We start from the raw sequence: 97,152 nt of genomic DNA, 5'->3' as shown, positions 1-97,152 counted from the left end.
CACTCGTATCCCACCCCCACCGGCCTTCTTCCTTCCCACCCACGGGAGGGTGGGGGCCGGAGGGGCTGGGTGTCCGGACGTAAAGCGAAGCAGTCCGGACACCCAGCCCCGCAGGACCACACCCGCAGCCAAGCAGCCCCGCGCAGCGGCACAGCCCGCCGCAGGCGCCACGGCGAGAAAGCCAACAACGTGGGGAGAACGCCGGCCGCCAGGCCACGGCGGGCCAGACAACAACGTGGGGAGAACGCCGGCCGCCAAGGCCACGGCGAGCAAACCCAGCAATGTGGGAAAAAAGCCAAGCGCAGCGAAAAGCTGGACGCCCCGACGAGTCTGGGTGACACTCGTTCTCGTCGGGGGATCCAACGGTGCAATGAGGCAGAAGTTGGATCAAAGTACGATGGTGGACGGCCGCGCAACGCGCGTAGAGTCCTGGCAGCCAATTCCGGCCAGGCACCACAGCCGCTGCCTGCACCTCCTCCCCTGGGGGTGCCTCCCAGATGTACACGGAGACACCTGCACCAATGGGCACCAGCACCACGTCCGCGTCCACTCCCGAATCCGAAGGCGCCGTCGAGACCCGCGGCATCGAGCCCGTTCCCGATCATGAGCGCCGGGGCCGCGTCCGCGAGCTCTTCCCCACCTGGGTCGCCGCCAACATCAGCGTGTTGTTGCTCACCATGGGGGCCTCGCTGGTGATCAACAACGGCTTGAACTTCTGGCAGGTGCTGGTGGTGGCCGCCATCGCGTCCGCCGTCTCCTTCGGCATGGTCGGCCTGCTGTCGGTCTCCGGTAAGTGGGGCGGCGCCCCGGGCGCGATGCTCTCCCGGGCCGCCTTCGGCGTGCGCGGCAACTACTTCCCTGGCGCGATCCTGTGGGTCGCCCGCTTCGGCTGGGAGACGATCAACGCGGTCACCGGCGCGTACGCCATCCTGACCGTGCTGCACCTGGTCTTCGGCATCAAGGCCAACAACGCGCTGATCGTCGTCACCCTGCTCGGCTTCGTCGGCTGCACGTTCCTGGTGAGCGGCATGGGCCGCAAGGCGCTGAACGTGTGCAACAAGTACTCCACGTACCTCTTCAGCGCGATCAGCGTGGTGGTGCTCGGCTATCTGATCGTCGAGATGCCCTGGGGCGACATCCTCCACAAGTCGCCCGGCAGCGCCGCCCTGATGGTCGCCGGTATCGGCACCATCGCGGCCGGCGGTATCAGCTGGGTCCCCACCGGTCCGGACTTCGCGCGCTACCTCCCGCACGCCGCCTCCGGCAAGAAGATCGTCGGCACCACCGTCTCCGGTGCGGCCCTGGTGCTGGTCCCGATGGTGCTCATGGGCGGTGTGATGGCCGTCTCCAACCCGACGCTGGCCAACCAGAACACCGACCCGATGTCGTTCCTCGGCGAGATCCTGCCGCGCGCCATCGCGATCCCGTACCTGCTCACGGCGCTGATCGGGATGATGCTGATCAACAGCCTGTCGATGTACTCCGCGGGCTTCACCGCCCAGACCATGGGCGTCCGGCTGCCGCGCGCCCTGGCCGTCAGCATCAACGCGCTCATCAGCCTGGGCGGCGGCCTGGTCATGATGCTGGTGGCCAAGGACTTCATCGGCCAGTTCATCGCCTTCCTGACGCTGCTCGCGGTCTCCTTCTCCGCCTGGATCGGCGTCTACGGCATCGACATGGCCCGCCGCCGCAAGCTGGCGGTGCGCTACGACGGCGAGAGCCTGATGAACACCGGCCGCACCAGCCGCTACTGGTACGTCGGCGGCTTCTGCTGGCAGGCGATGACCGCCTGGTCCGTGGCGCTGGTCGCGGGTCTGTGCTTCACCAAGGTCCAGTGGTTCACCGGCCCGCTGGCCTCCACCTGGATCGGCGAGAACGGCCTGGGCTGGGCGGCGACGATCGCGATCGCCGCGGTGGTCTTCGCCGTCCTGCCGACGCCCAGGGAGACGGTCCCGGCGAACTCGGACGCGCCGCACACCGAGGCCCGCCAGCCGGTCGAGGTGGGCTGACCCCCGCGCCCACCCGCCCGGCCCGCCCGACGTGGCGGCCGGATCAGCCCCTAGCGATCTGACGCCATGTCAGCTAACGTCCCCTTCGCCAACCGTCCTTGGCGAAGGGGACGTCAGCCATGTCCGACCGCTCCGCGCCGCTCGTCACGGTCCTGCGCTTCAACCTCGTCGACCCGGCGCCGACCCCCGCCACGCTCTCCGCGCGCTACCGGGCCGCCGTCGAGATGGCGGCCTTCGCCGACGACCGCGGCATCACGATGATCCAGACCGAGGAGCACCACGCCACCACCAACGGCTGGATGCCCTCACCGCTCGCCTTCGCCGGCGCCGTCTTCGGTGCCACCCGACGGATCGGCGTCACCCTCTCCGCGCTGATCACCCCGCTGCACGATCCGCTGCGGCTGGCCGAGGACCTCGCCACGCTCGACCTGATCAGCGGCGGCCGGCTGGTCACCGTCGCCGGCATCGGCTACCGGCCCGAGGAATACGCGGCCCACGGCAAGGACTGGACCCGCCGCGGCGCACTCCAGGACGAGGTGCTCAAGACCCTGCTGTCCGCCTGGACCGGTGAGCCCTTCGCCTACCAGGGGCGCACCGTCCAGGTCACCCCGCGCCCGTACACCCGGCCGCACCCGCTGCTGCTGATCGGTGGCAGCTCCCGCGCCGCCGCCCGGCGCGCCGCCCGGCTGGGGCTGCCCCTCTTCCCCAGCGCCCACCTCCCCGAACTGGAGGCGTACTACCACCAGCAGCGCGCCGCCTTCGGCACCGACGGCTGGGTGATGCAACCGCCCGAGCGGACCGCCCTCCTGCACCTCGCCGAGGACCCGGACCGCACCTGGGCCGAGTACGGCGGCCATCTGCTGCACGAGGCGCAGACCTACGCGTCCTGGCAGTCCGCCGACATCCGCTCCGCGGTCCGCTCGTCCGCGCACGACGCCGACTCCCTGCGCAAGGAGGGCGTCTACCGCGTCATCACCCCTGAGGAGTGCGTACGCCTCGCCCAAGAGGCGGGCCCCCAGGGCTCGTTGATCCTGCACCCGCTGTGCGGGGGGATGCCGGTCGACGAGGGCTGGCGCTCCCTGCACCTGTTCGCCGAGCGGGTGTTGCCCCGCCTCACGGGGTGAGGCGGGGCGGGCGGTCGTGGGGCTCCGTGCGGCATCAGCCCTCGGGGTAGAAGACGAAGAGGGTGCAGCCGGTGTCCGAGCGCGGAACGTGCCAGGAGCCCGCGGGGGCGTGCAGGAACGACCCGGCCGGATGGTCCCCGAAGCCGTCGTTGAACGTGCCCGAGACGACGAAGACCTCCTCCGGCCCCGGCTCGTGCACGTCGATCCGCTCCCAGGCGCCGCCCGGGTCGATCTCCAGGACCTGGGCCTTCGCGCCGTTGTCCCCCGTCCACAGGGGGCGGATCCGGACGCCGGGGAACAGCTCCCGCACCGGCGCGTCGGCCACCTCCGACCACACGTAACCTGGCATCTCCTGACCGCTGTTCGCGCTGCTGTGCTGTGTCATGCCCCCACCCTCGCCTCCCGGGGCCCGCTCCCCCAGTGTCAGAAAAGACTCCCTCGGGTACTTTCCTGCCATGCCTCTCGCCCGCCCCGCCGCCCCCTCCGACGCGGGCCGTGGAGAGCCCCACCGTGTGGTGGCGCTGGTCCACCCGCCCCAGGGCCCCTTCGAACTCGGCTGCGCCGCCGAGGTCTTCGGCACCCGCCGCACCGGTCTGCCCGCCCACTACGACTTCACGGTGTGCACCGAGGTCCCGGGCCCGGTACGGACGACGGCGGGCTACGACATGCTGGTCGCCGAGGGGCTGTCCGCACTGGCGACGGCGGACACGGTCGTCATCCCGGGCTGGATACCGCAGGACGAGCCGCTGTCCCCCGCCGTGCGCGAGGCCCTGCTCGGCGCCCGCCGGAACGGCGCCCGCCTGATCACCATCTGCTCCGGCGTCTTCGCCCTGGCGCAGACCGGCCTGTTGGACGGTCGCCGGGCGACCACGCACTGGGCCCGGGCGGCCGAACTGGCGGCCCGTTTCCCCCGGGTGCAGGTCGATCCGGGAGTGCTCTACATCGACCACGGCGACGTGGCCACGAGCGCGGGGTCCGCGGCCGGGGTGGACCTGTGTCTGCACCTCGTGCGCAGCGACCACGGCGCGGCGCACGCCGCCCGGATCGCCCGCCACATGGTGATGCCGCCGCACCGTGAGGGCGGCCAGGCCCAGTACGCGGCGCCGCTCCGGGCGGACCGGATCGACCCGGCGCGAGCCATGGACCAGTCGCTGGCCCCGCTGCTGGAGTGGGTGTCCGGCCGGCTGTCCGAGCCGGTCTCCGTCGAGGACATGGCCGGTCGTCTGCGGATCTCCGCCCGCACCCTCGCCCGCCGGTTCGCCGAGCAGCTCGGCACCAGCCCGGGCCAGTGGCTGCTGGGCCGGCGGATCGACGCGGCCCGGACCCTGCTGGAGGAGACCGAGCTGCCCGTCGAGGCGATCGCCCTGCGCGTCGGCCTCTCCTCGGCGACGAATCTGCGCCGCCGCTTCCGGCAGGCGCTGCACACCACACCGGCGGGCTACCGGAGGACGTTCCGCGCGACGGGCAGTGGTGGCTGACGGGGGCGGAAAACAGCGGAAGAGCTGCGGACAAGCTGCGGAAAAAGCTACTGCCCCGGCTCTCTGGTCGAGCCGGGGCAGTACCCAGTACTGAGGAGAAGGACTGGCGGGGGGGTTAGCCCATCTCCTCCAACGCCTTGCCCTTCGTCTCCTTCACGAACTTGAGCACGAAGGGGATCGAGAGCAGGGCGAAGAATGTGTAGATCACGTACGTGCCCGAGAGGTTCCAGTCGGACAGGCTCGGGAAGCTGGCCGTGATGGCCCAGTTGGCGATCCACTGCGCGGAGGCGGCGACGCCCAGCGCGGCGGCACGGATCTTGTTCGGGAACATCTCGCCGAGGAAGACCCAGACCACGACGCCCCAGGAGAGCGCGAAGAAGAGCACGAAGACGTGGGCGGCGATCAGGGCCACGGTGCCTTCGGTGGACGGCAGCGTGCCGGCCGCGGTCTTGGCGGAGAAGGCCCAGGCCTCCAGGGCGAGCGCGACGGCCATACCGGCGGAGCCGATCAGCGCCAGCGGGCGGCGGCCGATCCGGTCCACGAAGATCATCGCGATCACGGTGCCGATGATGTTGATGATCGACGTGGTGAAGCTGTAGAAGAACGAGCTCTCGGGGTTGATGCCGACCGACTGCCACAGCGTCGAGGAGTAGTAGAACGCGACGTTGATGCCGACCAGCTGCTGGAAGACCGACAGTCCGATACCGACCCAGACGATCGGCAGGAAGCCCCTCTTTCCGAGGAGGTCCTTGAACGTCGACTTGTGCTCGCGACGCATCGCGTCCTCGATCTCGGCGACCCGGGTGTCGAGGTTGACGGTGTGGCCCTCGACCTCGGCGAGCACCTCCTTGGCACGGGACGTCTTGCCGACGGAGATCAGGTAGCGCGGCGACTCGGGGATCACGAACGAGAGCAGACCGTAGAGCACGGCCGGGACGACCATCACGCCGAGCATCCACTGCCAGGCCTCCAGCCCGGCGATCTTCCCGCGCTGCTCGCCGTCGGCGAGGTTGAGGATGCCCCAGTTCACCAGCTGGGAGATGGCGATGCCGACCACGATCGCGGCCTGCTGGAAGGAGCCGAGCCGGCCACGGTAGGCGGACGGCGAGACCTCGGCGATGTAGGCCGGGCCGATGACCGAGGCCATACCGATCGCGAAGCCGCCGACGATCCGCCAGAGCGCCAGGTCCCACAGGGCGAACGGCAGGGCCGAACCGACGGCGCTGACGGTGAAGAGCACCGCCGCGATCTGCATCACGCGGATGCGACCTATCCGGTCGGCGATCCGGCCGGCGGTGGCGGCGCCGATGGCGCAACCGATCAGCGCGATGGCGATGACCTGGGCGAGTACGGCCGATCCGACGTCGTAACGGCTACGGATCGCCTCGACGGCACCGTTGATGACGGAACTGTCGTAGCCGAAGAGGAAGCCGCCCATCGCGGCAGCCGCGGTGATGAAGATGACATGGCCGAGATGGTCGGGGTGGGCCTTGCGGCCTTCCGGGACCGTCGGCTGCGCGGTGCTGGTCAACGTGAACTCCAGTGGCCCGGCTGCGCTGCCGGGCGTCGGGGGCTGGCCCTTCTAGTGGTGCATAGGTTAGGGGTACCCACCACTTGAAGGTAAAAGCAACGTTGCAGAGACTATGCCTTCAAGTTTCGAAGTCAATAGGGTGTGATGGATTTGTTTCAGGACCGACCGACGGCCTCTTTGTTCAAGTTGTGAATTGATCTTGAGATGACGTCACGTCGGACACCCCGCGCGATCGACACGGGCCGCTTGCGGTCGGGACGTCCCGACCCGGCCGGACGCCGCACGGCGACCGCACCCCGGTCACCCGCGCCCCGGTCAGTGCAGCCGCTGGCTGATCACCTTTGACACGCCGTCCCCCTGCATCGACACCCCGTAGAGCGCGTCGGCGACCTCCATCGTGCGCTTCTGGTGGGTGATCACGATCAGCTGGGAGCTCTCCTGGAGCTCCTCCATGATCCGGATCAGCCGCTGGAGGTTGGTGTCGTCGAGCGCCGCCTCGACCTCGTCCATCACGTAGAACGGGCTGGGCCGCGCCTTGAAGATGGACACCAGCAGCGCGACCGCGGTCAGCGACCGCTCACCGCCCGAGAGCAGCGAGAGCCGCTTGACCTTCTTGCCCGGCGGGCGCGCCTCCACATCGACCCCGGTCGCCAGCATGTCGTCCGGGTCGGTCAGCACCAGCCGCCCCTCACCGCCCGGGAAGAGCCGCGAGAAGACGCCCTCGAACTCCCGCGCGGTGTCGTGGTACGCCTCGGTGAAGACCTGCTCCACCCGCTCGTCGACCTCCTTGACCACCTGGAGCAGGTCGGCCCGGGTCTTCTTCAAGTCTTCAAGCTGCTCACTGAGGAACTGGTGGCGCTCCTCCAGCGCCGCGAACTCCTCCAGCGCCAGCGGGTTCACCTTCCCGAGCTGCTGGTACGCCCGCTCGGCGGCCTTGAGCCGCTTCTCCTGCTCGGCCCGGACGAACGGCACCGGCTGGTTGCGCGGATGCCCGGGATCGTCCGGCAGCGTCTCGCCCTCCGCCGGCGGCGACGGCGGGACCGGCTGGTCGGGGCCGTACTCGGCCACCAGCGCGGCCGGCTCCACGCCCAGCTCCTCCAGCGCCCTGGTCTCCAGCTGCTCGATGCGCAGCCGCTTCTCCGCGCCCAGCACCTCGCCCCGGTGCACCGAGTCGGTCAGCTTGTCCAGCTCCGACTTCAGCTCGCGCGCCGCGGTGCGCTCGGTCGCCAGCGCCTGCTCGCGCTCGGCCTTGGCCCGCTCCGCGGCGGCACGCTCCTCCTCGGCCCGGACGACGGACACCTCCACGTGGGCCAGCAACTGCCGGGCACCGGAGGCGACCGCGCCGGCCACCTCCGCCTCGTGCCGCAGCCGGGCGCGCCGCCGTTCGGCCCGCGCCCGTGCCTCGCGCTCGGCGCGCGCCCCGCGGTCCAGCGCATCCGCCCGCCCGGCCAGCCCCTTCACCCGCTCCTCGTGCGTACGCGCCTGGAGCCGGGCCTCCATCTCGGTCTGCCGGGCATTCGCCCCGTCGGCCGCCAGCCGGTCCCGTACCGAGGTGTCGGGCTCCTCCTCGCCGACGCCCGGCTCCTCCTGGGCCACCGCCAGCCGCTCGGCCAGCTCCTCGGCCTCCTCGGTGGCCCGCTCCAGCGCCTCCTCGGCCCTGGCCGCCGCCGCGGCAGAACGTTCCGCCTCGCCCGCGGCCGCCCGCGCCTGTCCGGCGAGCCGCCCCAGGTCGCCGGCGACCTTGGACTTCTCCCGGTCCGCGGCCCGCCGCCGCTCGGCCAACTCCTCCACCAGCGCGGCACACTCCGTACGCCGCTCGGCCGCGGCCCGCTGCCCCTCGGCCAGCTCCGCACAGCGCGCCGCCAGGTCCTCCAGCTCGGCCGCCGCCTCGTCGACCGACGCCTGCACCTCCAGCAGGCTCGGCGCGCCCGCGGAACCGCCCTGGGCGAAGTGCGCCCCGAGCAGATCGCCCTCACCGGTCACGGCCGTCAGCCCGGGGCGCGCGGCCACCAGGTCCTCGGCGTCCTCCAGCGTCCCGACCACCACGACGTCCCGCAGCAGCCGGGCCACCGCGGCCGTCAACTCCGGCGGTCCCTGGACGAGTTCACCGGCGGATACCGGCCCGGAGCGGGGCCCGGGCACCCGCGCCGACACGGCTGCGGCGGCCTGCGGCGCCGCCACGACTCCCTCCGCCCCCTGCGCACCGCCGGCCACGTCGACCGCGTCGGCTCCGGCCGGGGCCGGGACCCCCACGGACCGGGCCGCCACACCGCCCTGCACGGCCTGCGCCGGCCGGGGCACCAGCCCCGTACCGCCTTCCTCGCCCGCCTCCGGCGCGGACGGGCCCGGGCCACTGCCGTCCCCCAGCACCATCGCGGCCCGCCCCGCGTCCTGTTTGCGCAGCAGCCGGATGGCGTCGGCGGCGGTGGCCGGGTCGGCGACGGCGACCGCGTCCGCCGCCGCGCCAAGGGCGGCGGCCACCGGCACCTCGAAGCCGGGGGCGACGGTCAGCAGTTCGGCCGCCGGGCCGAGCAGCCCGCTGAGCTGGTCGGCGGCGGCCAGCAGAGCGCCGGTACCGTCCTTGCGGCGCAGCCCGAGCGCCAGGGCGTCGTGCCGGGCGGAGGTCGCGGCACGCCTGCGCTCCGCCGCGGTCAGCGCCTCCCGCGCGGCGGTCAGCGCGGCCTCCGCCTCGGCCAGCTCCCGGCGGGCCGCCTCGTGCCGCTCCGCGGCCTCCTCGTCGTCCGCGTCCAGCCCGTCGACCTCGGCCTTCAGCTGCTCGTACTCCTCCTGGGCGACGGCCGCCCGGCCCCGGGCGTCGTCCCTGGCCTCGACGAGCCGGCCGATCTCCGCCTGTGCGGAGGCGGCCCGGCCGCGGGCCGCGGTGACCTGTCCGCTGAGCCGGGCCAGGCCCTCGCGCCGGTCGGCGATGGCGCGGGCGACGTCCCGCAGCCGCCGCTCCTCGTCGGCCAACTGCCGCTCCAGCCCGGCACGGTGTTCGACGGTATCCTCCAGCGCCCGGCTCGCCGCCTCCAGCGCGGCGGTCAACTCCGCCTCCTGTTCGCGGATCCGGGCCGCCTCGCGCTCCATGTCGTCGGGGTCGCGCCCCTGCCGCTCCTCCGGCGGGGCCGCGGTGGCGCTCCTGACCCGCGCCTCGGCCAGCGAGGTCGTACCGCGCACCCGCTCCGCCAGCTGCGACAGCTCGTACCAGGTCTGCTGGGCGCGCTGCACCCGCGGGGTCAGCGCCCGCACCTCCTCCTCCAGCACCGCCTCCCGCTGCTGGGCGGTGCGCAGCCGCTCCTCGGCGGTCTGCTTGCGCTCCTTGAGCGCCGCCTCGTCCGCGATCTCGGCCCGCAGCGCCTCGCGCAGCGTGACGAGATCGTCGGCGAGCAGCCGCAGCCGGGCGTCGCGCAGATCGGCCTGGATGACGGCGGCGCGGCGGGCCACCGCGGCCTGCCGGCCCAGCGGCTTGAGCTGGCGCCGCAGCTCGTCGGTCAGGTCCTGGACGCGGGCGAGGTTCGCCTTCATCGCCTCCAGCTTCCGCAGCGCCTTCTCCTTGCGCTTGCGGTGCTTGAGGACGCCGGCGGCCTCCTCGATGAAGGCCCGGCGGCCCATCGGGTCGGCGTGCAGCACGGAGTCGAGCTGGCCCTGGCCGACGATGACATGCATCTCCCGGCCGATACCGGAGTCGGAGAGCAGTTCCTGGATGTCGAGCAGCCGGCAGGTGTCCCCGTTGATCTGGTACTCGCTTCCGCCGTTGCGGAACATGATCCGGGTGATGGTGACTTCGGCGTACTCGATCGGCAGGGCACCGTCGGAGTTGTCGATCGTGAGCGAGACCTCGGCGCGGCCGAGCGGCGGCCGCCCGGTCGTCCCGGCGAAGATGACGTCCTCCATCTTCCCGCCGCGCAGCGACTTGGCACCCTGCTCACCCATGACCCAGGACAGCGCGTCCACGACGTTGGACTTGCCGGAGCCGTTGGGGCCCACGACGCAGGTGATGCCCGGTTCGAAGCGCAGCGTCGTGGCGGAGGCGAAGGACTTGAAGCCTCGCAGGGTCAGACTCTTGAGGTGCACGCCGTTGGACTCTACCGGCCGCCCCTCGGGGGCCGACCCCAACATTCCGGGCGCGGCCACCGGCCCGGTACGGCCCCCGGGTATACCGCGCCGTTCATTTTCGGTTTCACCGAGGAAAGCGCAGGGCACATCATGCGGTAAGGGAGGGACGGCCCGGCTGAAGTGGCCCGTTCGATGGGAACAAGCGCCGTAGGACGAAGAGCCGGGAAACGACGAAGGGACGCCGAAGCGTCCCTTGCAGATCTTGAAGAGAGCGGTGCCTCAAGCGGCTGGCGAGCAGCCCTACCGGCCCTGGGGTGAGGGGTCAGGTGAGCGCGGGCTCCGCCTGGGGTACGTCGATGTCGAGCACCGACTCGTCGCGACGTGCAGCAGCGGACAGCATGTCGTTTTCGGCCTGCATCCGAATGAGTTCGGATTCAAGGTCTTGAACGCGCTGCTGAAGCCGCCGCATCTCGGAGAGGACTCGGGGGTCGGAGCCGCCGACGTAACCGAGAAGCGCCTTTGCCATGATGGATGGTCCTCCACAATGAGTGACCGACCGAAGCGGTGTGGGTCGTGAGGGATTCGCACCCGCGGCTTGTCATTCTCTGTGGTGTACTCAATGCCAAACAGCTAAGGTGCGCGGGGATTCCAGAGTCTCACCAAACGGTTTGACGGTCAACACGATCACGCCCCGTATCCTCGGGCACCTGAGAGTGCGCGGCCGCGTGGGCACTGCGCCGACTCTCCAGAAAGGTCCCGTGGGGGCGTGGAGATCATCCGTACAGCGGCAGCCTTGCACGGGTCGGCCGAGTTGGCAACCACCAGGCCTTATCTCCCGTAAGCAGCTGACGAAGACGCACCGCCAAGATCGCCGATATCCACCGTGGAAACGGTTTCCCCGGCCCCTGTCAGCGGATCTCGAAGCCGTCGTAACCGCCCCGGGGCGTGGCCCAGATCTCAGTGACTCCGTCGACCCGCCCGGGCGTGTCTCCGGTCCGCAGCCACTCCAGCAGCTGATCGCAACGGTCCTTCGGCCCCTCGGCGACCACCTGGACGCGGCCGTCACCGAGATTGACCGCAAATCCGGCGAGTTCGCCGATGCGAAGGGCGTTGGCGCGGGTGAACCAGCGGAAGCCGACGCCTTGGACCTGACCCCGCACCCACGCGGTCACACGGACATCTTCGTTCATGTGTGCACGTTAACCGGCCAATTGCTCACGGGGCAGGTCGCCCCCTTGCGCCATGGCGTACAGTCCCCCGACAACGAGCCTCACCCTTTCGAGTGAGGCGTCTTGACGCGAGGAAGGCCGTGCGGCGGTAGCCGCTCCAGTGGAGCCGGTGCTTGCACCGGGGGGAGGAAGACAGCGGATGGGCCGCCATCGACGCTCTGCTCCGCACACACCCGAAGCCCCCGGTGCCGGGCGTGTTGACGGACCGACGGCAGTTCGAGCCGGCGCACCGGCCTCGGCGGCACGACCCCGCTCCCACCGCGCGGCGCGCGGCCGCGGCGCGGTGCCGGTCCGCACCGGACTGCTCGGCGCCTCCGCGGCGGTGGCGATGGGAGCCGTGGCGGTCGCGTCCGGACTGATACCCGGCAACGGCCAGTTCGACGGCGGCACCGGCGGCGACCACGACCGCGTCCGCGCCGACGCCCTGCCGGAGGCCACCGCCCCGCTGGGCGGCGCCTCCGCCACACCGTCCGAGCGCGCCGGTGCCACGGCGAGCCGGGGTGGCGCCCGTCCCAGCGCCCCGGAGACCGGCCGCCCCTCCTCCCCCACGACGCCGTCGACCTCTCCCTCGCCCCGGCAGCCCGCCAAATCCCGCACCGCACAGCCCGGTTCGCACCGCTCCACCGAGCCCGCCGAGCACCCCTCCTCCGCCGCGCCCCGCAGCACCGCGACCCCGTCGAAGGCCCCGGACGCCACATCGTCCGCCGAGGCCCAGGTCCTGACCCTGGTCAACCAGGAGCGGGCCCGGGTCGGCTGCTCCCCGGTGACCGCGGACGAGGAATTGGGCACGCTCGCACAGCGGTTCAGCGACGACATGGCGGAACGCGGCTTCTTCGACCACACCGACCCGGACGGCCACACCCCCTGGGACCGCGCCCGCGACCTGGGCATCACCGACCTCGGCGGCGAGAACATCGCCCGCGGCCAGGCCAACGCCCAGTCCGTCATGGACTCCTGGATGAACAGCCCCGGCCACCGCGCCAACATCCTCAACTGCGAGTACAAAACCCTCGGTGTCGGCGCCCACTTCGGCCCGGGCGGCCCCTGGTGGACCCAGGACTTCGGCTTCTGATCAGCCCGTCGCCGCCCACCCGCCGCTGACGGCGGACACCGCGCACGCCCGTGCCGCCCCGTGACGGATCACGGGGCGGCACGGGCGTGCGGCGCTCCGGGGCGGTGCCGGGCGGCCGGTCGGATCAGGCGGCGAGCGCGGCGCGTCCCGCGGCGACGATGCGGGCCTGTTCGGTGATCCGGCGCCCGAGGTGCTCGGCGGTGGCGATGTCGGCCTTGTGGACGCCCTCGGCACCCTGGTCGTTGGGCGACTGGGCGGCCGCGCCCAGGAAGAACCCGAGCCGGTTGAGGTCGTTCTCGGAGGCGGTGGAGGAGTTCCAGCCCGGGAGCAGGTTGAGGCCGACCCAGGTCATGCCGTGCTGGGCGGCGAGAACCGTGAAGAACTGAAGGGTGTGCAGCTTGTCCCCGCTCTTGGAGGCGGAGTTGGTGAAGCCGGCGGCGAGCTTGTCCTGCCAGGCCCTGGTGGCCCAGCGCGCGGAGGTCGCCTCGGCGAAGACGTGGAAGGCGCCGGAGGCGGTGCCCATGTAGGTCGGCGAGCCGAAGACAATCGCGTCGGAGGCGTCGAGCTGCTCCCACTCCGCTTCGGTGATCTCGTCGACCTTGATCAGATGCACGGTGGCGCCCGCGTCGGCGGCGCCGGCGCGGACCGCCTCGGCCAGCACGGCGGTGTGGCCGAAGCCGGAGTGGTAGGCGAGGGAGACGACGACCGGGTCGGGCTGGGTGAGAGCAGTGCGGTCGGGCTGGGTGGAGCTGGTCACGGCGGTTTCTCCTCGTGGTCGGGGCGCCCGGGGACGGTCAGCGTCCGGACCGCTGCGGCAGCGGTGGAAGGCGACGAGAGAAAGAGAAGCACTAACTTTTAGAAAGCGCAACCCAAGGGTTAGCGCTGTGCCGGAGTAGGGTGTGCGGTATGCCGACCGAGACCACCTCACAGCCCGCCGAGGCCCCCTCCCCCGGCTGTCCGGACGACCTGCCCTTCGATGTGTTCGCCCGCGACTGCCCCTCCCGCGAGACGCTCAAGCACGTCACCGACCGCTGGGGCAGCCTGACGCTGGGCGCACTGCTCGACGGCACGTTCCGCTTCAACGAACTGCGCCGTCGGGTGGAAGGGGTGAGCGAGAAGATGCTCGCCCAGACCCTGCACGCACTGGAGCGGGACGGGCTGGTGCACCGCGAGGCACAGCAGTCCAACCCGCCCCGGGTGGACTACGCACTCACCCCACTGGGAGTCCAGGTCGCCCGCCAACTGCACCTGCTGATCGCCCTGGTGGAGGCCCGGATGCCCCAGGTCCTCGCCGCACGCGAGCGCTACGACGCCCGGCACGACGCACGCTGAGCCGGCCGGCCGCACCATCGGCCGACACGCTCGGGGTCAGGGCCGCGGCGGTCGCTGGCAGCGCGGGCAGAAGTAGCTGGAGCGGTTCATCCAGGGGCGGCGCCGGATCGGGGTGCCGCAGCGGCGGCACGGCTCGTCCTCGCGGCCGTAGGCGTCCAGGGAGCGGTCGAAGTAGCCGGACTCCCCGTTGACGTTGACGTAGAGGCTGTCGAAGCTGGTGCCGCCGACGGCCAGCGCGGCGTTCATGACGTCCCGGACGTGGCCGAGCAGCTCGGCGGTGCGGGGACGGGTGAAGGTGGCGGTCGGCCGCTCGTAGTGCAGCTTGCTGCGCCACAGCGCCTCATCGGCGTAGATGTTGCCGACGCCGCTGATCAGCGTCTGGTCGAGCAGCGCCCGCTTGATGGTGGTCCGGCGGCGGCGCAGTGCGGTGTGGAAGGCGTTGTCGTCGAAGGCCGGGTCGAGCGGGTCGCGGGCGATGTGGGCGATGACGTCGGGCAACTGGTCGGGGTCGCCGGGAACGGTGTCGTGCAGCGAGAGCCCGCCGAAGGTCCGCTGGTCGACGAAGCGGAGTTCGGTGTCCTGGGCGTCGGCGAACCGGATGCGGATGCGCAGGTGCTTCTCGTCGGGCGCGCGCTGCGGCTGGACCAACAGCTGGCCACTCATGCCGAGGTGGGCGAGGATCGCCAGGCCGTGGGTGACCGACGGCGTGACGATCGGCGCGATGCCTTCGGCGGCGCTCTGCGCGGCCGGCCCGCCACCGGTCACCGGAAGCCAGAGGTACTTGCCGCGCCGGCGGGCCGTGCCCAGGCGCAGGCCCTTGAGCCGGGCCGCGAAGTCGGCCGCACCGGCCGTGTGCCGGCGGATGGCGCGCGGATGGCGCACCTCGACGACGTCGATCGTCCGACCGCTGACCCACCGCTCCAGTCCGCGGCGTACGACCTCGACCTCGGGCAGCTCGGGCACGGAAGGCTCCTCGGGACGTCGGGACCACAGGACGACGGGTGGGGAAAGACTTCTGACCCCGTACGACGCGGCGCGGCGGCCGCCCCGTACGGGGTCAGAAACGGTGGTTCAGTGCGACGCCGACGACGGGTCGTCGCCGGAAGCCGGAGCCGCGGACGGCTGCGCGGTGGTAGCCGCACCGGTGGAGCCGGTGCTCGCACCGGGCGCCGACGGGTCACCGTCGCCGGAAGCTGCCGCCTTGGCCGCCTCGTCCGCCGCGGCGCGGATCGCGCGCCATGCGGACTCGGCAGCCTGCTGCTCGGCTTCCTTCTTGCTGCGGCCGGTGCCGGTGCCGTACGAGACACCACCGACGCGGGCGGCAGCAGTAAAGGTCTTCTCGTGATCCGGCCCGGTCTCGGTGACCAGGTACTCCGGAACACCCAGGCCCTCGGTCGCGGTGAGCTCCTGGAGGCTGGTCTTCCAGTCCAGGCCCGCGCCCAGGCTGGAGGACTTCTCGATGAGCGGGTCGAAGAGCCGGTGCACCAGCTCGCCGGCCGCGTCGAGGCCCTGGTCGAGATAGACCGCGCCGATCACCGCTTCCAGGGTGTCGGCGAGGATGGAGGCCTTGTCCCGGCCGCCGGTGCCCTCTTCGCCCCGGCCGAGCCGGATGAAGGCGCCGAGGTCGAGGCCGCGGCCCACCTCGGCGAGCGCACGCGAGTTGACCACCGCGGCCCGCAGCTTGGCCAGCTGGCCTTCCGGCAGGTCGGGGTGGATGCGGTACAGCGTGTCGGTGACCACCAGGCCGAGGACCGAATCCCCGAGGAATTCGAGCCGCTCGTTGGTGGGCAGACCACCGTTCTCGTACGCGTACGAGCGGTGCGTCAGTGCACGCACCAGAAGGGCGGACTCGAGCTTGTACCCGAGCCGCCCTTCCAGAAGCGTGAGAGACGAGGCCGTGTCCGCCGGAGTCGGTTCATCCCCACGTTTGCGGGGAGTCGATGTGGCGTCTGACATAGAGCCTGTCACCAGCCGCTCAGACCTCTAGGACCTGGCGCTTGTTGTAGGTGCCGCAGCTCGGGCACGCGATGTGCTGCTGCTTCGGCTCGTGGCAGCGCTCGCACGCCACCAGGGTGGGGACCGCAGCCTTCCACTGCGACCGGCGGTGGCGCGTGTTGCTGCGCGACATCTTCCGCTTCGGAACAGCCACGGCTACTTCTCCTGAGGTTCATCCCCGCCGTCGCGGGGTGCGTTTTCCTTCTCGCCGTCCTTGACGGTCTCGGCGAGTCCCTGCAGTGCCGCCCAACGGATGTCGACGGCATCGTGGTGGTGGTCCGGGTCGTCCGCCAGCCGCGCCCCGCAATCGGAGCACAGGCCCGGGCAGTCTTCCTGGCACACCGGCTGCATCGGCAGTGTGAGCACCACCGCATCACGCAGCACGGGTTCGAGGTCGAACAGGTCGTCCTCGACGAAGAGCGTGTCCTCCTCGTCCTCGGCGTCGTCGCCGGCGTCCTTCTCGTGGACGTAGGCGTCGGCGTCGGGGTAGGCGAACAACTCCTGGAAGTCGCTGGTGAGCTCTCGCTCCAGCGGCTCCAGACACCTTACGCACTCCCCCTTGACCGTTGCACGGGCGGTGCCTGTGACCAGCACCCCGTCCATGACCGATTCCAGGCGGAGGTCGAGCTCGATCGATGCGCCCTCGGGCACAGCGATGACCTCGTTGCCGAGGTCCCGGGGGGCCTCGACGGAGCGGGACAGCCGCTTCAGCGCGCCGGGACGCCGGCCCAGCTCACGCGTGTCGAACACGAGAGGGGCACGATGGTCGAGGCGGGCGTTGATGGCTTCCTGCTTTCTACGGGGTCTTCGTGCCGCCTGTCATTTCACCTGTGGTTCCACCGGTGAAATTCGGGCAGCAGAGATCGCGGGAATACGCGCGACCGAAGAGCCAGGATACTGGAAGGGCCCCGATAGGCCCAATCCGCACCCGGCCGCACACCGGTCCTGCGGTTCGGGCCGCCTACTGGCGCCCCTCCTCGTACTGCCGCAGCTGATCCAGGTTGATCATGCTGGTGTCGAAGAGGCTGGTCTCCTCCAGCGCGCCGGCCTGCGCGGTGTGGCCGTGCGCGCCGTGCTGGCCCTGTTGAGGGACCTGCTGCTGGAGGTAGGCGTTCGGGTCGTAGCCCTGCTGCTGGGCCTGCTGCTGCCAGCCGTAGGCGTACGGGTCCTGGTGCTGGGCGTACTGGTCGTGCTCGTGCGGCAGCTGCTGGGGCTGCTGGTAGCCGTAGACGTCCTGCTGCGGGTAGGCCGCCGGGTCGGGGTAGCCGTGCGGGGCGTAGTCCGGCTGCTGGGGCTGGAGCGGCTGCTGGTGGTCCTGGGGGTGGGGCTGATGGGGCTGCGCCGGCACCGCGGACGTCTGGGCGTCCTGGTCGGCGCCGATGCCCGCGAGCTCGGCGAGGTACTCGGCGTCCGCCTGCGGCTGGTGTCCGGACTGCGTGTCGCCCGCCGTCGCCATGTGGGCCGCGAGTTCGTCGATCGCACGGGCTCCCTGGAGCTTGTCGCGGCCGCGGCCGACCGCCTCCAGCGTCTTGGTCAGCACGGCGTGGAAGGCGCCGAACTTGGCGTCCACGTACGCGTCGGCGCGCTGCCTGAGGACCTCCGGGTCGGCGCTGCGCTCGGGGACCTCGGCGTCCGGGTCCTCCTCGCCGTCCGCCGCGTAGAGCCCCGGTCCGCGGCCCAGCAGCTTGTCTCGCCCGCGGTCGACGGATCCGATGGTCTTGGTGAGGACGACCTCGAAGTTGGCGAGCTTGCTGTCGACGTAGTCGTCGGCCTCGGCGCGGATCTCCTCCGCCTCCCGGCGGGCCTCTGCGAGGATCCGGTCCGCCTCGTCCTGGGACTGCCGGGCGACCTCGGTGTCGGAGATCAGCGAACCGCGCTGGGCGTGCGCGGACTCGATGATCCGCTCCGCCTCGGCCCGCGCGTCCTCGACCATCTGCGCCCGCCCGCCGAGCAGTTCCTGCGCCTGCGCGAGGGAGCCGGGCAGTGCCTCGCGCACCTCCTCCAGCAGGGCGAGCAGCTCGGCGCGGTTGACCACGCACGATGCCGACATGGGCATGGACCGGGCGCCGGCGACGGTCGCGACGATGTCGTCGAGCTTCTTCTGCACGTCCACCTTGGACTCGCCACTCTCTGAGGGGTTGGAACGACGGAACGGGACGACTGTACGTCCACGAGCCCTCCGCCCGACACCAACTGACAGGCCGTCAGTCGGGCGGTGGGCGCCGGTGCACCGGGGTGCGGTCAGTCCTTCTTGCGCAGGCGCTCGGTGAGGGCTTCGAAGACGAACGGCGGCACCAGGTGGGAGACGTCCCCGCCCCAGGCGGCGACCTCCTTCACCAGGCTGGAGGACAGGAAGCTGTACGTGGGGTTGGTGGGGACGAAGAGGGTCTCCACACCGGAGAGGCCGTTGTTCATCTGGGCCATCTGCAACTCGTAGTCGAAGTCGCTGACGGCCCGCAGGCCCTTGACGATCGCGGGGATGTCGCGCTGCTTGCAGAAGTCCACGAGCAGGCCGTGGAAGGCCTCCACCTCGACGTTGCCGTACTCGGCGGTGGCGCGGCGGATCAGGTCGATGCGCTCCTCGACCGTGAACAGCCCCTGCTTGGACTTGTTGATCATCACGGCGACGTGGACGACGTCGTACAGCTTGGAGGCACGGGCGATGATGTCCAGGTGCCCGTTGGTGATGGGGTCGAAGGACCCCGGACAGACGGCGCGGCGCAACTTCGGTTCCTCGCTCTCCGGTCCGGTCATGACACGCTTGTTGACGTCGATTCGGCGGACGCCGAAGCGGCGCGACCGTACCAAAGCGTCCCCTCGCCGTAGCGACGGGCCTTGATCGCTTCAAAACCGTCCGGCCATGCGAACGTGCCGCCTCGGGTACTCCGCTCCACGGTGACGAGTGCCCGCTCCGCTAGCCACCCCTGACCACGGAGTGTGAGCAGGATCTCGCACAGATCCTGGTCGGTCACCGCGTACGGCGGGTCCAGGAAGACGATGTCGTACGGCTCGACCGGGGCCGGTGCGGCGGCGACCTGCTCGGCCTTGCCGGGCCGGACCTCGGCGCCCGGCAGGCCGACCGCCTTGACGTTGTCCCGGATGGTGCGCACCGCACGGGCGTCGGCCTCGACCAGCAGCACATGCTCGGCGCCGCGGGAGAGGGCCTCCAGACCGACCGCGCCGGAGCCGCCGTAGAGGTCGAGCACCCGGGCGCCGGCCAGCGGTCCGTCGAGCGACTCCCAGGTGGAGAACATGCCCTCGCGGGCCCGGTCGGAGGTCGGGCGGGTGCCGTTCCCCGGTGGTACGGCCAGGCGGCGGCCGCCGGCCGTACCGGCGATCACGCGGGTCATGGGCCCGTCCTTACGTCGTGCGTGGTCGGTGTGGGTGGACGTGCTGGTGGGAGCCGGTCGGGCTCCGCTCCTCCACGATATTCCGTCGGCCGGCGGCGGACGTCCGCCCGCGGCGCCCCGGAGCCGCCCGGTCCCGTGATCGATCTCACGTGGTGGGCGCCGTCCCGCCCGGCGGTCACCAGCCGTCCCGCCCCGTCAGCCCTTGTCCAGATACTGCTCCCGTTCCTCGTCCAGGAGGGCGGACAGCGCGATCCGCAGCTCCGGATAGCCGGTCAGCTCGGGGTCGTCGGCGACCAGCGCCGTGGCCTCCTCACGGGCGGCCGCGATGACCTCCTCGTCGTCGATGACCGCGAGCATCCGCAGCGAGGAGCGGACGCCGGACTGCGCCTGGCCCAGCACATCGCCCTCGCGCCGCTGCTCCAGGTCGATGCGGGAGAGCTCGAAGCCGTCGAGGGTGCCGGCCACCGCGGCGAGCCGGGCGCGGGCCGGACTGGCCTCGGGCATCTCGGTGACCAGCAGACACAGGCCGGGTGCCGTGCCGCGGCCGACCCGGCCGCGGAGCTGGTGCAGCTGGGAGACGCCGAAGCGGTCGGCGTCCATGATCACCATGCCGGTGGCGTTCGGGACGTTCACCCCGACCTCGATGACCGTCGTCGCGACCAGCACGTCCAGCTCGCCGGCGGCGAACCGGCGCATCACCTCGTCCTTGTCGTCCGGTGGCATCCGGCCGTGCAGCACCGCCACCCGCAGGCCGGCGAGCGGCCCCTTGGTGAGCTGTTCGGCGATGTCGAGGACCGCGAGCGGGGGGCGCTTCTCGGCCACGTCCTCCGGTGAACTCGCCTTGGCGGCGGCCCCCTTGGCGCCGGCCGCGCCCTTCTTCGCCCCCTTGGGCGCCTCCTCCTCGTCGTCGCCGATCCGCGGGCACACCACATAGCCCTGATGCCCTGCCGCCACCTCTTCACGGACCCGCTCCCAGGCGCGGGCGAGGAAGTGCGGCTTGTCCTTGGCGGGCACCACATGGGTGGCGATCGGCGAGCGCCCGGCGGGGAGTTGGTCCAGGACGGAGGTCTCCAGATCGCCGAAGACGGTCATCGCGACCGTGCGCGGAATGGGTGTCGCGGTCATCACCAGCAGGTGCGGTGTCTGCTTCTCCCGCTGGGAGTGCCCCTTGCCGCGCAGCGCGTCCCGCTGCTCGACGCCGAAGCGGTGCTGTTCGTCGACGACCACCAACCCCAGGTCGTGGAACTGCACCTTGTCCTCGATCAGGGCGTGCGTGCCGACGACGATCCCGGCCTCGCCGGTGACCAGGTCCAGCAGCGCCTGCCGTCGGGCCGCGGCACCCATCGAGCCGGTCAGCAGCACCACCTTCGTGCCCTGTTCGGCCCCGCCCAGCAGTCCGCCCTCGGCAAGATCCCCCATCATCTCCGTGATCGAGCGGTGGTGTTGCTGGGCGAGCACCTCGGTGGGCGCCAGCATCGCGGCCTGGCCTCCGCTGTCGACCACGCCGAGCATGGCGCGCAGGGCGACCATCGTGTTGTGGGTGACGGTGAAGTGGTCGGTCACATAGGCGTGGTCGGGGTGCGCCACGCTGATGCACTGGACGGGCTTGCGGCCCACCTGCTCGATGGCCTCGATGCTGCGCCGGAAGCCGCGGCCGCCGCCGGACACCGCGTCCGGCAGGGCCACCGACACGTCGCACCCGCCGTCTCCCACCGGGTCGATCCGGGACCGGCCTCCCAGGGAGCGCACCAGCCAGGCGAGGTCACCGGCCAGCGGGGCGGCCGCCGCACGGAACACCGCGCCGTCCGCCGTGCGCACTCCCCGGGCGTCCAGCAGGCCCCGCACCACGGCCAGCCGGTCCTTGCGCGGCGCGTTCAGGTAGGCGTCCGGCACCCGGCCGGCCGGGTCGTCGGCGCCGCCCTCGCCCGGCGCCGCGCCGGCTCCGTTACCGCCCGGCGCCCTGACCTCCTCGGTCTCGGCCCCGCCCAGCGCCCTCCCCAGCTCGTACGGATCGCGGGGGCGGTGCCCACCGCCGTCGAGGTCCACCGGGGTGGCCGGGGCGATGGACCACTTCGGGCGGCCGTCGGCGTCCCGCAGGTCTCCCCGCAGCTCGCGGGTCGTCAGCACCCGCTCCTGCCCGTCGCCGTCCCCGACGATCCACAGGTGCTCGTCATCGCACTCGACGGCGCTGCCGTCCGACAGCACCAGCCGCCACACCTCCCGCTCCCCCTGCGGGAAGACGCCGTCCACCACGGCCGGCTCGCCGCTCGGCACCACCACCTCCGTGCCGACGGTCATCTCCCCCATGGGGCGGAAGCCGCGCGGGGTGAGCACCAGGGCGTCCAGCGGCTGGGCCTTGCCGGAGCCCACCTCGCCCTGGAGGAGGCGGTGCATGGGGTGGGCGGTCGCCAGGTCGTCGAAGATCTCCCGGCTGACCTTCTGCTGGCCTTCGGTGAGGGTGAACGGCAGCTCGGCATCGAACGCGTCGAGGATCCCGTCCTTGACCAACGTCCTTGCCACCGCCGGGAGTTGGGTGTCGGCGAGGCGGCGTCGGGCGAGCGCGACCTGCATCACGAACGCCTCGTCCCACTTCAGCCGGGCGCGCGCATCGGCGATGTCGGCCTTGGTGCCCGGTCGGTGGATCTTGAGCAGCGCCTCGGTGAGCGGGACCAGCGCCCGGCCCTCGCGCAGCGCCGGCGGCAGCGGGTCGACGGCGTCCTGGGCGCTGGGCAGCACCGCGTCGACCGCCTTGGCGATCTTCCAGGACGCCATCTGCTGACAGGCCGGATAGATCGGCATCAGCTGATTGGCGAAGGCGTCCACGGCTTCGCTGTCGGCACTGCCGTCGAGGAGCTGGTATTCGGGGTGGGCGAGCTGCAATTTGCGGTTGAAGAGCGACACCTTGCCGGCGAACATCGCACGGCGCCCCGGGATCAGCTCTTTGTGCGGCTTGTGGATGCCCTTGCCGAAAAAGACCAGCTGGAGCCGGCCGCTGCCGTCGGTGAGCGTCACTTCGAGGCGCTGCCCCCGGCCGGCATTGAATTTCAGCACCCGGGAATCCGCGACCTGCGCGACGACCGTGACGTGTTCGTCCAGGGGGAGGTCCGAGAGGCGGGTCAGCTCACCGCGCTCGGCATAACGCCGCGGATAGTGGTGCAACAGATCGCCGACCGTGTGCAGGTCGAGGTGCTCGGCCAGCACCTTCGCGGTGGTGCCGCCGAGGATCTTCTTCAGGGGTTCGTCGAGCGCTGCCACGCGTCTATTGCACACCACGCCTCTGACAATCGCGCCGCTCCCGGCATTCGGCGCCGCTACTCCACACCGATGAGCAGCGGTGCCGCGTACTGGCCGCCGTCGTAGACGACCGTGTCCACGGCCAGGTGCCGCTCGCGGACGTGCCGTTCCAGCCGCTCGCCGAGGGAGGCGGGCGCCTGCGCGCCGAGGACCAGGGTCACCATCTCGCCGCCCGCGGAGAGCATCCGGTCCAGGACCGTCATCGCGATGCGGGTGAGGTCCGAGCCGATCACCGCGACGTCGCCGTCGATCAGACCGAGGACGTCCCCGGCCTGGCAGACGCCGGCCATCGTCCAGGACTGCCGCTCGGCGACGGCCAGCTCGGCGTAGCGGGTGGCGCCCGCCGCCGAGGTCATGGCGACCGCGTCCTCGTCGAAGCTGCGGCCCGGCTCGTGCACGGCCAGTGCCGCGATGCCCTGGACGGCGGAGCGGGTGGGGATCAGGGCGACCCGCACGCCCTCGGTGCGGGCCTGTTCCGCGGCGGCCGCCGCGGTGTGCCGCAGCTCGGGGTCGTTGGGCAGCAGCATCACCTCGCGGGCGTGCGCCTGCCGGATCGCCTGCACCAGCTCACCGCTGGCGGGCGGCTCCCCGGGACGTACGGCGACGACGGTCGCGCCCGCCTCGGTGCACAGCCCGGCGAGCCCGGGGCCCGGCACCACCGCGACCACGGCCCGGGCCGCCAGCGCCGGCTCCTTGACCCGGGCGGCGCCGCCGAAGTGGGTGATGGCGATCCGGTACGGCCGGCCCGCCTCGATGCCGGCCTCGACGGCGGCGCCCGCATCGTCGACGTGCACATGGACGTTCCACAGCCCGTCCCCGCCGACCACCACCAGGGAGTCGCCGAGCGCGTCGAGCCGGGTCCGCAGCCGCGCCACCGCCGCGTCCTCGGCCTCCAGCAGGTAGATCACCTCGAACGCCGGCCCACCCGGTTCCCGGCAGTCGTCCGCCGCCTCCCGGGCGGCGGCCTCGCAGCCGGCCGCCTCGGGGAGCGGGGCGTCGGCCCGTACCGCGACCGGGGTCACCGAGACCTCCCCGGACAGCGCGTCGGCGAGCGCGCCCAGCAGCGCGACGAGACCGCAGCCGCCGGCGTCCACGACGCCCGCCCGGCCGAGGACGGCGAGCTGTCCCGGGGTCTCCTTCAGGGCGCTGCGGGCGCCCTCGTGGGCGGCACGGGCGATCTCGGCGGCGCCGGCGGTCCCGCCGGCGGCCCGCTCGGCGGCGTCGGCGGCGGCCGTGGCCACCGTCAGGAGGGTGCCCTCCACCGGGTGCGCGACCGCCTCGTACGTCGAGGCCGCGGCCCGGCGCAGCGCCCGCCGCAGGGCATCGGCCGAGCCGTCGGCGCCCGCCAGGACCTCGGTCATCCCGCGCAGCAGCTGGGCCACGATCGTGCCGGAGTTGCCGCGCGCCCCGATCAGGGCGCCGTGTGCCATGGCGCCGATGGCGTCCGCGAGGCGGGGCGCGGTGCCGGCCGAGGCGTGCCCGTCGAAGGCGGCCTCGACCGCGCGGGCGGCCGATTCGAGCGTCAGGTAGAGGTTGGTGCCGGTGTCCCCGTCCGCCACCGGGTAGACGTTGATGGCGTCGATCCGCTCGCGTTCCCGGCCGAGCGCCTCCAGCGCCAGCCCGCACCAGGAGCGGACCGCGGCGGCGTCGAGCGGGTACGGCACGTCGTCCTCCTGGGTCGCGGGATGCACCGCACAGTAGCCGCGCTGCGGCGGGGAGGCCGGGGCGGGGCCCGGGGGTGCGTGATAGTTTCGTTCTACGGGAGCGGTCGTTGTATGCTGCTCCGGTTGTCCGATGCGAATCGGGCCATTTCCTCTCCTGACGACGCCGGCCGGGCAATGCACTCGGCTCGTCAGGATTTCACCGTAAGTGCATCTGAAGTCTTTGGAGTGACCCGTGGCTGCCAACTGCGACGTCTGCGGCAAGGGGCCGGGCTTCGGCAAGAGTGTCTCGCACTCGCATCGCCGCACCAACCGTCGTTGGAACCCCAACATCCAGACGGTGCGTGCAGTGATCGGGCGCACGCCGAAGAAGCTGAACGCCTGCACCTCGTGCATCAAGGCCGGCAAGGTCTCGCGCTGACGCCATAGCCGTAGCGCAGCCCAACCGGTTGCTTGTGAAGCCGGTCCACCTCCTAGGTGGGCCGGCTTCTGCCTTTCCCGTTCCGGCCGGGCGACCCGGTCCGCACCCCCGCCCGGGCCTGACCCGTCAGTGCTCGGTGCGCAGCCGCCAGCCGTGGTCCACGGGGCCGATGCCCGCGCCCAGCCGGAATCCGGCCGCGATGGCGCCGGTGACGTAGTCCTTGGCCGCCGCGGCGGCCTGCGGCACGGTGTCCCCCTTGGCGAGTCGTGCGGCGATCGCGCTGGCGAGGGTGCAGCCGGTGCCGTGGGTGTGCCGGTTGTCGTGCCGGGGCGCGCGCAGCCAGTGCTCCTCGGTGCCGTCGGTGAGCAGGTCGACGGCGTCGACGGCGCCGTCCCCGGCCGGTAGGTGGCCGCCCTTGATGAGCGCCCAGCGCGGCCCGAAGTCCAGCACGGCGGCGGCCGCCCGGCGCAGGTCCGCCTCCTCCCGGACGCGTACGCCGGTCAGCTGGGCGACCTCGTCCAGGTTGGGGGTGGCGACCGTGGCCGTCGGCAGCAGCGCGGTGCGCAAGGCGTCCAGGGCGCTCGCGGCGAGCAGCGGATCGCCGTGTTTGGAGACCCCCACGGGGTCGACGACCACCGGGACGGTCAGTTCGGCGAGCAGCTCCGCGACGGTCCCGACGAGCTCCGCCGAGGAGAGCATGCCGGTCTTGACCGCCTGGACGCCGATGTCGTCCACGACGCTGCGGAACTGGGTCCGTACGGCATCCGCCGGCAGTTCCCACGCGCCGTGGACGCCCAGGGAGTTCTGGGCGGTGACGGCGGTCACCACGCTCATGCCGTGCGTGCCGAGCGCCAGCATCGTCTTGAGGTCGGCCTGAATGCCCGCGCCGCCACCGGAGTCGGACCCGGCGACGGTCAGGACGCGTGGAGGGGTGTGCATGCCGCCGAATCTACTCGGCGTCCCCGTTGTCCCCGAAGTGGTCCCAGCCGGCCTTCGCCCAGGGGGCACCGTCGACCGTCACCTGCGGCAGCGCCGACGGATGGAGCACCTCGCCGATGACCTTCCAACGGGCCGGCAGCTTCACGTCCGGCGGGAAGGTGGCCACGATCGCGTGGTCCTCGCCGCCGTTGAGCACCCACTGCATGGGGTCCACGCCGACGGCGGTACCGATGTCGGACATCTGCGAGGGGATGTCGATCGCCGCGGAGCGCAGATCGATCCGGACCTTGCTGGCCTCGGCGATGTGCCCGAGGTCGGCGACGAGTCCGTCGCTGACGTCGGTCATCGCGGTGGCGCCGAGTCCGGCGGCGGCCGGGCCCGCGTGGTACGGCGGCTCGGGACGGCGGTGCGCCTCCACGAAGGCGCGCGGCGAGCGGAAGCCGCGGGAGAGCACGGCGTGTCCGGCGGCGGACCAGCCGAGCCAGCCGGTCACCGCGACCACGTCGCCGGGCTGGGCGCCGGCCCGGGTGACCGGCTCCTGGTTGCGCAGGTCGCCGAGCGCGGTGATCGCCACGGTGATGGTGTCGCCGCGTACCACGTCCCCGCCGACGACCGCGGCGCCGGCCACCTGGCACTCGTCGCGCAGCCCGTCCATCAGCTCGGTCGGCCAGGTCGCGGGGAGCTCGGCGGGGACGACCAGGCCGAGCAGGATCGCGGTGGGCACCGCGCCCATCGCCGCGATGTCGGCGAGGTTCTGTGCGGCGGCCTTGCGGCCGACGTCGTAGGCCGTGGACCAGTCGCGCCGGAAGTGCCGGCCCTCCAGGAGGATGTCGGTGCTGGCGACCACCCTCCGGTCCGGCGCGGTGACCACCGCGGCGTCGTCACCCGGCCCGATCCGTACCGCCGGAGTGGAGGTGAGCCGGGAGGTGAGCTCCCTGATCAGCCCGAACTCCCCCAGCTCCCCCACGGTGCCCTTCATGCTGTTGCCCTTCCCATGTGTACGGACGGTCCGTACGTGGCTGACGACTGCGCCGCACTTGCCGAGATCACCGCGCGGGTCTCCCCGCTCCGCGCGGTGACGCGGTACCGTGGCGTCCCTTCTTCCCACATGATCCTCGTAGCCGCCCTGGAGGTTCCGTGGTACAGGCCTACATCCTGATCCAGACCGAGGTCGGCAAGGCCTCGGCGGTGGCGGAGGTGATCTCGAAGATCCACGGCGTGCTTCAGGCCGAGGACGTGACCGGCCCCTATGACGTCATCGTGCGCGCCCAAGCCGACACCGTCGACGAACTGGGGCGCATGGTGGTCGCGAAGGTCCAGCAAGTGGAGGGGATCACCCGCACCCTTACCTGCCCGGTCGTTCATCTGTAGCTCCCCGTATGCTCGGCCGGGTGAACTGTACGCGTCGCCGGTACTCGGCCCTGCCGTTGCTCACCGTGCTGTTCGCCGCGGTGGGCTGCTCCTCTTCCCAGGACGTGGCCGTTCCTTCTCCGCAGGGCGAGGCGGCACGGCACTGCCGGGCGCTCCAGGAGGAACTGCCGCGTACCGTGGACGGGCTGGAGCGGGGTACCCCCGAGCCCGCCTCCGACTTCACTGCCATATGGGGCGATCCTGCCGTGAAACTGCGCTGCGGGGTGCCGAAGCCCGACGTCCTGACGTACGGGAGTGAACATTACAACCCGAATCCCGACGCGGCGGAAGTCAACGGCGTCCGGTGGCTCTTCGAGAAGCAGGACGACGGATATCGGTTCACGACCGTGCTGCGCAAGGCCTACGTCGAGGTGACCGTGCCAGGGACGTACGCGCCCGAGGTCGACGTGCTCGTCGACCTCGCGGGCGCCGTACAAAAGACCGTGCCGCAGGGCGTCTAGCGCAGCCCCGTGGAGCGGTGCAGGGCGGCCTGGAGGAGCCGGTCGATCAGCTCCGGGTAGCTCACACCGCTCTCCTGCCACATCCGCGGGTACATCGAGATGGGCGTGAATCCGGGGAGCGTGTTGATCTCGTTGATCACGAACTCGCCGTTGTCCTGAAGGAAGAAATCGGCCCGTACCAGGCCCTCGCAGGACGCCGCCTCGAACGCCGCGACCGCCAGCTCCTGGACCTCGGCGGTCTGCTCGTCGGTCAGCGGGGCCGGCACGATGCCGGTGGCCGAGTCGATGTACTTGGCCTCGAAGTCGTAGAAGTCGTGCGCGGTGACCGGTGGGATCTCGGCCGGCACGCTGGCCCGCGGGCCGTCCTCGAACTCCAGCACGCCGCACTCGATCTCGCGGCCGCGCAGCAGCGACTCCACGAGGATCTTGGGGTCGTGCGCCCGGGCCTCCTCGATCGCCTCGTCCAGGCCCGCCAGGTCGTCGACCTTGCTGATGCCCATGGACGAGCCGGCCCGGGCGGGCTTCACGAAGAGCGGCCAGCCGTGCTCGCCGGCGAAGTCGACGATCTTCTTGCGGGCGGCCGCGGGGTCCTTCTCCCACTCCCGGGGGCGGATGACCTCGTACGGGCCGACCGGCAGCCCGAAGGAGGCGAACACCCGCTTCATGTAGTCCTTGTCCTGGCCGACGGCCGAGGCGAGCACGCCGGAGCCGACGTAGGGCACGCCGGAGAGCTCCAGCAGGCCCTGGAGGGTGCCGTCCTCGCCGTAGGGGCCGTGCAGGACGGGGAAGACGACGTCGACCTCGCCGAGCGCCTTGGGGACCGAGCCCGGCTCGCTGTAGACCATCTCGCGGTTGGTGGGGTCGACGGGGAGCACCACGCCGCCCTCGGTGGACTCGGCGAGCTCGGCCACGGTGGGCAGCCGCCGGTCCACGATGGCCATCCGGTCGGGGTCGTCGGCGGTCAGCGCCCAGCGACCGTCGGTGGTGATGCCGATGGGCAGCACGTCGTACTTCTCGCGGTCGATGGCGCGCAGCACGGCTCCGGCGGTGAGTACCGAAATGGTGTGCTCGGAGCTGCGCCCGCCGAACACGACGGCGACGCGGGGCTTGGGGGAGGAGGTCTGGCTGCTCATATCGCGTTGAGGGTACCTGCTGGTAGGGGCTGCGTCAGTGCTGCGGCAGCCGTTGGTGGTACGGCGCCGTCCGGGCCGGTGCGCGGTGTCGCTCAGTGCCGTTCGGATTTCGCGCTGCGCGCCATCAGCTCCTTGAGGGCGACCATCGGGGGCTTGCCGTCGTGGACGATGCTCACGACCGTCTCGGTGAGCGGCATGTCGACGCCGTGCCGGCGGGCCAGATCCAGTACGGATTCGCAGGACTTGACGCCCTCGGCGGTCTGCTTGGTGACCGCGATGGTCTCCTGGAGGGTCATACCGCGGCCGAGGTTGGTGCCGAAGGTGTTGTTGCGCGACAGCGGCGAGGAGCAGGTGGCGACGAGGTCGCCCATGCCGGCCAGGCCTGCGAAGGTGTGCGCGTCGGCGCCCATGGCGAGGCCGAGCCGGGTGGTCTCGGCCAGACCGCGGGTGATCAGGGACGCCTTGGCGTTGTCGCCCAGGCCCATGCCGGTGGCGATGCCGACGGCGAGCGCGATGACGTTCTTGACCGCACCGCCCAGTTCGCAGCCCACCACGTCGGTGTTGGTGTACGGGCGGAAGTACGAGGTGTGGCAGGCGGTCTGGAGTCGGCGGGCGACCGCCTCGTCGGTGCAGGCGATGACCGCGGCGGCGGGCTGCCGGGCCGCGACCTCCTTGGCCAGGTTGGGTCCGGTCAGCACCGCGACGCGCTCCGCGGGCACCTTGGCGACCTCCTCGATGACCTCGCTCATGCGCTTGGCCGTGCCGAGTTCGACGCCCTTCATCAGGGAGACCAGGACCGTGTCGGCGGGCAGCAGAGGTGCCCATTCGGCGAGATTTCCGCGCAGCGTCTGGGACGGGACCGCCAGGACCGCGAACTCCGCGTCGCGGGCCGCCTCCGCAGGGTCGGTAGTGGCGCGTACGGACCCGGGGAGCTCCACTCCCGGCAGGTAGTCGGGGTTGGTGCGGCCGCTGTTGATGGCGTCGACGAGGGCTGCCCGGCGCCCCCACAGGGTCACCTCGCATCCCGCGTCGGCGAGCACCATCGCGAATGCGGTGCCCCAGGACCCCGTGCCGTAGACGGCGCAGCGCGTCACTTGCCTTCATCCTCCTGTGCCTGCTGGGTGCTTCGGGCCTGCTGGGGGGCGAGTGCTCCGTCGGTGCCCTCGGTGGCGGCAGCCGGCTCGGCGGGGGCCGCTGCGGCGCCCCGGGTGGCCTTGGCGGCTTCCCGGGCGGCGCGGCGCTCGGCGGCGACGGCCTTGCGCCAGTCGTACGGTTCGGCCGGCGCCGCCTCGTCGCGGAGCTGGGCGAGCTGCTCGGTGATCGCGGCCATGATGACCTCGGTGACCGCGCGCAGCACCTCGGCGGTCGGCTCCTGGCCGTAGTACGCGCTCAGGTCGACCGGCGGCCCCGCCTTGACCCGCAGCGTCTTGCGGGGCAGGAGCTGGAGCTTCTTCTCCTTGGCGTAGGGCGGCATCGCGTCGTTGGCGCCCCACTGCGCGACGGGGATGACCGGCGCCTTCGTCAGCAACGCCACCCGTGCCGCACCGGTCTTGCCCTGCATGGGCCACAGCTCGGGGTCGCGGGTGAGGGTGCCCTCGGGGTAGAACGCGACGCATTCGCCCTTGTGGATGGCGTCGACGGCGGCGCGGAACGCGTTCGCCGCGTCGGTCGTTTCCCGGTAGACGGGGATCTGTCCGGTGCCGCGCATCATCAGCCCGACAAAACCGCTCTTGAAGAGTCCGGCCTTGGCGAGGAATCGGGGGACCCGGCCGGTGTTGTACTGATAGTGCGCATAGGACAGCGGATCAAGATACGAGTTGTGGTTGACCGCGGTGATAAATCCGCCGTCGCCCGGAATGTGCTCCATTCCCTGCCAGTCCCGCTTGAACAGAACCAGGAGCGGCGGTTTGCAGATGACCGCGGCCAAGCGGTACCAGAAGCCGATTCTGCGGCGGGACACTGGGACACCCTCCTTGTGGGACCTGCGAAGCTGCTGCGGGCCGGCAGCCGCACAAGTGTCGCCCCAGGTACCCGCTATGTCGAGAACACCGTAACCCCGGCGCTCCCGGAGAGCGGCGGCAGCAGGTGAGAATGGCGCCGATGCGAAGAGACGGAGTGGACGGCGAGGCAGCGGCGGCCTGGAGCCTGGTGGTACCGCTGAAACCGCTGGTGCGGGCCAAGAGCAGGCTCTCCCGGGCCGCCGGTGAGGAGTTCCGGCCGCGCTTGGCGCTCGCATTCGCCCTGGACACCGTGGCAGCGGCGCTGGCCTGCGAAGACGTGCAGGATGTGGTGGTTGTCACGGATGATCAGCCGGCCGGAGAGCGGTTGGCGGCGCTGGGGGCGCACATCGTTCCCGACACACCGGCCCGGGGGCTCAACGCGGCTCTGGCCCACGGGGCGAGCGAGGTCCGGGCGCGCCGCCCGGGCGCGTCGGTCGCCGCGCTCAACGCCGACCTGCCCGCGCTCCGTCCGGCGGAGCTGGCACGGGTGCTCCATTCCGCTTCGCTATTTCCCCGCGCATTTCTCGCGGATGCGGCGGATATCGGGACAACACTTCTGACCGCGACTTCCGGCGTGGAATTGGCACCGGCATTCGGCGGCGCGTCGCGGGCCCGTCACCTGGCATCCGGAGCGCGGGAGATCACCCTGCCGGACGTGCCCTCGGTACGCCGCGACGTGGACACCGGCGAGGATCTGCGGACCGCGCTGGCGCTGGGCGTCGGCCCGCACACCGCGCTCCAGGCACCGGCGCTGCCGCCGCAGGTCAGAGCGTCTGGAGCGTGATCAACGCGATGTGTCGGGCGTCGCCCTCACCGGTGACCTCGATGCGCACCCGCTGACCGGGGCGCAGCAGCAGGAGCCCGCCGGCGTCGAAGGCCGCCGCGTCGAAGGGCAGCGGGGTGCCGTCGTCCAGCAGCACGCTGCCGGAGCGGGTCTCGGTGTCGTACGTGTACGCGGTGGCCTGCATGGGAGAGAGCCTAGACGAGGGCGTCCGGTGCCCCTGCGGGCGTCCGCGGGGCGGGATCCGGCGGTTCCGGGCGGCCGAAAGCACCGCGGGCCGGGCTCCCCGGAGGGAGACCGGCCCGACGCATGGCGTCGCCGCTGCCGAATTACCGCTTGCGGGCGGTGGTCTTCTTCGCGGTGGTCTTGCGCGCGGTGGCCTTCTTGGCGGGGGCCTTCTTCGCCGTTGCCTTCTTGGCGGGGGCGGTCTTCTTCGCGGCGGCCTTCTTGGCCGTCGTCGCCTTCTTGGCGGCGGTCTTCTTGGCGGCGGCGGTGGTGGTCTTCTTCGCCGTGACCTTCTTCGCCGTGACCTTCTTCGCGGTGACCTTCTTCGCGGTCACCTTCTTCGCCGCCACCTTCTTCGCGGGCGCGGCCTTCTTCGCCGCGGCCTTCTTGACGGCGGCCTTCTTGACGGCGGCCTTCTTGATGGCCGCACCGCCGGTCAGGCTGCCCTTGGGGGCCTTCTTGACGGAGACCTCGCCACCCTTGGGGAGCTTCTTCGAGCCGCTCACCAGGTCCTTGAAGCCCTGACCGGCGCGGAAACGCGGCACCGAGGTCTTCTTGACCCGCACGCGCTCACCCGTCTGCGGGTTGCGGGCGTAGCGGGCCGGGCGGTCGACCTTCTCGAACGAGCCGAATCCGGTGACCGAAACGCGGTCACCGGAGACCACCGCACGGACGATTGCGTCCAGTACGGCGTCGACCGCCTCCGCGGCGTTCTGGCGGCCGCCGAGCTTGTCGGCAATGGCTTCTACGAGCTGCGCCTTGTTCACGTCTTCCCCTTCGGAGACATTGCTGGAACGAAAGTTTCCAAGCTTTTTCGCACGTTAGGCAGATATATACCGCAAATCAAACACGAAACGGGCTAATCACCCTTGTGCCGCAACGAACTCGACCTTCACGGACTTCCGTCGGCGTGCACATCTTCGGGATAACGACCTTCGTCGAGGTCTTCCATGAACCACTCCAGACGCCTTGCCGCGTCCGCAAGATCGTGTTTAGCCGCGGCCGTGATGACGAGCAGCTTCCGGGTCAGCGCCATCCGTACGCCCTCCGGGACTTGCAGTGTCCGCACTCTTGCGTGTGCGTCCTTGAGCCGGTCGGCGACGAAACCGTAGAGCTTGAGTTGGTCGTCGCGTTCCATGCGCTAATTGTGCCATCTGCGGCGAGTTGTCGCTTCACGGGGCCTCAACAGCCGCCTCGACAAGCCGATGCGCCCCCTGCCAACTGCACAGGGGGCGCATCGTACGCAATAAGGCTTTGAGCCATAAAACCCGAGGTCAGACCTCGATGGTACGCGGCTTGAACGACGGCCTGTTCACCTCGTACGCGGCGATGGAGGACTCCTCCCGAAGGGTGAGGCTGATGTCGTCCAGTCCCTCCATCAGACGCCAACGGGCGTTCTCGTCCAGCTCGAAGTCGGCGACCACCCGCGTTCCGTCGGGCCCCTCCGCACGGACCTGCCGACCGACCAGGTCGACGGTCACCTCGGCGGACGGATCGGCCTCCACCAGCTTCTGGAGCCGGTCCACGGTCTCCTGCGGCAGGACCACCGTCAGCAGGCCGTTCTTGAGGGAGTTGCCCCGGAAGATGTCCGCGAACCGGGAGGAGATGACGGCCTTGAAGCCGTAGTTCTGGAGCGCCCAGACGGCGTGCTCGCGCGAGGAGCCGGTGCCGAAGTCGGGGCCGGCGACCAGCACCGTGGCGCCCTTGTACGCCTCCTGGTTGAGCACGAACTCCGGGTCCTTGCGCCAGGCCTCGAACAGCCCGTCCTCGAAGCCGTCGCGGGTGACCTTCTTCAGCCAGTGGGCCGGAATGATCTGGTCGGTGTCGACGTTGCTGCGGCGCAGCGGGACCGCCCGGCCGGTGTGGGTGGTGAAAGCTTCCATGGTTCAGACTCCCGCGGGCGTGGTGACGTCGGACTGGCCCGCCGTGGCGACCAGGTCGGCCGGTGAGGCCAGATGGCCGAGAACCGCCGTTGCGGCGGCAACCTGCGGCGAGACCAGGTGGGTACGACCACCCTTGCCCTGACGGCCCTCGAAGTTGCGGTTGGAGGTGGACGCCGAGCGCTCGCCGGGGGCCAGCTGGTCGGGGTTCATGCCCAGGCACATCGAGCAGCCCGCGTGCCGCCATTCGGCACCCGCCGCGGTGAAGACCTTGTCCAGGCCCTCGGCGACGGCCTCCAGGGAGACCCGCACCGAGCCGGGAACGATCAGCATCCGTACGCCGTCGGCGACCTTGCGACCCTCCAGGATCGCGGCCGCGGAGCGCAGGTCCTCGATGCGACCGTTGGTGCAGGAACCTACGAAGACGGTGTCCACGGTGATCTCGCGCAGCGGCTGACCCGCCGTCAACCCCATGTACTCCAGGGCCTTTTCGGCGGCCAGTCGCTCCGAGGCGTCCTCGTACGAAGCCGGGTCGGGGACGCTCGCCGAAAGCGGTGCGCCCTGGCCGGGGTTGGTGCCCCAGGTGACGAACGGCGACAGCGAAGCGGCGTCGATGCGCACCTCGGCGTCGAAGACCGCGTCGTCGTCGGTGCGCAGCGTCTTCCAGTACGCGACCGCGGCGTCCCAGTCCTCGCCCGTGGGGGCGTGGTCGCGGCCCTGGAGGTAGTCGAAGGTGGTCTGGTCGGGGGCGATCATGCCGGCCCGGGCGCCCGCCTCGATCGACATGTTGCAGATGGTCATCCGGGCCTCCATCGAGAGCTTCTCGATGGCCGAGCCGCGGTACTCCAGGACGTAGCCCTGGCCGCCGCCGGTACCGATCTTGGCGATGATCGCCAGGATCAGGTCCTTGGCGGTGACGCCCTCGGGCAGCTCGCCGTCCACGGTGATCGCCATGGTCCTGAAGGGGGCCAGCGGCAGCGTCTGGGTGGCCAGGACGTGCTCGACCTGGCTCGTACCGATGCCGAACGCCAGGGCTCCGAAGGCTCCGTGGGTGGAGGTGTGGCTGTCACCGCAGACCACGGTGGTGCCGGGCTGGGTCAGCCCCAACTGCGGCCCCACGACGTGCACAACGCCCTGCTCGACGTCGCCCAGCGGGTGCAGCCGGACGCCGAACTCGGCGCAGTTCTTGCGCAGCGTCTCCAGCTGGGTGCGCGAGACCGGGTCGGCGATCGGCTTGTCGATGTCGAGGGTCGGGGTGTTGTGGTCCTCAGTGGCGATGGTCAGGTCCGTCCGGCGCACCTGGCGGCCGGCCTTGCGGAGGCCGTCGAACGCCTGCGGGCTGGTGACCTCGTGCAGCAGGTGCAGATCAATGAAGAGGAGGTCGGGCTCGCCTTCCGCGCGCCGGACGACATGGTCGTCCCAGACCTTCTCCGCGAGTGTCCGTCCCATCGCTTTCCCTCCGGCCGGCCGCTGTGCCGGCCTTGCTCGTCCATGCGCGATCGCCCGCAGAAATCCCCCTGCCGGGCCTTACGCCGGGCCCTGGTCGAGGGCCACGTCTACAGACTGACGACTTCCCTGGAAAATTGAACTTGCGTTTCACAGTGTGAGACGCAAGTATCGTTGCATGGACAACTCTAGCGGCGTCGGCGTTCTCGACAAGGCAGCTCTGGTTTTGAGTGCCCTGGAGTCCGGTCCGGCCACCCTCGCCGGGCTGGTCGCGGCGACCGGGCTCGCACGACCCACGGCCCACCGACTGGCCGTGGCACTGGAACACCACCGGATGGTGGCGAGGGACATGCAGGGCCGGTTCATCCTGGGCCCGCGGCTCTCCGAGCTGGCCGCGGCGGCCGGCGAGGACCGCCTGCTGGCCACGGCCGGACCGGTGCTCACCCACCTACGCGACGTGACCGGCGAGAGCGCCCAGCTCTATCGCCGGCAGGGCGACATGCGGATCTGCGTGGCGGCGGCGGAACGGCTGTCCGGACTGCGGGACACCGTCCCGGTCGGCTCCACGCTCCCCATGAAGGCCGGCTCGGCCGCCCAGATCCTGATGGCCTGGGAGGAGCCGGAGCGGCTGCACCGCGGCCTTCAGGGCGCGCGCTTCACGGCCACCGCGCTCTCCGGCGTGCGGCGCCGCGGCTGGGCCCAGTCGATCGGCGAGCGGGAGCCCGGCGTGGCCTCGGTCTCCGCCCCCGTTCGCGGCCCCTCCAACCGCGTGGTGGCCGCCGTCTCGGTCTCCGGGCCGATCGAGCGGCTGACCCGCCACCCGGGCCGGATGCACGCCCAGGCGGTCATCGACGCGGCGGCCCGCCTCTCCGAGGGCCTGCGCCGCACCGGCTGACGACGACGCTCCGGCCCCGTACCGGAGACGCCCCGGCCCTGTACGGATCCATCCGTACAGGGCCGGGGCGTCTCCGGGTGCCGTGGTTCAGGCCGCGAGTCGCTCCGCCGCCCGCTCGCCGCGCCGCGCGACCGGCACCACTCCCCGGGCCGCCGCCAGCCCGAACGGCGGCATATCGACGTAGATGCTCTCGTACGAGCCCGCCGGGACGACGAACGTCTCGTGCCAGATGCCCACCCGGCCGCGCCCCGCCCGCGCCCGCCGGTTGAAGGCGGCCCAGGCCGGCCGGTGCTCGCCGCCCTGATCGCTCGCGTAGGCCAGCAGCTTCTCCTTCGACTCCCAGTACTGAAGGACGCCGAAGTTCCGCAGTCCGGGCACGATGCGGCGCCCCAGCATCCCCCGCTCCCGGTCCCGCGCCAACTCCTTGATCATCCCCGGCATCGCCAGGAACACCGGCAGCCAACTGCGCACCGCCCGCCAGCTGTTGATCCGCATCCCGATGAGGAAGACCACCAGCTCCCCCGTGCCGTCCGCGGTCATCCGCCCCTGTACCGGCTTGCCCTTCATGACAGCCCCCTCCGTCGCGCCTCGACATTAGATAGTCGCGCTATCCATGATTGGATAGTGCCACTCTCCAATGAAGGGTGCAAGGGGTATGCGACTGGCAGAGCTCAGCGAGCGCAGCAGCATCTCCACCGCCACGATCAAGTACTACCTGCGCGAACGGCTGCTGCCGCCGGGCCGCCGGATCACCGCCACCCAGTCCGAGTACGACGAGGACCACCTGCGCCGGCTTCGACTGGTGCGGGCCCTGATCCAGGTCGGCCGGGTCCCGGTGAGCACCGCCCGCGAGGTGGTGGCCGCCGTCGAGGACGACTCCCGCGACCAGCTCTCCCGCCTCGGTACGGCCGTCCGGGCGCTGCCGCACGGCCCCGAGCCCGATGAGCCCGGCCCCTCGACGGACGTCGCCCGGCGCACCGCCGGCGAACTGCTGGAGCGCGTGGGCTGGCGCTTCAACCTGGAGCTCGCGGACCAGTCCCGGGCCTTCCGCACGCTCGTCGCCGCGATCGTCGCACTGCACCGCCTCGGCTACGCGTGCGACACCGCCCACCTGCTGCCCTACGCCCGCATGGCGGCCGAGCTGGCCGTCGTCGACCTGAACCTGGTCGAGGAGTACGAGACGCCGGCGGAGCAGGTGGAAGCGGCGGTGGCGCTGGCCGTGCCCTACGAGCCGGCGCTGCTGAGCCTGCACCGACCGGCGGAGGCGGAGGAGGCCAACAAGCGCTTCGGGACGGGGCGTTGACGCAGAAAGGCCCTCCGCGTCACCGCGGAGGGCCTTTCCTATGTGTACCCCCGACCGGATTCGAACCGGCGCTACCGCCTTGAGAGGGCGGCGTGCTAGGCCGCTACACAACGGGGGCAAGTCTTCGTGCAGTTGAGCCCGTCGCACGGACGGACTGCGCTGGGCTACCAGGACTCGAACCTAGACTAAATGAACCAGAATCACTCGTGCTGCCAATTACACCATAGCCCATGGTGGTTTAGACCAGTACCCCCGACCGGATTCGAACCGGCGCTACCGCCTTGAGAGGGCGGCGTGCTAGGCCGCTACACAACGGGGGCCCTAGCGATCCTGCATGAGTGACAGTGGGTGCGACCCGGACTGTCTCCCTGGGAAGGATCTGTACCCCCGACCGGATTCGAACCGGCGCTACTGCCTTGAGAGGGCAGCGTGCTAGGCCGCTACACAACGGGGGCTTTGCAGATGAGCTCTGCGAGCTGGCCTACCAGGACTCGAACCTAGACTAACTGAACCAGAATCAGTCGTGCTGCCAATTACACCATAGGCCATCAAAATGCAACCCCCTGCTTGGGGGTTTCTATTTGATCTACGCTTCCCGGCCGGGCCTCTCGGCCCTCTCGGGCGGCGCAGGAAGAACATTACCTGATCGCGGACGGGGCTCCAAAACCGATAACTCCGCGCAGCAGCCCGGGCAGCTCCGCCAGGGTCTCGATGCGCCGCACACCAGGGGGCAGCTCCTCCCCGGTGCCCGTACGGTCCAGCCAGACGGCCGACAGACCGGCGTCCCGGGCACCCAGCGCGTCGATGTCGAGCCGGTCGCCGACGTAGACCACCTCCTCCGGCGGCAGCTCCAGAGCCGCGCAGGCGGCCGCGAAGGCCTCCGGGGCCGGCTTGGCGTGCCCGAGCTCGTCGGCGCACAGCACCGCCTCGAAGTAGCCGCGGATCCTCAGAGCGCCCAGCTTGCGCTCCTGGCTGGCGGTCCCGGAGTTCGAGAGCACGGCCTGCCGGGCCAGCGGCGCCAGCGCCTCCAGGGCCGGCTCGGAGTCCGGGAAGAGCGCCCAGGCCGCTTCGTAGTGCACGATGTACCGCCCGAACCAGGCGTCCGCCTCCTCGTCGGAGAGCGCGACGCCCAGGAAGGTCCGGGCCCGGGCCCTGCGGTGGTCGAGAAACCCCACCTCACCGGCGAGGAAACGGGCGAACTCGGTCTCCATGGCCTCCTGCCACCGCGTCAGCGCGGCCTCCTCCCCGCCGTACGCAGTCACCAGCCCCTCGTCCCGCAGGTGCCGCAGCACGCCGGCGCGGTCGGAGCCCGTGTAGTCGAAGAGGGTGTCGTCGAGGTCCCAGAGGACGGCGTGGAGGGGCACGGGGCCAATCTAACCGGGAGCAGCCGGGCGCGACGGCGGACTGCGGCAGGTGCGGTCGGTGGTCGTGCGCACCGCGGCGTGCCCTGTTGGGGCCGCCCATGACAACGGGCCCGGAAGCCGGACGGCTTCCGAGCCCGCAGCACTCGTGAGGGATCAACCCGCCAGCTTCGCCAGTGCGGCGTCGATGCGGGCGAGGGTGCGCTCCCGGCCCAGGACCTCCAGGGACTCGAAGAGCGGGAGGCCGACGGTACGGCCGGTGACGGCCACCCGGACGGGGGCCTGGGCCTTGCCGAGCTTGAGGCCGTGCTCCTCGCCGGCGGCCAGGACGGCCTCCTTGAGGAGCTCGGGGCCGGCGGACCAGTCGGCCGCCGCCAGCTTGGCGCGGGCGGTGGTGAGCAGGGCCACCGGGTCGCCCTTCATGGCCTTCGTCCAGGAGGCCTCGTCCTCGACGGGCTCCTTGAGGAAGAGGAAGTCGACGTTGGCGGTGATGTCGGAGAGGACGGTCAGGCGCGTCTGGGCGTGCGGGGCGATGGCCCGCCAGGCGGCCTCGTCGAAGTCCTCGGGGGCCCAGTTGGCGTACGGGGCCTTCAGCCAGGGCTCACAGGCCTTGACGAAGTCCTCCACGTCCAGCTGCCGGATGTGGTCGGCGTTGATCGCCTCGGCCTTCTTCAGGTCGAAGCGGGCCGGGTTGGAGTTGACGTCCGCGATGTCGAACTTCTCGATCAGGTCCGCCACCGAGAAGATGTCCTGGTCGGCCGAGAAGGACCAGCCGAGCAGGGCGAGGTAGTTGAGCAGGCCCTCCGGGAGGAAGCCGCGGTCGCGGTAGAGGTTGAGGGAGGCCTGCGGGTCGCGCTTGGAGAGCTTCTTGTTGCCCTCGCCCATGACGTAGGGCAGGTGGCCGAACTCGGGGATCGACGAGGCGACGCCCAGCTCGATCAGCGCCTTGTAGAGGGCGATCTGGCGCGGGGTGGAGGAGAGCAGGTCCTCGCCGCGCAGCACGTGCGTGATGCCCATCAGCGCGTCGTCGACCGGGTTGACCAGGGTGTACAGCGGCGCGCCGTTGGCGCGGACGATGCCGTAGTCCGGGACGTTCTCCGGGGTGAAGGTCAGCTCGCCGCGCACCAAGTCGGTGAAGGTGATCGGCTCGTCGGGCATCCGGAAGCGGACGATGGCGCTGCGGCCCTCGGCCTCGTACGCGGCCTTCTGCTCGGCGGTCAGGTCGCGGCACATGCCGTCGTAGCCCGAGGGCCTGCCGGCCTTGCGGGCGGCCTCGCGGCGCTCGTCGAGCTCTTCGGTGGTGCAGTAGCAGGGGTAGGCGTGGCCGGCCGCCAGGAGCCTGTCGGCGACGTCCTTGTAGATGTCCATGCGCTGGGACTGGCGGTACGGCGCGTGCGGGCCGCCGACCTCGGGGCCCTCGTCCCAGTCGAAGCCGAGCCAGTGGAACGAGTCCAGCAGCTGGTTGTAGGACTCCTCGGAGTCGCGGGCCGCGTCGGTGTCCTCGATGCGGAAGACCAGGGTGCCCTTGTTGTGCCGTGCGTACGCCCAGTTGAACAGGGCGGTACGGATCAGGCCGACGTGGGGGTTACCGGTCGGGGAGGGACAGAAACGGACGCGGACGGGGGTCGCGTTAGCCACGCTTGATCACCTTGTTGGTGAGAGTGCCGATGCCTTCGATGGTGACGGCGACCTCGTCGCCGACGTTGAGGGGGCCCACCCCGGCCGGGGTGCCCGTGAGGATGACGTCGCCGGGGAGCAGGGTCATCGCCTCGGTGATGTGGACGATCAGGTCCTCGATCGGGCGGACCATGTCACTCGTGCGGCCGAGCTGGCGCTGTTCGCCGTTGACGGTGCACTGGATGGCGAGGCCCGCGGCGATGTCCGAGGGGTCCAGTTCGGTCTCGACCCAGGGGCCGAGCGGGCAGGAGCTGTCGAAGCCCTTGGCCCTGGCCCACTGCTTCTCGCGCTGCTGGACGTCGCGCGCGGTGACGTCGTTGGCGCAGGTGTAGCCGAGGATGACGTCCTTGGCGCGCTCGCGGGGCACCTCGCGGCACATCCGGCCGATGACGACGGCGAGCTCCGCCTCGTGGTGCACCTCCTGGGAGAAGGAGGGGTAGGCGATGGGGTCACCGGGGCCGATCACCGAGGTGGACGGCTTGAAGAAGGTGACCGGCACGTCCGGGACGGCGTTGCCCAGCTCGGCGGCGTGCTCGGCGTAGTTGCGGCCGATCGCCACCACCTTGTTGGGCAGAACCGGCGGCAGCAGCCGGACCTTGTCGAGGGGGACCTTCTGGCCCGAGCGCTCGAATTCCGCGAAGGGATGCCCCTTGATGACGTCGAGTTCGTCGCCTTCGACGACGCCGAAGCCGACGTTGCCGTCGATGGAGAATCTGGCGATGCGCACGGGTTGCCGCTGCCCCTCATTGATCACTGGCCGGAGTTGACACTCCAGGCTATCGCGGGGGCGCGGCCACCCTGCCGACCTTTTACGCCGTGACGCCCAGTTCCGGCTTCTCCATCAGGATCGTGCGGCGGGGGTTGGCGGTCTGGGTCGGCAGTTCGACGGCGTGCTCCGGCAGCTCGGGAGCCGGGGCGCCGAGCTCGTCGGCGTCCGTGAGGTGGGCCAGGGTGGTGCGCCGCGGGTTGGCTATGTTGCGGAACATCATCGTCGTCTTCACTGCTGTATGCCTCGCGTTGTCAAAAGCTGGGGGACGGCAAAAGCCGCTGCCGGAAAGCTCACTTGTCGTAACCGGCAACTATGTAAAGCGTCAGGCTATGCGCGCTATTCCCTGCGAAGTGCTGGCGAACTCGACGATCTCCCTGTGAGTTTGCTCACGACGTGTGCGACAAATGCCGCAATTTCCTTGATCACCAACCTTGGGCGAATCGGACAATGCCGGAGTGAAGCGCACGTTCCGCTCCCGATCACCGCACCTGGGACAGCCCCCATGGACGAGCGGTTCGCGGGCAAAAGTCCGTTATTTGCTACACGAGTTTGCACAAGTCGTAACGCGCTCCATACATTGCGTCACCCATGTCACAGCGAACGGCTCCGCTCTTGTTGGAGATCCGGCACTGTGCTGGAATTCCACGGACCGCCGCACGTTTCAACCGGCGCGACGGGCGCAAAGTCGCGCCGCGCGGTGGTGCCGCTCTCTCGGCCAGAGGGAGTAGCCCGCCGGTCATCACGACCGCCATGGGGGACTTCGCGGTTCCCATTCGACTCGACACCGTCCCGCCAAGGTGGGACGCCTGGTCCAGAGGTTGCGACGCTAGTGCAGGGACGTTTCAAGAGGGAAGGCAGCGCTGCGGCGGAACCGGAGCTGCGCGGCGGGACCGACCGCGCCTCCTCACCCCAGCGCGACCGCAGCAAGGGGTCCTCGGGAGGCACGCTGCCCGCCGACGTGGGCAGCCAGGCGCCGGGCGGTGACGCCGCGGACGGTGGCTCAAAGGCGGCCAAGAGCGGCCCCACCGGCCCCGGCTCGCGAATAGCGCTGCGCAACTGGCGCATCAGCACCCGTCTGGTCTCCCTGCTCGCGCTCCCCGTCGTCGCCGCGACCACGCTGGGCGGCATGCGCATCGGCACCCAGCTGGAGAACATCGACCAGCTGGACAAGATGCAGCTGCTCACCGAGATGACCCGGCAGGCCACCGAGCTCGCCGACGCACTCCAGGTGGAGCGGGACAAGTCGGCCGGTCCGCTGGCCGGCACCGGCAACGCCAAGGACGACGCGAACGTCGTCGCACCGCGTGAGGCGACCGACCACGCCAAGCTGAAGTTCAACCAGGCCAGCGACAACATTCAGGGCCAGGACTCCACCATGGCCGGTGTCCGGGCGACCGTCCTGGACATCACCCGCCAGCTCAACCAGCTGAACGAGATCCGCGCCAACGCGTACCAGGACGACAACAACGTCTCGCGCACCGTCGCGTCCTACAACCAGCTGGTCAACTCGCTGCTGTCGCTCTCCCAGGACATGGCGCAGGCGACCAGCAACCCGGAGATGATCCGCTCGACCCGTGCCCTGGCGGCGTTCTCGTCCGCCAAGGAGTACGCGTCGATGCAGCGCGCCCTCGTCAGCGCCGGCCTCGCCCACTCCGGCGGCCCCCAGCTGTCCGCCAACGACCGGCAGGCCGGCCGGAACGCCGAGATCAGCGAGAAGGCGGCCCGCGACCGCTTCCAGCTGATCTACGCCAACAACGCCGGCTCGCTCACCCGCGGTCTGGACGGCAACAACGACGACATCAAGACCGCGAACGCCTTCGCGCACCGCGCCTTCGCCAGCGACTCCGGCATCCGCAGCCAGGAGTACCGGTACCTCGACTGGTACGACTCCGACACCGTCAAGATCGACGAGATGTCGCGCATCGAGACCACGCTGCTCTCCGAGATGGAGCAGAAGTCCCGCGAGCTGCGCAACGAGGCCACGCAGGACGCGATCATCAACGGTGCGGTGATCCTGCTCGTCCTCGGCGTCTCGCTGGTCGGCGCGTTCGTCGTGGCGCGGTCCATGGTCCGCTCGCTGCGCCGGCTCCAGGACACCGCGCAGAAGGTCGCCCAGGACCGACTGCCCGAACTGGTCAAGCAGCTGTCGGAGTCCGACCCGCAGGACGTGGACACCTCCGTCGAGTCCGTCGGTGTGCACAGCCGGGACGAGATCGGCCGGGTGGCCGCGGCGTTCGACGACGTGCACCGCGAGGCGGTCCGACTCGCCTCCGAGCAGGCGCTGCTGCGGGGCAACGTCAACGCGATGTTCACCAACCTCTCGCGCCGCAGCCAGGGTCTGATCCAGCGCCAGCTCTCGCTGATCTCCGAACTGGAGTCCCGCGAGGCCGACCCGGACCAGCTGTCCTCGCTGTTCAAGCTCGACCACCTCGCCACCCGTATGCGTCGTAACGGCGAGAACCTCCTCGTCCTCGCGGGTGAAGAGCCCGGACGCCGATGGACCCGACCGGTGCCGCTGGTCGACGTGCTGCGTGCCGCGGCCTCCGAGGTGGAGCAGTACGAGCGCATCGAGCTCAACGCCGTCCCGCAGACCGAGGTCGCGGGCCGGGTCGTCAACGACCTCGTGCACCTGCTCGCCGAGCTGCTGGAGAACGCCACCTCGTTCTCCTCGCCACAGACCAAGGTCAAGGTCACCGGCCACGCCCTGCCCGACGGCCGGGTGCTGGTCGAGATCCACGACACCGGCATCGGCCTGTCCCCCGAGGACCTGTCGGCGATCAACGAGCGGCTGGCCAGCCCGCCGACCGTGGACGTCTCGGTGTCCCGGCGGATGGGTCTGTTCGTGGTCGGCCGGCTGTCGCTGCGCCACGGCATCCGGATCCAGCTGCGGCCCTCCGACTCCGGCGGCACCACCGCCCTCGTCATGCTTCCGGTCGACCTCGCCCAGGGCGGCAAGAAGCCGGCGCCCGGCAACACCAAGGGCGATGCCGGCGGCGCGCCCTCCAGCCGGCTCGCGGGGTTGCAGCCGCGCGGCCAGGTCGGCGCGGGCCCGGGGGCCGGCGGGCGCCCCGCGCTGCCCGGCCGGGGCGGTCCCGGCGGTGGCGCGGCCGGCGCGTTCGGTGCCTCGGCGCCGGGCGGGCGTTCGGCAGCTCCCGGCGCGGCCCCGCAGGGCGGCTCGCCGGCCGGCGGCCGTCCCGCCGACCAGCGCCCGTCGCTGCCCACCCGCGGTGCGGACGGCGGCCCGGCGGCCACCGTGGCACCGCCCACCGGTGCACCGCAGCGCGACCAGCGTCCGCAGCTGCCGCCGCGCGCCGCCGCGGCCGAGCTGCCGGGCGGCGCGCCGGCCGGTGGCCAGGACGGCCGCGGCGGCGCGCAGCCGGGCGGTACGAGCTGGGGTGCGCGCCGTGAGCGCGGCAGCACCGACGACTGGCCGCTGGCGCCCCGCGAGTCCCAGGAGCGGCCGCGCGGCCACGAGGAGCCGGAGAGCACCGGCAGCTTCGAGCGGCCCGCGCCGACCGGCGGCCCCGGCGACACCGCGGCGTTCGCCCGCCCCGACTTCAACGGCCCGCCGCCCGCGGCGGACGGCTCGCCGGCTGCGGCCGGAGACACCAGCAGGTTCGCCCGTCCGGACAGCGACACCGGGCAGTACGAGACGGACCGCTTCCGCCGGCCCGAGGCCGACCCGTACGAGACCGGGCAGCTCGACACCCGCCAGCTCCAGCAGCCGGACGCCGAGCGCGCCCCGTACGCCGACGAGCCGCAGACCACCGGCCAGTTCCCGGTTCCGGAGACCACCGGCCAGTTCCCGGTTCCGGAGACCACCGGCCAGTTCCCGGCACCGGAGACCACCGGCCAGTTCCCGGCTCCGCAGACCACCGGTCAGTTCCCGGCACCGCAGACCACCGGCCAGTTCCCGGCTCCGCAGCCGCCGCGCCCGCAGGACCACGGCGCGCCGGAGGCCGACCTGCTCACCGGCGGCGACGCGGGTCCCGGGGACGGCCGTACACCGATCTTCGACACCATCGAGTCCAACTGGTTCGGCACGCCGGCGGCCGCCGCGGCCGGTGTCCCGCCACAGGCCGGCACCGACCAGGCCGGCGCACCGCCGCTGCCGCACCGCGGGTCCGGGCAGGACGCCGCCGCGCGCAACGAGGCACCGGTCAACGGTGCGCGCAGCGACGCGCCGGCCGAGGCGAGCGCGCAGTGGCGCACCTCGCCGAACGACGAGACGTGGCGGCAGGCGGAGCAGATCCGCCAGCCCGCCGCGGGCGGTGTCACCACCTCCGGGCTGCCCCGCCGGGTCCCGCGCGCGAACCTCGTCGCGGGCACCGCGCAACAGCAACAGTCCACCCAGAGCGGTCCGCAGGTCTCGCGTGCGCCCAGCGAGGTGCGCGGCCGGCTGACCAATCTCCGTCGGGGTATCCAGCAGGGCCGAGAGGCCGGGTCGTCGAGCACTGGCAACCACGGCATTGTCGATCCCACTCACCAGCAGGAGCGTTAGTTGAGTCCGATGAGCCAGGCGGCGCAGAATCTGAACTGGTTGATCACCAACTTCGTGGACAACACCCCCGGGGTGTCGCACACGGTGGTGGTCTCCGCGGACGGTCTGCTCCTCGCCATGTCCGAGGGCTTCCCCCGCGATCGTGCCGATCAACTGGCGGCGGTGGCCTCCGGGCTGACCTCGCTGACCTCCGGCGCCTCCCGCATCTTCGAGGGCGGGAGCGTCAACCAGACCGTGGTGGAGATGGAGCGCGGCTTCCTCTTCATCATGTCCGTCTCGGACGGATCGTCGCTGGCCGTGCTCGCGCACCCCGAGTGCGACATCGGCCTCGTCGGTTACGAGATGGCCCTGCTGGTCGACCGCGCAGGCACGGTGCTCACGCCGGACCTGCGTGCGGAACTACAGGGCAGCCTGCTGAACTGAGGCGTCCGCAGCGCCCCACCGTTCGGCACCACTCCATCCATTCGTCTGCCGCCACCCCCCACCGGCCCGAACCTGACGACAGAGCTCCTGTCCCGTCCGGAGGACCCATGACCCCGCCACCTGCCACTTCCGGCCCGTACGGCGCATACAGCCAAGCGCCGTACGGGGGCGAAGGTGACCAGCCGCTGGTGCGCCCGTATGCCATGACCGGAGGCCGGACCCGGCCGCGCTACCAGCTCGCCATAGAGGCGCTGGTCAGCACGACCGCCGACCCCTCCCAGCTGCCCGGGCTGCTGCCCGAGCACCAGCGGATCTGCCACCTGTGCCGCGAGGTGAAGTCGGTCGCCGAGGTCTCGGCCCTGCTTCACATCCCGCTGGGTGTGGCGCGGATCCTGGTCGCGGACCTGGCGGAGGCCGGGATGGTGGCGATCCACCAGCCCGGCGGCAGTGGCGAGGCCGGCGGCACGCCGGACGTGACCTTGCTCGAGAGGGTGCTCAGTGGACTTCGCAAGCTCTGACGGCGGCTTCGACGGGACCGCGGCCCGCGCCACCACGTCTGCCAAGATCGTGGTGGCGGGCGGCTTCGGCGTGGGCAAGACCACGTTCGTCGGGGCCGTCTCAGAGATCAACCCGCTGCGTACCGAAGCCGTGATGACCTCCGCTTCGGCGGGGATCGACGACCTCAGCCACGTCCAGGACAAGACCACGACCACCGTGGCGATGGACTTCGGCCGGATCACGCTGGACCAGGACCTGATCCTGTACCTCTTCGGTACGCCCGGTCAGGACCGCTTCTGGTTCATGTGGGACGACCTGGTCCGCGGCGCCATCGGCGCGGTGGTGCTGGTCGACACCCGACGGCTGGCGGACTGCTTCCCGGCCGTCGACTACTTCGAGAACAGCGGCCTGCCGTTCGTCGTCGCCCTCAACGGCTTCGAGGGACACCAGCCCTACACACCCGAAGAAGTGCGTGAGGCGCTCCAGATCGGTCCCGGGACCCCGATCATCACCACCGACGCGCGGCATCGCAGCGAGGCCAAGAGCGCCCTCATCACGCTGGTCGAGCACGCGCTGATGGCCCGGTTGCGGTAGGAGGACCGACGGCCCCGCCGGCTCATCTGGCGCGGGCCGTACGGCAGTTGTCTTCCGCGGTGCGCGCCTGCCTGCCCCGGGACGGTTTCCGTCATCCGTGATTGGATCTGTGTCCTTCGACACGCCTACAAAAGTGCTTCATAACGTTTCGACAGTGAATCACTGTGGTTTCGACACCCCGTGCGCATGCACGGCTTCGCTGCGCTCACGCAACGCCTGCCATTTGGCGGCTCTCGCCCTTAACGCCCCTTTTATCTGAGGCTCTTCCGGACCCTTTCCTGCTTTGTCCAGTGTTTGGAACGCACCGCCCTGACGTGCTGAAATTCGCTGAACTCCGGAGTAGGAACGCCCAGAAGAAACGGCACAGCAGATAAGTGCCGGCGCCGAGAGGTTGTTGGTCGAGTGAGGCGAAGCACGTCGAGCCCCGAGCCGCAGGAACCGCGGCGGGGCAACTTCACGCCGCCACCCAGAGGTGGCGTACCGGCTTCCGACGCGCCCGAAAACACGGTCGCGAAGCCTCCGGTCAGCGGCGGTAAGTACGCGCCGCGCAACTGGCGGGTGGCTACCCGCCTGAACGCCATTCTGCTGATCCCCGTCCTGGTCGCCCTCGTCTTCGGCGGTCTGCGGGTGAACAGTTCGATGGCGACCTGGCAGGAGGCGCAGGACGCGGAGAACACCGCGAAGCTGGTGCGCGCCGCGCTTTCCTACAGCACCGCCCTGATCGACGAGCGCGACCGGACCGCGGCGCCGCTGCTGAAGGGCAAGAAGGACGACCCGGTCGTCCAGCAGGCGCGGGCCGCCACCGACGCCGCCGCCGACAAGTTCCACGAGGCCGCCAAGTCCATGCCGGACAAGCCGGGCCTCAAGCGCCGGCTCGCCTCGTTCGAGAAGACCGAGCCCAAGCTCCAGCAGCTGCGCCAGGCCGCCTACACCTCCAAGCTGCACGGTGTGCAGACCGAGGAGGGCTATGTCGAGGTCCAGCACCCGCTGATGGAGTTCGCCAACGAACTCGGCCTGGGCACCGGCAACATCACCTCCTACGGCCGCACCGTCTACGCGATCGCGCTGGCCAAGGCCGCGGAGTCGCTGGAACGTTCCATCGGCACCCACCTGCTGGTCGACCCGGCGTCCCCGCAGGGCGGCAAGGAGCACAAGCTCCAGCTGACCGCCTTCGCGTCCTACCGCTACCTGGAGGGCATCGCCATCGGCGAGTACACCTCCGGCGGTACGCCCGAGGACGTCCAGCGGCTGAAGCAGGACGCCGCCGCGCTCCAGCAGGCCGCGCAGCAGAAGATCGCACACGCGAAGGAGCAGGCACGGGCCGCCGGCCTGCCGTTCCGCACCCCGCCGTCCATCGACCAGATGTCCAGCTGGATCGGCACCGGCGCGGCTCCCGAGACGCTGAGCCTGAAGGGCGTCACGTCCGACAGCTACTTCGCTGCCGCAACCGGCAAGTTCAACATGTACCGGTCCATCGAGAAGGACCTGGCGGACAAGGCCGTGAACGAGGCGGCGCAGATCTCGAACGACGCCCGGCAGTCCACCTTCGTCGACTCCGGCATCGCGGTGGCCGCGCTGATCATCGCGTTCCTGGTGGCCGGCATGATGGCCCGCCGGATGAGCCGCAGCATGCGCCAGCTGCGCAACGCCGCCTTCGGCATCGCCGAGCAGCGGCTGCCGATGCTGGTCGACCAGCTCTCGCGGACCGACCCGGGTCGGGTCGACACCCGTGTGACGCCCATCCCGATCGCCACCACCGACGAGATCGGCGAGGTCGCCCGGGCCTTCGACCAGGTGCACCGCGAGGCCGTCCGGCTCGCCGCCGAGCAGGCGCTGCTGCGGGGCAACGTCAACGCGATCTTCACCAACCTCTCCAGCCGCAACCAGGGTCTCATCGAGCGTCAGCTGGAGCTGATCACCGACCTGGAGAACAACGAGGCGGACCCGGACCAGCTGGAGAGCCTCTTCCGGCTCGACCACCTCGCCACGCGCATGCGCCGCAACGGCGAGAACCTCCTCATCCTCGCCGGCGAGGAGCCGGGCCGCCGCTGGAACCAGCCGGTGCCGCTGGTCGACGTCCTGCGGGCGGCGATCAGTGAGGTCGAGTCGTACGAGCGAATAGACCTCACCGGCGTCCCCGAGAGCGAGATCCACGGCACCGCCGTGACCGACCTCATCCACCTGCTGTCCGAGCTGCTGGAGAACGCCACCACGTTCTCCTCCCCGCAGACCAAGGTGCGGGTGGCCGCGACCCGGCTGCCCGACGGCCGGGTGATGATCGAGATCCACGACAAGGGCATCGGGCTGACCCCCGAGGACTTCGCGGACATCAACCACAAGCTGGCCAACCCGCCGAGCGTGGATGCCGCGATCTCCCAGCGCATGGGCCTGTTCGTGGTCGGCCGGCTGGCCGACCGGCACGGGATCCGGGTGCAGCTGCGCCCCTCCGGCGAGCAGGCGGGCACCACGTCGCTGGTCATGCTGCCCGAGGCGATCACCCACGGCGGTGGTGGCGACGACGAGCAGTTCGACGACAACTTCACCGTCTCCCGGATCGTGCCGGAGCACGAGCAGGTCGCGTACGACGGGCACCAGCAGGTCGCGTACGACGGGCACCAGCGCACCGCCGCGGAGCTGGGCTTCGACGACAGCCGCTACGGCCGCTCGGACGCCGCCGACCTGGACATGGTGGGCCGCTCGCTGATGCGCGAGGAGCGCCGCGCCGCCCTGGAGGCCCAGGCGGCGAGCGAGACGGCATCCGGCCACGCGGAGGCTGCCGGCCAGATCAGTGGGCCGCTCTTCCGTGACCAGGTGCCGGCCACCAACGGCTTCCAGGATTTCCCGGGTCAGGATTTCCCGACCCAGGGTTTCCCGGCCCAGGATTATGCGGAAGGCGATCAGCCGCTCTACGACGACCGGTCGCACGGCAGCCATGCATTCGGTGAACCGCACATTCCGGGGGCCGCCGGCCAGCAGCCCTTCGACTCCCACGAACCGGCACAGCAGGACGAATGGGCCGAACGCCCCGCATTCGAGGGTTACTTCGGGACCGAAGCGGAATCTGACCGGAATATAACTGCCGCTCCCGCTGAAGCGTCTGAGCGCGTACCATTCGAGCGTCCGGGCCCCACACCGAGCGACGCCCCTTCGCTGACGGACGCCGGCCTTCCGCGCCGCGGAGGCCGCGACCAGCAGGCACCTCAGGTTCAGCAGCGGGGCACGCCGGAGACCGGCCAGGACGGCTCCGACTGGCGCAGCTCCAACGACGAGCGCTGGGAGCGGGCGGAGCGACTGCGCCAGCCGAAGGCGGGCGGGGTCACCTCCTCCGGCCTCCCCCGGCGCGTGCCGAAGGCCAACCTGGTCGAAGGCGCCGCGGAGCAGACCCCGCAGGGCGGCCCCCAGGTCTCCCGCGCCCCGGAGGACGTCCGCGGCAGGCTCAGCAACCTGCGTCGTGGCGTCCAGCAGGGACGCAACGTCGGCACGGATCCCTCCGGGGTCCCCCAGAATGACCAACAGGGCTTCGGCCCCGGCAGCACCTACGATCAGGAGCGTTAGTGTGAGCCCGATGAGCCAGGCGGCGCAGAATCTGAACTGGTTGATCACCAACTTCGTGGACAACACCCCCGGGGTGTCCCACACGGTCGTGGTCTCCGCGGACGGTCTCCTCCTCGCCATGTCCGAGGGCTTCCCTCGCGACAGGGCCGATCAGTTGGCGGCGGTGGCCTCCGGGCTGACCTCGCTGACCTCCGGCGCCTCCCGCATCTTCGAGGGCGGGAGCGTCAACCAGACCGTGGTGGAGATGGAGCGCGGCTTCCTCTTCATCATGTCCGTCTCGGACGGATCGTCGCTGGCCGTGCTCGCGCACCCCGAGTGCGACATCGGCCTCGTCGGTTACGAGATGGCCCTGCTGGTCGACCGTGCGGGTAGCGTCCTGACGCCGGACCTGCGCGCCGAACTGCAGGGCAGCCTTCTCAACTAACAGACAGGCAGTGCGTTTCCCGCCACCGGGCCTTAGGGTTCGGTGGCGCGACCGGCGTCAGACAGGCAAGTTGGAGGAGGAGACGTGGCAACGCCCCCGAGCGGATACCCGTACGGTTCCGGGCAGGAGTCCGGGCCTGTGGGCGAGACCCATAACAACCGCTTCAACTTCCCGTCTGCGCCGAGCCGCCGGCCGCATCGGCACCAGCCGCCGCAGTCACGGCCCCAGCAGCAGCCCCGGCCGTACGGCTCCCAGCCGTACGAGCCGTCGGTGTACGACGAGCCGCAGGCACCGCGCATCCAGCCGGTGCAGCCGCCGCGGAAGGCACCCGAGCCCGCCCCCAGCGGCGCGAACAACCCGCTCGTGCGCCCGTACGCCATGACCGGGGGCCGGACCCGGCCGCGCTACCAGCTCGCCATCGAGGCGCTGGTCAGCACGACCGCCGACCCGTCGAAGCTGCACGGCCAGCTGCCGGAGCACCAGCGCATCTGCCACCTCTGCCGTGAGATCAAGTCAGTTGCCGAGATCTCCGCGCTTCTCTCCATCCCCCTCGGCGTCGCCCGGATCCTCGTCGCCGACCTGGCGGAGGCCGGACTCGTCGCCATCCATCAGCCCGGCGGGGACGAGACCGCCGGCGGACAGCCAGATGTGACACTGCTCGAAAGGGTGCTCAGTGGACTTCGCAAGCTCTAGCGGTGCAGCCCGCTCCACCACCTCCGCGAAGATCGTGGTGGCGGGCGGCTTCGGCGTGGGCAAGACCACGTTCGTCGGGGCCGTCTCAGAGATCAATCCGCTGCGTACCGAAGCCGTGATGACCTCCGCGTCGGCGGGGATCGACGACCTCACGCACGCGCCGGACAAGACGACCACGACGGTCGCGATGGACTTCGGCCGGATCACCCTGGACCAGGACCTGATCCTGTACCTCTTCGGTACGCCCGGTCAGGACCGCTTCTGGTTCATGTGGGACGACCTGGTCCGCGGTGCCATCGGCGCGGTCGTCCTGGTGGACACCCGCCGCCTGGCGGACTGCTTCCCGGCCGTCGACTACTTCGAGAACAGCGGCCTGCCGTTCGTCATCGCCCTCAACGGCTTCGACGGACACCAGCCCTACACGCCCGAAGAGGTGCGTGAGGCGCTCCAGATCGGCCCGGACGCGCCGATCATCATCACCGACGCGCGCCACCGCAGCGAGGCCAAGAGCGCCCTCATCACGCTCGTGGAGCACGCGCTGATGGCCCGGCTGCGCTAGGAAGGCGACGCAGCCGCCGCGTCCGGGCTCCCCGTGTCCGTGCGCAGCGCACGAAAGGCCCCTCACCGACCGGTGCGGGGCCTTCGTCGTAGGTGCTGCCCCCGGCTCGGCGACCATCCGCCGGGCGGCGTCCACCGCGGCCGCCAGCAGCCCGGTACGGCAACCGCCGCCGCCCGCCGGGGCCCCTGACAGTACGGCACCGTTTTCGGCCGGCAGCGCGCCGTACAGAGCGCCCGTGGGGCCCGTACGCACCGACGTACGGGCCCGTCGCCGGTCGTCCGCTCCGGCTACCTACGCGCGGGGCACTCCTTCCACGCGAAGTGGTACAGGGTGTTGATGCTGCCGTCGGTGGAGTCCATGGCCATGAAGCTGGTGGCCTTGGGGTCCGCGGACTTGCCGTCCACCCTCAGTTCGGTGTTGATGTTGAAGTAGCGCTCCTCTCCGCAGGGCGCGTAGACCAGCGCGTCGAGGTCGGTCTCGTCCGAGGTCTGCCAGTTGGTGTCGTAGGGGCCGGTGAAGGAGTGGCTCTTGCGAGCCGTCTCCGGCTGGCCCTGGAAGTAGTAGTTCGCCTGCTCCAGGCCCTTGGCGCCCGGGGCCAGCGAGGCGTATCCGCGGTAGTCGGCCCGCGCGATGGCGTAGGTGAACCCCTGCGGGACGTGCACGCTGAGGGCGATCTGGCAGTTCTTGCGGGCGTCGGTCGGTTTGCTGCTGCCGCCCGCCTGGGCGAGGTACTCGCTGTAGGTGACGGTGAAGGCGGTGTTGTCGGGGGCGACGGCCACGGCGGCGCTGCCGGGTCTGCAACCCGATCCGTTGACCGTGGCGACGGTTATGGTGATCTTGCCGGTCGGCGGGTCGTCGCCGAACCGCGCTGGCGTGGTGGGGGATGCCGATCCGAGGAGCAAGGATGCCACCGCGGCACCAGCACTGAGCGTGCTGAGCATGGGCTCTTCCTTCCGGTCGTCCTGGACCCGCGGCGCGGGCACACCAGGAGTGGGATGACGAGCGCATGCCAGCACGTGGATCTCGGCTTGAACAGCTCTGCTCCCGAGGGTTGGGGCGAACCTACGCCTTGATTCGGACGCCGGATGCCGAACCGGAACACCTGCGCCAGAAGGGTGACGAACAGTCATATCCCGCTGGCACGGGGCACGTTGACCCTTGACGCAGCGGTCCACACCCTCCGGCGCGCCGCCACCGCGACGCCACCTCGGCCGACCGTCGGGGCGCCGTCGCCGAAGCCCCGACGGTCCGGGGAACGACCGAGGGGCCCGCACCGGCCGGGTGCGGACCCCTCGTCGTACGAGCCGTTCGGCTCAGCGCTGCCAGCTGGTGGCGCCGTGGAAGCCGGTCTGGCGCTCCAGTCGGCGCCAGCGGGCGGCGGTGGCGCGCGGGTGGGCCGGGGCGGCGGACGGGCGGTGGGCGGCGCGGGCCAGAAGGACGGCGGTCAGGGCGGCGAGCTCTTCCTCGCTGGCCTGGCCCTTCTCCACCCGGATGGAGTCGGTGCGGTGGGCAGGATTCACGGTGTCTTCTCCGTCGTCGCGGTGGGCGTGGATGCCTGGTGCGGTTGCGGGGTGTGGTTACTGGGGCGGGTTGCCGTGCTTGCGGGCCGGCAGGTCCGCGTGCTTGGTGCGCAGCATGTCCAGGGCGCGGATGAGCACCTGGCGGGTGTCGGCGGGGTCGATGACGTCGTCGACCAGGCCGCGCTCGGCCGCGTAGTACGGGTGCATCAGCTCGGACTTGTACTCCTTGACCATGCGGGTGCGCATGGCCTCGGAGTCGTCCGCCTCGGCGATCTGCTTGCGGAAGATGACGTTGGCGGCGCCCTCGGCGCCCATCACCGCGATCTCGTTGGTCGGCCAGGCGTAGGTCAGGTCGGCGCCGATGGACTGCGAGTCCATGACGATGTAGGCGCCGCCGTAGGCCTTGCGCAGCACGATGGAGATCCGCGGGACGGTCGCGTTGCAGTAGGCGTAGAGCAGCTTGGCGCCGTGCCGGATGATGCCGCCGTGCTCCTGGTCGACGCCGGGCAGGAAGCCGGGGACGTCCAGGAGGGTGACGATCGGGATGTTGAAGGCGTCGCACATCTGGACGAAGCGGGCGGCCTTCTCGGACGCCTCGATGTCCAGCACGCCGGCCAGCGACTGCGGCTGGTTGGCGATGATGCCCACCACCCTGCCGTCGAGCCGGGTCAGCGCGCAGATGATGTTGGTCGCCCAGCGCTCGTGGACCTCCAGGTACTCGCCGTCGTCGACGATCTCCTCGATGACCTTGCGCATGTCGTACGGGCGGTTACCGTCGGCCGGGACCAGGTCCAGCAGCGCGTCACCGGAGCGGTCGACGGGGTCCTCGCAGGCCACCGACGGCGGGTTCTCCCGGTTGTTGGCCGGCAGCAGGGACAGCAGGTAGCGGACCTCTTCGAGGCAGCTGGCCTCGTCGTCGTAGGCGAAGTGGCACACGCCGGAGGTCTCGGCGTGCACATCGGCGCCGCCCAGGCCGTTCTGGGTGATCTCCTCGCCGGTCACCGCGCGCACCACGTCGGGGCCGGTGATGAACATCTGCGAGGTCTCGCGGACCATGAAGACGAAGTCGGTCAGGGCGGGGCTGTAGGCCGCGCCGCCCGCGCACGGGCCGAGCATGACCGAGATCTGCGGGATGACCCCGCTCGCCTTGGTGTTGCGCTGGAAGATGCCGCCGTAGCCGGCGAGCGCGGAGACGCCCTCCTGGATACGGGCGCCGGCGCCGTCGTTGAGCGAGACCAGCGGGGCACCGGCCTGGATGGCCATGTCCATGATCTTGTGGATCTTGGTGGCGTGCGCCTCGCCGAGCGCACCGCCGAAGATCCGGAAGTCATGGGCGTAGACGAAGACGGTCCGACCGTGCACGGTGCCCCAGCCGGTGATCACACCGTCGGTGTAGGGCTTCTTGGCCTCCAGGCCGAAGCCCGTCGCCCGGTGCCGCCGCAGCGGCTCGACCTCGTTGAACGAACCCTCGTCCAGCAGCAGCTCGATCCGCTCGCGCGCCGTCAGCTTGCCCTTGGCACGCTGCGCTTCGGTCGCCCGCTCGCTGGGTCCCCGCCGGACCTGCTCGCGGATGGCGTGCAGCTCGGCGACGCGCCCGCGAGCGTCGTTGGCGCCGGCGGGCAGATCTTCGACAGTGGTCATGTATCGACGGTACGTGTGCAGGGCGCCCCGCACCGATGTCGGTTTCGTACAACGTCCCATGCGTTTTGGTGGGCAGGCAGTACAGAACCGTCCTGGGCGCGGCGCGCGTCCCGCCGACCGTTCGGGTGGCCGAGCCGGCCCTGACCTGGAGGGGCCCGACACGCGCAGGCGTCCCGCTTCCGGGCCGCCGGACCGACCGCCCGGAGTCGCATCACCACAGGTCAGAGCGGCCTTACCGTACAGCTGTGGGTGGCGCAGTCGGTGCCCGGACGGATCCGCAGTCGCAGCGCCGGGCCGGTGGCCAGCACCTCGATCGCGGGGTCGTGGCCGAGCACCGCGCGCACCGGGCGTGACCAGGTGATCTCCAGCGTATCCCCGGACCGGTCCGGGGCAGCGACGCACAGTTGTGCGGTCCGGCCATGCCCCGTGCCCCACGGGCCGCGCCGCCGCTCGCGCACCAGCACGCTCGCCGGGCCGCTGCTGCGCAGCGCTCCCGCGCGGCCCGCCCGCCAGAAGTTGGCGGCCGTTACGCCGAGCGGGTGCACCGCGATCGCCTGCCGGTCGGCGTCGTTGGCGACCACGGTCAGCCAGTGCCGGTCGGCGGCGCGGGCGGCAAGGGCGGCGGCGGTGGCGCCGGGCATGAGGAGGTAGGCGTAGCGGGCGCCGTCCGGGTCGGTCCCGTGGTCCTGCCACAGGGTGAGGTAGCGGCGGGTGAACGGCTGGGGCGAGGAGGTGGCGTTGATGTCGTGCCAGGAGCCGGTGCGGGCCTCGCGCAGCGCCGTCAGGGGGGCGCCGCCGGGGAAGACGTAGCCGCCGTGCCCGGCGAGATGGGCCCAGTGGGCGCGGCCGAAGCGGGCGGTGCGGCCGAGCGTGCCGGGCTGGCGCACGCCGTCGACGGTGAGGGCCTGGGTGCCGTACGCGCCCAGGCAGCGGTTGTCGACGACGGTCTCGACGGGCACCCCGTCGCGGGCGGTGATGCCGGCACCCAGGCAGACCACGCAGTCCGCGAGCGCGAACCAGGACTTCCGGGCACCGAGGGTGGAGGCGAGACCGCGCAGGTGCTGCCCGATCGCGGCGAACTCGCCGTCGGTGGTGCCGCCCACCCAGCGCACGGCGGGCCGGGGCTCGCCCCAGCCGTCGCCCTCGTCGTCCGCGAGTCGCTTGGTGGAGACGGTCGTGCCGGGCAGCCGGTAGGGGTCGACGGTCGGCCAGAAGGCGTCCGTGTACTGGTCACCGCCGAAGTCCGCGCCCCACCAGTAGAGCATTCCGGCACCGGTGTGCCAGCCGTGCGGGTTCTCGCCGTTGCCGTTCTCGTAGTACGTGATCCGGTCGGAGGCCATGGCGAGCCCGGCGGCCCAGCCGGGGCGGCGGTGCACGGCGCGGTCCATGGCCGGGAAGAGCCGGTGGCCGACGGGTTCGGGGGCGGGGGCCACCGGGCCGTCGGCGATCCGGTGCAGCCGGGCGAGGTCGGCGACGCCGTACTGCCGGTCGGTGAGGACCGGCAGCGTGCGGTCACGGACGATCCACCCCTTGACCATGGCGTGCCAGCGGCTGCGCTCGGCGGGGCTCGCGGCCTCGGCCAGCAGGGCGACGGCGGCGATCAGCGCATGGCCGTGGTAGTGGTCGCTGCGCATCACCCGCCGCTCGTCGTTCTTGAGGTAACCCCGGCTGATGGCACGCCCGTTGACGCTGTCCATCATCAGCCCGTTGTGCAGCAGCGGCGCGTAGGCGTGCGCCACGCTGTCGAGGACGTTCTGCCGCGCCGGATCGGTCACCTCCCACTGCGAGCGCCCGAGCAGGGTGAACAGGCGCCCCAGGCCGTCCAGCAGGACGCAGCCGTAGGTGCCGGAGTAGGCGACCCAGGTGTGCTGGACGAACGAGCCGTCGGCGTACAGCCCGTCGCCCTCGGTGACGTAGGGGAAGACCGGCGAGAGGGCGTCCCGGGCCAGCGCGATCTTCTGCGGCGCCCGGCCGAGGACGCCGCGCAGGGCGACCACCCGACACAGGTCGACCCGGTTGGCGCCGGTGCTGGTGCCGGTGTAGTCACCGAGCACGGCATCGGGCACGAAGTGGTCGACGGCGGCCAGGCAGCGGTCGCGGAGGTCGCCCGGCAGGCCGTCGCGCAGGTGCTCGTCGAGGATCGCGAGGGTGTCGAGCAGGAGTCTGGGGCTGCCGATCTGCCACTCCCACCAGTTGCCGTAGCGGGTGGTGCCGGCATGGTAGACGGTGGTTTCGAGGTGGTCGAGCCCGTTCAGGACGGCCTCGGCCAGTCCGGGGTCACCGGTCCGGCCGGTGCCGGGCTGGGCGTAAGCCTGGGCCATGGTGCACAGCCGGCCGTAGCTCTGGGTGATGCCGGACGGCGGGTCGTAGGGACAGTCCGGCCAGAGGGCGCCGCCCCCGGGCCGCATGCCCGACCAATACCTTCCGGCGAGTTCGCCCGTCTCGCGGAGGACGGCGGCGTACGGCGGGACGGTGGGATCGAACCCGGTGCCGAGCAGGAGCCCGCACCAGCGGGCCCGGAGGGTGGCGTACGGATCAGGCGGGGCGGCGACCGCGGGACGGGCGGCGGCGAGGCCGAGCGCGCTCGCGGCGGCGAGAAATCCTCTGCGTGACCAGACGGACGGGACGGGGTCGGGCGACACGATCGGTCCTCTCCGTGGCGTCAACTGGGTTGTGGCGCTGCGCACTTGGGAGTTCCCGATGGTCTAGCACGGGCCCGCGCGCGGCGGCAATGACCGGGCCGCGCCACCCCCGACCACCCGTCCGGCCGAGCCCGCCGCCCGGCACGTCGGCGAATCCATCTCACGCGAAGGTTGAACATTGAACTAAACCGCGCTACGGTGGCAGGCATCTCGTTGAATGTTAAACAAAATGCTGCCCGCAGCATCCGCCCCGGAGGAGGAGCCATGGCTCTGTTCAACCGCAAGCGCACCACCGCCCCCGCCGCCGTCCTCGACGCGGACCCCGCGCTGGCCGCACTGACCGGCGACTACACCATCGACCCGGCCCACAGCAGCATCGGCTTCACGGTCCGGCACGCCATGGTCACCAACGTCCGCGGCAGCTTCGGCGACTACGCGGGCACGCTGAGCCTCGACGGCGGCGACCCGTCCCGCTCCGCCGCGTCCCTCGACGTCAAGATCGCCAGCATCGACAGCGGGATCGCCGACCGCGACGCCCACCTGCGCAGCGCCGACTTCTTCGACGCCGAGGCCTTCCCCCTGATGACCTTCCGCAGCACCACCGCCGAGCACGTGGGCGGCGACCGCTTCCGCCTCACCGGCGACCTCACCCTGCGGGACGTCACCAAGCCGCTCACCATCGACCTGACGTTCAACGGCTCGGCCACCGACGTCTACGGCGCCGAGCGGGTCGGCTTCGAGGGCAGCGCCGAGATCCTGCGCTCCGACTGGGGCCTGACCTGGAACGCCGCGCTCGAGGCGGGCGGGGTGATGGTCAGCGACAAGGTGAAGCTCAGCTTCGACATCTCGGCGGTCGCTGCGCGGGGCTGACCTCCCACGCTTTTGTCTGCGGCGCCGTGCTTGTTGCTCGCCGTTGCGCCTGCGGCGGGCGGGGCCGCTGCGCGGGGCTGTCGGGTGCGGTGACGGTCCTCCGGGGCAGGGTTTCCGGACTGCTTCGCTTTACGTCCGGAAACCCTGCCCCTCCGGCCCGTCCCCTCCCGTTGAGGGGTGGGAAGAAGACCGTGGGGGTGAGCGCCGGTGGTCCCCTGCGCACAGTGGACTGACGAGGCCCGCCCCCACCGGCCTCTCACCACCCACTCACGGGAGGGGCCGCGCCGCAGGACGAAGTCCGGAGGAGCGGCACCGCACCCGACAAACCCACGCCCGCCGCAGGCGCAACGGCGAGAAACCAGCGCGGCGGGAAAGCCGAAAACGTGTGGAGGGCCCGCCGCCAGGCGCAACGGCGAACAACCACCACGGCGCCGCAGACAAAAACGTGGGGGGCTATCCCTGCGGCGCAACCCCGGCCCGCAAGAGGCCATACGCATAGGCGTCGTCCAGGGCCTGCCAGGAAGCGGCGATGACGTTCTCCGCGACGCCGACCGTGGACCATTCGGCGCGGCCGTCGCTGGTGGAGACGAGGACCCGGGTGATCGAGCCGGTGCCGAGGGCGCCCTCCAGGATGCGGACCTTGTAGTCGACGAGCTCCATGGTGGCCAGCTGGGGGTAGATCCACTCCAGGCCGACCCGCAGCGCCCGGTCCAGTGCGTTGACCGGGCCGTTGCCCTCGGCGGTGGCGACGATCCGCTCGCCCTTGGCCCACAGCTTCACGGTCGCCTCGTTGGCGTGCGTGCCGTCGGGGCGGTCCTCGACGATCGCGCGCCAGGACTCGACCGTGAAGTACCGCACCGGCCGGCCCTCGACCTCCTCCCGCAGCAGCAGCTCGAACGAGGCGTCCGCGGCCTCGTAGGTGTAGCCGGCGAGTTCGCGCTCCTTGACCCGCGCCACGACCCGGCCGACCAGCTCGCGGTCGCCGCCCAGTTCGAAGCCCAGCTCCTTGCCCTTGAGCTCGATGGAGGCCCGGCCGGCCATGTCGGAGACCAGCATCCGCATGGTGTTGCCGACCAGCGCCGGGTCGATGTGCTGGTAGAGGTCCGGGTCGACCTTGATGGCGGAGGCGTGCAGCCCGGCCTTGTGGGCGAAGGCGGAGACACCGACGTAGGGCTGGTGGGTGGAGGGGGTGAGGTTGACGACCTCGGCGATGGCGTGCGAGATCCGGGTGGTCTCGGCGAGCTTGCCCTCCGGCAGCACCCGGCGGCCGTACTTGAGCTCCAGCGCGGCGACGACCGGGAAGAGGTTGGAGTTGCCGACGCGCTCGCCGTAGCCGTTGGCGGTGCACTGCACGTGGGTGGCGCCGGCGTCCACCGCGGCCAGGGTGTTGGCGACCGCGCAGCCGGTGTCGTCCTGGGCGTGGATGCCCAGCCGCGCGCCGGTGTCCGCGAGGACGGTCCGCACCACGGCGGTGATCTGGGCGGGGAGCATCCCGCCGTTGGTGTCGCAGAGCACCACCACGTCCGCGCCGGCCTCGCTCGCGGTGCGGACGACCTGCTTGGCGTAGTCCGGATCCAGGGCGTAGCCGTCGAAGAAGTGCTCGCAGTCGAGGAAGACCCGACGTCCCTGGGAGCGCAGGTAGGCGACGGTGTCGCGGACCATCGCGAGGTTCTCCTCGGGCGTGGTGCGCAGCGCCAGTTCCACGTGTCCGACGTGCGACTTGGCGACGAGGGTGATGACCGGGGCCCGGGAGTCCAGGAGGGCTGCGACCTGCGGGTCGTCCTCGACGCGGACGCCGGCCTTGCGGGTGGCGCCGAACGCGACCAGCTGGGCGTGCCGGAAGTCGATCTCCTCGCGGGCGCGCTGGAAGAACTCGGTGTCGCGGGGGTTGGCACCGGGCCAGCCGCCCTCGATGAAGCCGACGCCGAAGTCGTCGAGGTGCCGGGCGATGGTGAGCTTGTCGGCGACCGTGAGGTTGATGCCCTCGCGCTGCGCACCGTCGCGGAGCGTGGTGTCGAAGACGTGGAAGTCGTCGGACACCGCGCTGGCGGGGCGGGCGTCGGGCGACGGGGAGGCGTCGGGTGCGTCCGTCATGCTGGTCTGGCTCCTGTCGGGATCTCGGTCTACCGGAATAACCGGTTCCACCGCCCCTCCATGCTCCCTCGCGCTCCGCCTCCGGTGGATTGTGGGCCGGAAACGAAAAGACCCCTCGCGGGTGCGAGAGGTCTGCGCGCGGGTCTGGGACGACGGTGGCCACGCCGTACTCGGGTCGTACGGGGCGGTCACTGCGGACCGGCGCGCCTGCTGCCAATAATCATGGCGAACGAGAGCACGGTCCGCAGTGTGCCATATCGGACGCACGGTGCACCTTGCGGTCTCACTATGTGGTCGAACCGTCCACGCCGGCCCAGCGGCGGAGCGTCGCGGTGGCCCGCTCCCGGTCCCCCGGCGTCAGCTTGTCGAGGCTCATGTGGTGGCCGGCGTGCGGGGCCAGATAGACATGGGTGTCGCGGCTGCCGGGGCCGGTACGGAACGGCTCGGCCCGTACGGGGTCGTTCTCGCCGTAGACGAACATCAGCTCACTGCCGTGGTGGCGTACCCAGCGGTCGATGTCGGGCATGGCCTCCGGCTGGAAGCGCATCGGGATGTTCCGCGGCACGAGGGTGCGGATCTGCTGGATTCCGGGGTATCGCAGCATTCCGGCCAGGTGCGGGGCGGCCCGCTCGGTCATGCCGAGCTGGGTGCCCAGCTGGTAGAAGGACGCGGTGACCAGGGAGAGGTAGAGATCGGTGTAGCCCTGGAGGCCCATCACCCCGTCGAACCAGGCGTAGAGCGCCGCGCTGGTCGCGGAGCGCCCGGGGATGCGGCCGCAGCCCGCCTCGCCCTGACTCATCCAGTAGCGCTCCGGCAGCATCAGCGTGGCGAGTTCCAGCAGCCGGTCGGCGCTGCCGACGATGTGCAGGGTGTCGCCGTGGGCGGCGGCGGAGCGGGCGATACGACCCGCCGTCTCCGTCCTGCGGGCTCCCAGCAGCTCGCGCTGGACGGCGGTGAGCGCACGGCGGCAGGCGGGGCTGCCGACCCGCCCCAGGAAGCGGTCCTCGGCGGTGCCGTCCCGGCCGCTGGTGATGTTGGGGGTCGAGTACGCGACGGAGCCGGCCACGTCGTGCGGGTAGAAGCGCCGGTGGTAGACCGTCGCCATCCCGCCCTTGCTGCCGCCGGTGGAGATCCAGGCGGCGCGGTAGATCGTCCGGAGCGCCCGCACGATCCGGTGGTGGTCGGTGGCCGCCTGCCAGATGTCGAGCTTGGTCCAGTCGGTGGGGTGGGGGGTGGAGGTGCCGAAGTACCGCTGCTCGACGCTGATCTGATTGCTGTTCAGGATCTCGGTCGGCTCGGCGCGCAGGGCGGGGTTCTGGTAGTCGAGGTCGTAGCCGTTGGTGTGGAGCACCATCGGCCGGTCGGTGGCGCGGTGCAGCAGGAACAACCGCTGCTCGAAGGTGCCCCGGTCGGGGTGGCGGTGGTCGACCGGCTGGCGGTAGCGCAGCTCGATCGAGCGGTAGCCGGCCGGAGCGGCGTTCTCCTTGACCACCCGCATGCCGGGGATGGCCGAGAGCCGGGTGAAGAGGTCGCCGGCGGCCGGGCGGGCGGCCGCATGGGCCGCGGCCGCCCGGCCCTCGGCGGGCCGGGCCATCGCTGCGGACGGGGCCGCGGCGCCCGAGGCCAGCAGCCCCGTCAGCAGCAGCGGCATGAGTGAGTACCTGACGTTCCTCATGCCACCCAGCCAAGCCGCCCGGGGCCGGGGCGCGGATCCCCCGGGAACGGGAACGGCCTCCCCCGGGCAGGGGAGGCCGTTTTCGGCCGGGAGGCCACCTCAGTCGGCGGCGGGCGCCCCCACCGGCGAGCGGCCGGCGCCCGCGGCCGGCTTGCCGACCCGGTGCAGATCGATGCTCCGGGTCTCCCGCATGGCGAGGTAGACGACCAGGGAGACCGCGGCGCAGCCGGCGACGTACCAGTAGTAGCCGGACTCCATGCCGCCGTTCTTGAACCACAGCGCGACGTACTCCGCGGTGCCGCCGAACAGGGCGTTGGCGATGGCGTACGGCAGGGCGACGCCGAGCGCACGGATGCCGGTGGGGAACAGCTCGGCCTTCACACAGGCGTTGATCGAGGTGTAGCCGGTGACCACGACCAGCGCCAGCAACGAGAGCCCGAGGGCCGGCCAGAAGCTGCCGGCGTGCTTGAGCAGCGTCATGATCGGCACGGTCAGGAAGGTCGAGCCGATCGCGAAGGTGATGAGGAGGGGCCGGCGGCCGATGCGGTCCGAGAGCCGGCCGGCCAGCGGCTGGAGGCACATGAAGAGGAACAGGGCGCAGAAGCTGACCAGGGAGGCGGTCGGCTTGGACATCCCGGCGCTGCCCGAGAGGTACTTGGTGAGGTAGGTCGTGTACGTGTAGTACGCGACGGTGCCGCCCATGGTGAGCGCGATGACCAGCAGCGCCTCCCGCTTGTGGGCCAGCAGCGCCTTGATGGTGCCGCGGGCGGGGTCGGACTGGGCGCCGTCGTCCTCGGCGTAGACCTCGGTCTCCAGCATGTTGCGGCGCAGGTAGAAGACGATCCCGGCACCCAGCGCACCGACGATGAACGGGATCCGCCAGGCCCAGCTGTGCAGGGTGTCCTCGGACAGCGTGCGTTGCAGCACGATCTGTAGGCCGAGTCCGACCAGCTGGCCCGCGGTCATGGACACGTACTGGAAGCTGGAGGCGAAGCCGCGCTGTCCCGGCGCCGACGCCTCGGTGAGGTAGGTGGCGCTGGCCGCGTACTCACCACCGACCGAGAGCCCCTGCAACATCCGGGCGACGAGCAGTACGGCCACCCCGCCGTAGCCGGCGACGGCGTACGTAGGCGCGATCGCGATCAGGACCGCCGAGGCGGACATCAGCGTGACGGTCAGGGTGAGCGCTGCCTTGCGCCCCTTGCGGTCGCCGACCCGGCCGAGCAGCCAGCCGCCGACCGGGCGCATGAAAAACCCGACGGCGAAGATGCCCATGGTGTTCATGAGGTTGGCGGTGTCATTCCCCTTGGGGAAGAAGGAGTCCGCGAAGTAGACCGCGAAACTGGCGTAGACGAACCAGTCGAACCACTCGACCATGTTGCCGGCCGAACCGACCCAGATCTTCTTCCATTGCTCTCGTCCCATAGCCGATCACGGTCGCGGACCGGGGGTCGGTCGGCAAGGGTCGGGGCGGCAACGATCCCGCGTACTTGCGTACGTTGTGTTCACTACGGGGCGGAGGGTACGCGTCCGGGCCGGCGCCACGGGCCGCCCGGCCCGTGGCGTGGCACTCACCGTTCCGACGTGCCCAGCGACTCGTCCAGGAACTCGCGTATGTGCTCCCTGACCTGGGCGCGCTCGGTGCCGGGCAGGCCGACGACGAGATGGGTGCCGAAGCCGTCGAGGAGGGCGCGGGTGCGGGTGGCGAAGCGCTCGGCGTCGACCGGCCGGAACTCGCCCTTGGACACGCCCTCGACGAGGAGGGCCACCAGGTCGCGGTGCCAGGCGAGTTCGAGTTCGAGCTGGCGCTCGCGGGTCTCGTCGTCGGCGTTCTGCGAGCGGTTCCACACCTCCAGCCACAGCGTCCAGCGCGGGTCGCGGTGGCCTTCGGGCAGATAGAGGTCGACCAGCGCGTCCAGCCGTTCGCGGGCCGGGACGCGGCGGGAGAGGGCGGCCCGGCGCTCGGCGCCGAGCTGCTCCTCGCTCCACTGGAGGGTCTGTAGCAGCAGCTCGTCCTTGGTGCCGAAGTAGTACAGGATGTGGCCGCTGCTCATGCCGACCTCGCGGCCCAGGCCCGCCATGGTCAGTCGGTCCAGGCCCTCCGCCGCGATGGTGGCCATCGCCGCGGCGAGAACCTGCTCGCGGGGTTGGCTGAGTCGCCGCCGTGGACGGCGCACGGGAGAGGGCACGGGGACCTCCGGGTCGGCTGGACGGGTCTGCGGGTCAGACCGCGGGCTGCTGCTGGGTGATGCAGTGGATACCGCCACCCGCTGCGAAGATCGTACGGGCGTCCACGAGGGTCACCGTCCGGTCGGGGAAGAGCCGGCGGAAGATGCCGGCCGCGTGCTCGTCACGCGGGTCGTCGAACCCGCACAGCACCACACCATCGTTGCAGAGGTAGTGGTTGATGTACGAGTAGTCGACCAGCTCGCCGTCCTCCTCGATGACGGTCGGCGCGGGCACCTCGACGACCTCCAGCCGGCGGCCCTTGGCGTCGGTGGCGGCGCTCAGCTGCTTGACGATCTCGGTGCAGATCGCGTGGTCGGGGTGGTCGGGGTTGGGCTGGGTGTGCACGAGCACGGTGCCCGGACGGGCGAAGGCGGCGACGATGTCGACGTGGCCGCGGGTGCCGAACTGTCCGTAGTCGGCGGCCAGGCCGCGGGGCAGCCAGATCGCCTTGGTGGTGCCGAGGTGGGCGTGGATCTCGGCCTCCACCTCCTCCCGGGTCCGGCCGGGGTTGCGGCCCGGGTCGAGCTGCACCGTCTCGGTGAGCAGGACGGTGCCCTCGCCGTCGACGTGGATGCCGCCGCCCTCGTTGACCAGGGGCGTGGCGTAGCGGCGCACCCCGGCCAGGGCCGCGACCTGCTCGGCTATCTTCTCGTCGAGGTCCCAGCGGGCCCACTCCTGCGCACCCCAGCCGTTGAACACCCAGTCGACGGCGGCGAGCGAGCCCTTGCCGTCCGTGACGAAGGTGGGGCCGATGTCGCGCATCCAGGCGTCGTTCAGCGGGTGCTCGACGAGGTCGACGGCGTCGCCGAGGAGTTCCCGGGCGCCCTCGGACTGGCCGGGGCCGACGACGACGGTGACCGGTTCGAAGCGGCGCACGGCGCGGGCCACGCCGGCCCAGGCGCGGCGGGCCTCGGCCAGGGTCTCGCCGCCCTCCTCGCCGAAGGTGAAGTTGGGGCCGGGCCAGGCCATCCAGGTGCGCTGGTGGCGGGCCCACTCCGGGGGCATGCGGAATCCGTCGGCGGCAGGGGTGTTCATACGGGGTCCTTGAGGGTCTGTAGCGGTGGGGCGGGCGGGGGTCACCGGCCGTGCTGTGCACCGGCCGTGCCGTTCACAGGAAGTAGAGCCGGGACAGCGAGACGGTGTCGGCCGGTTCCGAGCGCATCGGGTCGCCGTCGAGGGTGACCAGTCCGCTGCGCGCGTCGACCTGGACCTGTCCGACGCGGGAGTTGTGGACGAGGTTGCCGGGGCCGATGCCACGGGTGCCGCGGACGGCGACCCGGCGGCGCCGGGTGGGCAGGTGGTCGCCGCCCTGTTCGGCCGCGGCACGGGCGACGAAGGCGACCGAGATCTCGGCCGGGGTCGCGCCGTGCGCCCCGAACTGCGGGCCCAGCACCAGGGGTTCGCAGGTGTCGGTGGCGGCGTTCGGGTCGCCGGTGACGCCGTAGGCGGGGAAGCCGGACTTCAGCACCAGCTGCGGCTTGGCACCGAAGAACTGCGGCTTCCAGAGCACGATGTCGGCCATCTTGCCGACCTCGATCGACCCGATCTCGTGCGAGAGGCCGTGGGCGATGGCGGGGTTGATGGTGAGCTTGGCGATGTAGCGCAGCACCCGGGCGTTGTCGTCGTGGGCGCCGTCGCCTTCCATGGGGCCGAGTTCGGCCTTCATCTTGCCGGCCATCGCGAAGGTCCGGCGCACGGTCTCGCCGGCCCGGCCCATGCCCTGGGCGTCGGAGGAGGTGATGCCGATCGCCCCGAGGTCGTGCAGCACGTCCTCGGCGCCCATCGTGCCGGCCCGGATGCGGTCGCGGGCCATGGCGGCGTCGCCGGGCAGGTCGGTCTTGAGGTCGTGGACCGAGACGATCATGCCGTAGTGCTCGGCGACCGCGTCCCGCCCGAAGGGCAGGGTGGGGTTGGTCGAGGAGCCGATGACGTTGGGGACGCCGGCCATCTTCAGGACGTTCGGGACGTGCCCGCCGCCGCAGCCCTCGATGTGGAAGGCGTGGATGGTGCGGCCGTCCAGGACGCGCAGGGTGTCCTCGACGGTGAGGCACTCGTTGAGGCCGTCGCTGTGCAGCGCGACCTGGACGTCGTGGTCCTCGGCGACCCGCAGCGCGGTGTCCAGGGCGCGGGCGTGGGCGCCCATGTCCTCGTGGACCTTGAAGCCGCAGGCGCCGCCCTCGGCGAGCGCCTCGACCAGTGGGGCGTCGGCCGAGGAGGAGCCGCGACCGAGGAAGCCGATGTTGACCGGCCAGGCGTCGAAGGCGCCGAAGGCGTGGCCCAGCGCCCAGGGCGAGTTGACGCCGACGCCCCAGACCGGGCCGAACTCCTGGCCGATGATGGTCGTCACGCCGGAGGCCAGCGAGGCCTCCATGACGCGCGGCGAGAGCAGATGGACGTGGGTGTCGACGGCGCCGGCGGTGGCGATCATGCCCTCGCCGGAGACGATCGAGGTGCCGGTGCCGACGACGACGTCGACGCCGTCGAGGGTGTCCGGGTTGCCGGCCCGCCCGATGGCGTGGATCCGGCCCTCGCGGATGCCGATGGACACCTTGCGGATGCCCTGGACCGCGTCGATGACCAGGACGTTGCTGATCACCACGTCGCAGGTCTCACGGACCGCGGCGGCCTTCAGCAGCAGCCCGTCACGGGCGGTCTTGCCGAAGCCGGCCAGGAACTCGTCGCCGGGCTTCTGGGAGTCCGACTCGACCCGGACGACCAGGCCCGAGTCGCCGAGGACCACCCGGTCGCCGGCCCGCGGACCGTGCACCGACGCGTACTCGTGGGGGTCGATGGTCATGCCTGGTCCTCCGCTCCCAGGTAGCCGCAGGCGGCGGCCCGCCGCAGCGCTTCCGCTTTCGCGCCCGGTGCGTCCAACGGGCCGTCGACGAGACCGGCGAAGCCGATCGCGATCCGGTCGCCGCCGATCGGCAGCAGTCCGACCTCCGAGGCGCCGCCGGGGTCGAACCGCACCGACGAGCCGGCCGGCACGCACAGCCGCATGCCGTAGGCGGCCGAGCGGTCGAAGTCCAGCCGGGGGTTGGCCTCGAAGAAGTGGAAGTGCGAGGTGACGCTGATCGGCACGGACGCGGTGTTGCGCACCGTCAGCACCACCGCGGGCGCGGGCTCCGGGTCGGCCGGGCCGGGGAGCACGGCGCCGGGTGCGGGCGCACGGTCCGCACCGTCCGGGCCGGCCGGCGCGCCGGCTCCGATCGGGTCGCTGACCACCGCGAGCCGGGAGCCGTCGTCGAAGACGGCCTCCACGTGCACCTCGGTGACCACCTCGGCCACCCCCGGCAGCACGTCGTCCGGGCCGAGCACGCTGCGTGCCGCCTCGATGGCCTGAGCGAGGCGGCGCCCGTCCCGCGCCGCCTCGCAGACTGTGTCCGCGATCAACGCGGTCGCCTCGGGCACGTTCAGCCGCAGTCCACGGGCCCGGCGCGTCCGCGCCAGCTCGGCTGCGCCGAACAGCAGCAGCCGGTCGCGTTCCGTCGGGGTCAACCGCATCCCGTCACACCTCCAGCTTGATTAGAGCATCACTCTAACCATGAAATTAGCCAACGCGAAAGCATTGACCTGCGGCATGGGGGTGAGCGAGATTGAGCGCTGTTCTAAACAAGTGGTGAATAGAGCAACGCTCAAATGATCTCGCACCGCGCGTACCGCTCACTTCGAGCACTGTCCACATCACGGAGCACTGCACGCAGAGCACTGCTCGCACACTGTTGTCCGGCCTCTCAGGGGAGCCCTCATGCCGATCGAACAACGCGGAGTCGACACCATCCCGGACGAGGAGCGCACCAGCGGTCCCCGTGACCTCGTCTCGATCCTGCTCGGATCGAACCTCGCCCTCGGGGTGGTGATCTTCGGTTGGCTCCCGGTCTCGTTCGGTCTCGGCTTCTGGGGCTCGGTCAGCTCCCTGGTCGCCGGCACCCTGGTCGGCGCCGTGCTGACCGCCCCCCTCGCACTGGTCTCCCTGCGCAGTGCGACCAACCTCTCGACCAGCAGCGGCGCCCACTTCGGCGTGCGCGGCCGGCTCATCGGCTCGGTGATCGGCCTGCTGCTCTCGCTCGGCTACACCGCGCTGACGCTGTGGGTCGGCGGCGATGCGATGGTGGGCTGTCTGCACCGGCTGATCGGCCTGCCGACCGGCGGCGCCTCGTACGCGCTCGTCTACGCGGTGCTGGCGGGCGCCACGGCGGTGGGCGCGGTCTACGGCTACCGGGTGCTGCTGCGGATGAGCAAGGTGCTCTCCATCGGTCTGACGGTGCTGCTCGCCATCGGCGTGATCGCCTACGCCCACACCTTCACCACCGCGCCGGTGCCCGGCACCTCGTACGCGCTCGGCGGCTTCTGGCCGACCTGGCTGCTGGCCGCCGTCTCCGCCGGTCTCAGCGGCCCGATCGCCTTCATCACCCTGCTCGGCGACTACAGCCGCTACATCTCGCCCCGCCGGCACAGCCCGAAGAAGGTCTTCGCGGCGACCTACCTCGGCCTGGTGGTGGGCCTGCTGATACCGCAGCTGTTCGGCACCTTCAGCGCCCTCGCGGTCGGTGCCGGCGACGACTACGCGGGCCCGCTGGTGGCCGGCGCCCCGCTCTGGTACCTGGTCTTCCTGCTGCTCAACGCCTCCGCCGGCTCGGTGGGCAACTCCGGCCTGATGCTCTACAGCATGGGCCTGGACCTGGACGCGATCCTGCCGCGGGCGACCCGCACCCAGGCCACGTACGTGGTCGCCGCCGTCTCGACCGCGCTGGTCTACGCCGGGCACTTCCTGTGGCAGGCGCAGGACGCGATGACGTCCTTCGTGCTGCTGATGACCGCGATCGGCACCCCGTGGGCCGTGATCACCGTGCTGGGCTTCCTCCGCTGCCGCGGCGACTACGACCCGGACTCGCTTCAGGTCTACAACCGCGGCACCCGCGGCGGCGTGTACTGGTTCACGGCCGGCTGGAACGTCCAGGCCACCGTCGCCTGGGCACTGGGCTCGGCGGTCGGCCTCTTGGGCGTGGACACCCCGCTCTACCAGGGCCCGCTGCTTCCGCACACGGGCGGCATCGACGTCAGCTTCCTGCTGGCCGCGGCCGTGGGCGGGGTCGTCTACTTCGCCCTCACCGCCGGCCGGCCGCGCCCGGTCCCCACGCTGCGGGCCGCCCCGTCCGCCCCGGCAGCCGGCGCCTCGGACACCCCCGCGGAGGTCGGCTGATTCGCCTTACCCGCACGGCCGGGGCCCCGCCCCGCGCCGAGGGGCGCCATCCGGCCCCTGCCCATGCCGAGGCCGCCCCCGACGCGATGTCGGAGGCGGCCTCGGTCGTCATGTCCGGGGAGCGCCCAGGGCCCGGACTCAGCCCAGCGGGTGCATCCAGCCGTGGGTGTCCGCGGCGACGCCCCGCTGGATGTCGAGGAGCGCCTCGCGCAGCTTCAGCGTGACCTTGCCGGGCTCGCCGTCGGACTGGGTCCACTCACCGCCGTCGCTCTTGACCGTGCCGACCGGGGTGATCACGGCGGCCGTTCCGCAGGCGAAGACCTCGGTGAGGGTGCCGTTCTCCGTGTCGGCCTTCCACTGGTCGATGGAGACCCGGCCCTCCTCCGCCTCGTAACCCAGGTCGCGGGCGACGGACAGCAGGGAGTCACGGGTGACGCCCGCCAGCAGCGAACCGGTCAGGGACGGCGTGACGATCTTGTCGCCGTACACGAAGTACAGGTTCATCCCGCCGAGCTCCTCGACCCACTTGTGCTCCACGGCGTCGAGGTAGGCGACCTGGTCGCAGCCCCGCTCGGCGGCCTCGGCCTGGGCCAGCAGCGACGCGGCGTAGTTGCCGCCGGTCTTGGCGTCGCCCATGCCACCGGGGACGGCGCGCACCCGGTTCTCCGACAGCCAGATGGAGACCGGCTTGACGCCACCGGCGAAGTAGGCGCCGGCGGGCGAGGCGATCACGACGAAGAGGTACTCGTTGGCGGGCTTCACACCCAGGCCCGCCTCGGTCGCGATCATGAAGGGACGCAGGTAGAGCGACTCCTCGCCGCCGTGCGCGGGCACCCAGTCCTTGTCCTGCTGGACGAGCACGTCGCACGCCTCGATGAAGGTCTCGACCGGCAGCTCCGGCATGGCCAGCCGGCGTGCGGAGGCCTGGAAGCGGCGGGCGTTGGCGTCGGGGCGGAAGGTGGCGACGGAGCCGTCGGGCTGGCGGTAGGCCTTGAGGCCCTCGAAGATCTCCTGGGCGTAGTGCAGGACCGTGGTCGCCGGGTCGAGGGAGAGCGGCCCGTACGGCACGAGCTGCCCGTCGTGCCAGCCGCGGCCCTCGGTCCACTTGATCGTCACCATGTGGTCGGTGAAGTGGCGCCCGAAGCCCGGGGCCGCCAGGATCTGCTCCCGCTCCGCGTCGGACAGCGGGTGTGAGGAGGGCTTGAGCTCGATCGTGGGCGTCGTCATGTATGCGTGTCCTTCACTGCGTGTTTCCGATACCTGGGGGCCCTCCCAGCGTGAGCTGGAGGAGCGTCACCGGCCCAGCCTTGCCCCATGCGGCACCGGTGCGGTGGGTGGCGGCCGCGCTCACGAGATCTGTTGAACGTACCGGTCGTTACTGGGACGTCCGAGTTTCCCCGCGGACAGCGGTGCCACGTCCGATTATCGCTCGCGGGTATCCGCCGCTGGAACCGGTGTGCGCGGCCGGGTCCGATGGTCGCACCGAACCGGGCAGTAGCCCAGAGCGGGTCAACGCGGACGGCGCCGGCCCTGGACATCGCTGTCCCGGCCCGGCGCCGTCGGTCTGCCTGTCTCGCCGGCTCAGCACCGGCGGGTGGCGCGGGCCTCAGCCCGCTACGCGTGCGGCGAGCGCATCGCCGATCTCGTCCGTGCTGCGGGCCGAGCCGTCCCGGGCCTCCAGGTCGGCCGCGACCGCCGCCTCGATCCGGGCGGCCTGCGGCTCGAAGCCGAGGTGGCGCAGGAGCAGCGCGACCGAGAGGATCGTCGCCGTCGGGTCGGCCTTGCCGGTGCCCGCGATGTCCGGGGCGGAGCCGTGCACCGGCTCGAACATCGACGGGAACTCGCCGGTCGGGTTGATGTTCCCGGAGGCGGCCAGGCCGATGCCGCCGGTGACGGCCGCGGCGAGGTCGGTGAGGATGTCACCGAAGAGGTTGTCGGTGACGATCACGTCGAACCGCTCGGGCTGGGTGACGAAGAAGATCGTCGCCGCGTCGACATGCAGGTAGTCGGTGGTGACCTCGGGGTACTCCGCGCCGACCTTGTCGAAGATGTTCTTCCACATGTGGCCCGCGTAGACCAGGACGTTGTTCTTGTGAACCAGCGTCAGCTTCTTGCGGGGGCGGGCGTTGGCGCGCTCGTAGGCGTCCCGGACCACCCGCTCGACACCGTAGGCGGTGTTCACGCTGACCTCGGTGGCCACCTCGGCAGGGGTGCCGGTGCGCAGCGAGCCGCCGTTGCCGGTGTACGGGCCCTCGGTGCCCTCACGGACCACCACGAAGTCGATCTCGGGCCGGCCGGCCAGCGGGGTCGCGGTGTTCGGGAAGAGCTTCGACGGGCGCAGGTTGACGAAGTGGTCGAAGGCGAAGCGGAGCTTGAGCAGCAGCCCGCGCTCCAGCACGCCGGACGGCACGGACGGGTCGCCGATCGCGCCGAGGAGGATCGCGTCGTGCTGCTTGAGGGACTCCAGCTCGGCGTCCGGCAGGGTCTCGCCGGTCGCGTGCCAGCGCTTGGCACCAAGGTCGTACTCCTTGGTTTCCAGCTTGACGTCCTGCGGGAGGACCGCGGTCAGGACCTTCAGGCCCTGGGCCACGACCTCCTGGCCGATACCGTCACCGGGGATCACTGCGAGGCGAATGCTGCGAGACATGGTTGGACCCTACTCTTCGTCCCATTGATTGACACGTAACGTCCGACATACGGACAGGCGGGGAGTCGGTCAACCGCCGTTCACCCGGATGACCCCCAACGGACGGATCTTGCTGGGAAATTCGGCGGCATGACTGGAAACCCCTGGGGCTCCTCCCCCATGCCCTCGCACACCCCGCGCGTCGGCATACCGGAGCAGCTCGCCGCCCGGATGAGCATGCCCGAGCAGCACGACTACCTCCGTACCAAGCTGACCCGCCGCGGCCTGCTGCGCACCTCGGCCGCGACCGCGGGGATGGTCGCGGGCTCCGGTCTGCTGGCCGGCTCGGCCCAGGCCGCCTCCCCCGCCGCGGCCGCGCCCACCCTGCTGGTGTCGTCCGCGACCGCCGGCGTCGACGGGTCCCTCGTCGCCCCGTTCGGCCGCCACCTCGCCTTCGGCGCCGACCCCCGGCACCAGATGCGGGTGAGCTGGCAGGTGCCCTTCGCGGTGCGGCGGCCGTACGTCCGGGTGGGCCTCACGCCCTGGGACCTGGGGCGCAAGATCGAGGCCGAGGTGCGCGACCTGCACACCCCGTCGCTCTCCGCGAAGCTGCCGGCCGTCCAGCAGTACTACCTGCACGCGGCCCTCGACGGCCTGCGGCCGGGCACCACGTACTACTACGGCGTCGGCCACGACGGCTTCGACCCGGCCGACCCGCGCCGCTTCTCCACCGTCGGCACCTTCCGCACCGCCCCGGCCCGCGCCGAGCGGTTCGTCTTCACCGCCTTCGGCGACCAGGGCGTCAGCTACCACGCGCTCGCCAACGACCAGCTGATCCTCGGTCAGAACCCGTCGTTCCACCTGCACGCGGGCGACATCTGCTACGCGGACACCGACGGCCAGGGCAGCGACCACGACGCCTACGACGCCCGGGTGTGGGACCAGTTCCTCGCGCAGACCGAGTCCGTCGCCAAGTCCGTGCCGTGGATGGTGACCACCGGCAACCACGACATGGAGGCCTGGTACTCGCCCAACGGCTACGGCGGCCAGAACGCCCGCTGGTCGCTGCCGGGCAACGGCCCGGACGCCACGGACTCCCCCGGCGTCTACTCCTTCACCTACGGCAACGTCGCGGTCGTCGCGCTGGACGCCAACGACGTCTCCTACGAGATCCCCGCCAACCAGGGCTACACCGACGGCAAGCAGACCCGCTGGCTCGACCGCCGGCTGGCCGAACTGCGCGCCGCCGAGGGCACCGACTTCATCGTGGTGTTCTTCCACCACTGCGCCTTCTCCACCACCAACTCGCACGCCTCCGAGGGCGGGGTGCGCGACGCCTGGCTGCCGCTGTTCGAGAAGCACCAGGTGGACCTGGTCATCAACGGCCACAACCACGTCTACGAGCGGACCGACGCCATCAAGGGCGGCCGGGTCGCCAAGAAGCTGCCGATCGGCGAGTCCGTCGACGCCACCCGCGAGGGCATCGTCTACGTCACCGCGGGCGGCGCCGGCAGGTCCCTCTACGACTTCCCCGTGCCCGACAGCTACGAGGGCCACGTCAAGGACCTCGACCACGTGGACACGTACCACTGGTCCAAGGGCCAGGCGAAGACCGCGGAGACCGTGGAGTGGTCCCGGGTCCGCTACACCGGCTACTCCTTCATCGCCGTCGAGGTCTGCCCGGGCCACCGCCCGCGGATGACGGTCACCGCCCTCGCCGAATCCGGCGAGCGCATCGACCACTTCGAGGTGACCCGCTCACCGCAGGGCTGAGCAGCGGTACGCGGGGAGGGGCGCCTGGGGGTCCGGAGCGCCCCTCCGACGTTCACATGGGGCAGATCCAGCGGGCCAGCGAGGACCGGATCCGCCACCAGCAACGGCACGGCACCGACGACAGCACCGCACCGGCGTGCGTACGCATCGCCTCAGTGCCCGGTCGAGCCGCCGTTGTCCCGGCGGTCGAGGGCGCGCTGGAGGGCCGCCGCGGCGTTCCTGCGGTCGGCGTCGCCGGTCGTACGGGCGGAGTGACGGGTCCTGCGGACAGCAGTCTCGGCCATGATTCACGTCTCCAATGCCAGAGCCCCGAGAACAAATGGGATGCGTCGATCCTGAAGCGGCCGGAGGGCGGGGGCCTCGGCACGGCAGGGGTCACCTGCGCTCATGCACCGGGCCGCACCCGCTCGCGCTCGATGGAGCGGTACGTTCGGCTCCTACAAAGCTAGGACAGCCGGGCCGTGATGTCTGCACAATTACTTGGGCTTCCTACTATCTGAGACGGAAGCGACCCTCGGGACGGCAACGACGACGGCCTGGCACCCCCGCAGAGGGGTGCCGGGCCGTCGTCGTGCGCGTGGGCGTCAGCCCATGTGCGGGTAGCGGTAGTCGGTCGGCGGGACCAGGGTCTCCTTGATGGAGCGGGTGGAGGTCCAGCGCATCAGGTTCTGCTTGGCGCCGGCCTTGTCGTTGGTGCCGGAGGCGCGGCCGCCACCGAAGGGCTGCTGGCCGACGACGGCGCCGGTGGGCTTGTCGTTGATGTAGAAGTTGCCGGCCGCGAAGCGCAGCTTCTCGCAGGTGGCGGCGGCCGCCGCGCGGTCCTGGGCGATGACGCAGCCGGTCAGGCCGTAGGCCGAGGCGGACTCCATCTGGGTGAGCATGCCGTCGTAGTCGGCGTCGTCGTAGACGTACACGCCGAGGATCGGGCCGAAGTACTCGTCCTTGAAGATCTCGTTCTCCGGGTCGGTGGAGACCAGGACCGTCGGGCGGACGAAGTAGCCCTCGCTGTCGTCGTAGGTGCCGCCGGCCACGACCTCGACGGTCGGGTCGGCCTGGGCGCGGTCGATCGCCGCCTTGTTCTTGGCGAACGAGCGCTCGTCGATGACGGCACCCATGAAGTGCGACAGGTCGGTGACGTCGCCCATGGTGAGGGACTCGACCTCGGCGGCGAACTCCTCCTTGAAGCCGGCGTTCCACAGCGAGGCCGGGACGTAGGCGCGGGAGGCCGCGGAGCACTTCTGCCCCTGGAACTCGAAGGCGCCACGGGTCATGGCGGTCTTCAGCACGGCGCGGTCGGCCGAGGGGTGGGCGACGATGAAGTCCTTGCCGCCGGTCTCGCCCACCAGTCGCGGGTAGGTCTTGTAGTTCTCGATGTTGTTGCCGACCGTCTTCCACAGGTACTGGAAGGTCCTGGTCGAACCGGTGAAGTGGATGCCCGCCAGGTCGGGGTGGTTCAGCGCCACCTCGGAGACGTCCTTGCCGTCACCGGTGACGAGGTTGATCACGCCCTTGGGCAGCCCGGCCTCCTCCAGCAGCTGCATCAGCAGCACCGCGGCGAAGGTCTGGGTCGGGGACGGCTTCCAGACGACCACGTTGCCCATGAGGGCGGGGGCGGTCGGGAGGTTGCCGGCGATCGCGGTGAAGTTGAACGGCGTGATCGCGTAGACGAAGCCCTCCAACGGGCGGTGGTCCGAGCGGTTCCAGACGCCCGGGGCGTTCGCCGGGGGCTGCTCGGCCAGGATCTGGCGCGCGAAGTGCACGTTGAAGCGCCAGAAGTCGATCAGCTCGCAGGGGGTGTCGATCTCCGCCTGCTGGGCGGTCTTGGACTGCCCGAGCATGGTCGCGGCGGCCAACGTCTCGCGCCAGGGGCCGGAGAGCAGCTCCGCGGCCCGGAGGATGATCGCGGCGCGGTCGTCGAAGGACATCGCGCGCCAGGCCGGGGCGGCGGCGAGCGCGGCGTCCACGGCGTCCTGGGCGTCCTGGACCGTCGCGTTGGCGTACGTGCCGAGCCGGGCCGCGTGGTTGTGGGGCTGCACGACGTCGAAGCGCGCGCCGCCACCCATCCGCCGCTCACCGCCGATGGTCATCGGCAGGTCGATCGGGTTGTCGGCCAGCTCCTTGAGCCTGGCCTCCAGACGGGAACGCTCCGGGCTGCCGGGCGCGTAGGTGTGGACCGGCTCGTTCACCGGCACGGGGACCTGGGTTACGGCGTCCATCGTGGCCGTCTCCTTCGATCGTCGGTTCGTACGTACGGGGCGTTGGGGGCCGGTGGCTCAGCCGCGGGTCGCGAGCGACCTCAGGAAGAAGGCCAGGTTCGCGGGGCGCTCGGCGAGGCGCCGCATAAAGTATCCGTACCAATCCGTGCCATACGGGACATATACCCGCATGCGGTTGCCCTCGGCGACCAGCCTCTGCTGCTCCACCTCACGGATGCCGTACAGCATCTGGAATTCGTAGTCGGCCGGCTTGCGCCCGTTGCGGTGCGCCAGGTCCTGGGCGATGGCCACCATCCGCGGGTCGTGCGACCCGATCATGGGGTAGCCCTGCCCGCCCATCAGGATCTTCAGGCAGCGTACATAGGCCTTGTCGACCTCGCGCTTGTCCTGGAAGGCGACCGAGGCGGGCTCCTTGTACGCGCCCTTCACCAGCCGCACCCGGGAGCCTTCCCCGGCCAGTGCATGGCAGTCGTCCTCGGTGCGGAAGAGGTACGACTGGAGCACGGCGCCGGTCTGCGGGAAGCGCTCGCGCAGCTCGGCCAGGATCGCGAGGGTGGAGTCGACCGTGGTGTGGTCCTCCATGTCCAGGGTCACGGTCGTCCCGGCCTCGGCTGCCGCCTCGACCACCGGAGTGACGTTCTTCAGCGCCAGCTCGTGGCCGCCGGGCAGCGCCTGGCCGAAGGCGGACAGCTTGACCGACATCTCGGCCTTGGCGCCGAGCCCCTGCTCCTTGAGGGCCTCGGCCAGCTGGAGGTAGGCGTCGCGGTTGCGCAGCGCCTCCGCCGGGTCGGTGATGTCCTCACCGAGGTGGTCGAGGGTGACCTCCAGGCCGCGCGCGGCCAGGTTGCGCACCGCGGTCATGGCCTCGTCCAGACGCTCGCCCGCGACGAACCGGTCCACCACGGGGCGGGTGACCGGGGCGGCCGCGACGACACGGCGGATGCTGTCGCTGCGCGCTGCGGCGAGAAGCACGGGACCCAGCATGGGGCACCTCCACGTTTCAGGATGACGAATGCCTGCGGACGCCGTATGGCGGGGATGCGTCGGCAAGATTGAGCCACCTGAAATTTAAGGATCGCGCCACTTCGCGGCCATCGACAGCTGTCACGCCTTCGTGGTCGGGATCTCAGACAGATGTATGAGAATAGTGAGGGATGACCACCACTGCGACAGGAGAGGGCCGGGTGACTGATGCGCGGCGATTACCAGCAGCTCGTGGACGAGATCTCGGCGACGCTCGGCGCGCCGGCGACGCTGGAGGACCGGGACTTCGGGCTGATCGCCTTCGGTGCGCACGAAGGCGAGGACGACGAGGTCATGGACCCGGTGCGGACCCGGTCGATCCTTCAGCGGCGGTCGACCGCGGCCGTACGGGCCTGGTTCGAGGCGTTCGGCATCGCCCGCGCCAGGACGCCGCTGCGCATTCCGCCCGATCCGGCGGCCGGGGTCTTCCGCGGCCGGATCTGTCTACCCGTACGACACCGGGACATCGTGCACGGCTATGTCTGGCTACTGGACGACGGGCACCTGTCCGACCTCGCACTGGGCGGCCACGGCGCCCCGCCCGACCCACGGATCGCCCAGGCCATGGAGACCGCCGCCCGGATCGGAGCGCTGCTGGCCGACGAGGCCCGCGCCGGTTCCGAACTCGGTGATCTGCTGCATGTGCTGCTGGTCTCCGAGCCCGCCGCGCGCCCGGCCGCGGCGACCGCCCTGCGCGATGCGCTGCGGGACACCCTGCGCTTCACCCCGGGCGTACCGCTCACCCTGGTAGCGGTGGTGCCCTGGGCCTCCTCGGACACCGACACCACACCGCTGCCGAGCCTGCCGGGGCTGCTCGCGGCGTGTCCGCTGCGGCCCGGTCCACAGCCCCCGGTGTCCGGGCCCGCGCTCGCCGCGCTGGTACGGCTGCGCTCGACCGGCGGGCTCACCCCGGCCCGTACGGTGGCCGAACACCTACTGCGCTCCCCCCGCGCGGGCGCCGCACCGGCCGCCGCCGACCATCCTCCACACCCCCGCACGGCGACGACCGGCCACCCCCGGCCGCCGCACCCCTCCGCCGCCGGAATCGGCATCGGAACCCGGGAGTTGGCCGATCTGCCGATCGCCTGGCAGGAGGCCCTGAACGCCGCCCGCGCGGCCCGCGCCGAGCCCCGGCTGGGCCCGATCGCCCAGTGGGACGCCATCGGCTCGTACCGCATGCTGACCGCCCTGCCGGCCACCGACCCCGACCCGGTCATCGGCCCGCTGCTCACCCCCGCACACGCCGAACTCGCCCGCACCGCCGAGGTGTTCCTCGACTGCGCCGGCCAGGCCAGCCGCACCGCACAGGCCCTGGGCATCCACCGCCAGACGCTCTACTACCGCCTGGGCCGAGTCGAGAAGCTGACGGGTCTCGACCTGGACGACGGGGAGCACCGGTTGCTGCTGCATATGGCTCTCAAGGCGAGCCGGTTGTAGTCCCTCCCACGTTGTCGGCTTGCCCGCCGTGCTTGTTGCTCGCCGTTGCGCCTGCGGCGGGCTGTGCCGCTGAGCGGGGCTGTTCGGCTGCGGGTGCGGGCCTCCGGGGCTGGGTGTCCGGACTGCTTCGCTTTACGTCCGGACACCCAGCCCCGGAGGCCCGCACCCTCCCGTGGGTGGGAGAGAAGACGACCGGTGGGGGTGGACCCAGTGGTCCCCTACCGGCAGTCGACAGACGACGCCCGCCCCCACCGGCCCCTCACCACCCACTCACGGGAGGGGACGGGCCGGAGGGGCAGGGGTGTGGGACGTAAAGCGAAGCAGTCCCACACCCCTGCCCCGGAGGCCCGTCACCGCACCCAACAAACCACGCCCGCCGCAGGCGCAACGGCGAGACGACACACGGCGCCGCAGACAAAAACGTGGGGCGAACGCCGCCGGCTACGGCTCGTAACGCGTCCGCAGCGCCGCCTTGAGGACCTTGTTCAGCGGGCCCCCGCGCGGCAACTCCTCGACGATCTCCAGCTGTTCCGGCAGTTTCTGGGTCATCAGGCCGGCCGCTCGCAGATGGGTGGTGAGCGCGCCGAGCGTGAGCGGCGGGGCGGCCGGATCGGCGGGCCTGACCACCGCGCACACCCGCTCACCGCGCTCGCGGTCCGGCAGCCCGATCACGGCCGCCTCCGCCACGGCCGGATGGGTGTGCAGCAGGTCCTCGATCTCCTGGGCGGAGATGTTCTCGCCCTTGCGGATGATGATGTCCTTGAGCCGTCCGGTGAGCACCAGATGACCGTCCGGGCGGAGCTGCCCCAGGTCGCCGGTGTGGAAGTACCCGTCGGCGTCGAACGCCTCGGCGGTCAGTGCCGGATCGGTGTACCGCCGGAAGAGCATCGGGCCCTTGAGGGTGACCTCTCCGGTCTCCCCGGTCGCCGCCCCGCTCCCGTCCGGCCGGACGATCCGCACCTCGGCCCCCACCACCGGCCGGCCCACCGTCCGGGCCAGTTGCTCGTCGCTGTCGTACGGCGTTCCCATCGCGATCATCGGGCACTCGGTCATCCCGTACCCGTGCACGAGCGCGCACTCCAGTTCCCGCCCGGCCGCCGCGTACAGCTCCGGGGGCAGTGGCGCGCCGCCGCCGGACAGCAGCCGCAGCGAGGGGATCAGCCGCCCGGCGTCCGGGCGTTGCTGCCGCCGGCGCCGCGACTCGTCGAGGAACGCCTGGTAGAAGGCGGTGCTGCCGCCGGCCATGGTGACGCCCCGCCGACGGTAGACGGCCGCCGCCCGGGCCGGCTCGAAGCTGTCCAGGATGACCGCGGGAAAACCGCTGACCAGCATGGCGATGACGTAGTCCGGGCCGGCGATGTGCGCGTAGGGGAAGGCGATCGAGCCGATGTCTCGCGCGGACATGCCGAGCGCGGTGGCCAGTCCGACCCCGCCGGCGATCAGCGAGGCGTCGGTGTGCTCCACGCCCTTGGGTGCGGAGGTCGTGCCGGAGGTGTAGTAGATCCAGGTCGTGCCGTCGGCGGGCGCCGCGTCGGGGAGTCCGCCGGGGTCCCCCACCGGTGGCCCGCCGTCGACCGGGACCACCCGCACCCCGTCCCCGGCGGCCTTCCGCACCATCGCGGTGTGGTCGAACCCCCGCCAGGTGCCCGGCACGAGGACGACCTCGGCCGCCGAGTCGGCCAGGATGAAGCCGACTTCGCGCTCCCGGTGCAGGGGGATGACGGGCGTCTGCACGGCTCCGAGCCGGGCCAGTGCCAGCGAGACGACCACCGTCTCGATGCGGCTCGGCAGCTGCCAAGCCACCCGCGTCCCGGCGCCCACGCCCAGCGCGCGCAGCCCGGCCGCCACCCGCAGCGCCTCGTCCCGCACCCCGTCGAAGGTGACGCTCCGCCCGTCCGCGTCGAAGAACATCGGCACCCCGCGGGAGGCCCGTGCCCGGTACTCGACCAGTTCCCAGAGCGTGTGGATACGAGCGGGTTCGAACACGGCGCGCCTCCTGACTGCGAGCAGGACGGTACGTGGACCGGGCCGGCGAGCCGGCCGGAACCGGATGGCGCGCACTGTAGCAGCGGAGCTGATGATGCGTCAGATGCAGGGGCGGGCAAGGCTTCGGGACCGGCGCCGGGGCGCGGTCCCGACGCCTTCCCGTACCGCTCAGGGGCGGTGACGATCCTTGGCACCGATGTCGTGCGAGGTGCCGAGACCCCCGACTATCGGCGCGTGGTGATCGAGGGGCGAGACCAGGCCCGACTCGCGACGGGGCGAGTCGGCCATCGCCGGCGCGGCGGCCGTGCCCGTGACGACGACCGCGAGAGCGGTGAAAAGGACGGCCTTGCAGGCGCGGGTCATACGGGTTCCTCCGTAGGGGGTGCGGGTGTGAGCAGTGTGTCGAGAGTAGAGAGACACTCCCGGCCACCAGAGCACTTGTTCGATGGCATGGCCGGAAAGCGGTGCAGGTCGGCCGGATGCGACGTGTGGGCAGACATGCCGCAGGGACCGATTTCGATGGCTCCCCTCCGTGCCATCGAAACGGCCCCTGCGATCCCCCGAAACTCTCCCCCGAGGTTCTTTACTTGGACTCACCCAAGGCGTCGCCGAGCTCCCGCCCGAGCGGGATGTGGTGGTCCTGCGGCGTGATGACCGGCTTCTTGGTGTTCTTGCGGGGCGTCCCCAGCGGAGTCGACTGCGGCGCCGCCATGTCCTTGGGCGGTGCGGGAATGTGGTGGTCAAGCGGCTGGAAGACCTGGTGGTCTTCAGTGGCCGGTGTCTGCTTCTCGGTGCTCATCGGGCCATCTCCTTAACGTGGGCGCTTGGTGCACATCATCCGCCCGGCGACTCCCCCGTGGGTCGCCGGACAGATGTGCGAGGGCCGATCACCTTACTGGCGGGCCCGGTCACCGAGCCGCTTGCCCCCCGAGGCGGCGGTTCGATACCCATGAGAATGGACCTCGGCGATGAACGATCGATAAACGCCGTTCGTGAGCGATTGGCAAGTCGGGCCGAGGGCACACCGGTCGGGCTATGCGGCCGCCACCACGGTGAGGAGTCTGCGCACGTCAGCACCCTCCGGTGAGCCGAGACGGTCATACATCGCGAGGGCTTCCCGCAAGCACACCTCGGCCCGCCCGTGGTGCCCGATGCGGGTCAGGGCCTGCCCCAGGACGGTCAGGACGTTGGCGCGCCGCCATTCGCCACCGATGTCCCGCAGCGCGGTCAGCGCCTGCTCGGCGTGGTTGGCGGCCTTCGCCGGGCGACCTGCGGCCAGGGCCACCTCGGCCAGCCTGAAGTACGTCATGCCCTCCCAGAAGCGCTGACGGCTGTGCTGGAAGACCATGAGCGCTTCGGTGAGGTGCTCGACCGCATCGTCGAAGCGCCCGGCTCGCGTGAAGGCGAGGCTCAGGGCGTACATTCCGTTGGCCAGACGCCGCATGGCGCCGAGTTCCCGGTAGATGGCGATGCCCGACTCCGCCAGCTCTATCGCGCTGTCGACCCGCCCGGTGTCCAGGTGGACGCGCGAGAGGTTGCACAGCGCGCTCGCTTCGGAGTGCCGGTTGCCGTCCCGCCGGAAGGCCGCCAGCGCCTGGCTGAGATAGGCCTCGGCGTCCTCGGTCCGGTGCTGGCTGAAGGCGATGATGCCACGGTCGTTCGGGGCATAGGACCCGGCGAAGGTGTCCTCCGTGGCAAGCCCCAGGAGCATCGCCGACGTCGCGTGCTTGTCGGCCTCTTCGAACCTGCCGGCCAGGGTGTGGACGTGCGTGAGCGCGACGTGCACCCGCGCCGCCGCGCGCTGGTCGCCTTGCGCCTCGGCCGCGGCCAGCAGGTCCACGTTCACCTGCTCGTACTGGCGCGAGTCGGCGCCGGACTCGGTGAGGTCCTGGGCCAGGAGAAGCAGGTCGGCGGCGCGGCGCAACGAATCGGCGCCGCGCGACTGTCGGGCGCAGGCGAGCAGGCAACGGGCCTCCGCGAACAGCCACTCCAAGGCCTCGGTGCGGTCGTTGAAGGTCAGCCCCGGATACCGTGCGGCCTCCACGTGGTCGACCAGGCGGTCACCCGGCCTCTCCAGGGCGTACACACACGCGGACGTCGCCAGGTAGAAGTCCAGCAGCCGGGAGCGCGCCGCGTCCCGCTCGGCGGGCGGCTGCTCGTCGCGTTCCGCGCAGGCGCGGGCATAGAGCCGGACCAGGTCGTGGAAGCGGTAGCGGCCGGGGGCCGCGGACTCCAACAGGCTCGCGTCGACCAGCGATTCGATCAGGTCCTCGGCGGAGTCGAGGTCCAGGTCGAGGAGGGCGGCCGAGGCGGCGAGCGAGATGTCCGGCCCGTCGGCGAGGCCCAGCAGACGGAACGCCCGCGCCTGGTGCGGCTCCAGTTGGCCGTAGCCCAGCTCGAAGGTGGCCGTGACGGCGAGGTCACCGGCGCGGAGCTCGTCCAACCGGCGCCGCTCGTCGGCGAGTTTGCGGGCGAGGGTGGAGACGGTCCAGGTGCGGCGCGCGGCGAGCCGGGACGCCGCGATGCGGATCGCCAGGGGCAGGAAGCCACAGGCGCCGACCACGGCCATCGCCGACTGCCGTTCGGCGTTCACCCGCTCCTCTCCCACGATGCGGGTGAAGAGCTTCAGCGCCTCCTCGGGGCTCATCACATCGACGTCGATGAGGTACGCCCCCGCCAGGTCGATCATCCGCGCCCGGCTGGTGATCAGCGCGGCGCAGCCCTCCGCCCCCGGCAGCAGCGGCCGGACCTGCGCGGCGTCCCGCGCGTTGTCCAGCAGCGCCAGCACCCGGCGCCCGGCCAGCGTGGACCGGTAGAGCGCCGCCCGCTCCTCCAGACCGTCGGGGATGGAGGAATCGGGAGCCCCCAGGGCGCGCAGAAAGGCCCCCAGCACCGCCTCCGGTTCGCAGGGGTTGTGTCCGGCACCCTGGAGGTCGACGTACAGCTGCCCGTCGGGGAAGTGCTCGCGGGCGGCGTGCGCGACATGGACGGCGAGCGTGGTCTTGCCCACGCCGCCGATGCCGGTCAGGGCCGAGACCGCCATCACACTGCCCTCGGCGGTGGCGAGCTGCTGGCCGAGTTCGGCGACGAAGGCGGTGCGGCCGGTGAAGTCCGCCACGGTGGCCGGGAGTTGCTGGGGCCGGACCACGACGTGGTCGGCCACGTCCGGGCCCCCGATGGCGACCGGCGGCGCGTCCAGATCGCTGTCCGCCCGCAGGATGCGCCGGTGCAGGTCGGAGAGCGAGGCGCAGGGATCGACGCCGAGCTCGTCGGCGAGCAGCCGGCGGGTGTCGGCGTAGACCGCCAGCGCCTCGGCCTGCCGGCCGCTGCGGTACAGCGCCAGCATGAGCAGTTCGCGCAGCCGCTCGCGCAGCGGATGGGCGGCGGTCAGGGCGGTCAGCTCGGAGACCGCGTCGGCGTGGCAGCCGGCCTCCAGGTTGAGTTCGAGGCGGCTCTCCGTGAGGGACAGCCGCCACTCCTCCAGGCGGGCCCGCTGGGTGTCGGCGTACGGGCCGGCCAGTCCGGCCAGCGGCTCGCCGTCCCACAGCGCCAGCGCCCGGTCGAGGAACTCCCGGGCCCGGCCGCGGTCGCCGGCGGTCCTGGCCTTCTCCGCCTCGGCGGCGTACTGCTCGGCGTGGTCGTGGTCGAGGTCCAGGGGGCGGCCGTCGACCGGCCGGATCGCATAGCCGCCGGACTCGCTGGCCAGCGCGTCGGCGTCCGGGCCGAGCGCCTTGCGGAGCCGGGAGGCGTAGGTGCGCAGCGCGGCGAGCGCGGCATGCGGTGGTTCGTCGCCCCACAGGGCGTCCACGAGTTCCGGCGCGGTGGCGGTGCGTCCACCGCGCAGCAGTAGTGCGGCGAGCAGTGCACGCTGCTGCGGGGAGCCCGCTGCCAGCGGCGTTGCGCCGCGCCAGGCCCGTACGGGACCGAGCACGGTGAAGCGGAGCCGCTCCCGCCCCGGACCGTCGTCCATGGTGTCCCCCTGCCCTGTACCAGTTGACCGCGCTGTATGCACCTTCTCGCTGTGTGCAACGGCCAGTCTGCCTTGTCGCGGCCGCTTCCGTCAGTAGGGGTCCGGACCGTGCACAAAGCCTCCTCGCCTGTTGGGGACGGTTTGGAGGGGCGGCGCACCCAAGGGGCGCGGAACGTGCGGTTCCGTGCGCCCCCGGCCATCCGGCATCCTCTCACGGTTTACTGACGGATCGTCAGATCAGCGCTACGGTATGCGTCATGGAGACCTTCCCCAAGATCATCTCGGTGGACGACCACACGGTGGAGCCCCCCAACGTCTGGCGGGACCGGCTCCCGTCGAAGTACCACGACATCGGCCCGCGGATCGTCCGCGCCCCCCTGAAGGAGATGACCTTCGTGGGCGGGAAATTCGCCCCGACGATGGGTGCCCCCGGCGATGACGGACCGATAGCCGACTGGTGGGTCTACGAGGATCTGCAACGCCCGCTCACCCGCCTCGACACCGCCGTCGGCTGCTCCCGTGACGACATCAAGCTGGAGGGCATCACCTACGAGCAGATGCGCCCCGGTTCGTTCTCCGTCCCCGAACGCCTGTCGGACATGGACGTCAACCACGTCCAGTCCGCCCTCTGTTTCCCCACCTTCCCCCGCTTCTGCGGCCAGACCTTCACCGAGGCCAAGGACCGCGAACTGGGCCTGCTGGGAGTGCGCGCGTACAACGACTGGATGGTGGAGGAGTGGTGCGGCCCGCAGGCCCGGGGCCGGCTGATCCCCCTCGCCCTCATCCCCCTGTGGGACGCCGAACTGGCCGCGGCGGAGGTGCGGCGGAACGCGGCCCGCGGGGTACGGGCGGTCTGCTTCAGCGAGATCCCGCCCCACCTGGGCCTGCCCAGCATCCACACCGACCACTGGGACCCGTTCCTGCGCGCCTGCGACGAGACCGGCACGGTGATCGCCATGCACATCGGCTCCTCGTCGAGGATGCCGTCCACCTCCGCCGACGCCCCGCCCGCCGTCGGCTCCACGATCACCTTCGCCAACTGCTGCTTCTCGATGGTCGACTGGCTGATGAGCGGCGCCTTCGACCGCTTCCCGCGCTTGAAGATCATGTACGCCGAGGGCCAGATCGGCTGGATCCCGTACATCCTCGAACGCGCCGATGTGGTCTGGGAGGAGAACCGCGCCTGGGGCGGCGTCGCCGACAAGGTCCGCCGCCCCCCGTCCGAGCTCTTCGCCGAGCACGTGTACGGCTGCTTCTTCGACGACGCCTTCGGCCTGCGGAACCTCGACGCGATCGGGGTGGGGAACGTGCTCTACGAGACCGATTACCCGCACTCCGACTCGACCTGGCCGAAGTCCCGGGAGGTCGGCGAATCCCAGATGGGCCACCTGGCGCCGGACGTGGTCGAGCGCATCGTCCGGGGCAACGCGATCGAGCTGTTGGGGCTCACGCCGGAGGGGCTCTGGGCCGGCTGAGGCAGGCGCGGGGCACCTGAGCGGCCGGACCGGGGCGGACGGACCGGGGCGGACGGACCGGGGCGGACGGGCTCGTCGGCGGTGGCGAGCCCGTGCCGCTCCGGCCGCCTCACAGCTTCCGGTACATGATGTGCAGCCCCACATAGCCCTTGGTCGGGTGGTGGAAGCCCTCGGGGAGGGTGGTCATGACCGCGAAGCCCAGGGACTCCCAGAGGGCGACGGCGCCGGTGTTGGTCTCCACGACGGCGTTGAACTGCATCGCCCGATAGCCCTCGGCGCGGGCCCAGTCCAGTACGTACTCCCCCAGGGCCCGCCCGACGCCGCGTCCGCGGTACTGCGGATCGACCATGAAGCTGGCGCCGGCGATGTGCGCGGCGCCGCCCATGTGGTTGGGATTCATCTTGGCGGTACCCAGCACCGCCCCGGTGTCGTCCACGGCGACGACCGTACGGCCGGGTGGCGGGAGCAGCCACATCGCGCGGCCCTGCGCCACGTCGAGGTCGCGGGGGTAGGTGTAGGTCTCGCCGGCCGCCACGATGGCGTGGAAGAAGGGCCAGATGGCGGGCCAGTCGGCCGCGGTCGCCTCACGAATCAGCACGCCTCCAGCGTGCCGCCGCCGGGGGCGGACCGCCACCGAATAAGTACCGGCGAGCAGCTACCGGCGAGCGAGCCGTCACGCGGGGCGGAAGACCGGGACCGCGCACCGGTCGCCGCCCCCTCGGTGGGGCCCCTCGGTGCGGAACGCCACCACCAGCGGCATCCCGATCCGCAGCTCCGTCGGACCGCAGTCGATGACCTCGGTCATCATCCGCGGCCCCTCGGCGAGGTCGACCACGGCCGCGACGTACGGCACCCGGCCGCCGAACGGCGGCAGGTCGTTGCGGTGCACGACCGACCATGTGTAGAGGCTGGCGCGGCCGCCGGCCGGCTCCCAGACGACGTCCTCGCTCCAGCAGTACGGGCAGAACTCCCGCGGGTAGTGATGGGCCGCCCCGCACCCCGCGGCCCGGCAGCGGCGCAGCAGCAACCGCCCCTCGGCCGCCGCGTCCCAGTACGGCCGGGTGAAGGCGTCCACCTCCGGCAGGTCGAACCGTGGTGCCGCGGCCCCGGCGTCGGCGCCGCCGCCCGCCCCGGCGCTCACGAGAACACCCCCGGGCCCTGCGCGTCCTCATGCCGCCGGCCCTCCCACCGCCACGGGCCGAGGCCGATGCGGCGCACGACCAGCCGTCCGCCCGTGCCGCGCCAGATCGTCCGCATACCGCGCGCACCCCCAAACCACTCGATTCTGATGATGCGTCAGTTCAGCTGATGAGCACGCGGCGCACAAGGGGGCGACGGGGTCACGCGCACCACGCGACGCGCGGAACAGTGCCAAGCTTTCCCCCGCAAGGGCATTCCTGACATGCCGTCAGTTCAGTAATCTGACTAGGCGTCAGCTATCTGCGCCAGGTGCTGCGCAGGTAATGAGAGCCGTCACACAGGAGCGGGCGTCTGCGATGCTTGGATCGACTCACGGCACCCTCACCACGCACTCCCGGCCGGCCCGCGTCGTGGCCTGTGGGGAGCACCCACCACACACCGTCCACGGCAGAAGCGAACCGCGGCGCGCCGGCGCCGGAGAGGGCGCCGGCACCGTGGTCGACCTGGACGTCAGCGGCCGGCCGCTGCACGCTCCGGTGCCCGACCTGGACCGGTTCTTCCGGCCCGAGTCGGTGGCCGTGATCGGCGCCTCGGACGCCGAAGGCCGCCCCAACACCGGCATCACCCGGCAGCTGATCGCCTGGGCGGAGCGGGTCGGCGCCCGGCTTCACCCCGTCAATCCGGGCCGCACCCGGGTCTTCGACCTGCCCTGCCACGCCACCGTCGCCGACCTGCCCGAACCGGTGGACCTCGCCGTCCTGCTGGTCGGCGACCCGCTGCCGGTCATCGAGCAACTCGGCGAGGCGAAGGTGAAGTTCGCGGTGGCGTTCGCCTCCGGTTTCGCCGAGACCGGGGAGCAGGGCGCGGCCGCCCAGGCCCGACTGGCCGAGGCCGTACAGCGCTCCGGGCTCCGCCTGCTCGGCCCGAACACCAACCTCAACGCCTTCGAGAAGTTCCGCGAGGACCTCGACGGGCCGGCCATCGCCCTGATCACCCAGTCGGGCCACCAGGGCCGGCCCGTCTTCACCCTCCAGGAACTGGGCATCCGCCTCTCCCACTGGGCCCCCACCGGCAACGAGGCCGATCTGGAGACCGCCGACTTCCTCTCCTACTTCGCCGGCCGTCCCGAGGTCGGGGCGATCGCGGCGTATGTGGAAGGACTCAAGGACGGCCGCAGCTTCCTGCTCGCCGCCGACCGGGCGGCCCGCAACAAGGTGCCCGTCGTCGCCGTGAAGGTCGGCCGTACCGAGACCGGCGCCCGGACGGCCGCCTCGCACACCGGCAAGCTGACCGGCGCGGACGAGGTCGTGGACGCCGCGATGCGGCAGTTCGGCGTGATCCGGGTGGACGGGCTCGACGAGTTGCAGGACACCGCGGCCCTGCTGGCCCGTGCCAAGAAGCCCACCGCCGAGGGGGTCGCGGTCTATTCGATCTCCGGAGGCACCGGCGCCCACTTCGCCGACCTCGCCACGGCGGCCGGGCTGCGACTGCCCACCCTCGACGACGCCAAACAGGCCGAACTGCACCAGTGGATACCGGACTACCTCAACGTCGCCAACCCGATCGACAACGGCGGGCACCCGGTCGGCGACTGGCGCGGCCGCAGGATCATCGACGCGATCCTGGCCGATCCGGCCGTCGGCGTGCTGATCTGCCCGATCACCGGCCCCTTCCCGCCGATGAGCGACCGGCTCGCCCAGGACCTGGTGGACGCGGCGGAGCAGACCGACAAGCTGGTGTGCGTGGTCTGGGGCTCGCCGGTCGGCACCGAGGACGCCTACCGCACCACCCTGCTCGGCTCCTCGCGGGTGGCGACCTTCCGCACCTTCGCCAACTGCATCACCGCAGTCCGCGCCTACCTCGACCACCACCGCTTCGCCGCCGGCTACCGCTCCCCCTTCGACGACGCCCCGCGCGTCCCGTCCCCCGCCGCCCGCAAGGCGCAGGCCCTGATGCGCCCGGGCCAGCAGCTCAGCGAACACGCGGCGAAGCAGCTGCTGCGCGCCTACGGCATCCGCGTACCGCGCGAGCAGCTGGTGACCAGCGCCGCGGCGGCCGTACGGGCGGCGAGCCTGGTCGGCTACCCCGTCGTGCTGAAGGCCTCGGGCCCACAGCTGGCGCACAAGACCGAACTCGGGCTGGTCAAGGTCGGGTTGACCTCGGCCAGCCAGGTCCGCGACGCCTACCGCGAGCTCACCGACATCGCCCGCTACGAGGACGTCACGCTGGACGGCGTCCTGGTCTGCCAGATGATCGAGCGGGGCGTGGAGATGGTCGTCGGCGTCACCCACGACAGCCTCTTCGGGCCGACCGTGACCGTCGGCCTCGGCGGGGTCCTCGTGGAGGTCCTCCAGGACGTCGCCGTGGGCGTGCCGCCCTTCGGGGAGGACCAGGCGCGCGCGATGCTGGGCGAGCTGCGCGGCCACGCCCTGCTGGACGGCGTGCGGGGCGCCCCGCCCTCGGACGTCGACGCGCTCGTCGAGGTCGTCCTGCGGGTGCAGCGGATGGCCCTCGAAATGGGCCGTGACCTCGCCGAGTTGGATATCAACCCGCTGGTGGTGCTGCCGCGCGGACAGGGTGCGGTGGCCCTCGACGCGCTCGCCGTCTGCCACTGAACGCGGCCGCCCGAGCACCCGGCGCACCCGCCACCGGCGCGGCCGTCCGCACCCCGACCGCACCCCCGTCCACACCCCCTGGAGCCGCTCCCCCATGACGTCCTCCCCGCCCTTCCCGTCGTCCCCGTCGTCCCCGATGCCCCCGTCCCCCGACACTGCTTCCCCCGCCGGGCCCGCCGACGCCGCCGCCGAACCCGTCGATTCCTTGGTACTGCACACCACTGACAACGGCGTCTCGTGGCTCACCCTCAACCGCCCCGACGCCCTCAACGCCCTCACCCCGGACCAGCGCGAACGCCTCATCGCCCGGCTCGCCGACGCCTCCGCCGACCCGGACGTGCGGGCCGTCGTCCTCACCGCGACCGGCAAGGGCTTCTGCGCCGGTGCCGATCTGCGCGGCTCCCCGCCGGCGGGCGAACGGGTCGCCGGCGACGTCGCCCGGATGATCCGCGGCGGCGCCCAGCGGCTCGTCTCCGCGGTGCTGGACTGCGAGAAGCCGGTCATCGCCGCGGTCAACGGCACCGCGGCCGGGATCGGCGCCCATCTGGCGTTCGCCTGCGATCTGGTGCTGGCCGCCGAATCGGCCCGCTTCATCGAGGTGTTCGTCCGCCGCGGACTGGTCCCGGACGGGGGCGGGGCCTACCTCCTGCCCCGGCTGATCGGCCCGCAGCGCGCCAAGGAGCTGATGTTCTTCGGGGACGCCGTACCGGCCGCCGAGGCCGAGCGGCTGGGGCTGGTCAACCGGGTCGTCCCGGACGGCGCGTTGGCGAAGACCGCCCGGGAGTGGGCCGAGCGGCTGGCGGCCGGCCCGACCCGCGCCCTGGCCCTGACGAAGCAGCTGGTCAACGCCTCGCTGGAGACCGACCGCGGTACCGCCTTCGCCGCCGAGGCCGCCGCCCAGGAGATCACCATGACGACGAGGGACGCCCAGGAAGGCGTCGCCTCGTTCGTGGCGCGACGCCACCCGACGTACCGCGGCCGGTGACGCCGGGGAGCGGCCCCGGGCCTACTTCACGTCGGCGGGGCAGACCGGCACCTCATGGGTGTTCCGCGTCCGCACCCCCGGCAGCCACCCCCGCACCCCCTGCCCGCTGGTGACGAAGTACCAGCGGGTGGAGGTGACGCCCGCCTCGTCGCGGACCATCTGGCCGTCGACGACCACGCAGCGCGCGGCCAGGACGTCGCCGTGCCAGACCCGGCCGGCGGAGTTGTCCGGCGCGGCGTACCGGGCACGCGGGTCCTTGGCCAGCCGCAGCCCGCACTCCAGGGAGCGCCCGGTGCGGCAGGCCTGCTCGCTGTTGTAGACCGCGATCTTCACCGTCGGGGGCGGTCCGGCCGGCTCCGACGTGACGGAGCCGGGGCGCACCAGCCACCACACCCCCAGCGCCACCGCGGCGACCGCGGCCGCGACCACCAGCACGACCGCGAACGGCCGTCTGCCCGGCGGGGCGACCGCGACCGGCGCCGGTGCGCCGCCGGTGTCCCTGATCCGCTCCCACAGGCCCGGCGGGGTCTCGATCTGCTCGTCCGCGAGCCGCAGCCGGGCGCGCAGCAGCGCCTCGGCGTCGTCCCCGGCGCCGTCGCCCCGGCCACCGCCGAGGTCCCGGCCGTCGCCGCCCGCACCGCTGCCGTACCGTGGCCCCACGCCCACCGTGCCGCTCACCTCCCGGCCTGCCCGTGCTCCGATTCAACGAGGTAGGCGCGCAGCCTGTCCAGCGCGCGGGCGCGATGCCGGGCGGCGGTGCCCCGGTGCACCTTCATGATCTTGGCGGCCTGGTCGATGGTGTATCCGTCGAGGTCGACGAGGATCACGATGCCGGCCTGCCGGTGCGACAACCGCCCCAGCAGGCGCACCGCTTCGATCTCGGCGTGCCGCCGCTCCACCCCGCCGTCCCAGCCACCGGGCCCCGCGTCCGCACCGCCCCCCGCGCCGGCCTCCTCGACGCCCTCCAGCCCGTCGACCAGCACCTGGCGCCGGTCCTTGCGGTAGGCGTCCCGGGCGACGTTGAGCACGGCGGTGAAGGCGTAGGCGTACGGCTCCGGATGGGCGAGGAAGCGCTGCGGCCGGGCGGCGAGTTTGAGGTACGCCTCGTGCACCACGTCCTCCGCCGACTGTCGTGAACCGGCCAGCATCACCGCCCTGCGGTAGAGCCGGGGCAACAGCCCGCAGAAGACCTCGTCGAAGGTGGGCGACGCGGCAGACGAAGCTGACGACGGTGTCGCATCGGCCATGTACCGAAACCCTCCCCCGTGTTCGGCTACGGACGCGGCCGTGAGGGACGCCACCCGTGCGAGCACCACACAATCAGGAATCACCTCCCCCCATTTCCCGCGAATCACCGGGATCTCGCCGACCCGCGGGCAAACCACACGTCCGGGTGGCCGTACGTCACCGCCCTTCACAACTGACGCTCCATCAGATTCAATGAAGGGCATGATGGGACACGCCGGAATGGCGGCCACGGCCGTGCGGTACCTGCGCTCCGTCGGTGCGCCCACCGCGGCGACCGCACCGGCCGCACCCCTCCCACGCCCCGCGCTGCGCGCCGTCCGCGAGGATGAACGCGCCCCGTTGGACCCGGCCGAATTCCGCTCCGTCCTGGGCCACTTCGCCAGCGGCGTCACGGTCGTCACGTCCCCCGGGGAGCCCGGCCCGGCCGGCTTCGCCTGCCAGTCCTTCGCCTCGCTCTCCCTCGACCCGCCCCTGGTGGCGTTCATGGTGGCGCGCACGTCGACCACCTGGCCGCGGATCGCCCGCGCCGGGGTGTTCTGCGTCAACGTCCTCGGTGCCGGACAGGGCGAGCTGTGCCGGGGGTTCGCGGTCAGCGGCGCCGACAAGTTCGCCGGGGTCCGCCACCGGCCCGCACCGGTGACCGGATCACCGCGCCTGGCGGACGTCCCGGCCTGGATCGACTGCACGATCCAGGCCGTGCACACCGGGGGCGACCACCTGATCGTCGTCGGACGGGTCGAGGCCCTGGGCACCGATCCGGCCGCGGCGGAGGCCGGTCCGCTCCTCTTCCACCGGGGCGCCTTCGGGCGCTTCAGCCCGTGACGGCGACCGGCACCGCCGCCCCCGTCCGCCGCTCGCGGATCACCAGAGCCATCAGGGCCGCCAGCGCGCAGAGCGCTCCGGAGGCGTACCAGACCGGGTTGTAGGTGCCGAAGGCGTCGCGCGCCAGCCCGCCCAGGAAGGCGACCAGGGCCGCGCCCACCTGGTGGGCGGCCAGCACCCAGCCGAAGACGATCGCGGCGTCCTCGCCATAGTGCTCGCGGCACAGGGCGAGGGTCGGCGGCACGGTCGCCACCCAGTCCAGGCCGTAGAAGACGATGAAGAAGACCATCGGCGGGTGGACGCTGTCGGACAGCAACAGCGGCAGGAACATCAGCGACAGTCCACGCAGACCGTAGTAGACGGCCAGCAGCCGGCGGGTGTTGAAGCGGTCGGTGAACCAGCCGGAGGCGATGGTGCCCGCGATGTCGAAGACGCCGATCACCGCGAGCAGCGAGGCGGCCGCCGTCATCGGCATGCCGTGATCGTGCGCAGCCGGCACGAAGTGCGTCTTGACCAGGCCGTTCGTCGTGGCGCCACAGATCGCGAAGCTGCCCGCCAGCAGCCAGAACGGACCGACGGAGGTCCCACCGCCCGAGCTCCGCCGGGTGTGCGGGAGAGCGGCCGAGGCCAACGCCCGTAGCGCCCGCCGGGCCGCGCCCCGCTGCGGCGGCGGCTTGGGCGCGAACTCCGTCGCCCCGTAGGGCGCCAGCCCCACGTCCGCCGGGTGGTCGCGCAACAGCAGCCACACCAGCGGGACGACGGCGAGCGCGGCGAGCGCGACGGTCACCGCGGCCGGCCGCCAGCCGTGCCGGTCCACGATCCAGGACAGCGCCGGCAGGAAGACCAGCTGCCCGGACGCGCCGGCCGCGGTCAGGATGCCGGTGACCAGCCCGCGCCGCTCGGTGAACCAGCGGCCGGTGACCGTGGCGGCGAAGGCCAGCGCCATCGAGCCGCTGCCCAGGCCGACCAGCACGCCCCACAGGAGCACGAGTTGCCAGCTCGCCGTCATGAAGACGGTCAGCCCGGCGCCGACCGCGATCACCGTCAGGGCGAGGGCGACCACCCGCCGGATGCCGAACCGGTCCATCAGGGCGGCCGCGAACGGCGCGGTCAGCCCGTACAGCGCGAGGTTCACCGAGACCGCGAAGCCGATGGTGCCGCGCGACCAGTGGAACTCGGCGTGCAGCGGATCGATGAGCAGCCCGGGGAGCGAGGCGAAGCCGGCCGCGCCGATGAGGGTGAGGAAGGTGACGGCGGCGACGGACCAGGCGCGGTGCGGACGCCGACGCCGCCGGACGGCCGGGGCGGGCTCCGCCGCGCGGACGGACAGTTCGGGTGTCTGGGTCACCGGAGCAGCATCGTCCATGACCCCCGAACGGATCGAGTGGCCAGATGGTCATGCTTCGCCAGGATCGGGCCACCGGGTGGCTACCCGAAGGTGAGCACCCCCCGCGCCACCCTCCCGTGGTGCGCGTCGTCCGCCGCCTTCGCGAAGTCCTCCACCGGGTAGACCCTCGTCACCAACTCGTCCAGCAGCAGCCGCCCCTCGCGGTACAGCCGGGCGTACAGCGCGATGTCCCGCTGGGGCCGCGACGAGCCGTATCGGCACCCCAGGATCGACTTGTCCAGGTACATCGACGACACCAGGAACGACGCCTCGGCGCTCGCCGGCGGCACACCGAGCAGCACCGCCTGTCCGTGCCGGTCCAGGAGATCGATCGCCTGCCGGATCAGCCGCGTACTGCCCACGCACTCGAAGGCGTGGTCGGCGCCGGTCGGCAGGATCTCCTTCACCGCCGTCACCCCGTCCGCGTCCCTCGACGCGGCCACGAAGTGCGTCGCCCCGAACTGCCGCGCCGCCCGCTCCTTCGCCGGGTTCGCGTCCACCGCCACGATCGTGGACGCCCCGGCGATCCGTGCCCCCTGGAGCACGTTGAGCCCGACCCCACCGGCCCCGATCACCACGACCGAGTCCCCGCGGTCCACCCGCGCCCGGTTCAGCACCGCGCCCACACCGGTCAGCACCCCGCACCCGATCAACGCGGCCGACGTCGGCGGTATCTCCTCGGGAATCTTCACCGCCTGCACCGCCTTGACGACCGTGCGCTCCGCGAACGCCGAGTTCGACGCGAAGCTGAACAGCTCCGTACCGCCCCGCCGGAACGGCCGCGCAGGCATCCCGATCGCCTTGCGGCACATCGTCGGCCGCCCCCGGTCGCACTCCGCGCACGCCCCGCAGTTGGCCAGCGTCGACAGGGCGACGTGGTCGCCGGGCACCACATGGCCGACGCCCGCGCCCACCGCCTCCACCACCCCCGCTCCCTCGTGCCCCAGCACCACCGGCACCGGGTACGGAATCGTCCCGTCGACCACGGACAGATCGCTGTGGCACAGCCCCGCGGCCCGGATCCGGACCAGCACCTCGCCCGGCCCCGGGTCCCGCACCTCCAGATCGTCCACGACCCGGGGCTGCTCGCCGTCGAATATGACGCCCCTCATCACCGCTCCCCTCTGGGCAGGCCGAGCACGCGCTCGGCGATGATGTTGCGCTGGATCTCGTCGGAGCCGCCGTAGATGGTGTCGGCCCGGGAGAACAGGAACAGCCGTTGCAGCGCGTCGAGTTCGTACGGCGCCTCGGCGGACCAGTCGGCGGGCCCCGACGCGGCCGCCGCGCCCCGCACCCGCATCGCCAGCTCCCCCAGCCGCTGGTGCCAGCCGCCCCACAACAGCTTCGCCACGCTCGGTGCGCCCGCGTCCCCGGCCGCACCCAGGGTCCGCAGCGCGTTCCACCGCATGACCTTCAACTCCGCCCACTGCCGCACCAGTCGGTCGCGCAGCACCGGGTCCCGCAGCGCCCCGCCACGGACCGCCGCCCCGAGCACCTCGTCGAGCTCCGCGGCGAAACCGATCTGCTGGACGAGCGTGGAGACCCCCCGCTCCAGCGCCAGCAACCCCATCGCCACCCGCCAACCGGCGCCCTCCCCGCCCACCACATGCCCGGCCCGGGCCACCGCCCCGTCGAAGAACACCTCGTTGAACTCCGCCGCCCCCGACATCTGCCGGATCGGCCGCACCTCGATGCGCCCCGGCTGGTCCATCGGCACCAGCAGGAACGACAGCCCCCGGTGGCGCCGCTCACCCGGATCGGTCCGGGCCAGCACGAAGCACCAGTCGGCCTCCCGGGCCAGCGACGTCCAGATCTTCTGCCCGCTGATCCGGTAGACGTCCCCGTCCCGGACCGCCGCCGTCCGCAGCCCCGCCAGGTCCGACCCCGCATCCGGCTCGCTGTAGCCCTGGCACCACAACTCCTCGCCCCGCGCGACGGCCGGCAGGAACCGACGCCGCTGCGCCTCGTCCCCGTACGCGAGCAACGTCGGCGCCAGCAGGTTCTCCCCGATGTGCCCCACCCGCTCCGGCGCCCCGGCCCGTGCGTACTCCTCGGCCCACACGACCTGCTGCGTCAGGCTCGCCGCGCGGTTCCCGTACGCCCCGTGCGCCCGGTCCCACCCGATCCCGATCCACCCGCCGGCCCCCAACTCCCGCTCCCACACGAGGCCTTGGCGGCCGGCGGGATCCGCGTGGGGGCCTCCGAGACGCTCCTCCAGCCAGGCTCTGGCCTCGGCTCGGAAGTCCTCGTCCTCCCTCGCGAAACCGAAGTCCATTGTTCCTCCCACGTTGTCGTCTTTCCCGCCGCGCTTCTTCTCGCCGTTGCGCCTGCGGCGGGCCCTCCCCACGTTGTCGGCTTTCCCGCCGTGTGTCGTCTCGCCGTTGCGCCTGCGGCGGGCGTGGGTTTGTTGGGTGCGGTGACGGTCCTGCGGGGCAGGGGTGTGGGACTGCTTCGCTTTACGTCCCACACCCCTGCCCCTCCGGCCCGTCCCCTCCC

The 97,152-nt window shown here is 71.5% G+C and carries 84 protein-coding genes and 5 tRNA genes; 27 read left to right on the top strand and 62 right to left on the bottom strand.

The features are described from left to right. Nucleotides 1-521 precede the first annotated feature (521 nt). Together AB0C96_RS31245 and AB0C96_RS31240 are read left to right on the top strand one after the other, a co-directional pair. On the top strand, nucleotides 522-2,009 hold the full coding sequence (locus AB0C96_RS31245; protein ID WP_362922029.1) for a cytosine permease: 1,488 nt from the start codon (nucleotides 522-524) through the stop codon (nucleotides 2,007-2,009). A gap of 119 nt (nucleotides 2,010-2,128) precedes the next feature. Further along, on the top strand, nucleotides 2,129-3,133 hold the full coding sequence (locus AB0C96_RS31240) for an LLM class flavin-dependent oxidoreductase (RefSeq protein ID WP_362922027.1): 1,005 nt from the start codon (nucleotides 2,129-2,131) through the stop codon (nucleotides 3,131-3,133). A 34-nt stretch (nucleotides 3,134-3,167) separates the two neighbouring features. Here AB0C96_RS31240 and AB0C96_RS31235 read toward each other — a convergent pair whose 3' ends face one another. Continuing rightward, nucleotides 3,168-3,518 carry a cupin domain-containing protein gene (locus AB0C96_RS31235; RefSeq protein ID WP_362922025.1) on the bottom strand — a complete coding sequence of 117 codons (351 nt, stop codon included), beginning with the start codon at nucleotides 3,516-3,518 and terminating at the stop codon, nucleotides 3,168-3,170. Nucleotides 3,519-3,588: 70 nt separating this feature from the next. On the opposite strand from AB0C96_RS31235, the gene AB0C96_RS31230 reads away from it, so the two are divergent. Beyond that, nucleotides 3,589-4,611 (top strand): helix-turn-helix domain-containing protein, encoded by a 1,023-nt coding sequence (locus AB0C96_RS31230; RefSeq protein WP_362922023.1) that lies wholly within the window; start codon nucleotides 3,589-3,591, stop codon nucleotides 4,609-4,611. Nucleotides 4,612-4,726: 115 nt separating this feature from the next. Here the strand turns inward: AB0C96_RS31230 and AB0C96_RS31225 are convergent, their stop codons facing one another. The 4 genes from AB0C96_RS31225 to AB0C96_RS31210 all read right to left on the bottom strand — a co-directional run bounded on the left by AB0C96_RS31225 (nucleotide 4,727) and on the right by AB0C96_RS31210 (nucleotide 11,388). Then, entirely contained in the window at nucleotides 4,727-6,142 is a 1,416-nt protein-coding gene (locus AB0C96_RS31225; RefSeq protein ID WP_362922020.1) for a sugar porter family MFS transporter, read from the bottom strand. Between the two features lie 315 nt (nucleotides 6,143-6,457). Next, nucleotides 6,458-10,216 carry an AAA family ATPase gene (locus AB0C96_RS31220; protein ID WP_362922018.1) on the bottom strand — a complete coding sequence of 1,253 codons (3,759 nt, stop codon included), beginning with the start codon at nucleotides 10,214-10,216 and terminating at the stop codon, nucleotides 6,458-6,460. A 304-nt stretch (nucleotides 10,217-10,520) separates the two neighbouring features. Continuing rightward, on the bottom strand, nucleotides 10,521-10,724 hold the full coding sequence (locus tag AB0C96_RS31215) for a hypothetical protein (protein WP_033266895.1): 204 nt from the start codon (nucleotides 10,722-10,724) through the stop codon (nucleotides 10,521-10,523). 382 nt (nucleotides 10,725-11,106) lie between these two features. After that, complete coding sequence (locus AB0C96_RS31210; protein WP_362922016.1) at nucleotides 11,107-11,388, bottom strand: acylphosphatase; 282 nt, start codon at nucleotides 11,386-11,388, stop codon at nucleotides 11,107-11,109. Nucleotides 11,389-11,566: 178 nt separating this feature from the next. Here AB0C96_RS31210 and AB0C96_RS31205 point away from each other — a divergent pair, with 178 nt between their 5' ends. Further along, entirely contained in the window at nucleotides 11,567-12,499 is a 933-nt protein-coding gene (locus tag AB0C96_RS31205; protein WP_362922014.1) for a CAP domain-containing protein, read from the top strand. 124 nt (nucleotides 12,500-12,623) lie between these two features. Here AB0C96_RS31205 and AB0C96_RS31200 read toward each other — a convergent pair whose 3' ends face one another. Next, the gene (locus AB0C96_RS31200; RefSeq protein ID WP_362922012.1) at nucleotides 12,624-13,256 is read right to left on the bottom strand and encodes a flavodoxin family protein; all 633 of its coding nucleotides are present in this window, start codon (nucleotides 13,254-13,256) and stop codon (nucleotides 12,624-12,626) included. A gap of 149 nt (nucleotides 13,257-13,405) precedes the next feature. On the opposite strand from AB0C96_RS31200, the gene AB0C96_RS31195 reads away from it, so the two are divergent. After that, entirely contained in the window at nucleotides 13,406-13,831 is a 426-nt protein-coding gene (locus tag AB0C96_RS31195; protein ID WP_362922010.1) for a helix-turn-helix domain-containing protein, read from the top strand. A 36-nt stretch (nucleotides 13,832-13,867) separates the two neighbouring features. Here the strand turns inward: AB0C96_RS31195 and mutM are convergent, their stop codons facing one another. From mutM to AB0C96_RS31150, 9 genes are all read right to left on the bottom strand, one after another. Continuing rightward, nucleotides 13,868-14,794, bottom strand: coding sequence for a bifunctional DNA-formamidopyrimidine glycosylase/DNA-(apurinic or apyrimidinic site) lyase (mutM, locus tag AB0C96_RS31190; protein WP_362922008.1), 927 nt, complete (start codon nucleotides 14,792-14,794; stop codon nucleotides 13,868-13,870). A 108-nt stretch (nucleotides 14,795-14,902) separates the two neighbouring features. Beyond that, entirely contained in the window at nucleotides 14,903-15,787 is an 885-nt protein-coding gene (gene rnc, locus AB0C96_RS31185; RefSeq protein ID WP_362922006.1) for a ribonuclease III, read from the bottom strand. A 19-nt stretch (nucleotides 15,788-15,806) separates the two neighbouring features. Further along, entirely contained in the window at nucleotides 15,807-15,980 is a 174-nt protein-coding gene (gene rpmF, locus AB0C96_RS31180; protein WP_003951102.1) for a 50S ribosomal protein L32, read from the bottom strand. Between the two features lie 2 nt (nucleotides 15,981-15,982). Beyond that, nucleotides 15,983-16,576, bottom strand: a complete 594-nt coding sequence (locus AB0C96_RS31175; RefSeq protein WP_362922004.1) for a YceD family protein — start codon at nucleotides 16,574-16,576, stop codon at nucleotides 15,983-15,985. A gap of 211 nt (nucleotides 16,577-16,787) precedes the next feature. Next, nucleotides 16,788-17,939, bottom strand: a complete 1,152-nt coding sequence (locus AB0C96_RS31170; protein ID WP_362922002.1) for a cell division initiation protein — start codon at nucleotides 17,937-17,939, stop codon at nucleotides 16,788-16,790. Nucleotides 17,940-18,067: 128 nt separating this feature from the next. Further along, entirely contained in the window at nucleotides 18,068-18,580 is a 513-nt protein-coding gene (gene coaD / locus AB0C96_RS31165) for a pantetheine-phosphate adenylyltransferase (RefSeq protein WP_362922000.1), read from the bottom strand. Beyond that, nucleotides 18,577-19,176, bottom strand: coding sequence for a 16S rRNA (guanine(966)-N(2))-methyltransferase RsmD (rsmD, locus tag AB0C96_RS31160; RefSeq protein WP_362921998.1), 600 nt, complete (start codon nucleotides 19,174-19,176; stop codon nucleotides 18,577-18,579). Before rsmD ends, coaD begins: the two co-directional genes overlap by 4 nt. 195 nt (nucleotides 19,177-19,371) lie before the next feature. Continuing rightward, the gene (locus AB0C96_RS31155; protein ID WP_362921996.1) at nucleotides 19,372-22,431 is read right to left on the bottom strand and encodes a helicase-related protein; all 3,060 of its coding nucleotides are present in this window, start codon (nucleotides 22,429-22,431) and stop codon (nucleotides 19,372-19,374) included. Between the two features lie 56 nt (nucleotides 22,432-22,487). Beyond that, on the bottom strand, nucleotides 22,488-24,134 hold the full coding sequence (locus tag AB0C96_RS31150) for a DAK2 domain-containing protein (RefSeq protein ID WP_362921994.1): 1,647 nt from the start codon (nucleotides 24,132-24,134) through the stop codon (nucleotides 22,488-22,490). 232 nt (nucleotides 24,135-24,366) lie between these two features. On the opposite strand from AB0C96_RS31150, the gene rpmB reads away from it, so the two are divergent. Then, on the top strand, nucleotides 24,367-24,552 hold the full coding sequence (gene rpmB, locus AB0C96_RS31145) for a 50S ribosomal protein L28 (RefSeq protein WP_006602870.1): 186 nt from the start codon (nucleotides 24,367-24,369) through the stop codon (nucleotides 24,550-24,552). A 126-nt stretch (nucleotides 24,553-24,678) separates the two neighbouring features. Here the strand turns inward: rpmB and thiD are convergent, their stop codons facing one another. Beyond that, nucleotides 24,679-25,491: a bifunctional hydroxymethylpyrimidine kinase/phosphomethylpyrimidine kinase gene (gene thiD / locus AB0C96_RS31140; RefSeq protein ID WP_362921992.1), complete on the bottom strand. Its 813-nt coding sequence runs from the start codon at nucleotides 25,489-25,491 to the stop codon at nucleotides 24,679-24,681. 10 nt (nucleotides 25,492-25,501) lie between these two features. Further along, the gene (locus tag AB0C96_RS31135) at nucleotides 25,502-26,470 is read right to left on the bottom strand and encodes a thiamine-phosphate kinase (protein WP_362921990.1); all 969 of its coding nucleotides are present in this window, start codon (nucleotides 26,468-26,470) and stop codon (nucleotides 25,502-25,504) included. Nucleotides 26,471-26,628: 158 nt separating this feature from the next. On the opposite strand from AB0C96_RS31135, the gene AB0C96_RS31130 reads away from it, so the two are divergent. Together AB0C96_RS31130 and AB0C96_RS31125 are read left to right on the top strand one after the other, a co-directional pair. After that, a complete protein-coding gene (locus AB0C96_RS31130; RefSeq protein ID WP_018087181.1) occupies nucleotides 26,629-26,862 on the top strand; it encodes an Lrp/AsnC ligand binding domain-containing protein in 234 nt (77 codons plus the stop codon). Between the two features lie 8 nt (nucleotides 26,863-26,870). Beyond that, nucleotides 26,871-27,362 (top strand): DUF3515 domain-containing protein, encoded by a 492-nt coding sequence (locus AB0C96_RS31125; RefSeq protein ID WP_362921988.1) that lies wholly within the window; start codon nucleotides 26,871-26,873, stop codon nucleotides 27,360-27,362. Here the strand turns inward: AB0C96_RS31125 and AB0C96_RS31120 are convergent. From AB0C96_RS31120 to AB0C96_RS31110, 3 genes are all read right to left on the bottom strand, one after another. Further along, entirely contained in the window at nucleotides 27,359-28,495 is a 1,137-nt protein-coding gene (locus AB0C96_RS31120) for a D-alanine--D-alanine ligase family protein (RefSeq protein WP_362921986.1), read from the bottom strand. The genes AB0C96_RS31125 and AB0C96_RS31120 overlap by 4 nt on opposite strands. A gap of 92 nt (nucleotides 28,496-28,587) precedes the next feature. Continuing rightward, nucleotides 28,588-29,589: an NAD(P)H-dependent glycerol-3-phosphate dehydrogenase gene (locus AB0C96_RS31115; protein ID WP_362921984.1), complete on the bottom strand. Its 1,002-nt coding sequence runs from the start codon at nucleotides 29,587-29,589 to the stop codon at nucleotides 28,588-28,590. Beyond that, nucleotides 29,586-30,455 carry a lysophospholipid acyltransferase family protein gene (locus tag AB0C96_RS31110; RefSeq protein WP_362921982.1) on the bottom strand — a complete coding sequence of 290 codons (870 nt, stop codon included), beginning with the start codon at nucleotides 30,453-30,455 and terminating at the stop codon, nucleotides 29,586-29,588. The genes AB0C96_RS31115 and AB0C96_RS31110 overlap by 4 nt, the downstream gene beginning before the upstream one ends. A 140-nt stretch (nucleotides 30,456-30,595) precedes the next feature. On the opposite strand from AB0C96_RS31110, the gene cofC reads away from it, so the two are divergent. After that, nucleotides 30,596-31,279 carry a 2-phospho-L-lactate guanylyltransferase gene (cofC, locus tag AB0C96_RS31105; protein ID WP_362921980.1) on the top strand — a complete coding sequence of 228 codons (684 nt, stop codon included), beginning with the start codon at nucleotides 30,596-30,598 and terminating at the stop codon, nucleotides 31,277-31,279. Here cofC and AB0C96_RS31100 read toward each other — a convergent pair. The 5 genes from AB0C96_RS31100 to leuC form a co-directional block, all read right to left on the bottom strand. After that, nucleotides 31,260-31,463, bottom strand: coding sequence for a hypothetical protein (locus tag AB0C96_RS31100; RefSeq protein ID WP_362921979.1), 204 nt, complete (start codon nucleotides 31,461-31,463; stop codon nucleotides 31,260-31,262). The two genes, cofC and AB0C96_RS31100, sit on opposite strands and share 20 nt — an antisense overlap. 142 nt (nucleotides 31,464-31,605) lie before the next feature. Then, complete coding sequence (locus AB0C96_RS31095) at nucleotides 31,606-32,268, bottom strand: HU family DNA-binding protein (RefSeq protein ID WP_362921977.1); 663 nt, start codon at nucleotides 32,266-32,268, stop codon at nucleotides 31,606-31,608. Between the two features lie 125 nt (nucleotides 32,269-32,393). Continuing rightward, nucleotides 32,394-32,639, bottom strand: a complete 246-nt coding sequence (locus tag AB0C96_RS31090) for a hypothetical protein (protein ID WP_362921975.1) — start codon at nucleotides 32,637-32,639, stop codon at nucleotides 32,394-32,396. Between the two features lie 136 nt (nucleotides 32,640-32,775). Next, the gene (gene leuD, locus AB0C96_RS31085; RefSeq protein ID WP_362921974.1) at nucleotides 32,776-33,384 is read right to left on the bottom strand and encodes a 3-isopropylmalate dehydratase small subunit; all 609 of its coding nucleotides are present in this window, start codon (nucleotides 33,382-33,384) and stop codon (nucleotides 32,776-32,778) included. A 3-nt stretch (nucleotides 33,385-33,387) separates the two neighbouring features. After that, the gene (gene leuC, locus AB0C96_RS31080; protein ID WP_362921973.1) at nucleotides 33,388-34,830 is read right to left on the bottom strand and encodes a 3-isopropylmalate dehydratase large subunit; all 1,443 of its coding nucleotides are present in this window, start codon (nucleotides 34,828-34,830) and stop codon (nucleotides 33,388-33,390) included. A 175-nt stretch (nucleotides 34,831-35,005) separates the two neighbouring features. Between leuC and ndgR the strand changes: the two genes are divergently transcribed. After that, nucleotides 35,006-35,722, top strand: coding sequence for an IclR family transcriptional regulator NdgR (ndgR, locus tag AB0C96_RS31075; RefSeq protein ID WP_026169203.1), 717 nt, complete (start codon nucleotides 35,006-35,008; stop codon nucleotides 35,720-35,722). 87 nt (nucleotides 35,723-35,809) lie between these two features. Here ndgR and AB0C96_RS31070 read toward each other — a convergent pair whose 3' ends face one another. Then, complete coding sequence (locus AB0C96_RS31070) at nucleotides 35,810-36,289, bottom strand: DUF4188 domain-containing protein (RefSeq protein WP_362921971.1); 480 nt, start codon at nucleotides 36,287-36,289, stop codon at nucleotides 35,810-35,812. Nucleotides 36,290-36,377: 88 nt separating this feature from the next. On the opposite strand from AB0C96_RS31070, the gene AB0C96_RS31065 reads away from it, so the two are divergent. Beyond that, nucleotides 36,378-37,025, top strand: a complete 648-nt coding sequence (locus tag AB0C96_RS31065; RefSeq protein WP_362921969.1) for a MerR family transcriptional regulator — start codon at nucleotides 36,378-36,380, stop codon at nucleotides 37,023-37,025. Between the two features lie 45 nt (nucleotides 37,026-37,070). Here the strand turns inward: AB0C96_RS31065 and AB0C96_RS31060 are convergent. From AB0C96_RS31060 to AB0C96_RS31020, 9 genes are all read right to left on the bottom strand, one after another. Next, nucleotides 37,071-37,143 (bottom strand) — tRNA-Glu (locus AB0C96_RS31060). Nucleotides 37,144-37,184: 41 nt separating this feature from the next. After that, a tRNA-Gln gene (locus tag AB0C96_RS31055) sits at nucleotides 37,185-37,256 on the bottom strand. A gap of 16 nt (nucleotides 37,257-37,272) precedes the next feature. After that, nucleotides 37,273-37,345 (bottom strand) — tRNA-Glu (locus AB0C96_RS31050). Nucleotides 37,346-37,407: 62 nt separating this feature from the next. Beyond that, nucleotides 37,408-37,480: transfer RNA gene (locus AB0C96_RS31045), tRNA-Glu, on the bottom strand. A gap of 21 nt (nucleotides 37,481-37,501) precedes the next feature. Beyond that, a tRNA-Gln gene (locus AB0C96_RS31040) sits at nucleotides 37,502-37,573 on the bottom strand. Between the two features lie 90 nt (nucleotides 37,574-37,663). After that, the gene (locus AB0C96_RS31035) at nucleotides 37,664-38,389 is read right to left on the bottom strand and encodes an HAD family hydrolase (protein ID WP_362921967.1); all 726 of its coding nucleotides are present in this window, start codon (nucleotides 38,387-38,389) and stop codon (nucleotides 37,664-37,666) included. A 153-nt stretch (nucleotides 38,390-38,542) separates the two neighbouring features. Beyond that, the gene (gltX, locus tag AB0C96_RS31030; RefSeq protein ID WP_362921966.1) at nucleotides 38,543-40,024 is read right to left on the bottom strand and encodes a glutamate--tRNA ligase; all 1,482 of its coding nucleotides are present in this window, start codon (nucleotides 40,022-40,024) and stop codon (nucleotides 38,543-38,545) included. Continuing rightward, nucleotides 40,017-40,790: a fumarylacetoacetate hydrolase family protein gene (locus AB0C96_RS31025; protein WP_362921964.1), complete on the bottom strand. Its 774-nt coding sequence runs from the start codon at nucleotides 40,788-40,790 to the stop codon at nucleotides 40,017-40,019. Before AB0C96_RS31025 ends, gltX begins: the two co-directional genes overlap by 8 nt. An 82-nt stretch (nucleotides 40,791-40,872) precedes the next feature. Next, nucleotides 40,873-41,064, bottom strand: coding sequence for a hypothetical protein (locus AB0C96_RS31020; protein ID WP_362921962.1), 192 nt, complete (start codon nucleotides 41,062-41,064; stop codon nucleotides 40,873-40,875). Between the two features lie 597 nt (nucleotides 41,065-41,661). On the opposite strand from AB0C96_RS31020, the gene AB0C96_RS31015 reads away from it, so the two are divergent. From AB0C96_RS31015 to AB0C96_RS30980, 8 genes are all read left to right on the top strand, one after another. Next, nucleotides 41,662-45,333 carry a nitrate- and nitrite sensing domain-containing protein gene (locus tag AB0C96_RS31015; protein WP_362921961.1) on the top strand — a complete coding sequence of 1,224 codons (3,672 nt, stop codon included), beginning with the start codon at nucleotides 41,662-41,664 and terminating at the stop codon, nucleotides 45,331-45,333. A 9-nt stretch (nucleotides 45,334-45,342) separates the two neighbouring features. Beyond that, nucleotides 45,343-45,756, top strand: coding sequence for a roadblock/LC7 domain-containing protein (locus AB0C96_RS31010; RefSeq protein WP_018087204.1), 414 nt, complete (start codon nucleotides 45,343-45,345; stop codon nucleotides 45,754-45,756). Nucleotides 45,757-45,863: 107 nt separating this feature from the next. After that, complete coding sequence (locus AB0C96_RS31005) at nucleotides 45,864-46,274, top strand: DUF742 domain-containing protein (RefSeq protein WP_033266866.1); 411 nt, start codon at nucleotides 45,864-45,866, stop codon at nucleotides 46,272-46,274. After that, on the top strand, nucleotides 46,255-46,848 hold the full coding sequence (locus tag AB0C96_RS31000) for an ATP/GTP-binding protein (RefSeq protein ID WP_362921959.1): 594 nt from the start codon (nucleotides 46,255-46,257) through the stop codon (nucleotides 46,846-46,848). Before AB0C96_RS31005 ends, AB0C96_RS31000 begins: the two co-directional genes overlap by 20 nt. 558 nt (nucleotides 46,849-47,406) lie before the next feature. After that, nucleotides 47,407-50,403 carry a nitrate- and nitrite sensing domain-containing protein gene (locus AB0C96_RS30995; protein WP_362921957.1) on the top strand — a complete coding sequence of 999 codons (2,997 nt, stop codon included), beginning with the start codon at nucleotides 47,407-47,409 and terminating at the stop codon, nucleotides 50,401-50,403. Between the two features lie 10 nt (nucleotides 50,404-50,413). Continuing rightward, nucleotides 50,414-50,827 (top strand): roadblock/LC7 domain-containing protein, encoded by a 414-nt coding sequence (locus tag AB0C96_RS30990; protein ID WP_030257992.1) that lies wholly within the window; start codon nucleotides 50,414-50,416, stop codon nucleotides 50,825-50,827. A 138-nt stretch (nucleotides 50,828-50,965) separates the two neighbouring features. Beyond that, nucleotides 50,966-51,520 (top strand): DUF742 domain-containing protein, encoded by a 555-nt coding sequence (locus tag AB0C96_RS30985; protein WP_362921955.1) that lies wholly within the window; start codon nucleotides 50,966-50,968, stop codon nucleotides 51,518-51,520. After that, a complete protein-coding gene (locus tag AB0C96_RS30980; RefSeq protein WP_078610434.1) occupies nucleotides 51,501-52,079 on the top strand; it encodes an ATP/GTP-binding protein in 579 nt (192 codons plus the stop codon). The genes AB0C96_RS30985 and AB0C96_RS30980 overlap by 20 nt, the downstream gene beginning before the upstream one ends. A 287-nt stretch (nucleotides 52,080-52,366) precedes the next feature. Here the strand turns inward: AB0C96_RS30980 and AB0C96_RS30975 are convergent, their stop codons facing one another. From AB0C96_RS30975 to AB0C96_RS30960, 4 genes are all read right to left on the bottom strand, one after another. After that, a complete protein-coding gene (locus tag AB0C96_RS30975) occupies nucleotides 52,367-53,020 on the bottom strand; it encodes a DUF4360 domain-containing protein (RefSeq protein ID WP_362921953.1) in 654 nt (217 codons plus the stop codon). A 372-nt stretch (nucleotides 53,021-53,392) separates the two neighbouring features. After that, the gene (locus AB0C96_RS30970) at nucleotides 53,393-53,599 is read right to left on the bottom strand and encodes an acyl-CoA carboxylase epsilon subunit (RefSeq protein ID WP_362921952.1); all 207 of its coding nucleotides are present in this window, start codon (nucleotides 53,597-53,599) and stop codon (nucleotides 53,393-53,395) included. A gap of 57 nt (nucleotides 53,600-53,656) precedes the next feature. After that, nucleotides 53,657-55,240, bottom strand: a complete 1,584-nt coding sequence (locus AB0C96_RS30965; RefSeq protein WP_362921950.1) for an acyl-CoA carboxylase subunit beta — start codon at nucleotides 55,238-55,240, stop codon at nucleotides 53,657-53,659. Nucleotides 55,241-55,461: 221 nt separating this feature from the next. Next, a complete protein-coding gene (locus AB0C96_RS30960) occupies nucleotides 55,462-57,882 on the bottom strand; it encodes a polysaccharide lyase 8 family protein (protein ID WP_362921949.1) in 2,421 nt (806 codons plus the stop codon). 264 nt (nucleotides 57,883-58,146) lie between these two features. On the opposite strand from AB0C96_RS30960, the gene AB0C96_RS30955 reads away from it, so the two are divergent. Next, complete coding sequence (locus tag AB0C96_RS30955; protein ID WP_362921947.1) at nucleotides 58,147-58,752, top strand: YceI family protein; 606 nt, start codon at nucleotides 58,147-58,149, stop codon at nucleotides 58,750-58,752. A 453-nt stretch (nucleotides 58,753-59,205) separates the two neighbouring features. Here the strand turns inward: AB0C96_RS30955 and cimA are convergent, their stop codons facing one another. From cimA to ureA, 7 genes are all read right to left on the bottom strand, one after another. Then, nucleotides 59,206-60,846, bottom strand: coding sequence for a citramalate synthase (cimA, locus tag AB0C96_RS30950; protein WP_362921945.1), 1,641 nt, complete (start codon nucleotides 60,844-60,846; stop codon nucleotides 59,206-59,208). Nucleotides 60,847-61,132: 286 nt separating this feature from the next. Beyond that, nucleotides 61,133-62,521, bottom strand: a complete 1,389-nt coding sequence (locus AB0C96_RS30945) for a S28 family serine protease (protein WP_362921944.1) — start codon at nucleotides 62,519-62,521, stop codon at nucleotides 61,133-61,135. Between the two features lie 99 nt (nucleotides 62,522-62,620). Further along, nucleotides 62,621-63,946, bottom strand: coding sequence for an MFS transporter (locus AB0C96_RS30940; protein ID WP_362921942.1), 1,326 nt, complete (start codon nucleotides 63,944-63,946; stop codon nucleotides 62,621-62,623). Nucleotides 63,947-64,092: 146 nt separating this feature from the next. After that, nucleotides 64,093-64,710 carry a TetR/AcrR family transcriptional regulator gene (locus tag AB0C96_RS30935; protein WP_362921940.1) on the bottom strand — a complete coding sequence of 206 codons (618 nt, stop codon included), beginning with the start codon at nucleotides 64,708-64,710 and terminating at the stop codon, nucleotides 64,093-64,095. A gap of 34 nt (nucleotides 64,711-64,744) precedes the next feature. Beyond that, the gene (locus AB0C96_RS30930; protein WP_362921938.1) at nucleotides 64,745-65,785 is read right to left on the bottom strand and encodes an agmatine deiminase family protein; all 1,041 of its coding nucleotides are present in this window, start codon (nucleotides 65,783-65,785) and stop codon (nucleotides 64,745-64,747) included. A gap of 73 nt (nucleotides 65,786-65,858) precedes the next feature. Continuing rightward, the gene (locus tag AB0C96_RS30925) at nucleotides 65,859-67,547 is read right to left on the bottom strand and encodes an urease subunit alpha (RefSeq protein ID WP_362921936.1); all 1,689 of its coding nucleotides are present in this window, start codon (nucleotides 67,545-67,547) and stop codon (nucleotides 65,859-65,861) included. Beyond that, entirely contained in the window at nucleotides 67,544-68,254 is a 711-nt protein-coding gene (gene ureA / locus AB0C96_RS30920; RefSeq protein ID WP_362921935.1) for an urease subunit gamma, read from the bottom strand. Before ureA ends, AB0C96_RS30925 begins: the two co-directional genes overlap by 4 nt. Before the next feature lie 244 nt (nucleotides 68,255-68,498). On the opposite strand from ureA, the gene AB0C96_RS30915 reads away from it, so the two are divergent. Further along, the gene (locus AB0C96_RS30915) at nucleotides 68,499-69,953 is read left to right on the top strand and encodes a cytosine permease (protein WP_362921933.1); all 1,455 of its coding nucleotides are present in this window, start codon (nucleotides 68,499-68,501) and stop codon (nucleotides 69,951-69,953) included. Nucleotides 69,954-70,091: 138 nt separating this feature from the next. Here AB0C96_RS30915 and AB0C96_RS30910 read toward each other — a convergent pair whose 3' ends face one another. Together AB0C96_RS30910 and AB0C96_RS30905 are read right to left on the bottom strand one after the other, a co-directional pair. Continuing rightward, nucleotides 70,092-71,180: a branched-chain amino acid aminotransferase gene (locus AB0C96_RS30910; protein WP_362921932.1), complete on the bottom strand. Its 1,089-nt coding sequence runs from the start codon at nucleotides 71,178-71,180 to the stop codon at nucleotides 70,092-70,094. Nucleotides 71,181-71,559: 379 nt separating this feature from the next. Continuing rightward, nucleotides 71,560-72,600: a 3-isopropylmalate dehydrogenase gene (locus AB0C96_RS30905; protein WP_362921930.1), complete on the bottom strand. Its 1,041-nt coding sequence runs from the start codon at nucleotides 72,598-72,600 to the stop codon at nucleotides 71,560-71,562. A gap of 129 nt (nucleotides 72,601-72,729) precedes the next feature. Between AB0C96_RS30905 and AB0C96_RS30900 the strand changes: the two genes are divergently transcribed. Beyond that, nucleotides 72,730-74,352 (top strand): metallophosphoesterase family protein, encoded by a 1,623-nt coding sequence (locus AB0C96_RS30900; RefSeq protein ID WP_362921929.1) that lies wholly within the window; start codon nucleotides 72,730-72,732, stop codon nucleotides 74,350-74,352. A gap of 152 nt (nucleotides 74,353-74,504) precedes the next feature. Here AB0C96_RS30900 and AB0C96_RS30895 read toward each other — a convergent pair whose 3' ends face one another. The 3 genes from AB0C96_RS30895 to AB0C96_RS30885 all read right to left on the bottom strand — a co-directional run bounded on the left by AB0C96_RS30895 (nucleotide 74,505) and on the right by AB0C96_RS30885 (nucleotide 77,552). After that, nucleotides 74,505-74,636: a hypothetical protein gene (locus AB0C96_RS30895; RefSeq protein ID WP_018087223.1), complete on the bottom strand. Its 132-nt coding sequence runs from the start codon at nucleotides 74,634-74,636 to the stop codon at nucleotides 74,505-74,507. Between the two features lie 300 nt (nucleotides 74,637-74,936). Next, nucleotides 74,937-76,568, bottom strand: a complete 1,632-nt coding sequence (gene pruA, locus AB0C96_RS30890; protein ID WP_362921927.1) for an L-glutamate gamma-semialdehyde dehydrogenase — start codon at nucleotides 76,566-76,568, stop codon at nucleotides 74,937-74,939. 57 nt (nucleotides 76,569-76,625) lie between these two features. Further along, nucleotides 76,626-77,552 carry a proline dehydrogenase family protein gene (locus AB0C96_RS30885; RefSeq protein ID WP_362921926.1) on the bottom strand — a complete coding sequence of 309 codons (927 nt, stop codon included), beginning with the start codon at nucleotides 77,550-77,552 and terminating at the stop codon, nucleotides 76,626-76,628. Between the two features lie 207 nt (nucleotides 77,553-77,759). On the opposite strand from AB0C96_RS30885, the gene AB0C96_RS30880 reads away from it, so the two are divergent. Continuing rightward, a complete protein-coding gene (locus AB0C96_RS30880; protein ID WP_362921925.1) occupies nucleotides 77,760-79,028 on the top strand; it encodes a helix-turn-helix domain-containing protein in 1,269 nt (422 codons plus the stop codon). Nucleotides 79,029-79,469: 441 nt separating this feature from the next. On the opposite strand, the gene AB0C96_RS30875 is transcribed toward AB0C96_RS30880, so the two are convergent. From AB0C96_RS30875 to AB0C96_RS30860, 4 genes are all read right to left on the bottom strand, one after another. Further along, complete coding sequence (locus tag AB0C96_RS30875; protein WP_362921923.1) at nucleotides 79,470-81,014, bottom strand: AMP-binding protein; 1,545 nt, start codon at nucleotides 81,012-81,014, stop codon at nucleotides 79,470-79,472. A 168-nt stretch (nucleotides 81,015-81,182) separates the two neighbouring features. After that, nucleotides 81,183-81,377 carry a hypothetical protein gene (locus AB0C96_RS30870; protein WP_362921921.1) on the bottom strand — a complete coding sequence of 65 codons (195 nt, stop codon included), beginning with the start codon at nucleotides 81,375-81,377 and terminating at the stop codon, nucleotides 81,183-81,185. Between the two features lie 220 nt (nucleotides 81,378-81,597). After that, nucleotides 81,598-81,813: a hypothetical protein gene (locus tag AB0C96_RS30865; protein WP_362921919.1), complete on the bottom strand. Its 216-nt coding sequence runs from the start codon at nucleotides 81,811-81,813 to the stop codon at nucleotides 81,598-81,600. Nucleotides 81,814-82,047: 234 nt separating this feature from the next. After that, entirely contained in the window at nucleotides 82,048-84,984 is a 2,937-nt protein-coding gene (locus AB0C96_RS30860; RefSeq protein WP_362921917.1) for a BTAD domain-containing putative transcriptional regulator, read from the bottom strand. Between the two features lie 257 nt (nucleotides 84,985-85,241). Here AB0C96_RS30860 and AB0C96_RS30855 point away from each other — a divergent pair, with 257 nt between their 5' ends. Next, a complete protein-coding gene (locus tag AB0C96_RS30855) occupies nucleotides 85,242-86,459 on the top strand; it encodes an amidohydrolase family protein (RefSeq protein WP_362921915.1) in 1,218 nt (405 codons plus the stop codon). A 109-nt stretch (nucleotides 86,460-86,568) separates the two neighbouring features. Here AB0C96_RS30855 and AB0C96_RS30850 read toward each other — a convergent pair whose 3' ends face one another. Together AB0C96_RS30850 and AB0C96_RS30845 are read right to left on the bottom strand one after the other, a co-directional pair. Continuing rightward, nucleotides 86,569-87,057, bottom strand: coding sequence for a GNAT family N-acetyltransferase (locus AB0C96_RS30850; protein WP_362921913.1), 489 nt, complete (start codon nucleotides 87,055-87,057; stop codon nucleotides 86,569-86,571). A gap of 75 nt (nucleotides 87,058-87,132) precedes the next feature. Continuing rightward, nucleotides 87,133-87,600, bottom strand: a complete 468-nt coding sequence (locus AB0C96_RS30845) for an OB-fold domain-containing protein (protein WP_362921911.1) — start codon at nucleotides 87,598-87,600, stop codon at nucleotides 87,133-87,135. Nucleotides 87,601-87,955: 355 nt separating this feature from the next. Between AB0C96_RS30845 and AB0C96_RS30840 the strand changes: the two genes are divergently transcribed. Then, entirely contained in the window at nucleotides 87,956-90,214 is a 2,259-nt protein-coding gene (locus AB0C96_RS30840; protein WP_362921909.1) for an acetate--CoA ligase family protein, read from the top strand. 136 nt (nucleotides 90,215-90,350) lie between these two features. Beyond that, entirely contained in the window at nucleotides 90,351-91,199 is an 849-nt protein-coding gene (locus AB0C96_RS30835) for an enoyl-CoA hydratase-related protein (RefSeq protein WP_362922031.1), read from the top strand. Nucleotides 91,200-91,220: 21 nt separating this feature from the next. Here the strand turns inward: AB0C96_RS30835 and AB0C96_RS30830 are convergent, their stop codons facing one another. Together AB0C96_RS30830 and AB0C96_RS30825 are read right to left on the bottom strand one after the other, a co-directional pair. Next, nucleotides 91,221-91,865 carry a hypothetical protein gene (locus AB0C96_RS30830; RefSeq protein WP_362921907.1) on the bottom strand — a complete coding sequence of 215 codons (645 nt, stop codon included), beginning with the start codon at nucleotides 91,863-91,865 and terminating at the stop codon, nucleotides 91,221-91,223. Nucleotides 91,866-91,873: 8 nt separating this feature from the next. Beyond that, nucleotides 91,874-92,446, bottom strand: a complete 573-nt coding sequence (locus AB0C96_RS30825; protein WP_362921906.1) for an RNA polymerase sigma factor — start codon at nucleotides 92,444-92,446, stop codon at nucleotides 91,874-91,876. A 193-nt stretch (nucleotides 92,447-92,639) separates the two neighbouring features. Here AB0C96_RS30825 and AB0C96_RS30820 point away from each other — a divergent pair, with 193 nt between their 5' ends. Next, nucleotides 92,640-93,269 carry a flavin reductase family protein gene (locus tag AB0C96_RS30820; protein ID WP_362921904.1) on the top strand — a complete coding sequence of 210 codons (630 nt, stop codon included), beginning with the start codon at nucleotides 92,640-92,642 and terminating at the stop codon, nucleotides 93,267-93,269. Here AB0C96_RS30820 and AB0C96_RS30815 read toward each other — a convergent pair. From AB0C96_RS30815 to AB0C96_RS30805, 3 genes are all read right to left on the bottom strand, one after another. Further along, a complete protein-coding gene (locus AB0C96_RS30815) occupies nucleotides 93,259-94,617 on the bottom strand; it encodes an MFS transporter (protein ID WP_362921902.1) in 1,359 nt (452 codons plus the stop codon). The genes AB0C96_RS30820 and AB0C96_RS30815 overlap by 11 nt on opposite strands. Before the next feature lie 80 nt (nucleotides 94,618-94,697). Next, on the bottom strand, nucleotides 94,698-95,768 hold the full coding sequence (locus AB0C96_RS30810) for a Zn-dependent alcohol dehydrogenase (protein WP_362921901.1): 1,071 nt from the start codon (nucleotides 95,766-95,768) through the stop codon (nucleotides 94,698-94,700). Further along, nucleotides 95,768-96,931, bottom strand: a complete 1,164-nt coding sequence (locus tag AB0C96_RS30805) for an acyl-CoA dehydrogenase family protein (RefSeq protein WP_362921899.1) — start codon at nucleotides 96,929-96,931, stop codon at nucleotides 95,768-95,770. The genes AB0C96_RS30810 and AB0C96_RS30805 overlap by 1 nt, the downstream gene beginning before the upstream one ends. Between the last annotated feature and the right edge of the window lie 221 nt (nucleotides 96,932-97,152).

The organism is Streptomyces sp. NPDC048506, from assembly GCF_040651315.1.
Classification (GTDB): Bacteria; Actinomycetota; Actinomycetes; order Streptomycetales; family Streptomycetaceae; genus Streptomyces.
Note: the sequence above shows the minus strand (reverse complement) of the source record. Positions and strands in the feature narration are given on the sequence as shown.

Excerpts from the sequence above, each read along its gene's own strand:
- AB0C96_RS31005 (WP_033266866.1), top strand. The coding sequence starts at position 45,864 with ATGACCCCGCCACCTGCCACTTCCGGCCCGTACGGCGCATACAGCCAA.
- AB0C96_RS31245 (WP_362922029.1), top strand. The coding sequence starts at position 522 with ATGGGCACCAGCACCACGTCCGCGTCCACTCCCGAATCCGAAGGCGCC.
- AB0C96_RS30825 (WP_362921906.1), bottom strand. The coding sequence starts at position 92,446 with ATGGCCGATGCGACACCGTCGTCAGCTTCGTCTGCCGCGTCGCCCACC.
- AB0C96_RS31070 (WP_362921971.1), bottom strand. The coding sequence starts at position 36,289 with ATGAAGGGCAAGCCGGTACAGGGGCGGATGACCGCGGACGGCACGGGG.
- AB0C96_RS30990 (WP_030257992.1), top strand. The coding sequence starts at position 50,414 with ATGAGCCAGGCGGCGCAGAATCTGAACTGGTTGATCACCAACTTCGTG.
- AB0C96_RS31235 (WP_362922025.1), bottom strand. The coding sequence starts at position 3,518 with ATGACACAGCACAGCAGCGCGAACAGCGGTCAGGAGATGCCAGGTTAC.
- ureA (WP_362921935.1), bottom strand. The coding sequence starts at position 68,254 with ATGCGGTTGACCCCGACGGAACGCGACCGGCTGCTGCTGTTCGGCGCA.
- AB0C96_RS30810 (WP_362921901.1), bottom strand. The coding sequence starts at position 95,768 with ATGAGGGGCGTCATATTCGACGGCGAGCAGCCCCGGGTCGTGGACGAT.
- AB0C96_RS30840 (WP_362921909.1), top strand. The coding sequence starts at position 87,956 with ATGCTTGGATCGACTCACGGCACCCTCACCACGCACTCCCGGCCGGCC.
- AB0C96_RS30965 (WP_362921950.1), bottom strand. The coding sequence starts at position 55,240 with ATGACCACTGTCGAAGATCTGCCCGCCGGCGCCAACGACGCTCGCGGG.
- AB0C96_RS31125 (WP_362921988.1), top strand. The coding sequence starts at position 26,871 with ATGCTCGGCCGGGTGAACTGTACGCGTCGCCGGTACTCGGCCCTGCCG.
- AB0C96_RS30820 (WP_362921904.1), top strand. The coding sequence starts at position 92,640 with ATGAAGGGCATGATGGGACACGCCGGAATGGCGGCCACGGCCGTGCGG.
- AB0C96_RS30885 (WP_362921926.1), bottom strand. The coding sequence starts at position 77,552 with ATGCTGGGTCCCGTGCTTCTCGCCGCAGCGCGCAGCGACAGCATCCGC.
- cofC (WP_362921980.1), top strand. The coding sequence starts at position 30,596 with ATGCGAAGAGACGGAGTGGACGGCGAGGCAGCGGCGGCCTGGAGCCTG.
- AB0C96_RS30940 (WP_362921942.1), bottom strand. The coding sequence starts at position 63,946 with ATGGGACGAGAGCAATGGAAGAAGATCTGGGTCGGTTCGGCCGGCAAC.
- thiD (WP_362921992.1), bottom strand. The coding sequence starts at position 25,491 with ATGCACACCCCTCCACGCGTCCTGACCGTCGCCGGGTCCGACTCCGGT.
- AB0C96_RS31065 (WP_362921969.1), top strand. The coding sequence starts at position 36,378 with ATGCGACTGGCAGAGCTCAGCGAGCGCAGCAGCATCTCCACCGCCACG.
- AB0C96_RS31090 (WP_362921975.1), bottom strand. The coding sequence starts at position 32,639 with ATGGAACGCGACGACCAACTCAAGCTCTACGGTTTCGTCGCCGACCGG.
- rnc (WP_362922006.1), bottom strand. The coding sequence starts at position 15,787 with ATGTCAGACGCCACATCGACTCCCCGCAAACGTGGGGATGAACCGACT.
- pruA (WP_362921927.1), bottom strand. The coding sequence starts at position 76,568 with ATGGACGCCGTAACCCAGGTCCCCGTGCCGGTGAACGAGCCGGTCCAC.
- AB0C96_RS30925 (WP_362921936.1), bottom strand. The coding sequence starts at position 67,547 with ATGACCATCGACCCCCACGAGTACGCGTCGGTGCACGGTCCGCGGGCC.
- AB0C96_RS30910 (WP_362921932.1), bottom strand. The coding sequence starts at position 71,180 with ATGACGACGCCCACGATCGAGCTCAAGCCCTCCTCACACCCGCTGTCC.
- AB0C96_RS30915 (WP_362921933.1), top strand. The coding sequence starts at position 68,499 with ATGCCGATCGAACAACGCGGAGTCGACACCATCCCGGACGAGGAGCGC.
- AB0C96_RS30905 (WP_362921930.1), bottom strand. The coding sequence starts at position 72,600 with ATGTCTCGCAGCATTCGCCTCGCAGTGATCCCCGGTGACGGTATCGGC.
- AB0C96_RS30900 (WP_362921929.1), top strand. The coding sequence starts at position 72,730 with ATGACTGGAAACCCCTGGGGCTCCTCCCCCATGCCCTCGCACACCCCG.
- coaD (WP_362922000.1), bottom strand. The coding sequence starts at position 18,580 with ATGACCGGACCGGAGAGCGAGGAACCGAAGTTGCGCCGCGCCGTCTGT.
- leuC (WP_362921973.1), bottom strand. The coding sequence starts at position 34,830 with ATGGGACGGACACTCGCGGAGAAGGTCTGGGACGACCATGTCGTCCGG.
- AB0C96_RS30880 (WP_362921925.1), top strand. The coding sequence starts at position 77,760 with ATGCGCGGCGATTACCAGCAGCTCGTGGACGAGATCTCGGCGACGCTC.
- AB0C96_RS30865 (WP_362921919.1), bottom strand. The coding sequence starts at position 81,813 with ATGAGCACCGAGAAGCAGACACCGGCCACTGAAGACCACCAGGTCTTC.
- AB0C96_RS30930 (WP_362921938.1), bottom strand. The coding sequence starts at position 65,785 with ATGAACACCCCTGCCGCCGACGGATTCCGCATGCCCCCGGAGTGGGCC.
- AB0C96_RS30860 (WP_362921917.1), bottom strand. The coding sequence starts at position 84,984 with ATGGACGACGGTCCGGGGCGGGAGCGGCTCCGCTTCACCGTGCTCGGT.
- AB0C96_RS30855 (WP_362921915.1), top strand. The coding sequence starts at position 85,242 with ATGGAGACCTTCCCCAAGATCATCTCGGTGGACGACCACACGGTGGAG.
- AB0C96_RS30870 (WP_362921921.1), bottom strand. The coding sequence starts at position 81,377 with ATGACCCGCGCCTGCAAGGCCGTCCTTTTCACCGCTCTCGCGGTCGTC.
- AB0C96_RS31240 (WP_362922027.1), top strand. The coding sequence starts at position 2,129 with ATGTCCGACCGCTCCGCGCCGCTCGTCACGGTCCTGCGCTTCAACCTC.
- AB0C96_RS30945 (WP_362921944.1), bottom strand. The coding sequence starts at position 62,521 with ATGAGGAACGTCAGGTACTCACTCATGCCGCTGCTGCTGACGGGGCTG.
- AB0C96_RS30975 (WP_362921953.1), bottom strand. The coding sequence starts at position 53,020 with ATGCTCAGCACGCTCAGTGCTGGTGCCGCGGTGGCATCCTTGCTCCTC.
- AB0C96_RS30805 (WP_362921899.1), bottom strand. The coding sequence starts at position 96,931 with ATGGACTTCGGTTTCGCGAGGGAGGACGAGGACTTCCGAGCCGAGGCC.
- AB0C96_RS31195 (WP_362922010.1), top strand. The coding sequence starts at position 13,406 with ATGCCGACCGAGACCACCTCACAGCCCGCCGAGGCCCCCTCCCCCGGC.
- AB0C96_RS31205 (WP_362922014.1), top strand. The coding sequence starts at position 11,567 with ATGGGCCGCCATCGACGCTCTGCTCCGCACACACCCGAAGCCCCCGGT.
- AB0C96_RS31135 (WP_362921990.1), bottom strand. The coding sequence starts at position 26,470 with ATGAAGGGCACCGTGGGGGAGCTGGGGGAGTTCGGGCTGATCAGGGAG.
- AB0C96_RS30895 (WP_018087223.1), bottom strand. The coding sequence starts at position 74,636 with ATGGCCGAGACTGCTGTCCGCAGGACCCGTCACTCCGCCCGTACGACC.
- ndgR (WP_026169203.1), top strand. The coding sequence starts at position 35,006 with ATGGACAACTCTAGCGGCGTCGGCGTTCTCGACAAGGCAGCTCTGGTT.
- AB0C96_RS31230 (WP_362922023.1), top strand. The coding sequence starts at position 3,589 with ATGCCTCTCGCCCGCCCCGCCGCCCCCTCCGACGCGGGCCGTGGAGAG.
- AB0C96_RS31215 (WP_033266895.1), bottom strand. The coding sequence starts at position 10,724 with ATGGCAAAGGCGCTTCTCGGTTACGTCGGCGGCTCCGACCCCCGAGTC.
- AB0C96_RS31210 (WP_362922016.1), bottom strand. The coding sequence starts at position 11,388 with ATGAACGAAGATGTCCGTGTGACCGCGTGGGTGCGGGGTCAGGTCCAA.
- AB0C96_RS31120 (WP_362921986.1), bottom strand. The coding sequence starts at position 28,495 with ATGAGCAGCCAGACCTCCTCCCCCAAGCCCCGCGTCGCCGTCGTGTTC.
- AB0C96_RS31010 (WP_018087204.1), top strand. The coding sequence starts at position 45,343 with ATGAGCCAGGCGGCGCAGAATCTGAACTGGTTGATCACCAACTTCGTG.
- cimA (WP_362921945.1), bottom strand. The coding sequence starts at position 60,846 with ATGACGGACGCACCCGACGCCTCCCCGTCGCCCGACGCCCGCCCCGCC.
- AB0C96_RS30835 (WP_362922031.1), top strand. The coding sequence starts at position 90,351 with ATGCCCCCGTCCCCCGACACTGCTTCCCCCGCCGGGCCCGCCGACGCC.
- rsmD (WP_362921998.1), bottom strand. The coding sequence starts at position 19,176 with ATGACCCGCGTGATCGCCGGTACGGCCGGCGGCCGCCGCCTGGCCGTA.
- leuD (WP_362921974.1), bottom strand. The coding sequence starts at position 33,384 with ATGGAAGCTTTCACCACCCACACCGGCCGGGCGGTCCCGCTGCGCCGC.
- AB0C96_RS30955 (WP_362921947.1), top strand. The coding sequence starts at position 58,147 with ATGGCTCTGTTCAACCGCAAGCGCACCACCGCCCCCGCCGCCGTCCTC.
- AB0C96_RS31100 (WP_362921979.1), bottom strand. The coding sequence starts at position 31,463 with ATGCAGGCCACCGCGTACACGTACGACACCGAGACCCGCTCCGGCAGC.